The organism is Agrococcus sediminis (genome assembly GCF_007923295.1).
Lineage (GTDB): Bacteria > Actinomycetota > Actinomycetes > Actinomycetales > Microbacteriaceae > Agrococcus > Agrococcus sediminis.
Window position 1 is genome coordinate 57,672 of the sequence record NZ_VOIR01000011.1, and the last position, 110,727, is coordinate 168,398.

General features: G+C 73.2%; 108 protein-coding genes (1 of these 108 cut by a window edge). 45 read left to right on the forward strand and 63 right to left on the reverse strand.

Features of this window, described 5'->3' with window-relative positions; all coding sequences use genetic code 11:
- Positions 1–53 precede the first annotated feature (53 nt).
- The 4 genes from FQ330_RS00725 to FQ330_RS00740 form a co-directional block, all read right to left on the reverse strand.
- Positions 54–1,073 carry a TRAP transporter substrate-binding protein gene (locus FQ330_RS00725; protein WP_192575791.1) on the reverse strand — a complete coding sequence of 340 codons (1,020 nt, stop codon included), beginning with the start codon at positions 1,071–1,073 and terminating at the stop codon, positions 54–56.
- Positions 1,074–1,108: 35 nt separating this feature from the next.
- Positions 1,109–2,431, reverse strand: a complete 1,323-nt coding sequence (locus FQ330_RS00730) for a TRAP transporter large permease (RefSeq protein ID WP_146354402.1) — start codon at positions 2,429–2,431, stop codon at positions 1,109–1,111.
- Positions 2,432–2,434: 3 nt separating this feature from the next.
- A complete protein-coding gene (locus tag FQ330_RS00735; RefSeq protein WP_146354404.1) occupies positions 2,435–2,989 on the reverse strand; it encodes a TRAP transporter small permease in 555 nt (184 codons plus the stop codon).
- 93 nt (positions 2,990–3,082) lie between these two features.
- Complete coding sequence (locus FQ330_RS00740; protein WP_146354406.1) at positions 3,083–4,444, reverse strand: NAD(P)H-dependent oxidoreductase; 1,362 nt, start codon at positions 4,442–4,444, stop codon at positions 3,083–3,085.
- 161 nt (positions 4,445–4,605) lie between these two features.
- Between FQ330_RS00740 and FQ330_RS00745 the strand changes: the two genes are divergently transcribed.
- The 3 genes from FQ330_RS00745 to FQ330_RS00755 all read left to right on the forward strand — a co-directional run bounded on the left by FQ330_RS00745 (position 4,606) and on the right by FQ330_RS00755 (position 6,958).
- Positions 4,606–5,142 carry a hypothetical protein gene (locus FQ330_RS00745; RefSeq protein ID WP_146354408.1) on the forward strand — a complete coding sequence of 179 codons (537 nt, stop codon included), beginning with the start codon at positions 4,606–4,608 and terminating at the stop codon, positions 5,140–5,142.
- A gap of 335 nt (positions 5,143–5,477) precedes the next feature.
- Positions 5,478–5,948 carry a hypothetical protein gene (locus FQ330_RS00750; RefSeq protein WP_146354410.1) on the forward strand — a complete coding sequence of 157 codons (471 nt, stop codon included), beginning with the start codon at positions 5,478–5,480 and terminating at the stop codon, positions 5,946–5,948.
- 26 nt (positions 5,949–5,974) lie between these two features.
- Positions 5,975–6,958 carry a Gfo/Idh/MocA family protein gene (locus FQ330_RS00755; RefSeq protein WP_146354412.1) on the forward strand — a complete coding sequence of 328 codons (984 nt, stop codon included), beginning with the start codon at positions 5,975–5,977 and terminating at the stop codon, positions 6,956–6,958.
- A 170-nt stretch (positions 6,959–7,128) separates the two neighbouring features.
- On the opposite strand, the gene FQ330_RS00760 is transcribed toward FQ330_RS00755, so the two are convergent.
- Positions 7,129–7,413 (reverse strand): DUF2277 domain-containing protein, encoded by a 285-nt coding sequence (locus FQ330_RS00760; protein WP_146354414.1) that lies wholly within the window; start codon positions 7,411–7,413, stop codon positions 7,129–7,131.
- Between the two features lie 132 nt (positions 7,414–7,545).
- Between FQ330_RS00760 and FQ330_RS00765 the strand changes: the two genes are divergently transcribed.
- Positions 7,546–9,234, forward strand: coding sequence for an HNH endonuclease signature motif containing protein (locus tag FQ330_RS00765; protein ID WP_225792669.1), 1,689 nt, complete (start codon positions 7,546–7,548; stop codon positions 9,232–9,234).
- Between the two features lie 114 nt (positions 9,235–9,348).
- On the opposite strand, the gene FQ330_RS00770 is transcribed toward FQ330_RS00765, so the two are convergent.
- From FQ330_RS00770 to FQ330_RS00785, 4 genes are all read right to left on the reverse strand, one after another.
- A complete protein-coding gene (locus FQ330_RS00770; protein ID WP_146354418.1) occupies positions 9,349–10,194 on the reverse strand; it encodes a transglutaminase family protein in 846 nt (281 codons plus the stop codon).
- Complete coding sequence (locus tag FQ330_RS00775; protein WP_128189099.1) at positions 10,191–11,120, reverse strand: alpha-E domain-containing protein; 930 nt, start codon at positions 11,118–11,120, stop codon at positions 10,191–10,193. The genes FQ330_RS00770 and FQ330_RS00775 overlap by 4 nt, the downstream gene beginning before the upstream one ends.
- Positions 11,120–12,826, reverse strand: a complete 1,707-nt coding sequence (locus FQ330_RS00780; RefSeq protein WP_146354420.1) for a circularly permuted type 2 ATP-grasp protein — start codon at positions 12,824–12,826, stop codon at positions 11,120–11,122. Before FQ330_RS00780 ends, FQ330_RS00775 begins: the two co-directional genes overlap by 1 nt.
- Before the next feature lie 64 nt (positions 12,827–12,890).
- On the reverse strand, positions 12,891–13,613 hold the full coding sequence (locus FQ330_RS00785; RefSeq protein WP_225792619.1) for a FadR/GntR family transcriptional regulator: 723 nt from the start codon (positions 13,611–13,613) through the stop codon (positions 12,891–12,893).
- Between the two features lie 135 nt (positions 13,614–13,748).
- On the opposite strand from FQ330_RS00785, the gene FQ330_RS00790 reads away from it, so the two are divergent.
- The 4 genes from FQ330_RS00790 to FQ330_RS00805 all read left to right on the forward strand — a co-directional run bounded on the left by FQ330_RS00790 (position 13,749) and on the right by FQ330_RS00805 (position 19,202).
- The gene (locus FQ330_RS00790; RefSeq protein ID WP_146354424.1) at positions 13,749–14,558 is read left to right on the forward strand and encodes a sugar phosphate isomerase/epimerase family protein; all 810 of its coding nucleotides are present in this window, start codon (positions 13,749–13,751) and stop codon (positions 14,556–14,558) included.
- A 63-nt stretch (positions 14,559–14,621) separates the two neighbouring features.
- Complete coding sequence (locus FQ330_RS00795; RefSeq protein WP_225792620.1) at positions 14,622–15,527, forward strand: phosphogluconate dehydrogenase C-terminal domain-containing protein; 906 nt, start codon at positions 14,622–14,624, stop codon at positions 15,525–15,527.
- Positions 15,524–17,002: a GntT/GntP/DsdX family permease gene (locus FQ330_RS00800; RefSeq protein ID WP_146354426.1), complete on the forward strand. Its 1,479-nt coding sequence runs from the start codon at positions 15,524–15,526 to the stop codon at positions 17,000–17,002. Before FQ330_RS00795 ends, FQ330_RS00800 begins: the two co-directional genes overlap by 4 nt.
- Positions 17,003–17,192: 190 nt before the next feature.
- The gene (locus tag FQ330_RS00805; protein WP_146354428.1) at positions 17,193–19,202 is read left to right on the forward strand and encodes an alpha/beta fold hydrolase; all 2,010 of its coding nucleotides are present in this window, start codon (positions 17,193–17,195) and stop codon (positions 19,200–19,202) included.
- A gap of 27 nt (positions 19,203–19,229) precedes the next feature.
- On the opposite strand, the gene FQ330_RS00810 is transcribed toward FQ330_RS00805, so the two are convergent.
- The 7 genes from FQ330_RS00810 to FQ330_RS00840 form a co-directional block, all read right to left on the reverse strand.
- The gene (locus FQ330_RS00810) at positions 19,230–20,099 is read right to left on the reverse strand and encodes a sugar phosphate isomerase/epimerase family protein (RefSeq protein WP_146354430.1); all 870 of its coding nucleotides are present in this window, start codon (positions 20,097–20,099) and stop codon (positions 19,230–19,232) included.
- Between the two features lie 37 nt (positions 20,100–20,136).
- Positions 20,137–20,898 carry a class II aldolase/adducin family protein gene (locus tag FQ330_RS00815; protein WP_146354432.1) on the reverse strand — a complete coding sequence of 254 codons (762 nt, stop codon included), beginning with the start codon at positions 20,896–20,898 and terminating at the stop codon, positions 20,137–20,139.
- Positions 20,895–22,028: an ABC transporter permease gene (locus FQ330_RS00820; RefSeq protein WP_146354434.1), complete on the reverse strand. Its 1,134-nt coding sequence runs from the start codon at positions 22,026–22,028 to the stop codon at positions 20,895–20,897. The genes FQ330_RS00815 and FQ330_RS00820 overlap by 4 nt, the downstream gene beginning before the upstream one ends.
- Positions 22,025–23,038 carry an ABC transporter permease gene (locus tag FQ330_RS00825; RefSeq protein WP_146354436.1) on the reverse strand — a complete coding sequence of 338 codons (1,014 nt, stop codon included), beginning with the start codon at positions 23,036–23,038 and terminating at the stop codon, positions 22,025–22,027. Before FQ330_RS00825 ends, FQ330_RS00820 begins: the two co-directional genes overlap by 4 nt.
- Positions 23,035–24,606: a sugar ABC transporter ATP-binding protein gene (locus FQ330_RS00830; RefSeq protein ID WP_146354438.1), complete on the reverse strand. Its 1,572-nt coding sequence runs from the start codon at positions 24,604–24,606 to the stop codon at positions 23,035–23,037. Before FQ330_RS00830 ends, FQ330_RS00825 begins: the two co-directional genes overlap by 4 nt.
- A gap of 133 nt (positions 24,607–24,739) precedes the next feature.
- A complete protein-coding gene (locus tag FQ330_RS00835; RefSeq protein ID WP_146354440.1) occupies positions 24,740–25,786 on the reverse strand; it encodes an autoinducer 2 ABC transporter substrate-binding protein in 1,047 nt (348 codons plus the stop codon).
- Complete coding sequence (locus tag FQ330_RS00840) at positions 25,783–26,664, reverse strand: DeoR/GlpR family DNA-binding transcription regulator (protein WP_192575793.1); 882 nt, start codon at positions 26,662–26,664, stop codon at positions 25,783–25,785. Before FQ330_RS00840 ends, FQ330_RS00835 begins: the two co-directional genes overlap by 4 nt.
- Before the next feature lie 136 nt (positions 26,665–26,800).
- On the opposite strand from FQ330_RS00840, the gene FQ330_RS00845 reads away from it, so the two are divergent.
- The 5 genes from FQ330_RS00845 to FQ330_RS00865 are packed head-to-tail and all read left to right on the forward strand — an operon-like array spanning position 26,801 to position 32,550.
- Positions 26,801–27,175: an L-rhamnose mutarotase gene (locus FQ330_RS00845; RefSeq protein ID WP_146354444.1), complete on the forward strand. Its 375-nt coding sequence runs from the start codon at positions 26,801–26,803 to the stop codon at positions 27,173–27,175.
- A 1-nt stretch (position 27,176) separates the two neighbouring features.
- Positions 27,177–28,337, forward strand: coding sequence for an L-rhamnose isomerase (rhaI, locus tag FQ330_RS00850; RefSeq protein ID WP_146354446.1), 1,161 nt, complete (start codon positions 27,177–27,179; stop codon positions 28,335–28,337).
- The gene (locus FQ330_RS00855) at positions 28,334–30,397 is read left to right on the forward strand and encodes a bifunctional aldolase/short-chain dehydrogenase (RefSeq protein ID WP_192575794.1); all 2,064 of its coding nucleotides are present in this window, start codon (positions 28,334–28,336) and stop codon (positions 30,395–30,397) included. Before rhaI ends, FQ330_RS00855 begins: the two co-directional genes overlap by 4 nt.
- Complete coding sequence (locus FQ330_RS00860) at positions 30,394–31,830, forward strand: rhamnulokinase (protein ID WP_146354450.1); 1,437 nt, start codon at positions 30,394–30,396, stop codon at positions 31,828–31,830. Before FQ330_RS00855 ends, FQ330_RS00860 begins: the two co-directional genes overlap by 4 nt.
- Positions 31,831–31,839: 9 nt before the next feature.
- Complete coding sequence (locus tag FQ330_RS00865; protein ID WP_146354452.1) at positions 31,840–32,550, forward strand: FadR/GntR family transcriptional regulator; 711 nt, start codon at positions 31,840–31,842, stop codon at positions 32,548–32,550.
- A gap of 42 nt (positions 32,551–32,592) precedes the next feature.
- Here the strand turns inward: FQ330_RS00865 and FQ330_RS00870 are convergent, their stop codons facing one another.
- Genes FQ330_RS00870 through FQ330_RS00885 form a run of 4 tightly spaced genes read right to left on the reverse strand, consistent with a single transcriptional unit; the run spans position 32,593 to position 36,122 of the window.
- Positions 32,593–33,015 (reverse strand): RbsD/FucU family protein, encoded by a 423-nt coding sequence (locus FQ330_RS00870; protein WP_146354454.1) that lies wholly within the window; start codon positions 33,013–33,015, stop codon positions 32,593–32,595.
- Positions 33,009–33,842, reverse strand: coding sequence for an amidohydrolase family protein (locus tag FQ330_RS00875; protein WP_225792621.1), 834 nt, complete (start codon positions 33,840–33,842; stop codon positions 33,009–33,011). Before FQ330_RS00875 ends, FQ330_RS00870 begins: the two co-directional genes overlap by 7 nt.
- Positions 33,839–34,810 (reverse strand): aldo/keto reductase, encoded by a 972-nt coding sequence (locus FQ330_RS00880; protein WP_146354457.1) that lies wholly within the window; start codon positions 34,808–34,810, stop codon positions 33,839–33,841. Before FQ330_RS00880 ends, FQ330_RS00875 begins: the two co-directional genes overlap by 4 nt.
- Before the next feature lie 4 nt (positions 34,811–34,814).
- A complete protein-coding gene (locus tag FQ330_RS00885) occupies positions 34,815–36,122 on the reverse strand; it encodes an L-fuconate dehydratase (protein ID WP_146354459.1) in 1,308 nt (435 codons plus the stop codon).
- Positions 36,123–36,270: 148 nt separating this feature from the next.
- Here FQ330_RS00885 and FQ330_RS00890 point away from each other — a divergent pair, with 148 nt between their 5' ends.
- A complete protein-coding gene (locus FQ330_RS00890) occupies positions 36,271–37,122 on the forward strand; it encodes a fumarylacetoacetate hydrolase family protein (protein ID WP_146354461.1) in 852 nt (283 codons plus the stop codon).
- The gene (locus FQ330_RS00895; RefSeq protein WP_146354463.1) at positions 37,119–37,859 is read left to right on the forward strand and encodes an SDR family NAD(P)-dependent oxidoreductase; all 741 of its coding nucleotides are present in this window, start codon (positions 37,119–37,121) and stop codon (positions 37,857–37,859) included. Before FQ330_RS00890 ends, FQ330_RS00895 begins: the two co-directional genes overlap by 4 nt.
- Before the next feature lie 6 nt (positions 37,860–37,865).
- Here FQ330_RS00895 and FQ330_RS00900 read toward each other — a convergent pair whose 3' ends face one another.
- On the reverse strand, positions 37,866–38,519 hold the full coding sequence (locus FQ330_RS00900) for a transaldolase family protein (RefSeq protein ID WP_146354465.1): 654 nt from the start codon (positions 38,517–38,519) through the stop codon (positions 37,866–37,868).
- 115 nt (positions 38,520–38,634) lie between these two features.
- Between FQ330_RS00900 and FQ330_RS00905 the strand changes: the two genes are divergently transcribed.
- The 9 genes from FQ330_RS00905 (at position 38,635) to FQ330_RS00945 (ending at position 46,515) form a co-directional block, all read left to right on the forward strand.
- The gene (locus FQ330_RS00905) at positions 38,635–39,618 is read left to right on the forward strand and encodes a ribokinase (RefSeq protein WP_225792622.1); all 984 of its coding nucleotides are present in this window, start codon (positions 38,635–38,637) and stop codon (positions 39,616–39,618) included.
- Positions 39,618–40,022: a D-ribose pyranase gene (gene rbsD, locus FQ330_RS00910; RefSeq protein ID WP_146354469.1), complete on the forward strand. Its 405-nt coding sequence runs from the start codon at positions 39,618–39,620 to the stop codon at positions 40,020–40,022. The genes FQ330_RS00905 and rbsD overlap by 1 nt, the downstream gene beginning before the upstream one ends.
- 2 nt (positions 40,023–40,024) lie before the next feature.
- Complete coding sequence (locus tag FQ330_RS00915; RefSeq protein WP_146354471.1) at positions 40,025–40,840, forward strand: GntR family transcriptional regulator; 816 nt, start codon at positions 40,025–40,027, stop codon at positions 40,838–40,840.
- A gap of 105 nt (positions 40,841–40,945) precedes the next feature.
- Entirely contained in the window at positions 40,946–41,521 is a 576-nt protein-coding gene (locus tag FQ330_RS00920) for a glucose-6-phosphate isomerase family protein (protein ID WP_146354473.1), read from the forward strand.
- A 3-nt stretch (positions 41,522–41,524) separates the two neighbouring features.
- Positions 41,525–43,015, forward strand: a complete 1,491-nt coding sequence (xylB, locus tag FQ330_RS00925; RefSeq protein ID WP_146354475.1) for a xylulokinase — start codon at positions 41,525–41,527, stop codon at positions 43,013–43,015.
- Positions 43,015–44,010: an NAD(P)-dependent oxidoreductase gene (locus FQ330_RS00930; protein ID WP_146354477.1), complete on the forward strand. Its 996-nt coding sequence runs from the start codon at positions 43,015–43,017 to the stop codon at positions 44,008–44,010. The genes xylB and FQ330_RS00930 overlap by 1 nt, the downstream gene beginning before the upstream one ends.
- On the forward strand, positions 44,007–44,663 hold the full coding sequence (locus tag FQ330_RS00935) for a bifunctional 4-hydroxy-2-oxoglutarate aldolase/2-dehydro-3-deoxy-phosphogluconate aldolase (RefSeq protein ID WP_146354479.1): 657 nt from the start codon (positions 44,007–44,009) through the stop codon (positions 44,661–44,663). Before FQ330_RS00930 ends, FQ330_RS00935 begins: the two co-directional genes overlap by 4 nt.
- Entirely contained in the window at positions 44,660–45,571 is a 912-nt protein-coding gene (locus FQ330_RS00940; RefSeq protein ID WP_146354481.1) for a shikimate dehydrogenase, read from the forward strand. The genes FQ330_RS00935 and FQ330_RS00940 overlap by 4 nt, the downstream gene beginning before the upstream one ends.
- Positions 45,568–46,515 carry a phosphotriesterase family protein gene (locus FQ330_RS00945; protein ID WP_146354483.1) on the forward strand — a complete coding sequence of 316 codons (948 nt, stop codon included), beginning with the start codon at positions 45,568–45,570 and terminating at the stop codon, positions 46,513–46,515. The genes FQ330_RS00940 and FQ330_RS00945 overlap by 4 nt, the downstream gene beginning before the upstream one ends.
- 91 nt (positions 46,516–46,606) lie before the next feature.
- On the opposite strand, the gene FQ330_RS00950 is transcribed toward FQ330_RS00945, so the two are convergent.
- The 6 genes from FQ330_RS00950 to FQ330_RS00975 all read right to left on the reverse strand — a co-directional run bounded on the left by FQ330_RS00950 (position 46,607) and on the right by FQ330_RS00975 (position 55,517).
- On the reverse strand, positions 46,607–47,605 hold the full coding sequence (locus FQ330_RS00950; protein ID WP_128189084.1) for an ABC transporter substrate-binding protein: 999 nt from the start codon (positions 47,603–47,605) through the stop codon (positions 46,607–46,609).
- Positions 47,606–47,728: 123 nt separating this feature from the next.
- Positions 47,729–48,748: an ABC transporter permease gene (locus tag FQ330_RS00955; RefSeq protein WP_146354485.1), complete on the reverse strand. Its 1,020-nt coding sequence runs from the start codon at positions 48,746–48,748 to the stop codon at positions 47,729–47,731.
- Entirely contained in the window at positions 48,745–50,262 is a 1,518-nt protein-coding gene (locus tag FQ330_RS00960) for a sugar ABC transporter ATP-binding protein (RefSeq protein WP_146354487.1), read from the reverse strand. The genes FQ330_RS00955 and FQ330_RS00960 overlap by 4 nt, the downstream gene beginning before the upstream one ends.
- Before the next feature lie 257 nt (positions 50,263–50,519).
- Positions 50,520–52,157 (reverse strand): fucose isomerase, encoded by a 1,638-nt coding sequence (locus FQ330_RS00965; protein ID WP_146354489.1) that lies wholly within the window; start codon positions 52,155–52,157, stop codon positions 50,520–50,522.
- Positions 52,158–52,167: 10 nt separating this feature from the next.
- Positions 52,168–53,655, reverse strand: coding sequence for an FGGY-family carbohydrate kinase (locus FQ330_RS00970; RefSeq protein WP_146354491.1), 1,488 nt, complete (start codon positions 53,653–53,655; stop codon positions 52,168–52,170).
- A gap of 185 nt (positions 53,656–53,840) precedes the next feature.
- Positions 53,841–55,517: a stealth family protein gene (locus FQ330_RS00975; RefSeq protein ID WP_404799824.1), complete on the reverse strand. Its 1,677-nt coding sequence runs from the start codon at positions 55,515–55,517 to the stop codon at positions 53,841–53,843.
- A 183-nt stretch (positions 55,518–55,700) separates the two neighbouring features.
- Here FQ330_RS00975 and FQ330_RS00980 point away from each other — a divergent pair, with 183 nt between their 5' ends.
- The gene (locus FQ330_RS00980) at positions 55,701–56,612 is read left to right on the forward strand and encodes a phosphodiesterase (protein ID WP_225792623.1); all 912 of its coding nucleotides are present in this window, start codon (positions 55,701–55,703) and stop codon (positions 56,610–56,612) included.
- 28 nt (positions 56,613–56,640) lie between these two features.
- Here FQ330_RS00980 and FQ330_RS00985 read toward each other — a convergent pair whose 3' ends face one another.
- Both FQ330_RS00985 and FQ330_RS00990 read right to left on the reverse strand, forming a co-directional pair.
- On the reverse strand, positions 56,641–57,480 hold the full coding sequence (locus FQ330_RS00985) for an LmeA family phospholipid-binding protein (protein WP_146354495.1): 840 nt from the start codon (positions 57,478–57,480) through the stop codon (positions 56,641–56,643).
- 26 nt (positions 57,481–57,506) lie between these two features.
- On the reverse strand, positions 57,507–57,953 hold the full coding sequence (locus tag FQ330_RS00990; RefSeq protein WP_146354497.1) for an SRPBCC family protein: 447 nt from the start codon (positions 57,951–57,953) through the stop codon (positions 57,507–57,509).
- Between the two features lie 52 nt (positions 57,954–58,005).
- Between FQ330_RS00990 and FQ330_RS00995 the strand changes: the two genes are divergently transcribed.
- The gene (locus tag FQ330_RS00995) at positions 58,006–58,509 is read left to right on the forward strand and encodes a VOC family protein (RefSeq protein WP_146354499.1); all 504 of its coding nucleotides are present in this window, start codon (positions 58,006–58,008) and stop codon (positions 58,507–58,509) included.
- Between the two features lie 168 nt (positions 58,510–58,677).
- On the opposite strand, the gene rocD is transcribed toward FQ330_RS00995, so the two are convergent.
- Together rocD and ddaH are read right to left on the reverse strand one after the other, a co-directional pair.
- A complete protein-coding gene (gene rocD, locus FQ330_RS01000) occupies positions 58,678–59,925 on the reverse strand; it encodes an ornithine--oxo-acid transaminase (protein ID WP_225792624.1) in 1,248 nt (415 codons plus the stop codon).
- An 11-nt stretch (positions 59,926–59,936) separates the two neighbouring features.
- Positions 59,937–60,794, reverse strand: a complete 858-nt coding sequence (gene ddaH, locus FQ330_RS01005) for a dimethylargininase (RefSeq protein ID WP_225792625.1) — start codon at positions 60,792–60,794, stop codon at positions 59,937–59,939.
- Positions 60,795–60,886: 92 nt separating this feature from the next.
- On the opposite strand from ddaH, the gene FQ330_RS01010 reads away from it, so the two are divergent.
- Positions 60,887–61,324 carry an Lrp/AsnC family transcriptional regulator gene (locus FQ330_RS01010; protein ID WP_128189093.1) on the forward strand — a complete coding sequence of 146 codons (438 nt, stop codon included), beginning with the start codon at positions 60,887–60,889 and terminating at the stop codon, positions 61,322–61,324.
- Between the two features lie 42 nt (positions 61,325–61,366).
- Positions 61,367–61,783, forward strand: coding sequence for an NUDIX hydrolase (locus FQ330_RS01015; protein WP_128189094.1), 417 nt, complete (start codon positions 61,367–61,369; stop codon positions 61,781–61,783).
- Positions 61,784–62,019: 236 nt separating this feature from the next.
- On the opposite strand, the gene FQ330_RS01020 is transcribed toward FQ330_RS01015, so the two are convergent.
- The 3 genes from FQ330_RS01020 to FQ330_RS01030 are packed head-to-tail and all read right to left on the reverse strand — an operon-like array spanning position 62,020 to position 64,463.
- Entirely contained in the window at positions 62,020–62,712 is a 693-nt protein-coding gene (locus FQ330_RS01020) for a hypothetical protein (protein ID WP_146354503.1), read from the reverse strand.
- Between the two features lie 55 nt (positions 62,713–62,767).
- Positions 62,768–64,087: an FAD-dependent monooxygenase gene (locus FQ330_RS01025; RefSeq protein ID WP_192575795.1), complete on the reverse strand. Its 1,320-nt coding sequence runs from the start codon at positions 64,085–64,087 to the stop codon at positions 62,768–62,770.
- A gap of 25 nt (positions 64,088–64,112) precedes the next feature.
- A complete protein-coding gene (locus FQ330_RS01030; protein WP_205649614.1) occupies positions 64,113–64,463 on the reverse strand; it encodes a nucleoside triphosphate pyrophosphohydrolase family protein in 351 nt (116 codons plus the stop codon).
- A 36-nt stretch (positions 64,464–64,499) separates the two neighbouring features.
- On the opposite strand from FQ330_RS01030, the gene FQ330_RS01035 reads away from it, so the two are divergent.
- Positions 64,500–64,997 carry a beta-class carbonic anhydrase gene (locus tag FQ330_RS01035; protein ID WP_128189097.1) on the forward strand — a complete coding sequence of 166 codons (498 nt, stop codon included), beginning with the start codon at positions 64,500–64,502 and terminating at the stop codon, positions 64,995–64,997.
- A gap of 71 nt (positions 64,998–65,068) precedes the next feature.
- A complete protein-coding gene (locus FQ330_RS01040) occupies positions 65,069–66,238 on the forward strand; it encodes a MalY/PatB family protein (protein WP_146354507.1) in 1,170 nt (389 codons plus the stop codon).
- Between the two features lie 82 nt (positions 66,239–66,320).
- Here the strand turns inward: FQ330_RS01040 and FQ330_RS01045 are convergent, their stop codons facing one another.
- On the reverse strand, positions 66,321–67,268 hold the full coding sequence (locus FQ330_RS01045; RefSeq protein ID WP_225792626.1) for a nucleoside hydrolase: 948 nt from the start codon (positions 67,266–67,268) through the stop codon (positions 66,321–66,323).
- Positions 67,269–67,332: 64 nt separating this feature from the next.
- Between FQ330_RS01045 and FQ330_RS01050 the strand changes: the two genes are divergently transcribed.
- Positions 67,333–68,037, forward strand: a complete 705-nt coding sequence (locus FQ330_RS01050; protein WP_146354511.1) for a GNAT family N-acetyltransferase — start codon at positions 67,333–67,335, stop codon at positions 68,035–68,037.
- On the opposite strand, the gene FQ330_RS01055 is transcribed toward FQ330_RS01050, so the two are convergent.
- Together FQ330_RS01055 and FQ330_RS01060 are read right to left on the reverse strand one after the other, a co-directional pair.
- Positions 68,030–68,386 (reverse strand): VOC family protein, encoded by a 357-nt coding sequence (locus tag FQ330_RS01055; protein WP_146354513.1) that lies wholly within the window; start codon positions 68,384–68,386, stop codon positions 68,030–68,032. The two genes, FQ330_RS01050 and FQ330_RS01055, sit on opposite strands and share 8 nt — an antisense overlap.
- Before the next feature lie 64 nt (positions 68,387–68,450).
- A complete protein-coding gene (locus FQ330_RS01060) occupies positions 68,451–69,341 on the reverse strand; it encodes a CPBP family glutamic-type intramembrane protease (protein WP_404799825.1) in 891 nt (296 codons plus the stop codon).
- Positions 69,342–69,457: 116 nt separating this feature from the next.
- Here FQ330_RS01060 and FQ330_RS01065 point away from each other — a divergent pair, with 116 nt between their 5' ends.
- A complete protein-coding gene (locus FQ330_RS01065) occupies positions 69,458–70,252 on the forward strand; it encodes an ABC transporter ATP-binding protein (protein WP_146354515.1) in 795 nt (264 codons plus the stop codon).
- On the forward strand, positions 70,249–71,556 hold the full coding sequence (locus tag FQ330_RS01070) for an FtsX-like permease family protein (protein ID WP_146354517.1): 1,308 nt from the start codon (positions 70,249–70,251) through the stop codon (positions 71,554–71,556). The genes FQ330_RS01065 and FQ330_RS01070 overlap by 4 nt, the downstream gene beginning before the upstream one ends.
- Positions 71,557–71,565: 9 nt before the next feature.
- Here the strand turns inward: FQ330_RS01070 and fgd are convergent, their stop codons facing one another.
- On the reverse strand, positions 71,566–72,570 hold the full coding sequence (gene fgd, locus FQ330_RS01075; RefSeq protein ID WP_146354519.1) for a glucose-6-phosphate dehydrogenase (coenzyme-F420): 1,005 nt from the start codon (positions 72,568–72,570) through the stop codon (positions 71,566–71,568).
- A gap of 29 nt (positions 72,571–72,599) precedes the next feature.
- Positions 72,600–76,991 (reverse strand): proline dehydrogenase family protein, encoded by a 4,392-nt coding sequence (locus FQ330_RS01080; protein WP_225792627.1) that lies wholly within the window; start codon positions 76,989–76,991, stop codon positions 72,600–72,602.
- 153 nt (positions 76,992–77,144) lie between these two features.
- On the opposite strand from FQ330_RS01080, the gene FQ330_RS01085 reads away from it, so the two are divergent.
- On the forward strand, positions 77,145–78,728 hold the full coding sequence (locus FQ330_RS01085) for a phytoene desaturase family protein (protein ID WP_225792628.1): 1,584 nt from the start codon (positions 77,145–77,147) through the stop codon (positions 78,726–78,728).
- Between the two features lie 12 nt (positions 78,729–78,740).
- Here the strand turns inward: FQ330_RS01085 and FQ330_RS01090 are convergent, their stop codons facing one another.
- Complete coding sequence (locus FQ330_RS01090; RefSeq protein ID WP_225792671.1) at positions 78,741–79,310, reverse strand: thioesterase family protein; 570 nt, start codon at positions 79,308–79,310, stop codon at positions 78,741–78,743.
- A 108-nt stretch (positions 79,311–79,418) separates the two neighbouring features.
- Between FQ330_RS01090 and trhO the strand changes: the two genes are divergently transcribed.
- From trhO to FQ330_RS01105, 3 genes are all read left to right on the forward strand, one after another.
- The gene (gene trhO / locus FQ330_RS01095; RefSeq protein ID WP_146354525.1) at positions 79,419–80,282 is read left to right on the forward strand and encodes an oxygen-dependent tRNA uridine(34) hydroxylase TrhO; all 864 of its coding nucleotides are present in this window, start codon (positions 79,419–79,421) and stop codon (positions 80,280–80,282) included.
- A gap of 48 nt (positions 80,283–80,330) precedes the next feature.
- Positions 80,331–80,816, forward strand: a complete 486-nt coding sequence (locus FQ330_RS01100) for a GNAT family N-acetyltransferase (RefSeq protein WP_146354527.1) — start codon at positions 80,331–80,333, stop codon at positions 80,814–80,816.
- Positions 80,817–81,302: 486 nt separating this feature from the next.
- Entirely contained in the window at positions 81,303–82,118 is an 816-nt protein-coding gene (locus tag FQ330_RS01105; RefSeq protein ID WP_225792629.1) for a sulfite exporter TauE/SafE family protein, read from the forward strand.
- A gap of 12 nt (positions 82,119–82,130) precedes the next feature.
- Here FQ330_RS01105 and FQ330_RS01110 read toward each other — a convergent pair whose 3' ends face one another.
- The 6 genes from FQ330_RS01110 to yczE form a co-directional block, all read right to left on the reverse strand.
- Positions 82,131–82,523 (reverse strand): PPOX class F420-dependent oxidoreductase, encoded by a 393-nt coding sequence (locus tag FQ330_RS01110; RefSeq protein ID WP_146354531.1) that lies wholly within the window; start codon positions 82,521–82,523, stop codon positions 82,131–82,133.
- 49 nt (positions 82,524–82,572) lie between these two features.
- Positions 82,573–83,367 carry a histidine phosphatase family protein gene (locus FQ330_RS01115; protein WP_146354533.1) on the reverse strand — a complete coding sequence of 265 codons (795 nt, stop codon included), beginning with the start codon at positions 83,365–83,367 and terminating at the stop codon, positions 82,573–82,575.
- Complete coding sequence (locus FQ330_RS01120) at positions 83,364–85,352, reverse strand: cytochrome c oxidase assembly protein (protein WP_146354535.1); 1,989 nt, start codon at positions 85,350–85,352, stop codon at positions 83,364–83,366. Before FQ330_RS01120 ends, FQ330_RS01115 begins: the two co-directional genes overlap by 4 nt.
- Positions 85,353–85,361: 9 nt before the next feature.
- The gene (locus FQ330_RS01125) at positions 85,362–86,120 is read right to left on the reverse strand and encodes a hypothetical protein (RefSeq protein WP_225792630.1); all 759 of its coding nucleotides are present in this window, start codon (positions 86,118–86,120) and stop codon (positions 85,362–85,364) included.
- A 121-nt stretch (positions 86,121–86,241) separates the two neighbouring features.
- Positions 86,242–86,526: an HU family DNA-binding protein gene (locus FQ330_RS01130; RefSeq protein ID WP_128190407.1), complete on the reverse strand. Its 285-nt coding sequence runs from the start codon at positions 86,524–86,526 to the stop codon at positions 86,242–86,244.
- A gap of 194 nt (positions 86,527–86,720) precedes the next feature.
- On the reverse strand, positions 86,721–87,404 hold the full coding sequence (gene yczE, locus FQ330_RS01135; RefSeq protein WP_225792631.1) for a membrane protein YczE: 684 nt from the start codon (positions 87,402–87,404) through the stop codon (positions 86,721–86,723).
- Positions 87,405–87,499: 95 nt separating this feature from the next.
- Here yczE and yczR point away from each other — a divergent pair, with 95 nt between their 5' ends.
- From yczR to FQ330_RS01150, 3 genes are read left to right on the forward strand one after another with little or no spacing between them, the layout of a single operon-like run.
- A complete protein-coding gene (gene yczR / locus FQ330_RS01140; protein WP_146354537.1) occupies positions 87,500–88,906 on the forward strand; it encodes a MocR-like transcription factor YczR in 1,407 nt (468 codons plus the stop codon).
- Positions 88,907–88,952: 46 nt separating this feature from the next.
- The gene (locus tag FQ330_RS01145) at positions 88,953–89,954 is read left to right on the forward strand and encodes a TIGR03885 family FMN-dependent LLM class oxidoreductase (RefSeq protein WP_146354539.1); all 1,002 of its coding nucleotides are present in this window, start codon (positions 88,953–88,955) and stop codon (positions 89,952–89,954) included.
- A complete protein-coding gene (locus tag FQ330_RS01150) occupies positions 89,951–91,639 on the forward strand; it encodes an alpha-amylase family protein (protein WP_146354541.1) in 1,689 nt (562 codons plus the stop codon). The genes FQ330_RS01145 and FQ330_RS01150 overlap by 4 nt, the downstream gene beginning before the upstream one ends.
- Positions 91,640–91,709: 70 nt before the next feature.
- Here FQ330_RS01150 and rpsN read toward each other — a convergent pair whose 3' ends face one another.
- From rpsN to FQ330_RS01195, 9 genes are all read right to left on the reverse strand, one after another.
- Complete coding sequence (rpsN, locus tag FQ330_RS01155) at positions 91,710–92,015, reverse strand: 30S ribosomal protein S14 (protein WP_128190403.1); 306 nt, start codon at positions 92,013–92,015, stop codon at positions 91,710–91,712.
- Positions 92,016–92,186, reverse strand: a complete 171-nt coding sequence (gene rpmG / locus FQ330_RS01160; protein WP_123696729.1) for a 50S ribosomal protein L33 — start codon at positions 92,184–92,186, stop codon at positions 92,016–92,018.
- Positions 92,186–92,422 (reverse strand): 50S ribosomal protein L28, encoded by a 237-nt coding sequence (gene rpmB, locus FQ330_RS01165; protein WP_128190402.1) that lies wholly within the window; start codon positions 92,420–92,422, stop codon positions 92,186–92,188. The genes rpmG and rpmB overlap by 1 nt, the downstream gene beginning before the upstream one ends.
- A 192-nt stretch (positions 92,423–92,614) precedes the next feature.
- Positions 92,615–93,658: a hypothetical protein gene (locus FQ330_RS01170; protein WP_146354543.1), complete on the reverse strand. Its 1,044-nt coding sequence runs from the start codon at positions 93,656–93,658 to the stop codon at positions 92,615–92,617.
- Between the two features lie 97 nt (positions 93,659–93,755).
- Positions 93,756–94,172, reverse strand: a complete 417-nt coding sequence (locus FQ330_RS01175) for a Fur family transcriptional regulator (RefSeq protein WP_128190548.1) — start codon at positions 94,170–94,172, stop codon at positions 93,756–93,758.
- Positions 94,169–95,044, reverse strand: a complete 876-nt coding sequence (locus FQ330_RS01180) for a metal ABC transporter permease (RefSeq protein ID WP_225792632.1) — start codon at positions 95,042–95,044, stop codon at positions 94,169–94,171. The genes FQ330_RS01175 and FQ330_RS01180 overlap by 4 nt, the downstream gene beginning before the upstream one ends.
- Positions 95,041–95,919, reverse strand: coding sequence for a metal ABC transporter permease (locus tag FQ330_RS01185; protein ID WP_146354545.1), 879 nt, complete (start codon positions 95,917–95,919; stop codon positions 95,041–95,043). The genes FQ330_RS01180 and FQ330_RS01185 overlap by 4 nt, the downstream gene beginning before the upstream one ends.
- Complete coding sequence (locus FQ330_RS01190; protein ID WP_146354547.1) at positions 95,916–96,737, reverse strand: metal ABC transporter ATP-binding protein; 822 nt, start codon at positions 96,735–96,737, stop codon at positions 95,916–95,918. The genes FQ330_RS01185 and FQ330_RS01190 overlap by 4 nt, the downstream gene beginning before the upstream one ends.
- Entirely contained in the window at positions 96,734–97,876 is a 1,143-nt protein-coding gene (locus tag FQ330_RS01195) for a metal ABC transporter substrate-binding protein (RefSeq protein ID WP_146354549.1), read from the reverse strand. Before FQ330_RS01195 ends, FQ330_RS01190 begins: the two co-directional genes overlap by 4 nt.
- Positions 97,877–98,002: 126 nt before the next feature.
- Here FQ330_RS01195 and nadE point away from each other — a divergent pair, with 126 nt between their 5' ends.
- Entirely contained in the window at positions 98,003–98,866 is an 864-nt protein-coding gene (nadE, locus tag FQ330_RS01200; protein WP_146354551.1) for an ammonia-dependent NAD(+) synthetase, read from the forward strand.
- 16 nt (positions 98,867–98,882) lie between these two features.
- On the opposite strand, the gene FQ330_RS01205 is transcribed toward nadE, so the two are convergent.
- From FQ330_RS01205 to FQ330_RS01220, 4 genes are read right to left on the reverse strand one after another with little or no spacing between them, the layout of a single operon-like run.
- Positions 98,883–100,214, reverse strand: a complete 1,332-nt coding sequence (locus tag FQ330_RS01205) for a dihydrolipoamide acetyltransferase family protein (protein ID WP_146354553.1) — start codon at positions 100,212–100,214, stop codon at positions 98,883–98,885.
- A 12-nt stretch (positions 100,215–100,226) separates the two neighbouring features.
- The gene (locus FQ330_RS01210; protein WP_146355300.1) at positions 100,227–101,189 is read right to left on the reverse strand and encodes an alpha-ketoacid dehydrogenase subunit beta; all 963 of its coding nucleotides are present in this window, start codon (positions 101,187–101,189) and stop codon (positions 100,227–100,229) included.
- Positions 101,190–101,224: 35 nt separating this feature from the next.
- Positions 101,225–102,346 (reverse strand): thiamine pyrophosphate-dependent enzyme, encoded by a 1,122-nt coding sequence (locus tag FQ330_RS01215; protein WP_146354555.1) that lies wholly within the window; start codon positions 102,344–102,346, stop codon positions 101,225–101,227.
- Positions 102,343–103,401 carry a histidinol-phosphate transaminase gene (locus tag FQ330_RS01220; RefSeq protein WP_146354557.1) on the reverse strand — a complete coding sequence of 353 codons (1,059 nt, stop codon included), beginning with the start codon at positions 103,399–103,401 and terminating at the stop codon, positions 102,343–102,345. The genes FQ330_RS01215 and FQ330_RS01220 overlap by 4 nt, the downstream gene beginning before the upstream one ends.
- Before the next feature lie 59 nt (positions 103,402–103,460).
- Between FQ330_RS01220 and FQ330_RS01225 the strand changes: the two genes are divergently transcribed.
- The gene (locus tag FQ330_RS01225) at positions 103,461–103,865 is read left to right on the forward strand and encodes a phage holin family protein (RefSeq protein ID WP_146354559.1); all 405 of its coding nucleotides are present in this window, start codon (positions 103,461–103,463) and stop codon (positions 103,863–103,865) included.
- A 26-nt stretch (positions 103,866–103,891) separates the two neighbouring features.
- Here the strand turns inward: FQ330_RS01225 and FQ330_RS01230 are convergent, their stop codons facing one another.
- Together FQ330_RS01230 and FQ330_RS01235 are read right to left on the reverse strand one after the other, a co-directional pair.
- Positions 103,892–105,520 carry a hypothetical protein gene (locus tag FQ330_RS01230; RefSeq protein ID WP_146354561.1) on the reverse strand — a complete coding sequence of 543 codons (1,629 nt, stop codon included), beginning with the start codon at positions 105,518–105,520 and terminating at the stop codon, positions 103,892–103,894.
- On the reverse strand, positions 105,517–105,774 hold the full coding sequence (locus tag FQ330_RS01235) for a hypothetical protein (protein ID WP_146354563.1): 258 nt from the start codon (positions 105,772–105,774) through the stop codon (positions 105,517–105,519). Before FQ330_RS01235 ends, FQ330_RS01230 begins: the two co-directional genes overlap by 4 nt.
- A gap of 125 nt (positions 105,775–105,899) precedes the next feature.
- Between FQ330_RS01235 and FQ330_RS01240 the strand changes: the two genes are divergently transcribed.
- The 3 genes from FQ330_RS01240 to FQ330_RS01250 all read left to right on the forward strand — a co-directional run bounded on the left by FQ330_RS01240 (position 105,900) and on the right by FQ330_RS01250 (position 108,891).
- The gene (locus FQ330_RS01240; protein WP_225792633.1) at positions 105,900–106,412 is read left to right on the forward strand and encodes a low molecular weight protein-tyrosine-phosphatase; all 513 of its coding nucleotides are present in this window, start codon (positions 105,900–105,902) and stop codon (positions 106,410–106,412) included.
- Between the two features lie 9 nt (positions 106,413–106,421).
- Positions 106,422–107,801, forward strand: a complete 1,380-nt coding sequence (gene purB, locus FQ330_RS01245) for an adenylosuccinate lyase (protein ID WP_146354567.1) — start codon at positions 106,422–106,424, stop codon at positions 107,799–107,801.
- A gap of 73 nt (positions 107,802–107,874) precedes the next feature.
- The gene (locus FQ330_RS01250; RefSeq protein ID WP_146354569.1) at positions 107,875–108,891 is read left to right on the forward strand and encodes a zinc-binding dehydrogenase; all 1,017 of its coding nucleotides are present in this window, start codon (positions 107,875–107,877) and stop codon (positions 108,889–108,891) included.
- 88 nt (positions 108,892–108,979) lie between these two features.
- On the opposite strand, the gene FQ330_RS01255 is transcribed toward FQ330_RS01250, so the two are convergent.
- Entirely contained in the window at positions 108,980–110,485 is a 1,506-nt protein-coding gene (locus FQ330_RS01255) for a catalase (protein ID WP_146354571.1), read from the reverse strand.
- A 128-nt stretch (positions 110,486–110,613) separates the two neighbouring features.
- Positions 110,614–110,727 carry the end of a Fur family transcriptional regulator gene (locus FQ330_RS01260; protein WP_146354573.1) on the reverse strand. It continues 318 nt past the right edge of the window, so 114 of the gene's 432 nt are visible here — the last part of the coding sequence; its start codon lies off the right edge, out of view; it ends in the stop codon at positions 110,614–110,616.

Consider the following 110,727-nt stretch of genomic DNA (forward strand, 5'->3'; position numbering starts at 1 on the left):
GTGGATGCGTGGGGTGGGGTGGCGGGGCCCCGCGGACGGGGCCCCGCCGGGGATCACATCTCGCGGATCTGCGAGACCCAGGTCTGCACCTGGTCGGGCAGGCCCTCGACGACGGGCTGCGTCGCCTCGACCCATGCCTCGCGGTCGGTCACCTCGTGGAACTCGGCGCCGGCCTCCTCGAGCTGCTCGCGGTAGTCGGCCATGTTCGTGACGGTGTTGTCGGTGTACTCCTCGCCGACCTCGTCGGCGACCTCGATGATCGCCTCGCGGATGTCCTCCGGGTAGCCCTGGAGCGCCTCGTCCCACATGATGAAGTGGTAGTTGGCGAACATGTGGTGCGTCTCGGCGATGTGCGGAGCGACCTCGTGGATCGAGTTGAAGAGGATCGCGTCGAGCGGGTTCTCCTGGCCGTCGAGCACGCCCGACTCGAGCGCCGAGTAGACCTCGTTGAACGCGAGCGCCTCCGCGCGGGCGCCGAGGGCGTTCCACGTGTCGAGCATCGTCTGCGCGGAGGGCGTGCGGATCGTGAGGCCCTGCACGTCGGCGAGCTCGGTCACGGGCTCCTTGGTGGTGAGCTCGCGCGGGCCGCGGTACATGTTGCCGAGCAGCGCGTAGCCGGATGCGTCGGTGACGGCCGTCTGGATCTCGTCGCCCAGGTCGCCGCCCCAGACCTCGAAGAACTGCTCCTCGTCCTCGTAGAGGAAGGGGGCGGTCTCGACGGAGGCGAGGTCGGTGTACGCCTCGACCGAGAGCATCGACTCGATGACGATGTCGACGCTGTCGATCTGCAGGCCGTCGATCATCTCCTCCCACGTGCCGAGGGTGGAGTCGGAGTGGACCTCGACGGTGACGCGACCGTCGGTCGCCTCCTCGATCCGCTCGGCGAACTGCTCGGCAGCCCACTGGCGCGGGTCGGTAGTGGAGCCGGCGTGGCCGAGGACGAGCGTGTACGTCTCGGCCGAGTCGCCGGTGCCGGCGTCGCCGGACTCGGTCGGGGCGGAGCCGCCCGTCGAGCAGCCTGCGAGTGCGAGGGCGACGATGCCGACGCCCGCGAGGAGCTTGGTGGTGCGCATGGTGCTTCCTTCCTTGGTGGTTCTGGTGGGTGCGATCACTCGCCGAGCAGCACGGACGGCAGCCAGAGCGAGATCTGCGGGATGTAGGTGATGAGGAGCATGTAGATCAGGCCGACGACGAGGAACGGCCATGAGGCCTTGACCGCGCTGACGAGCTTGACCTTGGAGATCTCGGCGGAGAGCATCAGCGCGATGCCCACGGGCGGCGTGATGAGGCCGATGCCGAGGTTGACGACGATGATCACGCCCAGGTGCACCGGGTCGACGCCGAGCGACGTCAGCACCGGGAGCAGTATCGGCGTGATGATGATGAGCGCCGCATTCGCCTCGATGAACATGCCGGCGATGAGCAGCATGAAGTTCACGAGCAGGAGGAGGATGACGAGGTTGTCGGTGATGCCGAAGATCGCCTCGGCCGCCGCCTGCGGCACGCCGCCCGAGGTGAGCGCCCACGAGTAGAGCTGCGCCGCGGCGAGCACGAGCATGATGAGGCCGACCATGAGGCCCGACTCGGCGAAGGCCGAGACGAGCTTCTTCCAGGTCAGCTCGCGGTAGATGGCGAGACCCACGAGAAGCGCGTACACCACGGCGACCGCGGCCGCCTCGGTCGGCGTGAACCAGCCGAAGCGGATGCCGCCGAGGATGAGGAGCGGGAGGATCAGCGCCGGCAGCGCTCCGACGAGCGACGGCCAGAAGTGCGGACGCTCGTCCTTCGGCGTCTTGCCGATCAGCTCGAGGTTGGTCGTGTTGGCGACGAGCTCGTCGGTGAAGCCGCGCTTGCGCACCGTCAGGTGCACCGCGACCATCACCATCGCGATGTAGAGGATCGCGGGGATGATGCCGGCGAAGAAGAGCGCGCCGATCGAGGTGCCCGAGACCACGCCGTAGACGATCATCGTGATCGACGGCGGCATGATGGGCGCCACGATGGGCGCGGCGGCGGTGACGGCGGCCGCGTAGGCGGCGCGGTAGTTGCGCGCCTTCATCGCGGGGATGAGGATGCGGCCGAGGCTCGAGATGTCGGCGACCGCCGAGCCCGAGATGCCGCCGAAGAACAGCGCCGACAGCACGTTGGTCTGCGCGAGTCCGCCGCGCATCCCGCCCACGATCGAGTCGGCGAGGTTCAGCAGGCGCTTCGTCATGCCCCCGGCGTTCATGATGCCGCCGGCGAGGATGAACAGCGGGATGGCCAGCAGCGCGAACGGCGTGATGCCGGCGACGATGCGCTGGGCGCCGATCGTCAGCGGCGTGTCGGTGACGAGCCAGAGGGTGATGATCGAGGCCAGCGCGAGCGCGAAGCCGATGGGGACGCGCAGGAGCATCGCTCCCACGAAGTTGCCGAGCAGCAGAGGACCCATGGGTTACACCTCACCCTTCACGAGCACGTCCTCATCGGACTGGAACAGCACCTTCGACGGCAGGGGGTCGTGGTCGGGATCGGGGTTGCGCACGAGCCTCCACCACGCCTCGATCGCGAAGAGCGCCGAGATCGCGGCGCCCACGGGCACGGCGAGCGAGATGTAGCCGAACGGCAGGTCGATGCCGGGCATGTTGCGGCGGAGCGCGCTGGGGAGCGCGTCGACGCCGTAGAAGACGAGCACGCCGAGCGTGAACAGCACGAGCGCGCTCGCGACGGTCGTGACCGTGACGCGCAGCCAGCGGTGCTGGGGCGCGTACTCCCAGATGTCGAGCACCATGTGCCGGCCCTGGCGGACGCCGAGCGAGATGGCGAGCATCGACAGCCACACGAACGACAGCGCGGCCACCTCGGTGGTCCACGAGGCGGAGTCGCGGGTGACGTAGCGGGAGATGACCTGCCAGGTGACGGCGATGGTGATCAGCGCCAAGAAGGCCACGCAGAGCCATTGGACGATCGTGTCGAGCGTCCCCATGATCTTCTCGATCAGTCGGGGCATGAGTTTCGCTCCTTTGCGAAGTGGGCGGCGACAGTGCTGCTGAGGAAGAGTGAACCGTCTCCGCGTTCTACTGTCAACAGTAGAACGCGACGGTTATCGAATCGTGACCGCGTGCTCGCTGCGGAACTCGTCCTCGAGCTCGCGACGGAACCGCACGGCCGCGAGCGACGCATCCGCGTCGACGTCGTCCCACGTGACCGAGCGGTCCTTGGGCACGTCGCGGATGAGCTTCGCGCCGTGCGCGAGGCCGAGCGGCAGCGCGCGGTGCTCGAGCGAGAAGCTCGCGGGGCGCAGCTTGCCGAAGACGGTGAAGCCGCCCTCGCCGTCGAGCGTCTCGCCGGCCCTGAGGTCGCGCTTCGCGGTCGTGACGACGTCGCCGCGGAAGCCCGTGGGGGCGCCGGTGGCCTCCCCGCGCAGCACGGCGCTCGCGATCGAGACCCCGAGCTCGAGGCCGATCATGTGGTACGGCCGGTAGAGCGAGCCGTAGCGACCCGTCTCGTCGGTCTTGACGCCGTACTCTGCGAAGCACTGCACCGCGTAGTCGGTCTTCGCCTCGAAGGTCACGTAGACACCCCAGCGCAGGTCGCGCTCGACCTCGGTGCCGTCGCGGTGCAGGCTCGACGCGATCTCGACGGTCCCGCGCTGGTCGAGCTGGCCGCCGATCTCGCGCGGCCGGAAGATGTGCGGCAGGTCGTCGACACCCGCGGGCGGGAAGTGCAGGCCCTCGAGCTGCGGCGTGAGGCCCGTGCCGTTGGCGACGGCCGCCATCTCGATCGCCGACTTCGTGCCGTCGAGGAACGAGTTGAACATCTTGGGGTTGAAGTCGCCCGACGAGAGCTGCTCGTCGGTGAAGCCGTAGTGGTCCCACACGGTGTCGGGCGTGGAGTAGTGGTACTCGGGCAGGTACTTCGTGCCCTTGCCGGCCGCGACCACGTCGAAGCCGACCGTGCGGCACCAGTCGACGAGCTCGCTGATGAGGGCGGGCTGGTCGCCGTAGGCCATCGAGTAGACGACGCCGGCGGCCGCGGCGCGGCGCTGCAGCAGCGGGCCGACCATGCAGTCGGCCTCGACGTTGACCATGATCACGTGCTTGCCGTTGTCGATCGCGGCGACCGCGTGGTCGGTGCCGACGATCGGGTTGCCGGTGATCTCGAGGATGACCTCGACGGACGGGTGCTTGATGAGCGCCATCGAGTCGTCGATGACGGCGGTGAGGCCGGTGCGCGCGGCCTCGTCGAGGCTCGTGGCGGCGTAGCGGTCGGCGCTCCAGCCGGTGCGGGCGAGCGCGTCCTTCGCCTTCGGCACGTTGATGTCGGCGACGCCGACCACGTGGAACTCCGGCGTGACCGAGGCCTGCGTGAGGAACATCGAGGCGAACTTGCCGGCACCGATGACGCCGACCCGGATGGGCCCCGCGCTCTCGGCTCGGCGCTGCAGCAACGAGTACAGGTTCATGGACTGCTCCTTTGCAGTGGATCGCTCGGACGATGCGCGTGTCCGACTGTTGACAGTAGAACGTGAGGGGCGGATGCGTCAAGCACGGCTGGGTGGGTGCGGCGCGTCGTCGCTGTGGAGAGCGCGGGCCCTCGGTGCGGCCGTTCGCGTAACCTGCCCGCATGCTCGCCAGGCTCGGATCAGGTCTCGCGCTCGCAGCGGTCGCAGCGCTCGCCCTCGTCGGCTGCTCGCCGCCGGAACCGGTCGCGACGACGCCGGCGGCCGAGAGCCAATCGCCAACGCCGACATCGACCGAAGAAGAGCTGCTTCAGGCGGCGGGCGAGGTCTACGTCGCCTACTCGAACGCCCATGTTCGAGCGGTGACCGAGAGAACCGTCTCTGCCTCAGCGTTCGAAGGTCTCGCGACGAGCGCGCAAGCCGAGCAGGCCGCGCTCGAAGTCGACCTAGATATACAGGACGGCGTTAGTTACGACGGCCAGTACGCACTGGCGTCGATCGCACTTGAGTCACACGTGGCGACCACGCTAGAAGCGATTGTCTGTCTAAACATTGACGATCTCTCGGTCCGCAACGCGGCAGGTGAGCAACTGGAACAGGGCGACCCGCGGCCGCTGCTAGTGACTTTCGATGTGCAGGAGACACCCCTCGTGGCTGCAGTCGGGCCGATACCCAACGGTTCGGAGCAGTCGTGCCCTTGATCGCGCTACTGATGGTCGCGCTCGCGACCGCGAGTGCCGGCTCTGGCTCCGCGCAACTATGCACCGTCGCTCGCGCCAATGCAGGGTTGTGCGACCCATCGGAGATCGGGCAGGCCGTTGTCGAGGGCAACCTGATCATTGGCCGTCCGGTGGAACCGGGTGCAGGCGGCGCACAGCCACCGGTGCCGAACCCTGAAGCCGAGCGCGCGTGGCGGGCCTACCTGCAGATGCTCCACGACCGCTGCATCGACATGGGTGAAGATCCGGCGGTGTGCCCGCCGCCTCCTCCGCCGCCTGGCGAGCCGCTGCCCGAAGCCGCGGCCGATCCGATCACCATGAGCGACCTCGCGGCGTTCCGGCCGCTGGTCGGCGAGCTCGTCGTCGAGCCCGACGGGTGGGGCGTCGTGGGCACGCCAACGAACTTCTACGCGACGGCCGAGGCGCACACGATGGACGGCGAGCTCTTCGACGTGCCCATCCGGGTGCGGTGGACGCCCTCGTCGTACGTCTTCGACTACGGCGACGGCACCGTCGAGGAGACCGAGGCGTCGGGCGCCGCCTGGCGCGGACCCGAGGAGTCGTGGACTGAGACGGCCACGAGCCATGCGTACGCGACGACGGACGACGTGCGCGCATCCGTCACCGTCGTCTTCACCGCCGAGGTCGACGCCGGCGGCGGCTGGTTCGCGGTGCCGGGCACGCTGCCGGTCGAGGCGCCGGCCGTCGACGTGAAGGTCTTCGAGGTCGACACCGTGCTGACGAACGGCGACTGCATGGCGAACCCGTCAGCGGCGGGGTGCGGCTGAGCGCGGCGCGCCCGTAGAGTCGCGACATGACGACCACCTCCCCCGGCTGGGGCATCCTCGGGCCCGGCCGCATCGCCGACGCCTTCGCACGCGACCTCGCGACCGGCGGCCACCGCCTCGTCGCCGTCGGCAGCCGCAACGGCGAGCGCGCCGCAGCCTTCGCGGCCGAGCACGGCATCCCCAACGTGCACGCCTCCTACGAGGCGCTCGTCGCCGACCCCGACGTCGACGTCATCTACATCGCGACCCCGCACTCGCACCACCGCGAGCACGCGCTGCTCGCGATCGAGGGCGGCAAGCACCTGCTCATCGAGAAGGCGATCACCACCACGGGCGACGACGCCCAGGCGATCGTCGACGCGGCGCGCGCGAAGGGCGTCTTCGTGATGGAGGCGATGTGGACGCGCTTCCTGCCGACGATGGTCGCCGTGCGCGAGCGCATCGCGGCAGGCGACCTGGGCGACGTCGTCGCGGTGAACGCCGACCATTCGCAGATGCTCGACCTCTCCCCCGGCAGCCGCCTCATCGAGCCGTCGCTCGGCGGCGGCGCGCTGCTCGACCTCGGCGTCTACTGCGTCTCGCTCGCGCACGCCGTGCTCGGACCCGTCACGCGCATCCAGGCCTCCGGGGTCGTCGACGCCGCGGGCGTCGACCACCGAGGCGCCGCCATCCTCGAGCACGCCGGCGACGGCATCTCGACCGTGACGTTCTCGATGGAGACGCTCGGCTCCAACCGCGCCACGATCTCGGGCACCGACGGCGTCATCGAGCTCGATCCCGCGTTCTACACCTGGACCCGCTACGCGCGCCGCCACGCATCCGACCATGCCGCGATCGCCGAGGCGTTTGAGCCCGACATGCTGGGGCGCGGCATGCAGTTCCAGGCTGCCGAGGTCGAGCTCTGCATCGCCTCGGGCAAGCTCGAGAGCGAGCTCATGCCGCTCGACGAGTCGGTCGCGATCATGCGGGTGATGGACGAGATCCTGCGGCAGATGCGCGCTGGAGCTTAGAGCGGAGGCCCTTTCGGGCCTCCGCCGCGACGCCAGCGCCGACGCCCGTCCCGGGCGTCGGGAGCAGCCCCGACGTAGCGTGCGGGGTGGTCTCGAGACGCACTCGGCCTCCGGCCGAGCGCTCCTCGACCAGCGGGCGGACCGAAGGCTCCTCGACCAGCGGCGGGCTGTCAGCGCGCCGCCGCCGCCTCCCGCTCGGCGATGCGCGCCCGCACCTCGGGCCGGCGCAGCGGCGGCACTGTCTTCGGCGGCTGACGCCGCTCGGGCAGGTCGTCGAGCAGGTGCCGCGTGATGTGGGCGACCTCGGCGACCGCCCGCTCGAACGCGTCGCGGGTGCGTTCGGTCGGATGCGTGATGCCCGACACCTTGCGCACGTACTGGCGCGCGGCGGCCTCGACCTCGTCGTCGTTCGCGGCCGGCTCGAGGCCGCGCAGCTCGGTGATGTTCCTGCACATGCGGCCAGGGTAGGCGTGCCGCGGAGGCACTCGCCAGGGCCGTCGACGCTCTCGAGGCGCCCCGTGCACAGGCCGCCTCCGATGTCAGTGGCCCCCTCTACCTTGGTGGCGACGAAGGGGTCGAGGGTGACGATGATCGAGCAGGCGGAGGCAGCGGTGCAGGCCGCGCGCGCCATGCTCACCGGCGCCCTCGACTTCGCGCGCGCCTCCGACGCCGAGGTCGTCGAGCTCCTCGCGCGCACGGCCGAGCTCTCACGCCTCGTCGACGCGCAGCGCGTGCACCTGGCCGGCGAGATCGCCGAGCGGTCCCGGGGCTCCGTCGACGAGTCGCTGTGCCGGCGGCTCGGCCAGCGCAGCGCCAAGGAGGCCGTCGCGTCGGCGTTCGGCATCCGGGCGGGCGACGCGCAGGCGATGCTCGCACTCGCCGCGGCCACGAGACCCGCAGTGGGGCTCTCGGGCGCCGACATCGCCGCGCGCTATCCCCGTGTGGCGCAGGCGCTCGACGCCGCCGCCATCTCGCTGCCGCAGGCGCGAGCCATCGTGCAGCAGCTCGAGCCTGCGGCGCCCCGTGCCGACCTCGACCAGCTCGCCTGGGCCGAGCAGCAGCTCGTGACGGCGGCGACCGACCCCGACTGGCCGCTCGGTCCCGAGCTGCTCGTCACGCAGGCACGCGCCTACGTCGCGGTGCTCGATCCCGACGGCGTGCTCCCGAGCGCCGAGCGGCAGCGGGCGCTGCGCAGCCTGCGCCTGCGGCAGCAGCCCGACGGCATGTGGCAGCTGCAGATGCTCTGCCCGCCCGAGGCGGGGTCCGCCCTCAAGGCGCTGCTGGATGCGTACACGTCGCCACGAGTGCGGGTCGCGTTCCGAGACAGCGGGGCGACCGCGGATGACACTGCCGATGACGGCGCCCTCAGCGCTCCCGTCGATCTCCCGCCCGACGAGCCGGTCGACGACCGCACACCCGAGCAGAAGCGCCACGACGTGCTCGTCGCGCTCGTGCAGGCGCACGCCGCCTCGGGCGGCGCCCCAGTCGCGGGCGGGGAGTCGCCGACCCTCGTGCTCACCGGCACGATCGACGCGTACGCGGCGTACCTGCACGGCGTCGAGCACGCCGACCGCACTCTCACGATCGAGCACACCGGCGACCTCGTGCCGATCGAGACGGTCGACCGGCTGCTGTGCGATGCGCTCGTGCAGAAGGTGGTGCTCGACGAGCGAGGGCACCCGCTCGCGCTCGGCCGCGCCGACCGCCTGTTCAGCCGCGCGCAGAAGGCAGCGCTCGCCAAGCGCGACCAGGGCTGCATCACCCCGGGCTGCGGGATGCCCGTCGCCTGGACGGAGGCGCACCACGTCGTCTGGTGGGAGCAGGGCGGCGCGACCGACATCGACAACGGCGTGCTGCTGTGCAGCCACTGCCACCACGAGGTGCACGCCGGCCGTCTCGGAGTCATCGCCGCGAGCGACCGGCCGGGCGACTGGCGCGTCGTCGCCGAGCTGCGCGCCGCGAATCGCCACGCCCGGGCCCGGCGCACCACGACCGCTGCAGGATCCGCGCGAGTCGCGACGGCCGCTCACGCCGCGGCGAGCGCCGCGGCCGTCAGGATCGCGGCCGACGCGGCCATCAGCCCGAAGCTCGCCGCCGGATCGGAGCTCGCGCCCGCAGTGCCGCCGTCATCCCCGGTGCCGACGGTCCGCGCGCCACGGCGCTCCCGCGCATCGGTCGAGGCGCGGCTGCGCGGCATGGCCCGAGCGCGACCGGACGGTCCGCGACCGCCGGCGTTCGACCTCCGCCCGCCGGCGCACATCGTGATGCGCACCTGACGGGGAGTGCTCCCCCGGGCAGTGCTCCGCAGCGCTCCCGATCGGCGACGCGCCGGCCGATGCTCCGGCGAGCAGTGCTCCCCCGGTCCGCGATGCCCTTAGGCGACCCGCCGGTCAGCTCTCCTTCGTGATCTCGACGCTGACGAAGAGCTGCGACTTGCCGGCTCCGGCGTAGACGCCGCGCAGCGGGGGCACGTCGTTGTAATCGCGCCCGAGGCCGACCTTCACGTGCCGCTCGCCGATGTCGATGAGGTTCGTCGGGTCCCACGCGTTCCACTCGCCGGTGAACCACTCCACCCATGCGTGCGACTCGCCGCGGATCGTCTCGCCGATCTGCGCGTTCGGCCGCGGGTGCAGGTAGCCCGACACGTAGCGCGCCGGGATGCCGACCGCCCGCAGCGCGCCGATCGTGATGTGCGCGATGTCCTGGCAGACGCCCTTGCGGTTCGTCCACGCCTCCGAGGCGAGCGTGTGCACGTGCGTCACGCCCGACATGTACTCCATCTCCTCGCCGACCATGCGGGCGATGGCCGACGCGGCGGCGCCCGGCGACGGCGACGCATCCTTGATCTCCTGCGACGCCCGCACGAGGTCGTCGGTCGGGCGCGTGCGCACCGTCTGCCCGAGCTGCTCGACGTGCTGCGTGGCGCGCGAGGCGACCTTCTCGAGCTGCTCCCACGACAGGTCGTGCCCGCCGGTGAGGCGCGGGCGCACCTCGACGAGGCTCGTCGCCGTCAGCTGCAGCTCGGTGTGCGGCGCGAGCACGTCGAACGAGACGACCTTCGTGCCCCAGTAGTCCTCGTACGTGTTGATCGAGGTGTTGGGGCGGATGTCGAGGTTCGAGTAGATGACGAACTGGCCGTCGCTCGTCGACGGCAGCATGCGCGACTCGTTGTACGAGGCGACGGCCGGCTGCTCGTAGCGGTAGCCGGTGGTGTGGCGGATGCGGATGCGGCTCACGATGCCTCCCTCGTCCAGGCGGGCATGTTGTGGGTCGGGAAGTAGCGCTCCCGCACCGCGTGCGAAACGGCGGTCGTCGTGGTCTGCACCTTGTCCATCACGGTCGGCAGGTTCTCGATGATCTCCTGGATGGGCGTGAACTCGAGCTCCGCGCGGATCTGCCCGAGCATCCGCTGCGCCTGGTCGACGTAGCCGATGCGGTCCTGCCGCGGCTCGATGTCCTGCAGGCACTCCTCGGCGCCGCGCACCGAGAAGAGGATCGAGCGCGGGAAGAGCCGGTCGAGCAGCAGGAACTCGGCCGCGTTCGTGCTCGAGGGCACGCCGCGGTAGGTGCGCAGGTACGCCTCGTATGCGCCCACCGAGCGGAGGATCGTCGTCCACGAGGGGCCGGATGCCTCGGTCAGCGCCCGGGTCGCCAGCAGTCGGGCGACCATGTCGGCCCGCTCGATGAAGCGGCCGAGCGTGAAGAAGCTCCACGCGTCGTCGCGGCTCGCGGTCGAGTCGGCCATGCCGCCCGCGAGCGCCGCGCGCTCGCGCACCCAGCCGAACATGACGTGCACCTGCTCGGGGTTCACGCGGCGCGGCATGTTCGCGTAGGTGGCGTTCAGCACCTCCCACAGCTCGGTCGAGATGATCTCGCGCGCACGGCGGGCGTTCTCTCGCGCCGCGTTCACCGAGTAGGCGATCGACGCGGGCTGCGTGCGGTCGGTCGCGAGCGTGTTGACGACGTCGACGCGGGTGAGCTTGCGGTCCGGCGGCGCGTCGTGGCCCATGACGCCGAGCAGCGCGCGGCAGGCGGTGTCCTCGTCGACCGCGACGTCCTCGAGGAGGAGCTGCAGGTAGACGTCGAGGATGCGCGCGGTGCCGTCGGCGCGCTCGATGTAGCGGCCGATCCAGAACAGGCTCTCGGCGATGCGGCTGAGCATCATGAGCGCTCACCTCCTGTCTGCTCGGTGCGGGATGGTCTCGAGACGCCGCCCGCGGCGGCTCCTCGACCGGCGGGGTCGAGCGCCTGCTGCTGCTGCTCCTCCTGGCCGGCGCGGCCGCGGGGGGCGTCCTGCGGGCTCTGGTCCTGCGGGTGCTCGTGGCCGCCGACGATGCTGATCGGGCGCGTGAGCGGCTCGCCGCTCGCGCCGAACTCGGCATCGTGGTCGATCTGCGGCAGCTGCTCGCGGGCGCCGGCGAGCACCCAGGTGTCCTTCGAGCCTCCGCCCTGGGAGGAGTTGACGACGAGCTGGCCCTCGGGGAGCGCGACGCGGGTGAGGCCTCCCGGCAGCACCCACACATCCTTCCCGTCGTTCACGGCGAAGGGGCGCAGGTCGACGTGGCGGGGGCGCATGCCGTCCTCGACGAGCGTCGGGATCGTCGACAGCTGCACGACCGGCTGCGCGATCCAGCCGCGCGGATCGTCGAGCAGCCGCTGCTTGAGCGCCTCGAGCTCGTCCTGCGTCGCATCGGGGCCGACGACGAGGCCCTTGCCGCCGGAGCCGTCGACGGGCTTCACGACCAGCTCGTGCAGGCGGTCGATGACCTCCTCGAGCGCGCCCGGATCCTCGAGCCGCCACGTGTCGACGTTCTTGAGGATGGGCTCCTCCGACAGGTAGTAGCGGATGAGCTCGGGCACGTACGTGTAGACGAGCTTGTCGTCGGCGATGCCGTTGCCGACGGCGTTCGCGATCGTGACGTTGCCGAGGCGCGCGGCGAGCATGAGGCCGGGGCTCCCGAGCATCGAGTCGGCGCGGAACTGCAGCGGGTCGAGGTAGTCGTCGTCGACGCGGCGGTAGATCACGTCGACGCGCGCGGGGCCCTCGGTGGTGCGCATGTAGACGCGGCCGCCGCTCGTGAACAGGTCGCGGCCCTCGACGAGCTCGACGCCCATGAGGCGCGCGAGCAGCGTGTGCTCGAAGTAGGCGGAGTTGTAGACGCCGGGCGTGAGCACCACGACGCGCGGGTCGTCGACGCCCGCGGGGGCCGCGGCGCGCAGCGCGTGCAGCAGCTTGTCGCAGTAGTCGCCGACCGGGCGCACCCGCATCGACGAGAACATCTCGGGCAGCGTCTGCGCGATGACGCGGCGGTTCGAGATGACATAGCTCACGCCCGAGGGCACTCGCACGTTGTCCTCGAGCACCCGCCACTCGCCGTCCTGGTCGCGGATCAGGTCGATGCCCGACACGTGGATGCGCACGCCGTTGGCGCCCGTGATGCCGGCCGCCTGGCGGTGGAAGTGGGTGGAGGTGCTGATGAGCTTCGCGGGGATGATGCCGTCCTCGACGGCGCGCTGCGGGCCGTACATGTCGGCGAGGAACGCCTCGAGCGCGCGCACCCGCTGCTGCACGCCCGACTCGACGTGGCGCCAGTCCTCGGCGGTGATGATGCGCGGGATGGCGTCGAGCGGGAACGGCCGCTCCTCGCCCGCGAAGTCGAAGGTCACGCCCTGCGCGAGGTAGGAGGTGGCGAGCGCGTCGGCGCGGGCCCGGAGGTCGTCCTTGGTGAGCTCGCTCAGCGCGTCGTACAGCGGCTTGTAGGGGCCGCGCGCCTCGCCCTTGCTCTCGAACATCTCATCCCACGCCGTGCCCTCGCGCTTCCGCGGATTCGCGAAGGGCTTGTCGTAGTCGTCGAAGAGGTCGCCCATGCCCGCGAGCCTACTGGCGCTGTGTTTCGGGCTCGCTCACCGCCGTCCCCCGGCCGGCGCGGGGTCAGCGGTCGCCGGCGACGCGCAGGATGCGCGCAGTCGCGGTGGCCATGTGCTCGGCCATCGCGGCCTGCGCGGCGGCGCTGTCGCCGGCGATGATCGCGTCGGCGATCGCCGCGTGCTCGCGGATCGCGGTCTCGACGTCGCGCGGATCCTCGACGGCGTGCTCGAACCAGACGCGCAGCAGCGAGCGCGCCGTCGAGAGCAGGTCGCTGAGGATGGCGTTGCCGGCCATCGCGGCGAGGTGGCGGTGGAACGCGATGTCCTGCTCGACGTAGCCCTCGAGGTCGGCATCGCGCTGCGCCTGCACGAGCGCGCGCAGCCGCTCGGCGTCCTTCGGCGTCACGACCTGCGCCGCCCGCTCGGCGGCGGCGCGCTCGAGCGCGGCGCGCACGAAGGCGACATCCTCCATCTGCTCCTGGTCGACGAGCATCGACCACGAGAGCGTCTGCGGCAGCAGCTCCGACGTCGCCGACCGCAGGTAGGTGCCCGAGCCCGCGCGGGTCTCGACGACGCCCAGCACCTCGAGCGCGGCGATCGCCTCGCGCACCGCCGAGCGGCCGACGCCGAGCGCCTCGGTGAGCTTGCGCTCCGAGGGCAGCCGGTCGCCGGCGCGCATGCTGTCGCCGAGCAGCAGCTTCAGCAGCTGCTGCGCGACCGAGCCGCTCACCGAGGTGGTGGCGGTCGTCGAGCGGCGCAGCGCGTCGAGGAGGGATGCGTCGGACACGGGATGAGCGTACCCCGCGTCGTTCGCAAAATTGGTCAACCGGTTGCGCGGTTGCGGCATCCGCGCTAGCGTGACGACGACCTCGCCGCAGCGGCTGCGCGGGGCGACGGCACAGCACACGACGAGGTTTGCGACATGGACATCGGGATCGGCTCCTACGCCCTGTTCTGGGAGTGGCACGACCACCCGCATCCGCTCTCCATCGCCGACATGCTCGAGCGGGCGGCCGAGCTCGGCTGCGACGTCTTCGAGATCTGCGACGACCCGCGCATCGAGCAGTGCACCGCCGACGAGCTCGACGCGCTCTGCGCGAGCGCCGATCGCCTGGGCGTGCGCCTGCAGCTCGGCACGCGCGGCATCGACCCCGACCACCTCGGCCGCTACCTCGGCATCGCCGCCGCCCTCGACGCGCACGTGCTGCGCTCGATGGTGCAGCGGCCCGACGCCGAGCAGGGCGCCGAGCACGTCGCCGAGCTGCTGCGACGCTCGCTCCCCCGGCTCGAGGAGTCGGGCATCGCGCTCGCGCTCGAGACGTACGAGCAGATCCCGACGAGCGTGCTCGTCGCCGCCGTCGAGGCGGTCGGGTCGCCGCTCGTCGGCATCACCCTCGACCCGGCCAACTGCATCGCCGCGCTCGAGCGGCCCGCCGACGTCATCGACGCGGCCGCGCCGCATGCGCTCGACCTGCACGTGAAGGACTTCGCCTTCGCCCGCCAGGAGGGCTGGGTGGGCTTCACGCTCTCCGGCGCCCGCATGGGCGACGGCCAGCTCGACCTCGACCACGAGCTGCGCGCGCTCGCCGACGCCGGCCGCTCCCCCGCCGCCATCGTCGAGCACTGGCTGCCGTGGCAGGGCGACTCCGCCGCGACCGTCGCGCTCGAGCGCGAGTGGACCGCCGCGACCCTCGCCGCGCTGCGCGCGGCCGCCGCCGACCCGCTGCCGTGACCCACGGCATCCGCCACCCCAGACCGATCACCGAACACCGAGAACCGAGATAGAAGGAGCATCGTGAGTCCCAGCGAGCTGAACCCACTCACCGGCAAGCAGGTCGACCTCGACCCGTCGCTGACCGTCGCCGTCATCGGCGCCGCAGGCAAGATGGGCATGCGCGTGTCGAACAACCTCGACCTGACCGGCGCGACCATCCACTACTGCGAGGCGTCCGACGCCGGCAAGGAGCGCATCGAGGCGCTCGGCCGCACGGTCTCGACCGTCGACGAGGCCGTCCCCGGCGCCGACGTCGTGATCCTGGCTGTGCCGGACGTCGTGCTCGGCAAGGTCTCGGAGCAGGTCGTGCCGATGATGCAGGCGGGCGCCGTGCTGCTCACGCTCGACCCGGCCGCGGCCTATGCGGGCCTCCTCGCGCAGCGCGACGACGTGCACCAGGCGTGCGCGCACCCGTGCCACCCGTCGGTGTTCCTCGAGCGCACCACGGTCGAGCAGTACGCCGACACCTTCGGCGGCATCGCGGCCGACCAGGACGTCGTCGCCTCGTTCGAGGGCGACGACGAGGCCGCCAGGCAGCGCACCGAGCAGGTCGTGCGGGCCATCTACGCGCCCGTCATCGACGTGCACTGGGTGACCACGAAGCAGCTCGCGCAGCTCGAGCCGACCCTCGTCGAGACGACCGCGTGCATGATCGGGCAGTTCCTGAAGGACTCGATGGATCACGCCATCCACGAGGTCGGCATCCCCGAGGACGCCGTCAAGGCGATCTTCTTCGGCCACATCGGCATCGCGCTCACCAACGCGCTGCGCGGGTCGAACCCCTTCTCCGAGGCCTGCCACCTGGCCATGGACTACGGCCGCGAGGCCATCATCAACGATGACTGGAAGCGCATCTGGGACGACGAGGACCTCGACCGGGTGCTCACCAAGATGCTGAAGATCGAGAAGATCGAGAGGACCCGATGAGCCCCATCTACCTGATCGCGGTGGCCGTCATCGCCATCGCGCTGCTGCTGTTCCTGGTCATGAAGCTGAAGTGGCCGGCGTACCTGGCGCTGCTGGCCGTGTCGGTGCTCACGGCGCTCGCCGCGGGGATCGCCATCCAGGAGGTCATCCCGACCGTCATCGCCGGCATGGGCACGACGCTCGGCAATGTGGCGCTGCTCGTGGGCCTCGGCGCCATGCTCGGCGGCATCATCGAGAAGACCGGCGGCGCCGAGATCATCGCGCGCAAGGCCGCGAAGGTGCTCGGCAAGGACCGCCTGGGACCTGCGCTCCTCATCGCCTCCGGCCTCGTCGCCATCCCGATCTTCTTCGACGTCGCCTTCATCATCCTGGTGCCGATCATCTTCAGCTTCGCCAAGGCATCCGCCCACAAGAGCCCGATCGCGCTCGGCGCGCCCGTGGCCGTCTTCATGGTGTTCATCCACAACGCCGTGCCGCCGCACCCGGGCATCGTCGGCTCGACGACCCTGCTGAACCCGGATGTCATGGGGCTCGTCACGATCCTCGGCATCCTGCTGGCGATCCCCATGGGCTTCGTCATCTGGTGGCTCTCCAAGCGCATCATGGCGCGCGGCTCGTGGGAGATGTCGCCCGAGATCGCCGAGAAGTACGCCGACGCGGGCGCCGCGAACCTCGGCTCGGGCGACCGCGAGGTCGACGGCGGCGCCGGCTCCGGCAGGGCCGCGATCACGACGGCCGACCCCGTCACCGGCACCTCGACCACGACCGCCGTGCGCGAGCGCACCATCACCACGCCGAGCGCCGGCGCCGTCGTCGCGCTCATCCTGCTGCCGATCGTCATGATCGCCATCGGCACGGTCGGCAAGCTGATCGTCGAGCCCGAGACGCCCGTCGCCAACGTGCTCGCCTTCATCGGCGCGCCGGCGCTCGCGCTGCTCGTCGCGTGCGTGCTCGCGATGTACCTGCTGGGTGTGCGCCACGGCTGGGGCAAGCAGGACATGAGCGACATCATGGACTCGGCGCTCGCGCCCGCCGCGATCGTCGTCTTCGTCACCGGCGCGGGCGGCGTGTTCGCCCGCGTGCTCACCGAGTCGGGCATCGGCGACGCGGTCTCCGGCATGCTCGTCGACGCCGGCGTGCCGATCATCTTCCTCGCCTTCATCCTCGCGCTCATCTTCAAGGTGGCACAGGGCTCCGGCACGGTCGCGACGCTCACCGCCGCGGGCCTCGTGCAGTCGACGGTCGCGGCCGGCGGCTACAGCGAGCTCCAGGTCGCGCTCATCATCCTCGCGATCGCGATGGGCTCGGTCTCGCTGTCGCACATCAACGACTCCGGCTTCTGGATCGCCACGAAGTTCATCGGCCTCTCGGTCGCGGGCGGCCTGAAGACGTGGACGTTCATGTGCACCGTGGTCGGTTTCCTCGGCATGGCGATCGTCTCGGTCGCCTGGCTGCTGGCGTCGGCGATCGCGTAACGCCCACCGCCGCATCCCCGGGCCCCGGCTCGCGAGCATCCGCTCGCGGGTCGGGGCCCTTCGGCGTGCGCGAGGCCGTTCGTCGACCGGCCAGATGCGTGGCCGACCGGATAGTCCGGTCGGGCGCGCGCAGAGCCGGTCGACCGACGGATGCACGGGGTTGGGAATTCCGAACCGGTAGCGTCGGGGCATGGCTGACGAGCGATTCGACGACTTCACCGACATCGAGGGCCTGCTGCGGCTGCCCCGCCACGCGGGGCTCGCGGCCTCGCCGAGCGGACGGCTCGTGGCGGTCATCCACCAGGCCGACGAGCACGGCTCGCGCATGGTGCCCTCGCTCTGGGAGCTCGACCCGGCCGGCGAGCGCGAGGCGCAGCGGCTCACGTGGTCGGCGAAGGGCGAGAGCGCCCCGCGCTTCGCGCCCGACGGCTCGCTCCTCTTCTCCTCCGCCCGGCCCGACCCGACCGGCACCGCCGACGAGGACGTCGCCGCGATCTGGCGCCTGCCGGAGCACGGCGAGGCGCACGTCGTCGCATCCGCCCCCGGTGGCCTGAGCCTCGTCGCGGTCGCCGACGACGGCACGATGCTCGCCACCACCGAGGTGCTCGCGGGCGGCACGCTCGCCGACGACGCCGAGCGGCGCAAGGCGCGCACGCAGGCGAAGCGCACCGCCATCTGGCACACGGGCATGCCCATCCGCTACTGGGACCACGAGGTCTCCGACGTGAGCCCGAGGCTCGTGCTCGTCTCCCCCGACGGCGACGTGCGCGAGCTCACGCCCGGCGCCGACACGCTCAACCTGCTCAACGCATCCGCCGACCTCTCGCCCGACGGCGAGCGCGTCGCCACCACCTGGACCACCCGCGTCGCCGGCGGCGAGACGCGCTCGGCGATCGCGGTCGTCGACGTGCGGGCGCGCCGCCGCCGCGTGCTGCTGCGCGCGACCGCGGCGCACCAGTGGGCGCGGCCGCGCTTCTCGCCGGACGGGGCGGCGCTCGCCGTCACCCGCCTCACGACCTCGAGCCCCACCGACACGACCTACGACTTCCTCGAGATCCACCCGCTCGGCGGCGGCGACCCGGTGCTCGTCGACGTCGGCGACGTCTCGGTCACCGAGTACGCGTGGGCGGATGCGTCGACCCTGCTGGTCGCGGGCGACCTGCACTCGCGCGGCGCGGTGCTGGCGGTGGATGCGTCGACGGGCCGGGTGCGGACGCTCGTCGACGACGCGCCGCACGCCTCGCTCGCGCCGGCCGCCGACGGCCGCTCCGTCTTCGCGCTGCGCACCGACATGGCGACCCCCGCGGCGCCCGTGCGGATCCCCGTGCGCGGGCGCGGCGAGACGACCGCGATCAAGGCGCCCAGCCGGATCGGCGCGCTGCCCGGCCGCCTCGAGTGGGTCGAGACCGACGTCGACGGGGTGACCGTCGGCGGCTGGCTCTGCACGCCCACGGCGGCGAGCACGAAGGCGCCGGCGCCGGTGATGCTGTGGATCCACGGCGGCCCGCACGGCTCCTACAACGCGTGGAGCTGGCGCTGGAACCCATGGCTCGCGGTCGCGCGCGGCTACGCCGTGCTGCTGCCCGACCCCGCGATGTCGACCGGGTACGGCCACGAGGGACTCAACCGCGGCTGGCCGCGCCTCGCCGACGTCGTGTGGCGCGAGTGCGAGCAGCTGCTCGACCACGTGCTCGAGCGGCGCACGCTCGACGGCTCCCGCACGGCGCTGCTCGGCGCGTCGTTCGGCGGCTACATGACCAACTGGATCGCCGGGCACTCCGACCGCTTCGACGCGATCGTCACGCACGCGGGGCTCTGGGCGCTCGACCAGCAGCACGCGACGACCGACGCGGCCGCGCAGAAGGTGCGCGTGCACGGCCACCCCGACCTGCTGCCCGAGTGGTACCGCGACTACTCCCCGCACCACAGCGCATCCGCCATCACCACCCCGATGCTGCTCACGCACGGCAACCGCGACTACCGCGTGCCGGTGAGCGAGGCCATGCGCATGTGGTGGGACCTCGTCTCGGCGTGGCCGGGCAGTCCCGCGACGATGCCGCACCGCTTCCTGCAGCTGACCGACGAGAACCACTGGGTGCTGCGCCCGTCGAACGCGGTGACGTGGAACCGTGCGGTGCTCGGCTTCTGCGACCAGCACGTGCTCGGCGGGGAGCCGCTGCCCGACGCGCTGCCCTGGTAGCGGCGTCGCCGGGCAGCGCGCCCGGCGTCAGTGCAGCGCGATCGTCTCCACCGCGCGCAGCTGGTCGCGGATGAAGCGGTTGGCGTGCGCTGCGAGGTCGGCGGAGTCGTCCCACAGGTTGCGCCAGATGCCGAGCGTGTTCGACAGCGACTCGGAGACCACCGCGCTCGAGAACGACTCGAAGACGACCGGTCCGTCGTAGCCGACCCGCGCGAGGCCGCGGAAGAACGAGCCGAAGTCGACCGAGCCGGTGCCGAGGTAGCCGCGGTGGCTCTCGCCGATGTGCACGTAGCGCAGCCGATCGCCGGCGTCGAGCACCGGCTCGAGCATCCCCGACTCCTCGATGTTCATGTGGTACGTGTCGAGGTGCAGGTGCACGTCGTCGTGGCCGACCTGCTCGAGGAACCGCAGCCCTCCGCGCGCGGTGTTCGCGATGTTCGTCTCGTAGCGGTTGACGATCTCGAGCGACAGCGTGACGCCCGCCGCCTGCGCCCGGTCGCCGAGCCGCGCGAGCGCGGCTGCCGACGCCGCTCGGCCCGCCTCGGTCGGCGGCACCATGTACTTCTGCATCGCCGAGTAGATGACGCCGCACAGGTGCTCGCCGCCGGCCTCGGCGACGACGTCGATCGCGCGCTCGAGCAGGCTCTCGCCCTTGCGGCTCACCGCGGCGTCCTCGCTGGAGAGGTCGTGCGCCGCGTCGAGGCCCAGGCTCGCGGTCATCGCGATGCCGTGGTCGTCGACCATGCGGCCGACGAGCGCGCCGTCGAAGGCGTACGGATCCATGAGCGGCAGCTCGAGCAGGTCGAAGCCCGCCTGCTGGGTGCCGGTGATGGCGGCCCGGAGGCCCGCCTCGTCGAATTCGCCGGTGAAGACGAGGCCGTGGACGCCGATCTGCATGGGGTGCTCCTGCGGTTGGGTTGGGTGGATGCGGTGGTCAGCTGTGCGGGGCGCCGTCCAGGATGGCGCGGCGGATGTGCTCATCATCGCGGCCGTCGATGCGCTGCACCTGGTCGTCGGGCAGGAAGACCGGCTCGCCGACCGCGAGCGCGGCTGTGAGGATGCGCGCGAACTTGTCGGCCATCTCGGTGATGCGCAGGCACTCGGCAGGACTCGCGCCGATCGCGAAGATCCCGTGGTTCCGCAGGTATGCGACCTTGGGCAGCGCGCCGCGGCGGTCCGAGAAGGCCCGCAGTTCGTCGCGCATCCTCCGTGCGAGGGCGAGACCCGGGTCGACGTACGGCACGAGCAGCGCTTCGGTGCCGAGCACGACCACCTGGTCGGGGAAGAGCGCGCCCGCGGCGAGGAGGCCCGCGCGGTCGGAGCACAGCAGCCCGTTCGCCGACACCGGATGGGTGTGGCATGCCGCGCCGGCGCCGGAGGTGAGCACGACGGCATGCAGCATCGCCTCGACGCTGGGCCGCTTCGCGGCCTGGTCGACGCGCGCGGCCAGCAGCGCCTCGCCGACGCGCGCGTCGGTGGCGTCCGCATCGTCGAGCAGGTCCAGGATCGGCCCGAAGCGGCACTCCACCAGGTCGTCGACGGTGGCGGCGGCGAGCGACGAACCCGTCGCCTTCACCAGCATGCGCTCGTCGTCGAGGATCGCCGACACGTTGCCCTCGCCCAGGATCGCGAGCTCGCGCGCCGGCGCGCCCACCGCGTGCGCGAGGTCGAGCAGCGCGTCGGCGATAGAGCTCATCGGGTCGACCCCGCTGCTGTGCCTGGCACCGAGAGCGGCTTCGACAGTCCGCGCTGCCGTCGGCGGATGGTGGCGTTCGACAGCAGCGATGCTCCGAGGAGCACGAGACCGAGCGCGAGGAGCTGGGCCTGGGCGCCCTCGTTGCCGGGGACGACGAGCAGGATCGACGCGTTGAGCCACACGATCAGCAGGGCCGCGAGCAGGATGCCGCTGAGCCTGCCGATGCCACCGGTGATGGCCACGCCTCCGAGCACGGCGATCGTGATCGCCGGCAGCGCCATGCCACTGCCGCTCGTACCGGCGTCCGGCCGGGCCGACGCGAACTGGGCGACCGTGTAGACGCCCACGAGACCCGCGATGGCGCCCGCTGTGACGTACGCCATCATGCGCGTGCGACGCGTGTCGATGCCCGCCCACTGCGCGGCGGTGTCGTTCGTGCCGATCGCGTAGAGCTTGCGCCCGTAGCTCGTCCGGTTGAGCACGAACCAGGCCACGATCGCGACGGGGAGCAGGAACGTGAAGACGCCGAGCGGCACGAGCGGCAGGGTGCCGCCGATCACTGGCAGCTCGACGGCCTTGGCTGCGTTGTAGAACTGCGAGATCTCCGGTCCCGAGATCGGCCGCTGCTCGCTGACCACGAGCGCGATGGAGCGATAGGCGTAGAAGGTGGCGAGCGTCGTGATGAGCGCCGGGTAGCCGAGGTACGCCGTGAGGAACCCGTTGATGGCTCCCAGGAGCGCACCGAAGAGCACCGCGAGGACCACTGCGATGGCGAGTGGCAGTCCGGCCTGCTGGTAGAGCATCGCGAAGACGATCCCCGTCAGCGAGACCATCGAGCCCACGGAGAGATCGATGCCGCCGCGCCCCGAGGTGATGACGAACAGCTCGGCGAGTGCGAGCAGCGCGAGCGGCACGTACGCGATGAGCGTCGACGCGAGGTAGTCGCTGTTGAACTGGCCGCTCGTGAGCCCGACGCCGTCGAGGATCCCCATGACGACGAGCAGGAGGACGATCAGGCCGAGCAGCAGCGTCGCGCGGTCCTTGAGGCCGCCGGAGGCGAACCAGTCGCGAGCGCGGGCCGCCTGGCCGCGGCGCTGCTCGGGCGGCGTGATGGTGGTGGTCGCGGTCATGCGCGCCTCCTCGTTCGCTCGCGGATGAGGTCGGTGCCGACGGCGATCAGGATGAAGATGCCGACGAAGAGGAAGCCGAGCTGTGTCGGCCAGCCGAGCTGGGTGACCCCCGAGACGACCGTCTGCACGAGGATGGCGCCGAGCAGGGTGCCGACGACGCTGCCGCGACCGCCGAGGATCGACGTGCCGCCGATGACCACGGCCGCGATGACCTGCAGCTCCTTGCCGGAGCCGACGGACTGGTCGAGCGTCGCGGTGCCCGTGGCGATGACCATGCAGGCCGCGAGCCCGGCGAGCGCCCCGGTGATGACGTAGACCCACACCAGGCGCGGCTGCACCTTGATCCCGGCGAGCCTCGCGGCGTTCTGGTTGCCGCCGATCGCGTAGAGGTTGCGGCCGGCCTTCGCGTAGCGCAGGAACCACCACGCGGCGGCGACTGCGAGCACCGCGATCGCGAAGGAGTGCGGCACCCCGAAGGTCGATCCCGCCCCGCCGCGGCCGAAGAACTCGAGCGTCGACGGGATGCCGTTGACGGTCGAGGAGTCGAACACCCGCAGGCCCAGCCACTGGAAGAGGTTGGCAGTGCCGAACGTGATGATGATGGGGTGCACGCGCCCGTAGGCGATGAGCAGCCCGTTGAGCGCTCCCAGCGCCGAGCCGATGACGACGGCGACCAGCACCGCCAGGATGGCCGGGATGTCGAAGGCGACGAGCATGCGCGCGGTCGTGACGGCCGAGACCATGATCATGGCCGCCACGGAGACGTCGATGCCGGCGGTGATGATGACGAAGGTCATGCCGACGCCGATGAGCGCGATCGGAGCGACCTGCACGAGGAGCGGACCGATCGAGCCGGGGGTCAGGAAGGCAGGGGTGAAGATGCCGAGCACCACCCACAGCACGACGAGCACGGCGAGCAGCACGATCTCCTGCCCCGTGACGATCGGCGGCAGGATGCGCCGGAGGCTCAGCTGCGCGGATCGCACAGGCGCGGCGGTGTCGGTGGTCATCGGGACTCCTCCTCGGTGTCGAGTCGAGGTGCCTCGACGTGCTCCTCGGCGCCGGCGGCGGCGGCGAGCAGCGATGCCTGGCTCGCCGTCGGCGGGAACTCGTGGGCGATGCGCCCGGACCGGAAGACGAGGACGCGGTCGGCGATGCGCTGCACCTCGGCGAGGTCGGTGGTGATCACGAGCACCGCCGCGCCGCGCTCGGCCAGGTCGGCGATGATGCGGTGGATCTCCTCCTTGGCTCCGACGTCGACGCCTTGCGTCGGCTCGGCGAGCACGAGCAGCCGAGGCTGCTCGACGATCTGGCGGGCGAGCACGACCTTCTGGGCGTTGCCGCCCGACATGGCGCCGATCGGCTGCCGTCCGGACGGCGTCTTGACGGCGAGGCGGCGGATGAGGTCGTCCGCGATGCGGCGCTCGGCCTTGGGCGAGACCCAGCCGAACCGGCCGAGCAGGCCGAGCGAGCCGATCGTGATGTTGAAGGCGATGGGCTGGAAGGAGAACGAGCCCTGCGAGGTCCGGTTGGCGGGGACCATGCGGATGCCGCGCCGCTTCGCCTCCGCCGGCGTCGCGGGATGCCGGTCGTCGCCGGCCGCGCGCATGCGGCCCGACGTCGCACGGCGCATCCCGTAGACGACCTCGCCCACCTCGGCGGCGCCCGAGCCGACCAGCCCGTACAGGCCGACGACCTCGCCCGCCCTGACGCTGAACGACACGTCGGAGAACGCGCCCTCGAGCGTGAGGTGCTCGAGCTCGAGCACCTGCTCGCCGTGCTCGCCCGCCTCGTGCACACCCTCCGCGATCGCGCCGCCCACCATGCGCTCCGCGATCTCGCGCACCGTGAGCTCGCCGATCGGCTGCGAGGAGACCGTCTCGCCGTCTCGCATGATGGTCACCTCGTCGGCGATGCGGAACAGCTCGTCGAGCCGGTGGCTGATGTAGATGATCGAGACGCCGTCGGCGGCCAGCCTTCGGACCACGCCGAAGAGCACCTCGATCTCGGCGTCGGTCAGGATGGCGCTCGGCTCATCGAGGATGAGGACGCTCGCCTGCTCCAGCAGCGCCTTGGCGATGGACACCTGCTGCTGCTTGGCGATCGACAGCGCTCCGAGCGGCTGCGACGCGAGCGAGCGGTCGAGGCCGACCGTGTCCAGCAGCTCCAGCATGCGCGGCGCCTGCGCCCGCCAATCGATCGTCGGTCCGCGGGTGATCTCGCGGCCCACGAAGAAGTTCTCGGCGACCGTCAGCTCGGGGAAGAGCTGCGGCTCCTGGTACACGGTCTGCACGCCCAGCGCGATGGCGTCAGTGGTCGAGGCGATCGAGACGGGCGTGCCGTCGATCGAGATCGTGCCGGTGTCGGGGTGCTCGGCTCCCGAGAGGATCTTGATGAGCGTCGACTTGCCTGCGCCGTTCTCGCCGACCAGGGCGTGGACGGTGCCGGGCTGGACGGTGAGATCCGCGTGCCGGATGGCTCGGACGCCGCCGTAGCGCTTCGAGAGGTCGCGCATCTCGAGCCGGGGTGCCGGCCCGGGCGCGGGTGCGGGGTCGGTCCGCTGGGCGGTGTCGGTCATGGTGCTCCTCGTCGGCGCCGTCGCCGGTCGGTCGCAGGTGGATGCGGTGGAGGTGCCGGGGCGCGGCGCGAGCCGCGCCCCGGCGGTCGGGGACCACGATGGCCGTGGTCCCCGCGCTCATCCGAGCGCGTGATCAGTAGTCGTAGTCGCCCGCGTTCTCGGCGGTGAACACGGTCGGCGGACCGAGCAGCAGGACGCCGGTGGACTCGTCGTACTCAGCCTCCGCCAGCGCCTCGTTGTCGACGCCGCTGAGGTCGCCCAGGTCGCCGTCGGTGGCGAGCTGCACCCCTGCCCAGCCGGTGAGGTAGCCGAGGGCCTCGACGTCCCACAGGATGGAGCCGCTCGACGAGCCCGACTCGAGATAGGGAAGCATCGACTGCGGCGTGCCGAGGCCGACGGTGAAGACCTCGCCAGTGCGTCCGGCGTCCTCGACGGCCTGCGCCACGCCCGGTGCGCTGGAGGTGCACTCGCCGACGAGTCCGGTGAGGTCCGGGTGGCTGTTCATGAGGTCGGTCGCCATCTGCGTGGCCGCGGCCTGGTCCTCGCCTGCGTAGACGATGTCGACGATCTCGGCGTCGGGGTACTCGGACGCGGTGTAGGCCTCCTGCACCTCGATCCAGGCGTTGAGGTTGGCCGCGGTCTCGCCGCACGACACGATCGCGTACTGGCCCGATCCGCCCATCGCCTCGAGCAGCGTGTCCGTCAGAGCCTCGCCGATGCCGTCGACCGAGGCCTGGTTGACGAAGACCTCGCGCACCGAGTCGGGCGCGTCGGTGTCGGTCGTGGCGACGTGGATGCCAGCGGCCTGCGCCTCCTCGAGCAGCGGCGCCATCGAGTTGGGGTCGTTCGGGGCGACGAACAGCACGTCGACGCCCTGCTGGATGAACGACCGCACGATGTCGGCCTGCGCCGCGGCGTCCGCGGTGGTGGGGCCCTGGTACAGCCACTCGAAGCCGAGCTCCTCCGCCGCCTGCTGGCCACCGGTGTTCATCGCCTCGAAGTAGGGGATGCCCTGCAGCTTGGGGACGAACGCGATGGTGAGGTCCTCGGTGCTGGCGCCGTCGGTGGCGCCCGGCTCCGCGGTCTGGCCGGGGTCGTTGCGCGACGTGCAACCGGCGAGGACGACGGCAGCGGCCGCCGAGAGCGCCAGCGCACCCGCGATCTTGCGTGAGATCTTCATCGATGCTCCTTCTGGGTGAGGCGACGGGAGGCGGTCCCCGCCCGTGCCGGGACCGACGCTGTGCCGGTCGTCTCTGGGCCGGGCAGGGGCACGCGCGTGACGGGCACGCCGACGGCCTTCCACTGCTCGACGAAGTCGTCGGATGCATTGGCATCCGTGATGAGGCTCGTCACCTGGTCGGCCCGCGCGAACGAGTGGAGCGCGAAGCCGCGGGTCTTGGTGGAGTCGAAGAGACCGTGCACGGCGTCGCTCGCGGCCACCAGAGCCTGCTTGGAGACCGTCTCGTCCGTGGCGAGCTCGAGCAGCCCGCGCTCCGGCGAGAGGCCGACGACGCCGACGAAGGCCTTGTCGATGCGTCCTCGGCCGACGAGAGCGTCGGTGATGGGCCCGACAAGACCAGCGCTCTCCCGACGCAGGGTTCCGCCGGGCATGACGACGCGTGCGTCGGAGCGCTCGAGGAGCACCATCGCCGTCGGCAGCGACTGGGTGATGACCACCAGACCATGCCGGTGGAGCAGCTCGAGCGCGAGGTGGTGGGCCGTGCTCGAGGTGTCGAGCGCGATGACGTCGCCGTCGACCACGAGCCTGGCGGCCTCCGCAGCGATGGCGCGCTTGGCCGCGGACTCGCGCCGCATGCGGTCCTGGAACGCGCCTTCGTCTCCGCGCTCGGGGAGCACGGCTCCGCCGCGCGTTCGGCGCAGCAGCTGCCGGCGCTCGAGCGCGTCGAGGTCCTTGCGGATCGTCACCTCCGAGACACCGAGGTCGCGGGCGAGGTCGGCGACGAGCACGGATCCCTCGGCTCCGAGCGCATCGAGGATGCGCGCCTCACGACTGACCACAGCGTCTCCCTTGTCGGTGATGGTGGTGACAGTACGCACGCGAAACCTGTTCCGCAAGTGAGCGATACCAAATCGCAACATTTCTGCTTGCGTTCGAAAGCATGACGCGGCATGCTGACTCGCACGAGCACCCATGCGGCGAACGCCGCGATGTCGACGAGGACAGGAGCGAGCGATGACGACGACGCGCGAAGCGCTCCTCGCCCCCGTGTGCTTCCGGCTCCGGGTGCGGCCCGACCTGGTCCCCGCCTACCGCGAGCGCCACGCCTCCGTATGGCCGGAGATGCTGCGAGCACTCGCCGCCACCGGCTGGCACGACTACCGGATCTTCGTCGCGGACGACGGCACGTGCATCGGCACCTTCCGCACCGCCGACCTCGACGCATCCCTCGCGGGCATGGGGGCGCTCGAGGTCAACGAACGATGGCAGTCGGAGATGCAGCCCTTCTTCGACGGGCTCGAGCAGCCGGCTGACCGATCCTTCGAGCTCATCCCGCTCGCCTTCGACCTCGACGCCCAGCTCGAGGCGCTCGACCAGCAGAGGAGCTGACATGGCAGTGACCCCCACCCCCGAGGCGCTCGACAGGTTGCGCATCGAGGTGCCCAGCTGGGCCTTCGGCAACTCCGGGACGCGCTTCCGCGTGTTCGGGACCCCTGGCACTCCGCGGGACCCGTTCGAGAAGCTCGCCGACGCCGCCGAGGTGCACCGCCACACGGGCCTCGCTCCGACCGTGGCGCTGCACTACCCATGGGACCGGGTCGACGACTGGGGAGCACTGCGCCGCCACGCCGAGGATCTCGGCGTGCAGCTCGGGACGGTGAACTCCAACACGTTCCAGGACGACGACTTCAAGTTCGGCTCGCTCGCCCACCCCGACCCCCGCGTCCGCCGCAAGGCCGTCGATCATCACCTCGAATGCATCGAGGTGATGCACGCGACCGGTTCCCGCGACCTCAAGGTGTGGCTCGCCGACGGAACCAACTACCCCGGTCAGGACTCGATCCGGGAGCGGCAGGACCGGCTCGCCGAGTCGCTGTCCGAGATCTACGCACACATCGACGCGGAGCACCGCATGGTGCTCGAGTACAAGTTCTTCGAGCCGGCGTTCTACCACACCGACATCCCCGACTGGGGCACGAGCTACGTGCACTGCGTCGCGCTCGGGGAGCGCGCGAAGGTGGTCCTCGACACAGGGCACCACGCGCCGGGGACGAACATCGAGTTCATCGTCGCGCAGCTGCTGCGCCTGGGGAAGCTCGGTGCCTTCGACTTCAACTCCCGCTTCTACGCCGACGACGATCTCATCGTCGGCGCAGCCGACCCCTTCCAGCTGTTCAGGATCGTGGTCGAGCTGATCGCCGGCGGAGGCTACGGCGATCCCGATGTGCAGCTCGTGCTCGACCAGTGCCACAACATCGAGGCGAAGGTTCCCGGCCAGATCCGCAGCGTGCTCAACGTGCAGGAGGCCGTCGCGAAGGCGCTGTCGCTCGACGACGAGGCGCTCGCCGTCGCCCGGCGCGACTGCGACGTGCTGCTCGCCAACGAGATCATGATGGACGCGTTCGCGACCGATGTGCGGCCGCTGCTGGCCGAGCACCGCGCGGCCAAGGGGCTCCCCGAGGATCCGATGCGGGCCTTCCTGGCCTCGGGCTACCTCGAGCGCGTCGCGGACGAGCGGGTCGGCGGCACGCAGGCAGGCTGGGGCGCATGAGCGCGACGACCGATCACGGAGCAAGCATGGACCAGGCAGTCAGCGATCTCATCTCGCGCAGCAACCGACTCGGGGCCGACCCCCGCAACACCAACTTCGCGGGCGGCAACACGTCCGCGAAGGGCAGCGACACCGACCCCGCCACTGGGCGCCCGGTCGAGCTGGTGTGGGTGAAGGGCTCGGGTGGCGACCTCGGAACGCTCACGCCCGCGGGTCTCGCGGCGCTGCGGCTCGACCGGGTGCGTGGCCTCGAGGCGGTCTATCCGGGGGTCGAGCGCGAGGATGAGATGGTCGCGGCCCTGGACTACTGCCTCCACGGCAAGGGCGGCGCGGCGCCGTCGATCGACACCGCGATGCATGCCCTGGTCGAGCTGCCCCATGTCGACCACCTGCACCCCGACGCCGGCATCGCGATCGCGACCGCCGCCGACGGCGAGGCGCTCACCCGACAGATCTTCGGCGATCGCGTCGTCTGGGTGCCGTGGCGGCGGCCCGGCTTCCAGCTCGGTCTCGACATCCGCGAGGTCCAGCGGGCCAACCCGCAGGCCGTCGGCTGCATCCTCGGAGGGCACGGCATCACGGCGTGGGGCGCGACGAGCGCGGAGTGCGAGGAGCGCTCGCTGTGGATCATCCGCACCGCCGAGGCGTACATCGCCGAGCACGCCAAGCCCGAGCCGCTGGGCGCGCCGCTGCCGGGCTTCGGCCCACTCGAGCCCGAGGCACGACGCGCTCGCGCCGCCGAGATCGCCGCGCAGCTCCGCGGGCTCGCCTCCACTGATCGCCCGATGGTCGGCCGCTTCAACGACGACGAGGTCGTCCTCGACTTCCTCTCCCGCAGCGAGCACGCTCGGCTGGCCGCGCTCGGCTCCTCGTGCCCCGACCACTTCCTGCGCACCAAGGTGAAGCCGATGGTGCTCGACCTCCCCGGTGACGCGCCGATCGACGAGGTGCGCGCGAGGCTGGCCGAGCTGCACGCCGAGTACCGGGCCGACTACACCGCGTACTACGAGCGGCACGCGAGCGCCGACTCGCCCGCCATGCGCGGCGCCGATCCGGCGATCGTGCTCGTGCCGGGCGTCGGGATGTTCTCCTACGGCAAGGACTCCCAGACCGCTCGCGTCGCCGGCGAGTTCGCGATCAACGCCATCAACGCGATGCGCGGCGCCGAGGCGCTCTCTGCGTACCAGCCAATCTCCGACGCCGAGAAGTTCCGCATCGAGTACTGGGCGCTCGAGGAGGCCAAGCTGCAGCGGATGCCGAAGGCGCGCTCGCATGCCGGCCGCGTCGCACTCGTCACTGGTGCCGCATCCGGCATCGGCAAGGCGATCGCCACCCGGCTCGCGGCGGACGGCGCCTGCGTCGTGATCGCCGACCTCGACCTGGCAAAGGCCCAGGCCGCCGCCGCCGAGCTCGGCTCCAGCGACGTCGCCATCGGCGTGCAGTGCGATGTGACGAAGGCCGACGACGTGCAGGCGGCCGTCGACGCGACATTGCTGGCCTTCGGCGGTGTCGACCTGGTCGTCAACAACGCCGGGCTCTCGCTCTCGCGTTCGCTGCTGGAGACCACCGAGGCCGACTGGGACCTGCAGCACGACGTCATGTCCAAGGGCTCGTTCCTCGTGGCCCGCGCCGCCGCCCGCGCGCTGATCGACCAGGGCATGGGCGGCGACATCGTCTACATCTCCTCCAAGAACGCCGTCTTCGCAGGCCCGAACAACATCGCCTACTCGGCGACGAAGGCCGATCAGGCGCACCAGGTGCGGCTGCTCGCGGCCGAGCTCGGGCAGCACGGCGTGCGGGTCAACGGCATCAACCCGGACGGCGTGGTGCGCGGATCGGGCATCTTCGCCGGCGGTTGGGGCGCCTCCCGCGCTGAGGTCTACGGAGTCAAGGAGGAGGAGCTCGGGAAGTACTACGCGGGCCGGACCCTGCTGGGCCTCGAGGTGCTCCCCGAGCACGTGGCCAACGCCGTATCGGTGCTGACGGGTCCCGACCTCAGCCACACCACCGGTCTGCACGTACCGGTCGACTCCGGCGTCGCGGCGGCGTTCCTGCGATGACGGCGACGGTCGCCGCGATCGACCTCGGTGCCACGAGCGGTCGCGTGGTGCGCGCCGAGGTCGGCCCGGGCACGCTGCGACTCGACGAGGTCGCCCGCTTCGAGAACCGACCGGTGCGCATCGGGGACGGACTCCACTGGAGCGTGCTCGCCCTGTACGACGAGGCGCTGCGCGGCGTGGCGACCGCCTCGCACGGTGCCCCGCTCGCCTCGGTGGCGGTCGACTCGTGGGCGGTCGACTACGGCCTCCTGCGACGCGGCAGCCTGCTGGGCATCCCGTACTCGTATCGCGACGATCGCACGGCCCGTGGCCTCGAGCTCGTCGACGCCGTCATCGCGCAGCCGGAGCTCTACGCGCGCTGCGGGCTGCAGCGGATGCCGTTCACCACCATCAATCAGCTCATGGTCGACCGCGAGCGCGGGCTGCTGGAGGTCGCCGACCGGCTGCTGATGCTGCCGGACCTGTTCGGATACTGGATGACCGGTCGGATGGTCACGGAGCGCACGAACGCCTCCACCACCGGGCTGCTCCGGCTCGACGACACCTGGGACCTCGACCTCATGGCACGGCTGGGCATCCCCGCCTCCCTGCTGCCGGAGGTGGTCGACCCCGGCACGCGCATCGGCCCCATCGACGCCATCACCCGTGCACACTTCGGCATCGAGGGCGCGCCCGACGTGCTCGCCATCGGCTCCCACGACACCGCATCCGCTGTCGTGGCCGTGCCGATGGAGCCCGGCGGCGCGTACATCTCGAGCGGCACGTGGTCGCTGGTCGGCATCGAGACACCCGCGCCCATCGCGACCGCAGAGGCGCTCGATGCGTCGTTCACCAACGAGGGCGGCGTGGACGGACGCACCCGGTTCCTCAAGAACGTCATGGGGCTGTGGATCCTCAGCGAGTCGGTGCGCACCTGGCAGGCAGCCGGCGATCGGATGGGGCTGCCGGAGCTGCTCGATGCGGCCGCCTCCGTGGACTGGTCGGTGCCGGTGTTCGACCCGACCGACGCGGCGTTCTACCCCCCGGGTGACATGCCCGAGCGCATCCGCACGTGGTTCGAGGAGCGCGGCCAGCGCCCGCCGCGCGGGCGGGCGGAGGTGGTGCGATCCATCCTGGAGTCGCTCGCCGAGGGCTACGCCGTGACGCTCCGCGACGCCGCCCGCATCAGCGGTCAGGGGATCGAGCGCGTGCACGTGGTCGGCGGCGGCTCCCGGAACACCCTGCTGTGCCAGCTGACCGCCGACCGCACCGGACTGCCGGTCGTCGCCGGACCCGCCGAGGCGACGGCGATCGGCAGTGTGCTCGTGCAGGCACGAGCCCTGGGCGCGGCGCCGGCGTCGCTCGAGGAGCTGCGAGCGCTCGTCAGGGCGACGCAGACGCTCACGACCTATCTCCCGCGCACCGGCGCCCCGCAGAGGTCGGATCTTTCGTAGGGTGGGCTCATGGCGGTGACGGACGACGCGATCAGCAAGATCAAGCAGATGATCCAGCAGGGCGAGCTGCGCCCCGGCGACCGGCTGCCCCCGGAGCAGGAGCTCGCCGAGCGGCTCGGCCTCTCGCGCTCGTCGATGCGCGAGGCGGTGAAGGCGCTCGAGGCGATGCGCATCCTCGACGTGCGGCGCGGCGACGGCACCTACGTGACGAGCCTGCAGCCGAGCCTGCTGCTCGAGGCGATGTCGTTCGTGCTCGACTTCCACGAGTCGCACGCGGTGCTCGAGGTCTTCGAGGTGCGGCGGATCGTCGAGCCCGCCTCCGCCGCCCTCGCCGCACGCCGGGCGACGCCCGAGCAGGTCGCCGCGATGCGCGAGCACCTCACCGCCGTGCACGGCGAGACCCCGAGCGACGAGCTCGTCGAGCACGACGTGGCCTTCCATCGGATGATCGCGGCCGCCACGGGCAACGACTACCTGGTCAGCCTGCTCGAGACGATCTCGAGCCAGACCGCCCGGGCGCGCGTGTGGCGCGCGCTCACGCAGGACAACGCGGTGCCGCGCACGCTGCAGGAGCACGAGCGCATCCTCGACGCGATCGCCGCCGGCGACGCCGACGTCGCCCGCGCGGCGATGATCGTGCACATCGCCGGCGTCGAGCACTGGCTGCACGACGCCGCCGAGCGCGAGAGCGAGGCGCTCGCGCAGGCCGACGAGGCGTAGCGGGCCGCGCCGTCGAGGCGCAGCCCGCCGCGCCTTCGAGCGTCAGTCGCCGCCGAAGCCGACGACGCCCTTCCGCAGCAGCGCGTTGCCGTACTTGCGCGCCTCGGCCGTGCGCACGACGCAGAACGCGCTCCGCGCCAGGTCGTAGAACGCGAAGCGCTCGACCTGCGCGAGCCGCCCCTCCGGGCAACGGGCGGCCGCGCGCAGCTCCGCGCCCACCTCGACGCCCTCGCCCGGCTCCGCCTCCATGAGCAGCACCGACGGCCCCTCGTACTCGTCGTACGGCACGACCGAGCGGATGGCCTCGAGCACCCGCGGGGCCGATGCCTGCACCGTCACGACCGGCTGGCCGGCGGCGTACGAGGGGTAGTGGGCGTCGGCGACGAGCACGCGGTCGCCGTGCCCCATGTGGTCGAGCAGGCGCAGCAGCTCGCCGTCGAGCAGCGGATCGATCCCGTTCAGCATGGTTCCTCCAGTCGGTACACGCGGCGGGCCGTCCCCGCCTCGATCGCGCGGCGCTCGTCCTCCGACAGCGCCGAGAGCACCCCGTCGATGGGCGCCATGAGCGGGCCGAGCCCGTCGGCGAGCAGCGGCATCGGCCAGTCGGAGCCCAGCAGCATCCGCCCCGGCCCGAACGCGTCGAGCGCCGTGCGCCAGGCGTCGGCGAACGCATCCGCCGGCAGGCCGCGGCCCGCGTGGTGCAGGCCCGAGACCTTCGCGACGGTCGTCGGCACGGCCGCGAACGCGCGCACCCCGGCTCGCCACGCGTCGCGCGCGCCGGCATCGACCGGCGGCTTGCCGAGGTGGTCGAGCACGACGACGAGCCCGTCGACCTCGGCGGCGGCGCGGGTCGCGGCGGCGAGCTGGTGCGGCCAAGCGTCGGGCACGTCGAGCGGCAGCTCGCGCTCGGCGAGCAGCGCGAGCGTGCGCCGCACCTCGGGCCGGTCGAGCAGGTGCGGGTCGGGCTGGTCGTGGATGAGCGCGCGCACGCCGACGAGCGGGCGGCCGCGCAGCTGGTCGAGCCGCTCCTGCGCGCGCTCAGGGTCCTCGAGCGGCACCCAGCCGACGGCGCCCGCGATCCAGTCGTGCGCCTCCGCGAGCGCGAGGAGGTGCTCGGTGTCGGCGTCGGTGTCGGCCGCCTGCACGAGCATCGCGGCGTCGAAGCCCGCGGCGCCGATCGCCGACCGACCCTCCGCGGCGTCGAAGCCGCGGTCGATGGGCGCGAGCGACGCGTCGAGCCACCCGTAGCCCTCGACCGACGGCCAGAGGTGCAGGTGAGCGTCGATCCTCACGCGCACTCCGCGGGGATGAGGCCCGCGTCGGTGAGCTCGGCCCACACCGCATCGGGAACGGGGGCCGCGGCGCGCGCGCCGGTCTCGGCCATCTGGGCGGGGCGGCTCGCGCTCACGGCGCGCGCGACCACCGTCGGCATGCGCAGCGGGAAGGCGATCGCCGCCGTCGGCAGGTCGACGCCGTGCGCCTCGCACACGTCGGCGATCGCGTGCGCGCGTGCGAGCAGCTCGCGGTCGGCGGCGCCGTAGTCGTAGCGGGCGTCGGATGCGGGCCGCGGCTTCGCGAGCAGGCCGGAGTTGAAGATCGACACGGCGATGGCCTCCACGCCGTGCGCCGCGCAGGCGGGCACGACCCGCTCGATCGCGGAGTGGTCGAGCAGCGTGATGCGGCTCGAGACCATCAGCACGTCGGCGAGCCCGCTCGTGGCGGCCGCCTCGAGCGCCGTGAGCGACTTCGAGCCGATGCCCACCGCATCCGCCATGCCCTCGCGCCGCAGCGCCGCGAGCGCGGCCAGCCCGGCGTCGAGCGCCACCCGCTCGCCCTCGGGCGCCACGTCGGGGTCGTGGAGGTAGAGCACGTCGACGCGGTCGAGGCCGAGCCGCTCGAGCGACTCGTCGAGGCTGCGGCGCACCCCCGCCTCGGAGGCGTCGTAGCGGCGCTCGTGCGTGCGCGGCACCGCGAAGTCGTGCGCCATGTCGTCGCCGTCGGCGCCGCCCGGCACGGGCTCGAGCAGCCGGCCGACCTTCGTCGAGACGATGAACTCGTCGCGCGGCTTCGAGCGCAGGAAGGCGCCGAGGCGCCGCTCCGACAGGCCGAGCCCGTAGTGCGGCGCCGTGTCGAAGTGGCGGATGCCCGCGTCCCACGCCGCCTGGAGGGTCGCCTCCGCGTCGGCGTCGCTGAGCGCGCGGTAGAGGTTGCCGACCGTGGCGGCGCCGAAGGCGAGCGGGTGGTCGGCCAGGATCGACATGCCCCTACCCTGCCGCAGTCGCGACTCGGTGCGCACCCGTCCACGTGTAGTCGCGCACCGACTCGGCGAGCATCTCGGTGCCGGCGCCCGGCGTGAGCGGCGCGCGGTAGGCGCCGCCCTCGATGACGGTGGGCGTCACGAAGTGCTCGTGCAGGTGGTCGACGAACTCGATCACCCGGCCCTCGCGCGTGCCGGCGACGGCGACGAAGTCGAGCATCGACAGGTGCTGCACGGCCTCGCACAGGCCCACGCCGCCCGCGTGCGGGCACACGGGCAACCCGAACTTGGCCGCGAGCAGCAGGATCGCGACGTTCTCGTTCACGCCGCCGACGCGCGTCGCGTCGATCTGCACGAAGCTGATGGCGTCGGCCTGCATGAGCTGCTTGAAGACGACGCGGTTCTGCACGTGCTCGCCGGTCGCGACCGGGATGGGCGCGATGCCGCGGGCGATGGCCGCGTGGCCGAGCACGTCGTCGGGGCTCGTCGGCTCCTCGACCCAGTGCGGCCGGAACTCGGCGAGCGCCTGCACCCAGTCGATCGCCGCCTGCACGTCCCAGCGCTGGTTCGCGTCGATCGCGATCGGGAAGTCGGGCCCGCACACCTCGCGCGCGATGCGGAAGCGGCGGATGTCGTCGTCGAGGTCGGCGCCGACCTTGAGCTTGATCTGGGTGAAGCCGTCGGCCATCGCCTCGCGGCACAGCCGCGCGAGCTTCTCGTCGGAGTAGCCGAGCCACCCGGGCGTGGTCGTGTACGCCGGGAAGCCGCTCTCGAGCAGCTGCGCCTCGCGCTCGGCCTTCCCGGGCTCGGCGGCGCGCAGGATCGCGAGCGCCTCGTCGCGCGTGAGCGCGTCGCTCAGGTAGCGGAAGTCGACGAGCGAGACGAGCTCCTCGGGGCTCATGCGGGCGAGCAGCTGCCACAGCGGCATGCCGGCGCGCTTGGCCTTGAGATCCCACAGCGCGTTGACGACGGCGCCGATCGCCATGTGCATGACGCCCTTCTCGGGCCCGAGCCAGCGCAGCTGCGAGTCGCCGATCAGCTCGGCCGAGGCGGCGCCCATGTCGTCGAGCAGCGGCTCGACCTCGCGGCCCACGATGTGCTCGGCGACGGCGCCGATCGCGGCGAGCTGCACGTCGTTGCCGCGGCCGATGGTGAAGACGAAGCCGTGCCCCTCGTGGCCGTCGCCGGCGTCGGTGCGCACGACGAGGTAGGCGGCCGAGTAGTCGGGATCGGGGTTCATCGCGTCGGAGCCGTCGAGGCTCTGCGAGGTGGGGAAACGGACGTCCGAGACGTCGACGCTGACGATGGTGCTCATGGCGGGGCTCCTCTGACTGGCCATTGCAGACTATAGATCGGATGTTTGGACGGCAAGTGCTGTCGCCGAGCGGCTCGATCGCCTAGGATCGCTCCGAGACTTCGGATGTTCGGCATCCGACCGCGCGATGACGACGGAAGGAGCGCACATGCGTCTGGCACGACTGGGAGCAGCCGGCGAGGAGGTGCCCGTCGCCCTCGTCGACGAGCGGGCCTACGACCTGCGGTCGATCGCCGCCGACATCGACGGCACCTTCCTCGAGCACGGCCTCGATCGCGCCCGCGCCGCGCTCGAGGCCGGCGAGCTGCCGGAGCTGCCCCGCGACGGCCTGCGCGTCGGCGCCCCGGTCGCGCGCCCCGGTGCCGTCGTGTGCGTCGGCATGAACTACGCGGCCCACGCCGCCGAGTCGGGCAGCGAGCCGCCGACGCAGCCCGTCATCTTCCTGAAGCACCCCAACACCGTCGGCGGCCCCGACGACGATGTGCCCCTCGCCGCGCACGCGCAGAAGATGGACTGGGAGGTCGAGCTCGCGCTCGTCATCGGCCGCCCCGCGTGGAACCTCGGCTCGCGGGAGGAGGCGGCCGCGTGCATCGCCGGCGCCACCGTCGCCGACGACCTCTCCGAGCGCACGTGGCAGCTCGAGGTCTCGGGCGGCCAGTGGTCGAAGGGCAAGTGCGCGCCCGGCTCGACGCCGCTCGGTCCCGAGCTCGTCACCGCCGACGAGCTCGACCTGGGCGACCTGCGCCTCACGAGCCGCGTCAACGGCGAGCCGCGCCAGGACTCCTCGACCGCCGACCTCATCTTCGACGCCGCGACCGTCGTGCAGGACCTCAGCCGCTACATGCGCCTCGACCCGGGCGACGTCGTGCTCACCGGCACACCCGAGGGCGTGGCGCTCTCGGGCCGCTTCCCCTACCTCGTCGACGGCGACGTCGTCGAGGTGGCGATCGAGGGCATCGGCACGCAGCGCCACCGCATGGTCGCCGAGGCCTCGGCATGAGCGAGTTCGAGGGCCTCGTCGCGATCGTGACCGGCGGCGGCAGCGGCATCGGCGCCGCGATCGCCGACGAGCTCGCCGATCGTGGCGCGCGCGTCGCCGTGCTCGACCTGCGCCCCGGCGACGCGCACCTCGGCGTCGAGTGCGACATCGCCGACGACGCCTCCGTGCGCGCGGCGGTCGCGCGGGTCGCCGACGAGCTCGGCGGCATCGACGTGCTGATCAACAACGCCGGCATCGGCGCGACCGGCGCGATCGACGACAACGACGAGGCCGAGTGGCACCGCGTGTGGGATGTCAACGTCGTCGGCATCATGCGCGTCACCCGTGCGGCGCTGCCGCACCTGCGTGCCTCGACGGCGGCGGCGATCGTCAACACCTCGTCGATCGGCGCCACCGCGGGGCTCCCGCAGCGCGCCCTCTACTCCGCGTCGAAGGGCGCCGTGCTCTCGCTCACCCGCGCGATGGCCGCCGACCACCTGCGCGAGGGCATCCGCGTCAACGCGGTCAGCCCCGGCACCGCCGACACGCCCTGGGTGGGACGTCTGCTCGCCGCGGCGCCCGACCCGGCGCACGAGCGCGCCCAGCTCGAGGCGCGCCAGCCGCACGGCCGGCTCGTCGCCCCCGCCGAGATCGCGCACGCCGTCGCGTACCTCGCGAGCCCCCGGGCCGGCTCGACGACCGGCGTCAGCCTCGCCGTCGACGGCGGCATGCAGGAGCTGCGCCTGCGCAAGGACTGAGCGGCGTCAGGACGCGAGCGACGGCGACGCCTCGAAGACCGCGGCCGCGTCGTCGGTCGCCGGATGCGCGAGGGCGGCCCAGAGCACGTCGGGGGCGGCCGTGAAGGTGGGCACGCCCGCCTCCGCGAGCGCCACGATGTCGTCGGGGGTGCGCAGGCTCGCCGCGAGCACCTCGGTTGCCGAGTCGCCGCACGCGGCCTGCATGCGCGCGATGTCGCCGACCGCGTCGAAGCCGGCATCGCGCATCCGCCCCAGGTACGCCGCGATGTAGCGGATGCCGCACGAGGCGGCGGCGAGCGCCTGCGCGGGCGTGAAGACGGCCGTCAGCAGCACGGGCGCGCCCTCGCGCGCGAGGCGAGCGGCGACGCCGAAGCCGACGCGCGTCGCCGGCACCTTCACCACCGCGAGCTCTCCGAGCGCGAGGATCTCGCGGGCGCGCCGCTCGAGGGCCGCCTCGTCGTCGCCCCAGGCCTGGAAGAAGATCTCGCGCGCGCCCTCGCCGGCCCACCGGGCGTAGAGCTCGGGGATGTCGGCGACGGTGCGGCCGGCGCGCTCGAGGATCGTCGGGTTGGTCGTCACGCCGTGCACGAGCGAGCCGGAGAGCAGGGGCGACACGGCGTCGACGTCGGCCGAGTCGACGTACAGGCGGGGCGCGGGCATGGGTGCTCCTCACGAGCGCTGGGGATGGTGCCCGGCAGGACGTCACGGGTCGCCGCTAATGTAATGACAGGCGCGCGCGGACGTCAATGAGGATCGCGCGAGGATGCGAGGAGCAGTGACCGACGTGCAGGATCTCGACGCAGAGCGGGCAGGCGTGCTGGTGGTCGGCTCGATCACCGCCGATGTGACGACCTTCTCGAGCCGGCTGCCGCGGCCGGGCGAGACGTTCCTCGGGGACGCGTTCACGCTCGTGCTCGGCGGCAAGGGCGCCAACCAGGCGGTCGCCGCAGGGCGCGCGGGCGCCGACGCGCAGATGGTCGGATGCGTCGGGGACGACCTGTTCCGCGACCTCGTGCGCGAGGGGCTGCGCGACGCGGGCGTCGACATCCGCCACGTGCGCGTCGTGCCCGACCAGACCGGCATCGCGCACATCCGCGTCGACGCGAGCGGCGAGAACGACATCGTCATGGTGCCGCTCGCGAACGCGCACCTCGATGAGGCGCAGATCGACCGCGCCTTCGCCGAGCTCGGCCCGAGCACCCGCGTGATGCTCACGCAGCTCGAGATCCCCTTCCAGCTCACGATGCACGCGATCCGCCGCGCGCACGAGGCCGGCCTCACCGTCGTGCTCGACCCCGCCCCCGCGCACGAGCTGCCCGACGAGATCTGGCCGCTCGTCGACCTCGTCACGCCCAACGAGACCGAGGCGACGCTGCTCACCGGCACCGACGTCGACTCCCGCGAGTCCGCCGTCGCCGCCGGGCGCTGGTTCGTCGACCGCGGGGTGGGCGCGGCCCTCATCACGATGGCGGGCGCCGGCAGCGTGCTCGTCGACGCCGACGGCGTCAGCGACCACGCGCCCATCCGCGTCGAGGTCGTCGACACGACCGCCGCGGGCGACGCCTTCGCGGGCTTCCTGGCGGCCGCGCTCGCCGCCGGGCTCTCGCGCGACGAGGCCATCCGCCGCGCCGGGGCCGCCGGCGCGCTCGCCGTCACCAAGCGCGGCGCCTCCCCCAGCCTGCCCACCGCCGCCGAGGTCGACGCGCTGCTCGCGTCGCAGCTCGAGCCGGCGACCGAGTCCGCGAGAGAGGACGCCTGATGCGCAAGAGCGCCACGACCATCCACCCCCAGCTGAGCCGCATCATCTCGGAGCTCGGCCACTACGACGAGCTCTTCGTCACCGACGCGGGCCTGCCCATCCCGCAGGACGCCGAGCGCGTCGACCTCGCCTACCGCAAGGGCGAGCCGCCGTTCCTCGACGTGCTCGACACGATCCTCGCCGAGATCGTCGTCGAGGGCGCCGTGATGCCCGCCGAGGTCGCCGAGGCGAGCCCGCACGTGCTCGCGGCGGTGCGCGAGCGGCTCGAGCCGTTCGGCATCGACGTGCAGCTCATCCCCCACGTCGACTACAAGCGCCGCTCGCACGGCGCGCGCGCCTTCGTGCGCTCGGGCGAGTACACGCCCTACGCCAACGTCGCGCTCATCGCGGGCGTCGACTACTGACGATGGCCGTCGACGCCGCCCCGAGACGTCGCCGCAGCACCGCCTCGCTGCCGTCGATCTCGATCGACCGCCGCTCGGCGCTGCCGATGTACGACCAGCTGCGCCGGCAGATCCTCGAGACGATCTCCGACGAGGGGCTCGAGCCCGGCGACCTGCTGCCGGGCGAGCTGCGCATGTGCGAGCTCTACGGCGTCTCGCGCACGGTCGTGCGCCAGGCGCTCGGCCAGCTCGAGCACGACGGCATCATCACGCGCGTGAAGGGCAAGGGCACCTTCGTCGCGCCGCAGAAGACCACCGAGACGCTCGCGAGCGGCCTCGCGGGCCTGTTCGAGGAGGTCGCCGCGCGCGGCGGCCACGTGCACAGCGAGGTGCTGCGGCTCGAGCGCGAGCCCGCCGACGAACGCGTCGCCGAGCAGCTGCGCTGCGCCCCCGGCACCGTCGTGGTCGCGCTCGAGCGGCTGCGCTTCGTCGACGGCGAGCCCTGGTCGCTCTCGACCACCTGGATGCCCGAGCACATCGGCGCGCACGTCTTCGGCGCCGAGCTCGCCGAGGGCTCCCTCTACGCGCTGCTCGCCGACCGCGGCATCCGCGCCGCGAGCGGCGTGCGCTCGGTCGAGGCGTCGGTGACGGATGCGCGCGAGGGCCAGCTGCTCGGCATCGGCCCCGGCAAGCCCGTGCTGCTGCTGCGCAGCGCCATGGTCGACGCGGCGGATCGGCCGATCGAGTACTTCCAGGCGCTGCACCGCGGCGACCGCACGCGCTTCGAGTTCCACCTCACGGCCGACGACGCGCGCGGACCGGTGTTCCTGACGCGCTGAGGAACGGCGACGCCGGGCCGACCCGGGGACGCCTGGCGCAAACCTGTAATGACAGGTAGAGTCGTGGCGCGCCCGACGGAGCGCGCCATCGACCGAGGAGACGCCGTGCCCGACTTCGCCACGCCCCCCATCAGCCCCTTCGCCATCCGCTTCGACGCCGAGGCGGCGACCCTCTCGCCCGAGGGCCCCACGCTCGAGCGGCGCATGAGCGACCTCGAGGGCCTCTTCGCCGACCACGACGCGTGGCAGGCTGCCGTCGCCGACGGCGACCCGGTCGTCTACCGCGTGCAGTCGTCGCCCGTGCCGGAGGCCGACCGCGAGCTGCCGCAGTCGATCACGACCATCGAGCGCGGCACGACCGCGGGCGAGTGCTGGATGACGAAGGGCCACCAGCACCCGAACCACCAGGGCGAGATCTACCTCGCCCTGCACGGCACGGGGGGCCTGCTCATGTTCGACGGCGACCGCGTCGAGTGGCTCGACATGACGCCCGGCACCATCGGCTACATCCCGCCGGGCTGGGCCCACCGCTCGGTCAACGTCGGCGACGAGCCCTACTCGTTCCTCGCCGTCTACCCGGGCGGCGCCGGCCACGACTACGGCTGGGTGCTCGAGCACGGCATGGGCAACCGCATCCACCGCACCGGCGACGGCTTCGCGCTGCGCCCCTACAGCGCCTGACCCATGCTGATCGCGCACGACCTCGGCACGACCGGCGACAAGGCCTCCCTGCACGACGACGACGGCCGGCTGCGCGCATCCGTCACGGTCGCCTACCCGGTGCGCTTCGCGGACGGCGGCATCGCCGAGCAGGACCCGCGCGACTGGGAGCGGGCGGTCGTCGAGGCGACCCGCTCGCTGCTCGAACGCACGGGCACCGACCCCGCGACCGTCACCGGCCTCGTCGTCAGCGGCCAGATGATGGGCGCGGTGCTGCTCGACGAGCACTACGAGCCCGTGCGCCCGGCGATCATCTGGGCCGACACGCGCGCGCAGCCGCAGACCGAGCAGCTCGTCGACCGGCTCGGCGAGCGCGAGGCGTACGCGCTGCTCGGCCACCGGCTGAACCCGACGTACTCGATCGCCAAGGTCATGTGGGTGCGCGACCACGAGCCCGACGTGTACGACCGCGTGCGGTGGTTCTGCGTCGCGAAGGACTTCGTCGTGCACCGCCTCACCGGGCGCCTCGCGACCGAGCCGAGCGACGCATCCGCCACCAACGCCTTCGACCAAAAGGCGGGCACCTGGTCGCGCGCCGTCATCGACGCGGCCGGGCTCGACATCTCGATCTTCCCCGACATCGTCGCCTCGACCGAGGTCGTCGGCACGCTCACCGACGACGCCGCTGCCGCGACGGGGCTCCCGAAGGGCACCCGCGTCGTGATGGGCGGCGGCGACGGCCCGATCGCCGCCGTCGGCGCCGGCGTCGTCGCGCCCGAGGACGGCGCGTACGTGTGCCTCGGCACCTCGTCGTGGATCTCGTTCTCGGCCGAGCAGCCGGTGCTCGACCCGAGCATGCGCACCTTCACCTTCGACCACGTCGTGCCCGGCCAGTACGTGCCGACCGCCACCATGCAGGCGGCGGGCGCGTCGGTGACCTGGATCAACGAGGTGCTCTCGCCCGAGCCCGACGGGCGCACGCTCTCGGAGCTCGTCGCGCAGGCCGACACCGACGACGCGGCCACCGGCGGCCTCTACTTCCTCCCCTACCTCCTCGGCGAGCGCGCCCCGCGCTGGAACCCCGACGCGCGCGGCGCCTTCGTCGGCATCGGCAGGCACCACGGCAGGGCGCACCTCGCGCGCGCCGTCCTCGAGGGCGTCGCCTTCAACCTCGCCGTCTGCATCGACGCGTTCCGCGAGTCGGGCTCGACGATCGACCGCATCGACGCGGTCGGCGGCGGCGCCGCGAGCGACGCCTGGCTGCAGATCATGGCGGATGTGTGGGGCGTGCCCGTGCGCCGCCGCTCGGTGGTCGAGGAGGCCAACAGCCTCGGCGCAGCGGTGGTCGGTGCGGTGGGCCTGGGGCTCGTCGACTCCTTCGCGGCGGCCCGCGACCTGTCGGAGGTCACCGCCGAGTTCGTGCCCGACGCCGGGCGCCACGACCAGTACCGACAGCGGCTCGGGCGCTTCGACGAGGCCTACGCCGCGCTCGAGCCGTGGTTCGGCGCGCACTGATGGCGACGATCCTCGCGACGAGCCGCTCCTTCGGCGACGGCAGCCGCGACCTCGTCGGCGAGCTCGAGCGCGCCGGCCACACCGTGCTGCGCGGGCCGAGCGACCACGGGCTCGACGCGCTGCGCGAGGCGCTCGCGGTCGCCGACGCCTGGATCGCCGGCACAGGCCCCGTGACGGCCGAGCACCTCGACGCCGCGCCGCGGCTGCGAGTCGTCGCCCGCTACGGCGTCGGCACGGAGGCGGTCGATGTCGCCGCGGCCACCGCGCGCGGCATCCTCGTCACGAACACCCCGGGCGCGAACTCCGACGCGGTCGCCGACCACGCGGTCGCCCTCATGCTCGCCGCGCTGCGCTCGATCGCGCACGGCGACCGGCAGGTGCGGCGCGGCGACTGGCGGGCGGTGCGCGGGCGCGAGCTCGGCGCCCTCACCGTCGGCATCGTCGGGTTCGGCCGCATCGGCCGGGGCGTCGCGCGCCGGCTCGGCGGCTTCGGCTCGCGCATCGTCGCGACCGATCCCATGCTCACCGACGAGCAGGTGCGGGACGGCGGCGCCGAGCCGCTCGACCTCGCGGCCATGGCCCGGGAGTGCGGCCTCATCACCCTGCACGCGCCCGGCGGCCAGACGCTCGTCGACGCCGGCTGGCTCGCCGGGGTCGCGCGGCCGCTCGTGCTCGTGAACACCGCCCGCGCCGACCTCGTCGACGAGGCCGCGCTCGCCGAGGCGCTCCGCGACGGGCGCGTCGCCGCCTTCGCGGCCGACACGCTCGCCGGCGACACGGCGGGCACCGCCTCCCCGCTGCTCGCCGACGACCTCGCCGACCGCGTCACCCTCACGCCGCACCTCGGGGCGCAGACCGTCGAGGCGGTCGACGGCATGGGCTCCATCGCCGTCGCCAACGCGCTCGCCGCGCTCGAGGGCATCGCCCCGCCGAACCCCGTGAACGACCCCGACCCCGCCGCGCTCGCCGCGCGGCGCCGAGAGGAGCAGGCATGAGCGTCCATGCCCCCACCGACCGCCTCGATGCCGTGCGCAGCGCCGGCGTGCTCGCCGTGCTGCGCGCGCCCGACGCCGAGCGCGCGGTGCAGGCCGCCGCCGCCCTCGTCCGCGGCGGCGTCACCGGCATCGAGGTCACGTACTCGACGCCCGACGCCGCGGCCGTGATCGCCGAGCTGCGGCGCCGCCACGGCGACGCGGCGCTCGTCGGCGCCGGCACCGTCACGACCCCGGCGCAGGCCGAGGAGTCGGCCGCTGCCGGGGCGCAGTTCCTCGTCGCCCCCGGCACGCTGCCCGACCTCGCGCGGGCGATGCTCGGCACGGGGCTGACGACCATGACGGGCGCCATGACGCCCACCGAGGTCATGGGCGCGATGGCGCTCGGCGTCGACGTCGTGAAGGTCTTCCCCGCCTCGCTCGGCGGCCCAGGGTTCCTCAAGGCGCTCCGCGAGCCGTTCGCCGACGCGGTGCTCATGCCCACGGGCGGCGTCACCGCCGAGAACCTCGCCGAGTTCCTCGCCGCCGGCGCGATCGCGGTGGGGGCGGGCGGCGACCTCCTGGTCCGCGACGCCCTCGCGGCGCAGAACTGGGACGCGATCGAGGCGCGCGCCCGCGACTACGCGTCGGCGCTCGAGGCGGCGAGGCGCGCATGAGCGGCCGCATGGGCTTCGTCGGCGTCTCGACCCGGTCGTCGTCGATCATGGCGATCTTCCCCGTCTGGGCCGACATCCTCGGGCTCCCCACGCGCGAGCTCGAGGGGCACGACCTGCCGCTCGACGCGACCCGCGAGCAGTACCGCGCGCTCGTCGAGGCCATCCGCGACGACCCCGCGCACCGGGGGGCGCTCGTGACGACGCACAAGATGGCGCTCTACGCGGCTGCCCACGACCTCTTCGACGAGCTCGACGACTTCGCGCGCGCGTGCGGCGAGGTCTCGAGCATCGCCAAGCGCGACGGGCGACTGCTCGGGCACGCGAAGGATCCGATCACCGCCGGCCTCGCGCTCGACGAGTTCCTGGCCCCGGATGCGTTCGGCGGCGTCCGCGACGCCGTCGTGCTCGGGGCGGGCGGTGCGGGCCTGGCCCTCACCTGGCGCCTCGCCGAGCGCGACGACCGGCCGCGGCGCATCCTCGTCACCGACACGAGCCGCGAGCGGCTCGACCACCTGGCCGCCGTGCACGCCTCGCGCGGCACCGATCCGGCGCTCCTGACCCTGCTCGAGGCGACGCCCGACGCGACCCGCGCGGCGCTCGCCGAGGCGCCGGAGGGCAGCCTCGTCGTGAACGCCTCCGGGCTCGGGAAGGACCGGCCGGGCTCGCCCGTGCCCGACGGGGCGGTCTTCCCTCGGCGGGCGGTCGTCTGGGAGTTCAACTACCGCGGCAGCCTCGAGTTCCTGCACCAGGCGCGCGCGCAGCAGGCCGAGCGCGAGCTGACGGTCGTCGACGGCTGGCGCTACTTCATCCACGGCTGGACCCAGGTGATCGGCGAGGTCTTCGCGATCGAGATGACGCCGGCGCTCGTCGAGCGCCTCGCGGTCGCCGCCGAGCCGTTCCGCGCATGACCGTCGTCCGCACCGTGCTCGGCGACGTCGAGCCGGCGGCCCTCGGCGCGGTCGACGCGCACGAGCACCTCTTCCAGGTCTCGCCGCTCCTGCCGGGCGACGAGCTCGACGACCCGGAGCGCTCCCGCCAGGAGGCGGCGAGCCTGCGCGGCAGCGGCGTCGCGGCGATGATCGACGCGACGCCCATCGGGCTCGGGCGCCGGCCGGCCGAGGTCGCGGCCATCAGCGCGGCGACCGGCCTCGGCGTCGTCGCGAGCACCGGCATCCACCGCGAGGCCCACTACGGCGCCGAGCACCCGCTGCGCGGCTGGGACGCCGAGCGCCGTGCCGCGGCGTTCGTGCGCGATCTCGTGGAGGGGATGCCGGAGCACGACGGGCCGGACGCGGGCCCCGCGCTCCACGAGGGCGAGCCCGTGCGCGCCGGCCTCATCAAGACCGGCATCGGCTACTGGTCGATCGTGCCCTTCGAGCGCGCCACCCTCGTGGCGGCCGCGATCGCGCACGCCGAGACGGGCGCGGCGATCATGGTGCACCTCGAGCACGGCAGCGCGGGCCACGAGGTGCTCGACCTGCTCGAGCGCCTCGGCGTCGCACCGGCGCGCGTCATGCTCGCGCACGCCGACCGGCTCATCGACCCCGGCCACCACGCCGAGCTGCTCGCGCGCGGCTGCGCGCTCGGCTACGACGGCATGGCGCGGTGGCGCGACCGCAGCGACCACGAGCTGCTCGAGCTCACCGCCGCGGTCGTCGAGCGCGGCTTCGACCGCATCCTGCTCGGCGGCGACGTCGCCCGCGCGTCGCGCTACGTCGCCTACGGCGGCATGCCCGGCCTCGCCTACCTCGGCGCGCGCTACCTGCCGAGGCTGCGCGAGCGCATCGGCGACGAGGTCGTCGAGCGGATGCTCGTGGCCCACCCGCGCGCGCTGCTCGCGATCCGCGGCTGAGCCGCTGCCCGTGCGGTCCGCGCACGCGGAAGCCCCCGGCCTGGCGGCCGGGGGCTCCTGCGTCTGCCGGTCGTGGACGACCGTCAGTCGATCACTCGTAGAGGACCGCTGCGATCTCCGGGTCCTCGAGGTTCTCGGCGTCGTACCAGTACGAGCCGGTGTCGGTGAAGTCGTCGAGCTCCTCGCCGTTGATGGCGGCGACGGCGTTCTCGACCACCGTGCGGCCGATGCCGATCGGGTCCTGCGTGATCGCGCCGGCCATGACGCCGTTGCGGATCGCGTCGACCTGGGCGGCGCCCGAGTCGAAGCCGACGATGGTGAGCTCGCCGGCCGGCAGGCCCAGCTCGGTCACGGCGTTCACGATGCCGATCGCCGAGCCCTCGTTCGTGCCGTAGAGGCCGACGAGGTCGGGGTGCGCGGCGATCATCGCCTTCGCGATGTCGGCCGAGCGGAGGTGGTCGCCATCGCCGTACTGGATGTCGACGATCTCGATGTCGGGGTAGTTCGCCTCGATCTCCTCGACGAAGCCGTCGCGGCGCTCGACACCGGTCGAGTTGATCTGGCTGTGGCCGACGATGCCGACCTGGCCCTCGCCGCCGATCAGCTCGGCCATGTTCTGCGCCGCGAGCGCGCCCGCGGCCATCGAGTCGGTCGCGGCCAGGTTCTGGCCGTACTCGCTCTCGCAGCCGGCGTCGAACTCCACGATGGGGATGCCGGCGCTCTCGGCCGCCTCGTAGAGCGGGATGCACGCCTGCGGGTCGAGCGCGGCGTAGCCGATCGCGTCGGGGCCGCGGTCGATCGCCGCCTGCAGCATCTGCAGCTGCGCGTCGATCTCGGTCTCGGCGGCGGGGCCCTCGAAGGTGACCTCGACGCCGAGCTCCTCGGCGGCCTCCTCGGCGCCGGTGCGCACGGCCTGCCAGAACTGGTGCTGGAAGCCCTTCGACACCAGTGCGATCTGCAGCGTCTCGCCGTCGCCGCCCGCCTCGGGCTCGCCCGACGTCGCCGGGGCGCCTCCGCCCGAGCAGCCGGCGAGCGCGAGCGCGAACGTGGCCGCGCCGGCGACGAGCGCCGTCCTCTTGCTGAACCTCATGGAAACTCCGTTGTCTCTGCGCCGATCGCTCGGCGTCCTGTCACTGCTGGCTGTGCCTGGGTGGTGCCGGAGTGCTCCGGCGACGCGAGGCGGCTGGCACGGCCGCCGCGCGGGGCTTTGGGGTCAGAGCCCTCTGCGGTTGCGGAGGGAGTCGGCGAAGACGGCGATCGCGATGACCACGCCGACGACGACGTTCTGCCATTCGGTCTGGATGGACATGATGCGCAGGCCGTTGATCAGCACGCTCATGATGAGCGCGCCGATGAGCGTGCCGACGATCGAGCCGCGGCCGCCGAGCAGCGACGTGCCGCCGATGATCACGGCCGCGATGGCCTGCAGCTCGTAGCCGACGCCGAGCTGCGGCTGGGCCGAGTCGAGGCGGGCGGCGAGCACGACGCCGGCGATGCCGGTGAACACGCCCGCGACGGTGTAGATCGTGACGAGCCAGCGGTTCGTGTTGACGCCCGAGAGCCGCGTCGCCTCCTCGTTCGAGCCGATCGCCACGGTGTAGCGGCCGAAGACGGTCTTGCTGAGCAGGAAGTAGGCGACCGCCGCGAGGATGAACATGATGAGCACCGCGTTCGGCAGGCTCGGGATGAGCGTGCCGAGGGCGATGTCCTTGAAGCCGGGCACGCCCGAGAAGTAGATCGGGCGCACGCCCGAGATCACGAGCGCGAGGCCCTGCGCGACCATCATCATCGCGAGGGTCGCGATGAAGGGCGGCAGCTTCAGGTAGGCGACGTTGATGCCGTTGATGAGGCCCATGAGCGCACCGGTCGCGATGCCGGCGAGCACGCCGAAGATGAGCGGCAGGCCGAGGTTCACGGCCACGATGCCGGTCATCACCGCCGCGAGGGTCATGCCCGTGCCGATCGAGAGGTCGATGCCGCCGGTCGTGATGACGAACGTCGTGCCGAGCGCGAGGATGCCGATCACCGCGGTCGCGAGCAGGATGCCCGAGATGTTCGACCAGGTGAAGAAGTTGTTGCTCGCGATCGAGAAGAACAGCAGCAGCACGACGAGCGTGCCGAAGGCCAGGCCCTGCTGGAGGCCCTTGCGCCACAGCGCGGCCCGGGCGCCGCGCTCCTTGGCGACGGCCTCGTCGGAGGGCGCGTCGGCGGGGCTCTGGGTCGTCTGGCTCATGCTGCTCCCTGCTCATCGGCGACCAGGTGGGTCGCGAACTCCATGATCTTGGCCTGGCTGGCGTCCTCGTTGGCCAGGGTGCCGGTGACCCGGCCGTTCGCCATCACGACGATGCGGTGCGCGAGGCGCAGCACCTCCGGCAGCTCGCTCGAGATGACGATGATCGACTTGCCCTCCGCGGCGAGCTTCTGGAGGAGGCGGTAGATCTCCTCCTTCGCGCCGACGTCGATGCCGCGGGTCGGCTCGTCGAAGATGAGGATGTCGCAGTCGCGCGCCAGCCACTTGGCGATGACGACCTTCTGCTGGTTGCCGCCCGAGAGCAGCTTCACGACCTGCTCGGTGGAGGGCGTCCTCGTGCGGAGGTCCTTCACGTAGCGCTCGGCGGTCGTACGCGCCTTGCCCTGCTGCACGACGCCGAGCGGGCCCGTGAACGTGCCCATCGACGCGAGCGCGGTGTTGAAGGTCACGCTCTGCTCGAGCATGAGGCCGAGCCGCTTGCGGTCCTCCGAGAGGTACCCGATGCCGTGCCGCACCGCATCCGCGGGCTGCTTGATCGACACCTGCTTGCCGTTGACCTCGATCGTGCCGGCGCTGCGCGGGTCGGCGCCGATGATGGCACGGGCGGTCTCGGTGCGGCCGGCGCCCATGAGCCCGGCGAAGCCGAGGATCTCGCCGCGGTGCAGCTCGAAGCTCACGTCGCGCAGCAGCTGCCGCGTCGACAGGCCCGTCACGCGCAGCACGACCTCGTCGCGCAGGTGCTCGCTCGCCTTCGGCCGCGCCCCCTCGTCGAGGTGGCGGCCGACCATCATCTCGATGATCGTCGGGACGTCGATCTCGTCGCGCTCGAGCGTGCCGATGTACTCGCCGTCGCGCAGCACGGTGACGCGGTCGGCGAGGCGCTTCAGCTCCTCCATGCGGTGGGAGATGTAGACGATGCCCGTGCCCTTGGCCTTCAGGCTCTCGATGAGGCCGATGAGCGTCTCGACCTCGGTGTCGGTCAGCGCGCTCGTCGGCTCGTCCATGATCAGCACCCGGGCGTCGAACGAGAGCGCCTTGGCGATCTCGACCATCTGCTGCTTCGCGACCGTCAGGTCGCCGACGCGCTGCTTGGCGTCGAGCTTGATGCCGAGGTCGTCGAGCAGCTGCTGGGCCTTCCGGTTGAGGCCGCGCTCGTCGAGGAACGGCCCCTTGCGCGGCTCGCGGCCGATGTAGATGTTCTGCGCGACCGAGAGGTCGGGCATCAGGTTCATCTCCTGGTGGATGATGCTGATGCCGAGCGCCTGCGCGGCCGCGGGGCCGGGGATCTCGACCTCCTGGCCGTCGACGCGGATCGAGCCCGTGTCGCGCTGGTAGATGCCCGAGAGGATCTTCATGAGCGTCGACTTGCCGGCGCCGTTCTCGCCGACCAGCACGAGCACCTCGCCGGAGTGCAGGCTGAACTGCACCTCGTGGAGCGCCCGGACGCCCGGGAAGCTCTTGCTGATGCCCTCGACCTCGAGGAGCGCTGCTGTCACGTCGTACCTGCTTCGTTGGAGGACTCTGCTGACTTCCGACTGCCGGAAAGATCCGACCTATGATGCCCACACTGGCGCATCCACCGCAAGTTGTATCTGAATGTATCTAACGCTGCGCCGTCGCGCTACTTCCGCTCCATCACGAGCGGATAACGGTTCGATCACGGCGTCCCGCCGCGCGGCATCGCCGTCGGCGCGGAACGGCCGGTCGGAAGACATCCGACCGGCCGCCTCCGGCGACGTGGCGCTGTGCCGGCTCAGAGCGCGACGTCGCCGCAGAGGTGCACCTCGAGCCCCATGCCCGCGAACATGGCGGCCTTCGCCGCGAGGGCGCGGTCGGCCGCCTCGGCGTCGGGCGCGTACGCCACCTGGATGTGGTTCGACTTGTGCCGGGCCATCAGCTGGTCGCGGCTCACGCCGTGCAGCACGGCGTGCATGATCGGCCACTGGTGGTCGGTCGAGTCGAGCCGGCGCTGGGTCTCCTCCTCGGGGAGCTCGACCACGTGCGCGCGGCCGATGTCGGCGTGCAGCGCGCCGTCCATGACGAACACCCGCGACCAGACGATCTCGCCCGGCTTCGAGACGCCCGAGAGCGTGCCTCCGCCCTTCGGGAAGAACATCGGCACCTGGCGCATCGAGTACGAGCGGTCGTAGCCGCCGTTGTGGCTCGCGGGCACCGACCCCGAGATCTCGAAGACCCAGACGAACTCGCCGTCGTACTCCTCGCCCCAGCGGATGTCGTGCAGCGTCGTGGCCGGGTCGAAGCCCATCGCGGTCCAGACCCGGTTGGTGACGAGCGCATCCACCGCCACGCCCTCGTCGACCTCGTTGAAGTGCGGCAGCGGCGCCCCGGCCCAGAGCTCGCGCTCGCCGTCGCGCGAGCGCACCGGCGGGCGCTCGACGTTGTTGAGGAGGCCCTCCGCGAGGTCGGAGGCGGCGCACTGGTCCTTGAGGCCCTGCTGGTACTGGATGCCGATCGCGTCGACGCCGTAGTCGTCGCCGATGCGGAGCGCCGCGATGTACATGCGCATCTGGCTGAGCACCTGCTCGCGCGTGAGCTCGGTCGCGTCGTCCTGGCCCCAGTGGAAGGTCAGCCCAGCCTGCTCGAGCCAGGTCAGCGCGGCCTCGGCCTCGGCGTCGGGCACGAGCGCCATCTCGGCGAGCAGCGCGCTCTGCGAGAGGCGCTCCTTGTAGATGCCGGTGGGGTTCAGCATCTCGTCGTCGATGATGGCGTTGTACATGCCCATGCAGCCCTCGTCGAAGATGCCGATGACCGCGTGGTCGTCGCGCAGCTGCTCGGCCAGCGCGGTGCCGAGGCGCGCCTCGTCGCTGTCGGGGACGGCGCCGAGGTCGCGCACGTGCGACGTGTCGTGCTCGATGCTGCCGGTCTCGAGCCACTCGCCGAGCTTCGTGCGCGCCCACTCATCGGTGAAGTCGCGGCTCCACAGGATCGAGTGCTCGATCTCGGCCTTCGTGAGGCTCGCCGTCAGGTTGAGCAGGCCCACGAGCCCGGGGTACTGACCCTCCCAGTTGGCGACGATGAGGATGGGCCCGCGGTGGGCGCGGAGCCCTGCGAGCACGTGGTGGCTGTACTGCCAGACGGCGTCGACGACCACGACCGGCGCGTCCTTCGGCACCGACCGGAAGACCTCGATGCCCCGCGCCTGCGAGTCGATGAAGCCGTGCCCCGTCTCGGGGTCGACGCCGTGGGCGCGCTCGGTCTCCCAGCCGTGCGCGGCGAACGCCTCCCGCACCTGCTCCTCGAACGCCTGCTGCGCGGGCCAGCACGTGGTGTTGGCGGCGAGCCGCAGGTCGCCGGAGGCGACGGTGTAGACGGTGGTGGGCGCGGCCTCCGGCCAGGTGCGGCGCTCGGGGATGGCGTAGGCGGTGGTCATGTCGGTCCTCTCAGTGGGCGTCGGTGCGACGCGAGTCGATGAGTGCGTGGGCGATGTCGCGGGTGGCGGGGTAGAGGTCGCGGTACAGGCCGTACAGGCGGCCGTATGCCGCGTGCCGGCCCGGGTCGGGCTCGACGATGTGCGACGGCGGGTTCCATTCGTCGATCTCGGGCGTACCGACGAGGCCTGCGGCGAGGAACGCGGCACCGAAGCTGGCCCCCACGGTCACGCTCGGCAGCACCTGGGGCAGGCCCGTGACGTCCGAGACGATCTGGGTCCAGAGGCCGCCGGTCGTGCCGCCGCCGATCGCGACGACCCGCTCGATGCGCGTGCCGGCCTCGCGCATGACCTCGATGTTGTGGCGCACGCCGAAGGCGGTGGCCTCGAGCGCGGCGCGGTACAGGTCGCCGGCGATCGTCTCGAGGCTGAGGCCGACGACGACGCCCCGGGCGTCCGGATCCTGCACGGGCGTGCGCTCGCCGGCGAAGTACGGCAGCATCAGCAGGCCGCGCGCACCGAGCCCGCTCTCGGCCGCCTCGCGCGTGAGCGTCGCGTAGTCGCTCCCGGCGACGAGGTCGCGGATCCAGGTCGTGATCGCGCCGGAGGTGGCCATGCCGCCGGCGAGCGAGTAGGAGCCGGCGCCGACGCCCCGCGTCGTCCACATGCCCGGGGCGCTCGGCCGCGCATCCGTCGTCGCGATGAGGAACATCGTCGTCCCGTACATGAGCATGAGGTCGCCGCTGCGGGTGGCGCCCGCGCTGACCGCCTCGGTCCAGGCGTCGATCGTGCCGAGCGCGACGGGGATGCCCTCGGGGAGGCCCGTCTCGCACGCCGCCTCGGCCGTGACGACCCCGGCGGCCTCGGCCGGCAGCGCGAGCCGCGGCTGGGCGATGCCGGGGGCGACGGCCTCCCACGCGCGGTCGTCCCAGGTCGCGGCGTCGAGGTCGTAGAGCGGCCAGCACTGGCTCGCCGAGTGGTGGTCGAGCAGCAGCTCGCCCGTGAGGCGGAGCGCGAGGAACGACGCGGGCATGGCGAGCGACTCGGCCCGCGCGTAGGCCTCGGGCTCGTGCTCGCGGATCCAGGCGATCTTCGGCCCCGCGGCCTGCGAGGTCAGGGCGCTGCCGCCGAGGGCGATGATCGCCTCGGCGCCGAGCTCGGCGGTGATGCGCTCGATCTGCTCGCCGGCCCGCGAGTCGACGCCGTAGAGGATGGCCGGGCGCACGGGCGCGCCGGCGCCGTCGAGCAGCGCGACGCACGGGCCCATGCCGCTCACGCCCACCGCGACCGGCTCGGCGTCGGGCACCGCGGCGAGCAGCTCGCGCACGATCGAGACGAGCTCGCTCCACCACCGCTCGGCATCCATCTCGACGTGGCCGGGTGCAGGCCGGTCGACGGTGTGCTCGCGGACGGCGGTCGCGAGCACGGCGCCCGATCCGTCGACGAGCACGCCCTTCGTGCTGGACGTGCCGACGTCGACCCCGAGGGTGGCGCTGATCATGTGCGAGCTCCTTCGATCCGCGCTCTAGCGTGCCAGAGATCGGATGTTCGCGCATCCATGCCGCCGGCGCGCGCGGCTCTCGCCCGTCGAGTCGGAGGGCGGCGCTCCATGTAGACGAGCGAAGGTCGGATGGTTCGCCGTCGCGTGGCGACTCGTCTTGTCGCGGCGCCGATCGCGCCGCTCGGCTAGAGCGAGAGGGTGCGGGGCTCCGCGGCCTCGACGGGACGATCGCGCTCCCACGGCGCCGGGATCGGGAAGTAGTGCTCGAGGAACTCGCGCACCGCGCGGGTGCGCTCCTCCACCGAGATCTCGGGGAACGAGCCGTCGTTGAGGCAGAACATGTCCTGGTCGCGCTTGCGCAGCAGCCGCTCCATGGCCGGCAGCGCCTTCCGCAGCGTCGTCTCGATGTACTGCACCTTCGCGGCGGTCTGCTGCACCGCCCGGCCCGTCACGAGCGCGTAGTAGTGGTACAGCGAGTTCGTCACCGAGATGTCGGTCGCCGAGCGGAAGCGCGCGGCCGTCGTGCGCCGGAAGTCCTCGGGGAACTCCGCCTCGAGCTCGGCCATGACGCTGCGGCGCAGCGGCGCCGCGCAGTGCTCGAGATGCCGCGTCGTCACCGCGCCGAAGCGCTCCCGCAGGAGCCGGCGGTTCGAGCGCGCCGCGTTGTCGTGGCCCGAGCGCTCCGGGTGGGTCTCCCCCAGCCCGATGCGGGTGGTCGCCTCGACGAACTTCGTGATGCCGCCGGGCGAGAAGAACAGGTCGGGCTTGAGCGCGCGCCCGAAGAACATGTCGTCGTTGGAGTACAGGAAGTGCTCGCTCAGGCCCTCGATGCGGTGCAGCTGCGCCTCGACCGCGTGCGAGTTGTGGGTCGGCAGCACCGACGGGTCGGCGAACATCGCCTCGGCCGGCACGAGCGTCACCCGCGGGTGCTCGGCGAGCCACGCCGGCGCCGGCGAGTCGGTGGCGATGAAGATGCGGCGGATCCACGGCGCGTACATGTGCACCGAGCGCAGCGCGTACTTCAGCTCGTCGATCTGCCGGAAGCGCGCCTCGGAGTCGTCGCCCTCCCCCACGACGTACGCCTGCATCCGCTTCGCCCGCTCGCGCTGGAAGTCGTCGCTCGATCCGTCGACCCAGGAGAAGACGATGTCGATGTCGAAGGTGACGTCGCTCGCGAGCGGCTCCCACATGTCCTGGATCGTCTGCCACTCGCGGCCGTAGCGCACCACGGTGGCGTCGATCGCCTCGTGGCGCGGCATCGTCGCGCGCATGACGGCGTTGGGCAGCGGCGCCACGATCGTGTCGTCGCCGAAGCGCCACAGCTCGAGCTGCACGGCGGTCTCGCGCCCGTACCGCAGGCGCCCGGCGGGCTCGACGCGCGGCCGGTACACGCGCATCGCGGATGCCTTGCGGTGCCCGGCGAGGCGGCCGTCGGCGAGCAGCACGGGACCGTGGTGCGCAGCCTTCGCTGGCGCGATCGCCTCGGCGTAGAAGGGCTCGTCGGCGAAGGCGCCCGCGAGCACCGCCGCGAGCTGCTTGCGTCGCGCGCGGTCGACGGCGACGATCGGCCGGCCGTCGTCGTCGCGCACGAGCAGGAACGGGATGTCGGCCGCGTCGAGCGCCGCGCCGAGCGCGAGGAGGTCCTCGACCATCGACTCGTGCGGCGTGCTGTGGCCGTTCGCGAGCGCGTACCGGCCCTTGCGCACCACCACGTCGTCGCGGTCGAACCGGCCGAAGCGCCCGCCCGAGGGCACGAGCACGAGCTCGGGCGCGTCGGAGACGCGGATGCCGGGCTCTGCGTGGGGGTCGGAGCGCGAGAACGCGCTCGCGGCACCGGGGCCGTGCTCTCGCTCGCTGCTCACGTCTGGAAGGGCTCCTGCCTCTGGGGGACGCCTCCATGGTACTGCCGGGGCCCCTGGCCCCATCGGGCGCCGTTCGACCTGCATACACGCCGCGTTCACGCCACGTTCTCGGGCACGTGCTGGGCTAGCGTTCCAGCAGTGCCCGACGCTGCGCACGAACCGAGAGATCGGATGGGACGACCCGTGACACACCGCACGGCCGAGCACCCCCGGCCGGACCACTTCCTCCTCCACATCTCCGACACGCACCTGCTCGCCGGCGGCGGCAGCCTCTACGGCCGGGTGCCGAGCGAGCAGCACCTGCGGCGGCTCTTCGCCGAGTTCGAGGCATCCGGCGCCCGTCCCGACGCGATCGTCTTCACCGGCGACCTCGCCGATCACGGCGAGCCGGACGCCTACCGGCGGCTCCGCGCGATCGTCGACCCCGTCGCGGCCGACCTCGGCGCGCGCGTCGTGTGGGTGATGGGCAACCACGACGACCGGCGCGCGTTCCGCGCCGAGCTGCTCGACGAGCCCGCCTCCGACGCGCCCGTCGACTCGGTCGTCGAGCTCGACGGCCTCCGCATCATCACCCTCGACTCCACCGTGCCGGGCTTCCACCACGGCGCCGTCTCCCCCGCGCAGCGCGCGTGGCTCGCCGAGGTGCTCGCGACGCGCGCGCCGCACGGCACGATCCTCGCGATGCACCACCCGCCGGTGCCGAGCGTGCTCGACCTCGCCGTGTCGGTCGAGCTGCGCGATCAGGCCAACCTCGCCGAGGTGCTCGCCGGCTCCGATGTGCGCGCGATCCTCGCGGGGCACCTGCACTACTCCTCGACGGCGACCTTCGCCGGCATCCCCGTCTCGGTCGCATCCGCCACCTGCTACACGCAGGACCTCAACGTGCCGGTCGGCGGCACCCGCGGCCGCGACGGGGCGCGCGCCTTCAACCTCGTGCACGTCTACCCGACGACGGTGCTGCACTCGGTCGTGCCGCTCGGCGAGTTCCCCGCGCTCGACTGGATCGACTCCGTCGAGACCGAGCGGCGGCTCGCCGATGCGGGGTTCCGCATCGCGCCCGCGACGCGATCGGCCGGCCAGCTCGTCGACGCCTGAGGCGGCGACCGCCGGCCGGGCGCCGTGCTCAGGCCAGCCGCGCCTCGATCGTCACCGCGTCGGTGACGGTCACCTGCACGTCGTCGACGCGGATGCCCTCCGGCAGCTCCGAGGCGAGGTCGATGCGCCGCCCCTCGAACCGCTCGATGCGGCCGCGGGCGGCGCTCAGCATCGCCGCGACGAGCGGGTTGCCGCTGTCGACGTGGATGTCGGTCAGCGTCACGCCCATGCGGTCGTCGATCGAGGCGCTCGCCGAGCCGCGCACCGAGGCGCCGAGCAGCCCCTTCCGCACCTTGCCGTCGAGCGTCAGCCGCAGGTCGCGCGGCCCCGTCGCCTCGACGTCGATGTCGAGCCGCGACACCGAGATGCCCCGCTCGGCGAGCGCCGACTCGGCGAGCCCCAGCACGGCGCGGCCCAGCTGCTCCTTCGGCACCGAGACGCGCGCGTGCCCGTGCAGCGGCCGGGCGGCGCTCGGCCGCCCGAGCTCGACCGCGAGCTCGCGGTTGTCGGTCTCGATCCAGGCGAAGGGCACGTCGGCGAGGCTCGCCTCGAGCGTCACCTCGGCGCCCGAGACGCGCATCGGGTCGGCGTGCACGCGCAGGTCGCGCAGCACGGCCGGCTCGCGCGCGACGGTCGCCCCCTGCGGCTCGAGCCGCACGCGGTCGCGGTCGTGCTCGCCCGCGAGCACGAAGCCCGTGAGGTCGAGGTGCAGCCGCACGACGTCGGCGCCGTCGAGCTCGGCCTCGATGCCGGAGGTGCACGCGATGCCCGCCGGCTCCGCCGCGATCACGAGGGTGCGGATGCGCTTGGCGAGCTGGGCGCCGTCGGTCGGTCGGGGCGCGCGCCCGAGGAGGATGCTGTCAGCCACCCCGCGAGCCTACGCCGGATCGCCCGTCAGTCCAGTTCGAGCGCGGCGCGCATGCCCTGCTCGGCGCGCCGCATGACGGTCGCGTGCTGCGCGGCGAGCACCCGGTGCAGCACCGGGCTCGCGAGGCGCAGCAGGGGCTTCCGCGCATCGACCTCCTGGGCGAAGGCCACCCTGGTGCCCACACCCTCGGGGCGCACGCGCCAGGCGCTCCAGCCGTCGAGGTCGCCGCGGATGCTCGCCCGCAGCTCGTCGTCGGCGCGCGCCTCCTCGGCGATGGAGATGCGGATGCGGTACCCGGCCGGCGCGCGCACCTCGAGGTCGGCGGCGCGGGCCCGGGCCGCCGGCGCGGCGTCGAGCACGCGCACCCCGGGCCACCAGCGCCCGTAGCCCGGGACGTCCTCGAGCAGCGCGAGCACCGCATCCGCCCCCGTGTCGAGGTGCCAGGCGTGGTCGAAGCGGTAGCGGGTGCGCATCGGCCCATCCTGCCCCTGGCGCCTGTGCGCGGCCCGGCGTACCGTCGCGGCCATGAGCAGCCTCGTCGTGCACTTCGAGATCCACGCCAGCGAGCCGCAGCGGCTCATCGACTTCTACTCGCAGCTGCTCGACTGGCGCTTCGAGCGGTTCGGCGAGGTGCCGTACTGGACGATCGCGACCGGCGAGGGCTCGCGCTCGCTCACGGAGCCCGGCAGCGGCATCAACGGCGGGCTCACGCAGCGGGAGGGGCCGGCGCCCGCGCCCGGGTCGCCGGTCAACGGCGCCAACCTCGTCGTCGCCGTCGACGACGCCGACACGACCTACGCGCGGGGCCTCGAGCTCGGCGGCACCGGCGCGCTGCCGCCGACCGACATGCCGCAGGTCGGGAGGCTCGCGTACCTCGCAGACCCCGACGGCAACGTCTTCGGCCTCATCTCGACGACGCTCTCCGACGGCACCTCGGTGATGGGCGACGAGGCGCAGCCCGACCTCGAGCGGCCGGTGCACGGCGAGAGCGTGGCGCTCGACCCGATGCAGTCGACGCCGGAGCCGTAGCGCGCTCGGTCGCCGGGGCTACGCCCCGACGGCCTCTTGGTCTCGCGACGCCGGCCGGGAGGGCCGGCTCCTCGACCCGCTCGGTCGTCGGCGCTACGCCCCGACGGCCTCTTGGTCTCGCGACGCCGGCCGGGAGGGCCGGCTCCTCGACCCGCTCGGTCGTCGGCGCTACGCCCCGACGGCCTCGCGAAACGCGTCGACGAGCATGTCGAGGTCGCGCTCCTCGATGACGATCGGCGGCGCGAGGCGCACCGTCTGGCCGTGGGTGTCCTTCGCGAGGATGCCGCGCTCGAGCAGCCGCAGGCACACCTGGCGGGCGGTGCCGACGGCCGGATCGATGTCGATCCCGGCCCAGAGCCCCACGCCGCGCACCGCGGTGACCCCGTGGCCGACGAGCTCGCCGAGGCCCGCGTGCAGGCGGGCGCCGAGCTCGCGGGCCCGCGCCTGCATCTCGCCCTCGCCGAGCATCCGCACGACCTCGAGGCCGACGGCCGCCGCGAGCGGGTTGCCGCCGAAGGTCGAGCCGTGCGAGCCCGGGGTGAGGACGCCCAGCACGTCCTCGTCGGCGACCACGGCCGACACCGGCACCACGCCGCCGCCGAGCGCCTTGCCGAGCAGGTAGACGTCCGGCACGACGCCCTCGTTGTCGCACTGGAACGTCGCGCCCGTGCGGCCGAGCCCCGACTGGATCTCGTCGGCGATCATGAGCACGCGCTCGCGCGCGGTGATCTCGCGCACGCGCTGCAGGTAGCCGGCCGGCGGCACGTTGATGCCCGCCTCGCCCTGGATGGGCTCGAGCAGCACCGCGGCCGTGTTCGGCGTGATCGCGGCCTCGAGCGCCTCCGCGTCGCCGAACGGCACCCGCACGAAGCCGGGCGTGAACGGCGCGTAGCCGGTCGTCGCCTCCGGGTCGTCGGAGAACGACACGATCGTCGTGGTGCGGCCGTGGAAGTTGCCCTCCATCACGATGATCTCGGCCTGACCCGCGGGCACGCCCTTCACCTGGTACGCCCAGCGGCGGGCCACCTTGATGCCCGACTCGACCGCCTCGGCGCCCGTGTTCATCGGCAGCACCATGTCCTTGCCGGCGAGCGCGGCGAGCGCCTCGACGAACGGCCCGAGCGCCGCGGAGTGGAACGCGCGGCTCGTGAGCGTGACGCGGTCGAGCTGCGCGTGCGCGGCGTCGAGCAGGCGGCGGTTGCCGTGGCCGAAGTTCACCGCCGAGTAGGCGGCGAGGCAGTCGAGGTAGCGGCGGCCGTCGACGTCGGTCACCCACGCGCCCTCCGCCGTCTCCACGACGACCGGGAGCGGGTGGTAGTTGTGCGCGGCGTGCGCCTCGACCTGCTCGATCGCCCGCTCGGTCGCGGCCGACAGGGCCGTGCCCGTCGCCGCATCCGTCGTCGTCTCCGTCGTCATCGTCGCCTCCGTCATCGTCGCAGCTCCAGGGTGCAGCACTTGATCCCGCCGCCGCCGCGCAGCAGCTCGCTCAGGTCGAGGCCGATCGTCTCGTAGCCGCGCTCGGCGAGCTGGCGCGCGAAGCCCTCGGCGCGCTCGGCGATCACCATGGTGCGGCCGTCGCCGAACGAGTTGAGGCCCAGCACGGATGCGTCGGCCTCGTCGACGAGGATGGCGTCGGGGTAGCGGCGCTCGAGCTCGGCCCTGCTGGCGTCGTCGAAGGCGCTCGGCAGGTAGGCGATGCTCGTCTCGTCGAGGATGGCCATCGCCGTGTCGAGGTGGTAGAACGCCGGGTCGACGAGGCGCAGGCTCACGACCTCGCGGTCGAAGATGCCGCGCACCTCGTCGTGCGACTCGAGGCTCGTGCGGAAGCCGTGGCCGGCGAGGATCGTGCCGTTGGAGAGCAGGAAGTCGCCCTCGCCCTCGTTGATGTGCTTCGGCTCGTGCACCTCGAAGCCCTGCTCGGCGAACCAGCGCATGTAGGCGGGGCCCTCGGGCACCCGCTGCTCGTAGGTGAACAGCGCGCCGTAGGCCTTCCCGTCGAGCGTGAGCCCGCCGTTGGCCGCGTAGACCATGTCGTTGAGGCCCTCGACGGGCTCGATCTGGTGCACCTCGAAGCCGAGGCGGTCGTAGGCGTCGACGAGCGTCTGCCACTGCGCGACGGCGAGGTCGGTGCTCGTGGGCTGGTCGGGATCCATCCAGGGGTTGATGCGGTAGGTGACGTCGAAGTGCGCCGGACGGCACATCAGCACGGTCTTCTGGACGGCCGTGCGGGACGCGTCGGAGGGGGTCGCGGTCTCGGGGCGCGCGTGGGTCATCTCATGCTGCATGTCATCCAGGGTCGCAAACAATCGACGCATCAGTGGGGGTCAGCACGCATGTTTCTTGCGATCTGGCCGATCGTGACCGTAGAATCCTGCATATGGATCGGATCGACCACGGCATCATCGATCAGCTGCGCCTCAACGCCCGGGCCGGCTACGCCGACATCGGCGCCGAGGTCGGCCTCTCCGCCTCCGCCGTCAAGCGCCGCATCGACAAGCTCGTCGCCGACGGCGTGATCCGCGGCTTCACCGTGCAGGTCGACCCGGCCGTCGAGGGCCTCGCCACCGAAGCCTACGTGGAGCTCTTCTGCCGCGGCACCGTCTCGCCCAGCGACCTCAAGCGCATCCTCTCGGGCGTGCCCGAGATCGTCGAGGCCGGCACCGTCACGGGCGAGGCCGACGCGATCGTGATCATGCGCGCGCGCGACGTCATCGCCCTCGAGGAGGCGCTCGAGAAGGTGCGCGCCGCCGCGACCGTCGACCACACCCGCTCGGCGATCGTGCTCTCGAAGCTCATCACCCGCAACGCGGGCTGAGGGCTCCGCCCGGCCGGGCTCGGCGCGGCCTAGCCTGGTCGCATGCGCGTCATCACCGTCTCGGCGATCTGCTTCGAGCGCGCCGACGGCGCCGTGCTCACGGTGCGGAAGCGCGGCACCAGCGCCTGGATGCTGCCCGGCGGCAAGCCCGAGCCCGGCGAGACCGCGGCCGAGTGCGCCGTGCGCGAGGTGCGGGAGGAGCTGGGCGTCGAGATCGCGCTCGAGCGCATCGAGCCGATGGGCGACTTCGAGACGCGCGCCGCCAATGAGGCCGGCTTCGCCCTGCGCGCGAGCGTCTTCCGCACGCGCGATGCGATCGAGCCGAGGGCGCAGGCCGAGATCGAGGCGGTGCGGTGGATCGTGCCCGCGATCGGCGTCGAGGACGAGGCGGAGGCGCCGCTCAACCGCGAGCACGTCTTCCCGCTGCTGCTCGCCGAGCTCGCCGCGGCCGAGCGCTAGGAGCGCGATCGGCGCCGGGGACGGAGAACGGGGCCCGACCGATGGTCGAGCCCCGTATCGGACGGCCGCCTCACAGCGCGCCGCGCATCTGCCCCTCCAGAAAAGACTGGGCTCCCTCTGCATCCCGTCGCCGCAGCGCCGAGACCCTGTCATGGCCCGAATTTCCCCTCGCGGGGCCCCAGCCGGGCCGTGCGTTCACCGTACGCGCGCTCCCTAGGAGCCGTCGATGGGGAGAACTACCCATCCCTGTATGCGACCGCGCCGCTCGAGCGCCGAGGCGTGTAGTCGCGCCAGGTGTCCCGGTAGTGCGCGTAGCCCGAGCGCATCGAGACGAGGGCCCACACGAGCCCGACGACGACGCCGGCCGCCACGGCCCATCCGACCTCCGCAACGACGTCGACGAGCGCGCCGGCCAGCAGCCCGTAGACGCACGCGTTCACCACCATGATGAGCACGGGCGAGCTGCCGAACAGGTGGCTGAAGACGCTGCGGCGCCGCAGGAACGAGTAGGTGCGCTCCATGCCGGCCTCGTCGTCGGTGACCGCCGCGAGGAAGACCTCGCGCACGTGCGGGTCGAGGTCGACGTAGGCGCCGCGCAGCCGGTTCATCGCGACGACGTACATCATCTCCTCCTCGGCGACGTTGACGACCCGCAGCTGCGTCATGAGCCCGATGACGCAGAGGAACGCCAGGATCGCGAGCATCGCGGGCGAGAACCAGCCCGAGAAGCGCGACACCTGGCCGAGCAGGCCCATCGTCACGAGCCCCGCCGAGACGAGCGTCAGGAAGATCGTGATGCGGGTGAGCACCTCGCTCTGCGCCGTGCCGCGCGCGGCGAGCAGACCCCAGTGCTCGGTGGCGAGGATCTGCGCGCGGCGCCCGAGGGCCGCGTCGGACTCCGGCGCTGCTGCAGTGCCTCCGTCGGCCATGGCTCATTGTCCAGCCGCGCGCCCGGCGGCACCAGGGGTCGCGTCAGGGGTCGCGTCAGCGCTTGGCGCGCGGGCTGCGCCAGTGCAGCATCCAGTCGCCGGCGATCTCGGCGAGCGTGGTCGGCAGCAGGTTGTAGGCGCCGTTGCGCGCGGCGACGAGCACCGAGCTGCGCGTCTCGGTCGTGACGCGCGCGAGGCGGTGCGAGAGCTGCTTGAAGCGGTCGGTGCGGCGGATGCGCTCGCTGTCGTAGGCGCGCAGGGCCTGCTCGAGCGGGTGGTCCTGCAGCAGGATGCCGAGCGTCGCGGCGTCCTCGAGGGTGAGGCTGCCGCCCTGGCCGAACGTCGGCAGCATCGCGTGCGCGGCGTCGCCGAGCAGCACCACGCCGGGCCGGTGGAACGACTTCAGGGGCGTGGGGAGCCAGTGCAGGTCGCGTCGCATCACCGAGGCCTGCGGCGTGGCGGCGATGTGGTCGCGCACCTCGGGCGCCCACGTGTCGAACCGCTCGCGCGCCGCCTCGAGCTCGTCGCGCGACGTGCGTCCCATCCGGGCGTGCGCCATGCCCCACCAGTAGACGCGGCCGCCGTCGATCGGCACCATGCCGAACTCGGCGCCGCTGCCGACGTACTGCCGCATCCCGCTCGGCGAGTCGGCCTCCGCCTGCACGACGCCGTACCAGCAGGTGGCGCCCGAGTAGTCGGTCGCCGCCTTCGGCCAGAGCGCCTTCCGCACGGCGGAGTCGATGCCGTCGGCGCCGATCACGAGGTCGGCCTCGATCGTCTCGAAGCGCGACTCGCGCGACTCGCGCACCTGCTGCTTGGTGGCGCGGCGCTCGGCGCGCCGGTCGATGGGGTCGTCGCCGGGCTCGAGGGCCCGCTGGAGCCGGCGGCCGAGGCGGATGCCGCGCGCGCGGTCCTGCCGCTGCTGCCGCTCGAGCCTCGCGTCGGTGGCATCGGGGTCGGCCGCGCCGTGCTCGATCGTGACCGACGGGCGGGCGCCGGACGACGCATCCGTCACCCCCACGACGCGCATGCCGGTCTCGACCTCGCGGCCACCGCCGACGATGTCGAGCAGGGTCGAGCGGTGCAGCGCGTGCAGCGCGCTCGAGTCGAAGGTCGAGCCCTGCTGCAGCGGCGAGCCCTGATCGGTGAAGACGCCCTCGGGCATCGAGCGCACGGCGCGGTCGCGCACCTCGTCGCCGACGCCGAGCTCGTCGAGCGCCTCGAGGCCGTTGCTCGCGATGGCGATGCCCGCACCTGTCGTGCGTGGCCGCTCGGCCGCCTCGAGCACCCGCACCTGCCAGCCGGCGGCCTCGAGGCCGCGGGCGGCGGCGAGCCCGCCGAGTCCTGCACCGACGATGATGGCGGTCTGCGTCATGCCCCCGAGGCTAACCCGTGCCGCCTCAGTCCTGCTGGGGCGCGTCGTGCTCGCCGGCCCGCTGCGACACGCGGCGGTCCCAGACGAGCCACTTCTCGTCGATCGCCTGCTCGATGTCGACGCCCGTGGCCTCCGCGAGCGCGAGCAGCATGCCCACCGCATCCGCGAGCTCGAGCGCGAAGCGGCGATCGATCTCCTCGGGGCTGTGGCCCTTGTCGCGCTGCCGCCCGGTCTTCGCGAGCCATGCCTGCACGACCTCGCCGACCTCCTCCTGCAGCTTGAGCACGAGCCAGTCCGCGTCGCGCTCGAAGCCGTAGACCTCGGCGTAGCGGAGCGAGATCGCATCGATCTGCTGGGCGAGGGCGCGCATCTCCATGCGGGCCATGCTCGCACGCGGCCCTAGATTGTGAGCATGGACTCCGCTTTCGACGACCTCCTCCAGCACAACCGGGACTTCGCCGCCACCTTCGCCCTGCAGGGCTTCGACGGCGTCGCGAAGTCGGGCGTCGCGATGGTCACCTGCATGGACTCGCGGATCGACCCGCTCGGCATGATCGGGCTCGAGCCCGGCGACGCGAAGATCCTGCGCAACCCTGGCGGGCGCGCCACCGAGCGCACGCTCGTCGCGCTCGTGCTGGGCGTCAACCTGCTGAACGTCGACCGCATCCTGCTCGTGCAGCACACGCGCTGCGCGATGGCCTCGAAGTCGGAGCGCGAGCTGCTCGTCGACATCTCGCAGGCCGCGGGCGTCGACGCCTCGTGGCTCGACCTCGGCGCGATCGAGCACCAGCGCCTGTCGATCATCCAGGACGTGCACCGCGTGCGGTCGCACCCGCTCATCGGCGAGCGCGCCCAGATCGGCGGCTTCCTCTACGACGTCGACACGGGGCTGCTCGAGCAGGTCGCCTGACGCGGCCCGCCCCTGGCCTGATCGCTCCGCCGGGCCTGGCACCGGACCGGCCGAGCGTTCAGGATGGGGTCATGGTGAACCCCTTCGAGCAGGTGCCCCTCGAGCGGCTGCGCGAGCGCACGAGCATCAAGTGGCGCTTCTTCGATCCCGACGTGCTGCCGCTGTGGGTGGCCGAGATGGATGTGCTGCCGGCTGAGCCCATCACTCGCGCCGTGCACGACGCGATGCTGCGCGGCGACACCGGCTACCCGTGGGGCACGGGCTACGCGGAGGCGTTCGGCCGCTTCGCCGCCGACCGCTGGGGCGCCTCGGTCGAGGTCTCGCGCACCGCGCTCGTGAGCGACGTCATGATGGGCGCGTTCGAGCTCATCCGCCTCCTGACGCCGCCCGGCGGCGCGGTGATCGTGACGAGCCCGGTGTACCCGCCGTTCCACGCCTACTCGGCGCACGCCGAGCGGCGGGTGGTCGAGGCGCCGCTCGGCGACGACCTGCGGCTCGACCTGAGCGGGATCGAGGATGCGTGCGCCCGGGTCGGCGACGCGGGCGCGGTGCTGCTGCTGTGCAACCCGCACAACCCGACCGGCACCGTGCACACCCGGGCAGAGCTCGAGGCGCTCGCGCAGGTCGCCGCGCGCTACGGGGTGCGCGTCATCTCCGACGAGGTGCACGCGCCGCTGCTGTTCGACGCGACGTTCACGCCCTACTGGGAGGTCGACCCGCACGGCTTCTCGCTCACGAGCGCGTCGAAGGCCTGGAACCTCGCCGGGCTGCGCACCGCCCTCATCGTCGGCGGCGCCGAGACCGGCGCGGACCTCGGCGAGATCGCGGAGGTCGTGAGCCACGGGCCGTCGCACCTCGCGTCCATCGCGCACGTCGCCGCGTTCGACGAGGGCCGCGGCTGGCTCGACGAGGTGCTCGCGGGGCTGCGCGGCAACCGGGCGCTGCTCGCGCGCCTGCTGGCCGAGCACGCGCCGTCGATCCGCTGGCAGCCGGGCGAGGCGACGTTCCTCGCGTGGCTCGACTGCCGGGGCACGCGCGTCGCCGAGCCGGGATCGGTCGCCGACCCGGGCTACGTGGGGCTCTCGACCGGGCCGGCCAAGGCGTTCCTGGAGCAGGCGCGCGTCGGGCTGAACGCCGGCGAGGCCTTCGGCGCCGGCGGCGAGAACCACGTGCGCCTCAACCTCGGCACCCGCCCGGACGTGCTCGAGGAGGCGGTGCGGCGGATGGGCCGGGTCGCGTAGCGCTCCCGGGACCCCTTCGACCCGACGGGACCCGGTGCACCGGGTCCCGTCGGGTCGATCGGGTCCCGCTGGCGAGCGGGCGCTACGGCGCCGCCGCGATCAGGTCGACCATGCGCTCCTCGAAGCCCGGCTCGACCTCCATCACGACGCGGTGGCGGGCGCCCTCGCGCTCGGGCCACTCGCCCCACGCGCCCTCGAGCGTCGTGGCGGTGCGGCCGCGCGAGGGCCCGTCGCCGCAGTCGACCGTCACGTCGACGATCGGCGAGAGCGTCGTGCGCACGAGCCCCGTCGCGACCGCGAGCGCGAGCGCGTCGTGGTTGCCCGACGCGCGCTGCCCCGTGTAGCCCTCGTAGTAGCGCAGGTAGAAGTCGAGGATCCGGTCGCAGAACTGCCCCGCCGCTCCCCCGGCGGCGAGCCGCTCGCGGTGCGCGTCGGTGATGAGCGACGTCATGGTCACGTCGAGCCCGACCATCGTGAGCTCCCACGGCGCGTCGAAGACCACCTGCGCCGCCTCCGGGTCGTGCCAGATGTTGGCCTCTGCCGTCTCCGACACGTTGCCGGGCGCGAGGGCGGCGCCGCCCATCACGGTCACCTGGCGGATGCGCTCCGGCAGCGTCGGGTCGGCGTCGAGCGCCGCCGCGAGGTTGGTGAGCGGCCCGACGGCGACGATCTCGAGGGCGCCGGCGTGCTCGTGGCTGAGCCGCAGCAGCAGCTCGACCGCGCTCTCGGCCGCGAGCTCCGGCACGTGCGCCGTGTCGGCGCATCCGCCCAGCCCGTCGGCGCCGTGCACCTCAGGGGAGAAGACGGCTCGCGCGCCGCTCCGCGGGCCGGCGGCGCCGACCGCGATCGGCACGTCGCCGTGCCCGACGAGCCGCAGCACCTCGGAGGTGTTGCGGGCGCCCTGCGCCACGTCGACGTTGCCCCACACGACCGTGCACCCGACGAGGTCGATCTCGTTCGAGAGCGCGGCCGTGAGCAGGGCGAGGGCGTCGTCGATGCCCGTATCGACGTCGAGGAGCACGCGGGTCACGGCTTCGAGCCTAGGCCTGGCGAGCCTCCCGTGCCCCGCGCACGCGAGGACGACACTGGTCGCCATGATGGGCATGCCGGATGTGCCGCAGCGCGACCGCGCACGGCTCCGGGCGGCGTGGGCCGAGGCGCTGGGCACCGCGCCGCGCGCCTTCGACGGCGACGGCGTCACGCCCATCGCGCGCGACGACCTCGACTCGGTGGTGGTCGTCGAGCTCGGCACCGCGATGGTCGTCGCCGGGCCGGCCGCGGCGCTCGCCGCCACGCGGACGCTCGGCCGCGCGGCGCTGCGCGACGCGGCCGCGATCGCCGAGGCGCTGCCCGGCTCGCGCGCGATCGGCTCGGCGCACCTGCTCTTCACGGGCACGCGCCCCGCGCATCCGCCCCACGAGGTCGTGCCGGCGACCGACCGCGACCTCGTGCTCGTGCGGGAGGCGGTCGCGCTCGAGGAGTGGGAGGAGGCGGGCGTGGAGCCGATGGAGCGGCACTGGGCCGTGCGCGACGGCGCGCAGCCGCTCGCGGTCGCCGGCTACCAGCGGTGGCGCTCGACGATCGCGCACATCGGCGTCGTGGCCGCCGCCTCGCATCGCGGGCGAGGCCTCGGCGGCTCGGTGGCGGCCGCAGCGGTGGCCGCAGCGATCGACGCGGGGCTCGTCGCGCAGTGGCGCTGCCGGGTCGGCAACCCCGCGTCGCTGCGGATCGCCGACGCGCTGGGCTTCACGCGCGTCGGGGTGCAGGCGGCGGTGGCGCTGCCGACCGGCGTCAGCTGAGGCAGAGGCAGAACGGATGCCCGGCGGGGTCGAGGAAGACGCGGAAGGTCTCGCCCGGCTGGTGCTCGTGCTTCGTCGCGCCGAGCGCGAGCGTCGCCGCCTCGGCCTCGTCGAGGTCGTCGACGACCACGTCGAGGTGCATCTGCTGCGGGTGCTCCTGCCCCGGCCAGTCGGGCGCCGCGTAGCCCTCGACCTGCTGGAAGCAGATGCACTGGCCCTCGGGCCCGCGGATCTCGACCCAGTCGTCGGCCTCCGAGACGGTGTAGTCGAGCAGGGCGCCGTAGAAGCGCCCGAGGGCGGCGGCGTCGGGGCAGTCGATGACGACGGAGGGGTAGCGTGCGATGGCCATGCGGGCGACGCTACGCCCGGCGGCCGACATCCGGAACCCCGGATGCGCGCGGCCCGAGCACGGGTCAGAACCCGTGCACGAGGGGGAAGATCGGCAGCGCCTCCTGGTGGTGCGCGTGCACGATCACGAGCCACACGACCGCGTCGAACAGCAGGTGCACGGTCACGACGTAGAAGAGGTTCTTCGTCCAGGAGAAGATCGCGCCCTGCACGAGCGCGAACGGGATCGTGAGCAGCGGCCCCCACGACTGGTAGCCGAGCTCCCACAGGAACGAGACGAAGATCGCCGCCTGCAGCAGGTTGGCGAGCCACGGCCGGAAGTGCCGCATCAGGAGCGTGTAGACGGTGCAGATGAAGAACAGCTCGTCCCACAGCCCCACGGCGTTGACGCCCACGAACAGCCGCGCCACCTCGTGCGCCTCGTCGACCGCGGGCCAGTTGCGGTAGACGCCCGAGGTGAGGAAGTAGAACGGCAGGATCAGGTAGGCGAGGAAGATGACCGCCACGAGGTACGTCCACATGCGGCGCGTCCAGCGCCCGCCGGCCCACGGGAAGCGGATCGCGTGGTCCTGGAAGCCCCAGCGGGTGATGACGTACGGGATGAGCACGGCGCCGCCGAGCGCGACCGTGAAGCGCGCGATGCCCTCGTTCGTGATGTCGGCGTGCAGCGAGATGAAGCTGATCCACGTCAGCGCGATGGCGATGAGCGCGAGGTCCTGCCCGAGCTTGCGCGAGCGGCCCGCGCGGTCGGTGAGGATGCCGCCGACCACGCCCGCGACGAGCGGCAGGTAGCCCCAGTCGGTGAGCACCCAGAACAGCAGCACCGCGCCGAGCGAGACGAGCGCCGCGGGCACGATGGCGATCGGATGCGTCGGGGCGCCCTCGGCGGCGATCGCCAGCGAGCGCGGCCACGGCGCGGGCCGCGGCGCGGGGGTGCTCTCTGCGGCGATCGTCACGCGACCAGCCTACGGAAGGGGGCCTGGTCATCCGCACGGATGATCCGCATCCGCCCCCGGATGCAAAGGCGGCCGGATCCCGCCCGCGGCGGCCCCGGCGCTGCTCGGATGGGGCCATGCACAGCGACCGACTCGACGCGCAGCGTCTCACCCACACCTACGGCACCGGCGACGCGGCAGCGCCCGCGCTCGCCGACGTCTCGATCACCATCGGCGCGCACGGCCCGGAGGCCGTCGCCATCATGGGCCCCTCGGGCTCCGGCAAGTCGACCCTCCTGCACGTGCTCGCCGGCATCGTCGCCCCCGACGACGGCCGCGTCGCGTGGCGCGGCCGCGACCTGGCGACCATGCGCGACGGCGAGCGCACCCGGCTGCGCCGCAGCGACTTCGGCTTCGTCTTCCAGTCGGGGCAGCTGCTGCCCGAGCTGCCCGCGATCGAGAACGTCGCGCTGCCGCTCATGCTCGGCGGGGGCTCCCGCACCGGCGCCGAGGCGGCGGCCGGCGCGCTGCTGCACCGGCTCGGCCTCGGCGACATGCTCACGCGCCGGCCGGGCGAGCTCTCGGGCGGGCAGGCGCAGCGGGTCGCGATCGCCCGCGCGCTCGTCGGCAGCCCCGGCATCGTCTTCGCCGACGAGCCGACGGGCGCGCTCGACCGCTCCACGGGCGACGCGGTGATGAGCCTCCTCATCGGCGCGACGCTCGGCCACGGCGCCTCGCTCGTCGTCGTCACGCACGACCCCGAGGTGGCCGCGATGTGCTCGCGCGTCGTGCGGCTGCAGGACGGCCGGATCGTCAGCGACGAGCCGGCGGCGAGCGCCGCCCCGCCCTCGTACGGCGCGGTGCGCGGCGAGCGCGTGGCGAACCCCGCCCGCGACGCGCTGCAGCAGACGTGGATCGAGGCGTCGCGATGAGCGCGCTGCGGCTCTGGCTGCGGCTCGCCCGCGCCATCGGTCCCCGCGCGACCGACGTGCTGAGCGCGACGGCCTTCGCCTTCGCGACCGCGGCGCTCCTCGCGGTGCTCGGCGGCGTCGAGGCGTTCCGGATGCGCCTCGAGACCGGCGTCGTGGATGCGTCGTCGGGCGCGTTCGTGCTCACCCTCGCCTTCGTGGCGGCCGCGCTGCTGCTGCCGGCGGTCTGGACGCTCGCGCAGGCGGCCGTGCGGCTCGCGGTCGCCCGGCGCGACGACCGCCTCGCCGCCCTGCGGCTCGCGGGCGCGACGCGCGGCCAGGTGACCGCGCTCGCCGTGCTCGACGCCCTCGCGCAAGCGGTCGTCGGCGTGCTCGTGGGGGCGATGCTCGCGCTCGCCGTGACGCCCGGGCTCGCGCGCATCGAGTTCCAGGGGCAGCCGTTCGGCCCCACCGAGCTGCTGCCGCCCGTGTGGGTGTGGGCTGCGGCCGGCGGCGCGGTCGTCGCGATCGCCGTGGGCGCCGCGCTCGCGTCGCTGCGCCGCGTGCACGTGACGCCGCTCGGCGTCGCGCAGCGGGTGCGGCCCCGGCGGCTGTCGCTCTGGCGCGCCGCCGGGTTCGCGCTCGCCGCCGCCGCCTACGTCGTCGTCGTGGTGCTCGACCTGGTGCCGAAGGAGACGGCCGTGTCGATCGCGCTCGTGTCGATCGTGGTGCTCGCGTACACGCTGCTCGGGCCGCTCGTCATCCAGGGCGTCGCGTGGCTCGTCGCGAAGGGCGCCCGCAGCCCCGCGACGCTGCTCGCCGCTCGCCGCGTGGTCGACGACCCGCGCGGAGCGTTCAACATCGTCGGCGCGATGGCGATCGCCGTGATGGCCGGCGGCTTCGCATCGCTCGCGCCGGCGATGGCCGGCGGCACCGACCAGCTGAGCGCCGACATGGCGACCGGCGCGGCGCTCACGATCGCGATCGCGGGCGTGCTCGGCGCGGTGCTCGCGGGCATCGCCCAGTCGGCGAAGGTGCTCGACCAGCGGCGCGAGCACCAGGCGATGCACCGGATGGGCGTCGACCTGCCCGTCATGCGCGCTGCCATCGTGCAGCAGGTGGCGCTGCCGCTCGTCATCGGCGTGGGCGGGGCTGCCGGCGCCGCGCTGCTGCTGATCCTGCCGACCTTCATGCTCTGGATGTCGAGCCCCGGGTCGGTGCTCACGTGGGCGCTGCTCACGCTCGGCGCGGCCGCGGTGACGCTCGCGGTGACGTCGGCGGCGCTGCCGCTCGTGCGCCGGGTCGCGACGGAGGCGGCGCCGGCCTGAGCTGCGCGGCTAGCGGGGCAGGAGCGGCAGCACATCCTCCGAGAGCTGCTCGAGGAAGCGCCGCTGGTCGTGCCCCGGCCCGTGCAGCACCAGGTGGGTGAAGCCCAGGTCGACGTAGTGGGCGATCGCGCCCGCGACCGCCGACGCATCCGACCCCACGATCCAGCGCCTCGCCACCTGCTCGATGGGCAGCTCGTCGGCGAGGCGCTGCATCTCGATCGGGTCGTGCACCGCGTGCTTCTGCTCCTGCGTGAGCGAGAGCGCGCCCCAGAAGCGGGTGTGCTCGAGCGCAGCGTCGGCGTCGCGGTCGTACGAGACCTTGATCTCGATCATCCGGTCGACCTCTGCCGAGGCGCGCCCGGCCTTCTCGAGCCCCTCCTCGAGGTTCGCGACGATCGTGTCGCGGTAGTACTCGTCGCCCTTGCCGGAGGTGCAGATGTGCCCGTCGGCGAACCGCGCGGCGTAGCGCGTCGTCGCGGGGCCGCCGCCGGCGACGTAGATGGGGATGCGCGCGCCCGCGTCGGCGGGATCCGGCCGGTCGTAGATCGTCGCCCCGTGGGTCGCGTAGTACTCGCCCTCGAAGTCGACCCGCTCCTCGGCCCACAGCTGCCGGATGAGGCGCACCGACTCGCGCAGCCGCGCGAAGCGCTCCTTCAGCTCGGGGAACTCGACGCCGATCGCCTGCTCGTTGAGCGCCTCGCCGGTGCCCACGCCGAGGATGAGGCGGCCCGGGTGCACCTGCCCGAGCGTCGCGAACTGCTGCGCGACGACCGCCGGGTGGTAGCGCAGCGTGGGCGTGAGCACCGAGGTGCCGAGCACGATCGACGAGGTGCGCTCGAGCGCCATGCCGAGCCAGGCGACCGCGTTCGGCGCGTGGCCGCCCTCGTGCCGCCAGGGCTGCAGGTGGTCGCTGATGAACGCGCTGTCGAGCCCGACCCGCTCGGCGAGCTGCACGAGGTCGAGCAGCTCGGCGGGCGAGAACTGCTCGGCGCTGGCCTTGTATCCGTACCGCATGGAGCCAGTCAAGCACCGGCTCCTGCGCGTCACACGCGCAGCGCCTGCAGCACCTTGTCGGGGTTGCCGAAGCGGTGCGCGGTGATCGACACCGCCTGCTCGCGCACGAACGGCAGCAGCTCGATGCGGCCCTCGGTCGTGACGGGGCCGTCGTAGACCGCGACGCGAGCATTGCCGGCGAGCGCGTCGCGCAGCCCCGGGTCGCTGCCGATGAGGCGGATGCGCCGCACCGGCTCGGTCACGCGCATGAGTCCGAGCGCATCCTCGCTCTGCACCGGCTCGAGCGCCTCGCCCGAGCGGATGCGCTCGTGGAAGGCGGCGTCCGACTCCTCGACGACCTCCTCGATGCGCACGTGCGGCAGCGCGTGGCGCGAGAGCCGCACGATGCCGCTCGGCACCTCCACGGCGCTCGAGATGCGCACGACGGCGCGCGTGCGGGCGGCGGCGGCGAGCAGGCGCACGAGGTCGACGACCTGGCCGTCCTCGGCGAGGCGCAGCAGCACCTCGGCCGGCCGGTAGCGGAGCACGTTGCGCTCGACGCCGAGCGCCGAGACGTCGCGGGAGAGGCCGAACTCCTCCTCCCACCAGGTCTGGTCGCTGTTGGCCCCGGCGCGCACGCGGTCGAACTCGACGAAGTCGAGCGCGGGCGTCGCCGCCTCGATGAGCTCGGCGACCCGCTTGTCGAGACCGTGCAGGCGCACCGACTTCTTGGGCTCCGACGGCACGGGCTCCCAGTCGACGAGCGTCGCGAGGTAGTTGGGTCCGCCGGCCTTGGCCCCGGGCCCGACCTGCGACAGCTTCCAGCCGCCGAACGGCTGCCGCCGCACGATCGCGCCCGTGATGCCGCGGTTGACGTAGAGGTTGCCGGCCTGCACCTCGGCGAGCCAGTGCGCGACCTCGTCGGGATCGAGCGAGTGGATGCCGGCGGTCAGCCCGAGCTCCGTGGCGTTCTGCACCTCGATCGCCTCGTCGAGCGTGTCGACCTCGATGAGCGACAGGTGCGGGCCGAAGAGCTCGGTGAGGTGCGTGCTCGCGCCCGGGAGCACCGCGTCGCGGATGCCGGGCGACCAGAGCCGGCCCGACGCATCCAGCTGCCGCGGCTCGAGCAGCCACTCCTCGTCGTGCTCGAGCGTGGTGAGCGCCTCGAGCAGCGCGCCCGACGCCGGCTCGATGAGCGGGCCGATGTGCGTGCGCGCGTCGAGCGGCGAGCCCACGCGCAGCGTCGACGCGGCGTCGACGAGCTGCCGGCGGAACCGCTCGCTGTCGCCCGCGGTGTCGACGAGGATGACGACGGATGCGGCCGAGCACTTCTGCCCGGCGTGCAGGAAGGCGCTGCGCACGATGTCGGCCGCCGCCTGCTCGAGGTCGGCCGAGGGCGTGACGATGATCGAGTTCTTGCCGCTCGTCTCGGCCACGAGCGGCAGGTCGCTGCGCCAGGAGGTGAAGAGCTCGGCCGTCTTCGAGGAGCCCGTGAGGATGAGCCTGCCGACGGCCGGGTGCGAGACGAGCCGCTGCGACACGTCGCCCTCGGGCACGTCGCACAGCACGAGCACCTCGCGCGGCACGCCCGCCTCCCACAGCGCCTCGCACAGCACCGCCGCCGAGCGCCGAGCCTGGGGCGCGGGCTTCAGGATGACGGCCGAGCCGGTCGCGAGCGCCGCGGTCACGCCGCCGCACGGGATCGCGACGGGGAAGTTCCACGGCGGCGTCACGACGGTGAGGTGCACGGGCTTCGGGCGCGCGTCGTCGAGCTGCTCGAGCAGCGGCGCCTGCTCGGCGTAGTAGCGGGCGAAGTCGACCGCCTCCGACACCTCGGGGTCGGCCTCGGCGAGCGTCTTGCCCGTCTCGGCCATCATCACCTCGATGAGGCGGCCCCGGTACACGCCGAGCGTCTCGGCCGCGTCGCGCAGCACCTCGGCCCGACGCTCCGCACCCAGCGCCGCCCATCCGTCGGAGGCCTGCGCCGCCTTGTCGATGCGGCGCTCGAGCGTCGGCCAGTCCTCGATGCGGTTGAGCTCGAGGGTGCGCAGCCCCAGCTGCGAGTCGGCGGCGCGCTGCACGATCTGCCGCGCCCACGCGCGGTTGGCCGCGAGCGACGGGTCGCTGTCGGGCTCGTTCTCGAAGCCGTCCGGATGCGCGACCGAGACGGCGAGGTCGCCCAGGCGGTCCTGGGTGCGGGTGGGCCGCGGCGCGCCCGCGGCGTCCTCGGCGCGCTGCAGCTCGAGCGACGCGAGGAAGCGGTCGCGCTCGCGCTGGAACACGGCCGGGTCGTCGAGCGAGAACATGCTCGACATGAAGTTCTCGCCGGAGGCGTTCTCCTCGAGCCGGCGGATCAGGTAGGCGACGGCGGCGTCGAACTGGTCGGGCCGCACGACGGGCGTGTAGAGGATGAGGCTCGGGAAGTCCTCGCGCACGGCGGCGCGGTGGTCGGCGGCCATGCCGAGCAGCATCTCGGCGTCCATGCGCTGGTGGGTGCCGTGGTGGCGGGCGAGCTCGGCCGCGTAGGCGAGGTCGAAGAGGTTGTGGCTCGCGACGCCGAGCCGCACCGCGAACGCGTTGTCGGGCAGCAGCGCCTCCTGCAGCACGCGCTTGTAGTTGGCGTCGCTCGCGGCCTTGGATCCGACGACCGCGAGCGGCCAGCCGTGCAGGGCGGCGTCGACCCGCTCCATGGCGAGGTTCGCGCCCTTCACGAGCCGCACCTTGATGCCCGCGCCGCCGTTCGCGCGGCGCTCCTTCGCGAACGCTGCGAGCCGGCGGTAGGCGGCGAGCGCATCGGGCAGGTACGCCTGGAGCACGATGCCGGCCTCGAGCCGGGCGAGCTCGGGCCGGGTGAGGAAGCGCTCGAAGACCGCGATCGTGAGGTCGAGGTCGCGGTACTCCTCCATGTCGAGGTTGATGAACTTCGGCGGGCTCGACTCCGCGGCGAGCCGGTAGAGCGGCAGCAGGCGGTCGACGACATGGTCGACGGTCTCGTCGAACGCCCACAGCTGCAGCTGCGGCGCGACGCCCGACACCTTGATCGACACGTAGTCGACGTCGTCGCGGCGCAGCAGCGCGGTCGTGCCCTCGAGCCGGCTCGCGGCCTCGTCCTCGCCGAGCACCGCCTCGCCGAGCAGGTTGATGTTGAGGCGCGTGCCGTCCTCGCGCAGCTTCGCGAGCGGGCGGGCGAGCCGGCCCGGTGTCGCGTCGATGACGAGGTGCGAGACCATCTCGCGCATCGCCCGCTTCACGAGCGGGATGATGAGCTTCGGCGTCACGATGCCGAAGCCGCCGCCGACCGTGATGCCGAGCTTGAGGTACCAGTCGAGGAAGCCGGGGATGTCGCGGCTGAGCGCCTCGAAGTTGCGGGCGCTCACCTTCGGGTCCTCGGGCCGCACGACCTTGTCGACGAAGCCGATGGCGAAGTCGAGGCCGGCCGGGTCCTGCAGGAGGCCGGCGAGCCGCTCGGCGGCCCGGTCGGGCTTCGCGGCGCCCGGCCGGTCGAGCCAGCGGCGCACGCGCTCGATCGCCGCGAGCGCGAGCGCGTCGTCGGTGGCCGGGTCGGTCAGCTCGACCGGTGCCGGCGCGGGGGCCGCCGCGACCGGGTTGGGCACGGCCTCGGGCGCTGGTGCCGGCGGCTCGGGTGCAGGCGTCGGCGCGGCTGCAGGCGCAGGTGCAGGCGTCGGCACCGGTGCGGGGGCGGATGCGACGGACTCGGGAGCGGGCCCGGGCTCGACGGCCGGGGCGGGCGCGGGTGCCGCGAGCTCGTGCTCGAGCTCGACCGCCGACATCGGCTCGGTGGGCGGCAGCTGCGGCTCGGCGGCCCGGGCGCGCGCAGAGACGGCGGCGGCGAGCCCGCCCAGGCGCGGCTGGTCCTGCGGCGGCAGCTGCGGCTCGGGGGTCACCGCGTGGTGCTCGCGCGCCACGGCGTCCTCGGCGTCGGTCGGTCGGGGGTGCACGGCACGCCGCGTGAGCGGGGCCGGCGGGGCCGTGTCGGCCGACTCGACCACGCGGGCATCCTCGGGCACCGGCGCCTGCGCGACGGCGGCCAGCTCCGACTGCAGCTCGGCGACGTCCATCTGCACGGTCGGCACGTCGGCGACCTCCTGCGACAGCGACCAGCCGCTCGCGGGCGGCTCCTCGGGCGAGCGCGCGAGCCCCGGCGCCTCGACCGGCACGTAGGGGTTGACCGCGGCCGCGAACGTCGCGTCGTCGACCTCGAACGCCGGCCCCGAGTCGGGCAGCGGCGGCGCCTGCAGCGGCGCGTCCTCGTCGGCGTCCTGCTCGTCGACGACCTGGATCGGCTCGGTCAGCCCGAGCCCGGCGCCGTCGGGCACGATCGGCTCGTCGTCGTCGGACGCGAGCTGCCGCTGCGCCTCCGCGCGCTCGATGCCCTCGGCGATGAGGGCGTCGAAGTCGTCGTCCCTGGGCTGGTCGGTCATGCCGCATATCGTATGCGCGCGCGGACGGCGGGCCGCGGCGCCGGGCGGCGCACCGGGCCTCGCCGCCGGGGAGCCACGTGTGGTTGGGTTGGCCTCGGCAGGGTCGAGTCCGGCGCCGACCGCGTGCGTCGGCGCCCCAGCGAAGGAGCAGCAGTGCCGAGCGTCGCCATCATCGGCGGGGGCCACAACGGGCTCACCGCCGCCGCCTACCTGGCCCGCGCGGGCGTCGACGTCACCGTGCTCGAGCGGCTGCCGCACGTGGGCGGCGCTGCCGTCTCGGCGCAGGCGTTCGACGGGCTCGACGCGAACCTGTCGCGCTACAGCTACCTCGTCAGCCTCATGCCCGAGCAGATCATCCGCGACCTCGGCCTCGACGTGCGGCTCGCCCGCCGCCGCTACTCCTCCTACACGCCCGTGCCCGGCGGCGACCGCGGCCTGCTCGTCGACGCGGGCGACGAGGCGGCCACGCGCGCGTCGTTCGCGGCGATCGGCGCCGCCGACGACGCCGACGGGTTCGCGGCGTTCTACGACCGCACCACGCGGCTCGCCGCGGCCCTGTTCCCGACGCTGACGCAGCCGCTGCCCACGCGGCAGGCCGCGCGGGAGGGCGCGGGAGCCGCATCCGCGTGGTCCGAGATCGTCGACGCCCCGATCGCCGACGCGATCGAGGCGGCCGTCGGCCACGACCTCGTGCGCGGCGTGATCGCGACCGACGCGCTCATCGGCACGTTCGCCGCGCTCGACGACCCGGGGCTCGAGCAGAACCGCTGCCTGCTGTACCACGTCATCGGCGGCGGCACCGGCGACTGGGACGTGCCGATCGGCGGCATGGGGCAGGTCTCGGGCGGCCTCGAGGCCTCGGCGCGCGCAGCCGGCGCGAAGATCCTCACCGGCGTCACCGTCACCCGCGTCACGCCCGACGGCGAGGTCACGTGGGAGGAGCGCGTCGGCGGGCTCCCGACCGGCACGCCCGGGCTCGCGATCGGCACGCAGCTGACCGCCGAGTTCGACCTCGTGCTCTCGGCGGTCGCGCCGCACGTGCTCTCGGCGCTGCTCGGCGAGGCGGGCGTCGCCACCCCGCGGCCCGAGGGCGCGCAGGTGAAGGTCAACATGCTGCTGTCGCGCCTGCCGCGGCTGCTCGACGACGTCGCGCCGGGGGCGGCCTTCGGCGGCACCTTCCACATCAACGAGACCTACACGCAGCTGCAGCGCGCCTACGCGGAGGCGGCGGGCGGCCGCATCCCGGATCCCCTGCCGTGCGAGATCTACTGCCACTCGCTCACCGACCCGACGATCCTGGGCCCCGACCTGCGCGCATCCGGCGCCCAGACGCTCACCGTCTTCGGCCTGCACGTGCCCGACCGGCTGCTCGCCCCCGAGGCCAACGACGGGATGCGCGTGGCGCTCGAGGAGGCGGTGGTCGCGTCGCTCGACTCGGTGCTCGCCGAGCCGATCCGGCCGCTGCTGCTCGAGGGCGGGGCGGGGCCCGCGATCGAGACGAGGACGACCCTCGACATCGAGGAGGCGCTCGCGATGCCGGGCGGCAACATCTTCCACGGGCCGCTGTCGTGGCCCTGGCTCGAGCACGAGCCCACCTCGGTGGCCGAGGCGTGGGGCGTCGCGACGGGGCACGCCCGGATCCTCATGGCCGGCTCGGGCGCGCGCCGCGGCGGCGCCGTCTCAGGGCTCGGCGGCCACAACGCCGCGCACGCGGCGCTCGAGCTGCTGCGCCCGTAGCCGCACGGCGGACTAGCGCGGGATGCGCCCGGCCCAGTCGGAGGCGTGGCTCGCGCGAGCGGGCGGCAGCGCGTTGAGCTTGGCCCAGTCTGCGACGCGCTGGTCGAGCTCGGGCAGGTCGACGACGATGCCGGCGGCCTCGAGCACCTCGATGACGCGCGCGGTCTTCGCCGTGCCGACGCCCTTCTCGATGAAGCGGCCCTGCACGACGCCGCGCGCGTGCAGCTCGCCGTCGACGACGAAGCGCTGCTGCAGGTAGATGGCGCGCTCGTCGGCGCCGAGCACCGCGGTCTCGATGTCGAAGCGCTGCCAGAGGTCGAGGCTGCGGCGGTAGACCATCGACGACTGCCCGACCACCGCGTAGATGCCCGCCTTCGAGAGCACCGCCGACATGCCGGTGCGGTTCGTCATGTCGACGCGCGCGAGATCCATGTAGGAGGGGTAGCGGCCGTTGTTCATGTGCCCGAGCAGGTCGATGTCGGTCGGCAGCACCACGAACGACGTCTTCGCGACGTCGCCGATGCCGAGCTCCGGCTTGCCACGGCTCTTCACGGTCATGGCGAGCAGCCACTGCAACCACATGTTCACGGGGATCCATCCTGCCCGACGCGGCCGGCGCATCCGCTCGCCCTTGGCGCTCCTCCACAGCGCCGCGCGCCGCCGGCCGCCGGCGGCTGGGAGAATCGTCGGATGCACCGAGTGCTGCTCTACTACCGCTTCACGCCCATCGCCGACCCCGAGGCGGTGCGGCTGTGGCAGCACGCGCTGTGCACGTCGCTCGGCCTCACCGGGCGCATCATCATCTCGGAGCACGGCATCAACGGCACCGTGGGCGGACCGGTGGATGCGTGCAAGCGGTACGCGCGGGCGACCCGGGAGTACTCGGGGTTCCGCGGGATGGACATCAAGTGGTCGGCCGGCACGGGCGAGGACTTCCCGCGGCTCACCGTGAAGGTGCGCGACGAGATCGTCACCTTCGGCGCCCCCGACGAGCTCGCGGTCGACGCGGGCGGCGTCGTGGGCGGCGGCCGGCACCTGAAGCCCGGCGAGCTGCACCAGCTCGTCGCCGAGCGCGACGACGTCGTGCTCTTCGACGGCCGCAACCGCTTCGAAGCCGAGATCGGGCGCTTCCGGGGCGCTGTCGTGCCCGACGCCGACACCACCCGCGACTTCGTGGCGCTGCTCGACTCGGGCGCCTACGACCACCTGAAGGACAAGCCGGTCGTCACCTACTGCACCGGCGGCGTGCGGTGCGAGGTGCTCTCGTCGCTCATGCGCTCGCGCGGCTTCGAGGAGGTGTACCAGCTCGAGGGCGGCATCGTGCGCTACGGCGGGACCTTCGGCAACCAGGGCCTCTGGGAGGGCTCGCTGTACGTCTTCGACGAGCGGCGCACGATGGACTTCGGCTCGGGCGCCGCCGTGCTCGGCACGTGCGGCCGCTGCGGCGCGCCGACCGGCGGGATGGGCAACTGCGCCGTCTGGTCGTGCCGCAAGCAGGTGCCGACGTGCGAGGCGTGCGAGCCCGCGTGCGCGGCGCACGTCGACGCCGCCTGATCCGACGGGTCCGCCTGATCCGCCTCATCCGCCGGATACGCTGGCCGCATGGGCGACGGCGCGATCAGCATCCGACAGGCGACGACCGCTGACGCCGAGGCCCTGCTGCCGCTCCTCGCCGCCCACCGCCACGCCGACGAGGAGGACGAGAAGGTCGACCGCTACCGCGAGCGCCTCGTCGCCCTCGTCGAGAACCCGGCGCACCACATCGTCGTCGCCGAGCAGGACGGCGAGCTGCTCGGCTACGCCGCCGCCCAGGACTACGGGCCCGCCCCGCACCGCGACTGGTCGATCGCCCGCATGCACGACCTGTGGGTGTCGCCGGATGCGCGCGGCCGGGGCACGGGCACGGCGCTGTTCGAGGCGGTGCGGGAGTGGGCCGAGCACCACACGAAGGTGCGGGTGCTCGAGTGGCAGTCGCTCGAGGTCGCGAAGGCGTTCTACGCGAAGCTCGGCCTCTCGGGCGAGCGCGTCGACGAGGCCGACCCGCGCGAGCTGTACGAGATCGAGGTGCACCTGCCCGCGAGGGAGTGACCCGAGCGGGCCCCTCCGCGGTCTGGGCCTAGCTGCTCGGCACGGGCTGCACGAGCCGGGCGAGCGCGTCGCGGCCGCCAGCGGCGTATGCGACCCAGCCGGCGCATCCGGGTTGCGCTCCGCCTGCGCCGTCCAGCGATCGAGCGCTGCGCGCACCAGCTCGGCCGTGCTGTCGGCCGCGGCTCCCGCCGGCAGCCCGCGGCGCACCTCGGCCAACGCCGAGACGGCGCCCTCGTGGTACTTCGCCGCGACGTGCGGCCGGCCGTCGCGCGAGATGGCGCACATCGACCGGTCCCCCGCCGCCTGCGCGAGCCGCTCGAGGGCCTCGCGCTCGAGGGCGCGGACCGCGTCGCGGTCGATGGTGGGCGTGTCCTGCACGGGATCCTCCTGCTGTCGGGACTGGTTCCCACAATACCCCCGGGGGTATGCTTCGGCCAAACCCCTGCCGTGCGCGACACCCGCGCGCCTCGACCCTGGCGGAACCCCGTGGCACTGCTCGCCGCACCGATCGGCCTCGTCGTCGGCCTGCTCCTCGGCGCGGTCGGCGGCGGCGGCTCGATCCTCGCCGTGCCGGCGCTCATCCTGCTGCTCGGCATGGCGCCGCAGGAGGCGACCGCCGGCTCGCTGATCATCGTCGGGCTCGCCGCAGTCATCGGGATGCTGCCCGCGATGCGGGCGGGACGGGTGCGTCTCGCGCAGGGTGTCGTCTTCGGCCTCCTCGGCACGGGCGGCGCCGTCCTCGGCGCGCTGCTGTCGACATCGGTGCCCGAGGAGGTGCTGCTGCTCGCCTTCGCCGTGCTCATGCTCGTGGTCGCCGCGTTCATGACGGCGCGGCGGCGCAGCGCGGCCCATGCCGAGGCGGCGGGTGCCGCGCCGGAGCCGGCACGGCCGCCCATGGTGTCGCTGCGCCCCTTCCGCTGCGACTGCCGCGCCGTCGGCGTGCTCCTCGCGGCCGCGGCCGGCGTGGGCCTCCTGACCGGCTTCTTCGGCGTCGGCGGCGGCTTCGCGATCGTGCCGGCGCTCGTGCTCGCGCTCGGCCTGCCGATGCCGGTGGCCGTCGGCACCTCGCTGCTGGTCATCGCCATCAACAGCGCCGTCGCGCTCGGCTCACGGCTGACGCTCGACCTCACGCTCGACTGGGGCGTCGTCGCCCTCGCGGCCGGGGCCGCGGTCGTGGGGTCGCTGCTCGGCTCGCGCATCACCGCGCGGGTGCGGCCCGAGCGGCTCAGCCTGGCGTTCACGGTGCTGCTCGTGGTCGTCGCGCTCGCGACCGCCGCCCCGGTGCTCGTCGCGGCCGCCTGATCCGGCGGGCGCTCAGACCCGGCCGGTGACCTTGTCGATCGCCATGCGCAGGATCACGCGCTCGGCGGCGTCGGGCGGCGCGAGCTCCGACGGGTTGCCGTAGCGGTTCTGCAGCTCGACGTAGAAGGCGCCCGTCGGGTCGTCCTCGACGCCCGCGAGGTGCCCGCGCAGCTCGACGTACTTGAGCGGCTGCGCCGGGTCGACGATCGACAGGCTCATCGTGGGGTTCGCCTGCAGGTTGCGGTACTTCTGGCGCGAGCGGGTGTGCGTGAAGCGCACCTCGTCGCCGGAGACCAGGAACCACATCGGGTTCGACTGCACGGAGCCGTCGGGCCGCACGGTCGCGAGGTGCGCGAAGAGCGGCGCGTCGGTCAGGTAGCGGTACTGCTCGGGGATCGAAGCCATGCCCTCCACCCTTGCACGGCTCCCCCGCCCCGCGGTGGGCGCTGCGTGCCTACGCGGCCGGACCCGGCCCATCCGCCGTCTCGCCGAGCCCGTCGAGGCGCCACACGGTGGTGCCGGCCGCGAGCGACACGGTCGTGATCGAGCAGTTCGGCAGGATGACGTCGGGCGTGAGCTCGGGCACGAGCTGCCGCAGCAGCGACGTGATGAAGCCGCCGTGCGAGACGACGAGCACGTGCACCTCGTCGGCCGCGGGCCGCTCGAGGGCGCCCGCCGCGCGCACGACGTGCTCGAGCGCGGCGTCGGCGCGCATCACGGTCGCCGCGGCCTCCTCGGCCTGGCCGGTCGGGTCGAGCTGCGCGATGGTGTCGAAGAGCCCGCGCCAGCCGACCTGCTCGGCGATCGCCCGCAGCGCGCTCAGCTCGCGGTCGACCTCGAAGCCGTGCTCGACGATCACCTCGCGCCAGACGTCGGCGGAGGGCCGCTCCTCGTGGGCGCCGAAGTGCCACTCGCGCAGCAGCTCGAGGTGCTCGAGCGGCGGCTTCGGGTCGAGGGCGGCGAGGATGCCGTCGGCCGTCGTGCGGGTGCGCTGCAGGTCGGAGGAGAAGGCGAGGTCGAAGCGCTCGGCCGCCAGGTGCTGCGCGACGGCCTCGATCTGCCGGCGGCCGCGCTCGGTGATCGGCGAGTCGGACCAGCCCTGCATGAGGTGGTTGATGTTGTGCTCGGTCTCGGCGTGGCGCACGAGGCGCAGGCGCACCGCGCGCCCCTCCGCGAGCGCGGCGAGCTCCTCGGGCAGGTACTGCTCGGGGGCGTCGTCGGCGCCGGTCGTCTGAGCCTGGTCGTTCATCGCTTCCCCATCTTCTCGAGCATCGCGTTGTAGGCGGTGAGCTCGGCGTCGCCGTCGCGAGCGGCCGCGCGGTCGGTGCGCACCTGCTCCTTCTTGTCGCTGCGCGACCACAGCACGACCGTGATGATCGCCAGGATCACGGTCGGGATCTCGCCGATCGACCACGCGATGCCGCCGCCGACCCGCTGGTCCTCGAGCGCGTCGACGCCGTTGCCCATCGCGCCGAACCAGTCGGCCAGCAGCAGCGCCTCGCCCTCCATGAGCGTGAGGCCGAAGAACGCGTGGAACACCATCGCGCCGAGCAGCAGCACGAGGCGCAGCGCGTACGGCGGCTTGGCCGGGCCGGGGTCGACGCCGATGATCGCCTGCACGAACAGATAGCCGGAGCCCACGAAGTGCACGACCATCCACACGTGGCCGAGGTGGTCGGTCATCGCCCACTGGAAGATGCCCGTGTAGTAGAAGACCCACAGGCTCGACACGAAGATGAGCGCTGCCACGAGCGGCGAGCCGACGACCTGCATGTACTTCGAGTGCACGATCGCGAGCAGCCACTCGCGGCCGCCCATCGTGCCGTCGCGGCGCTTCGCGACCGCGCGCATCGCGAGCGTGATGGGGGCGCCGGGCACGAGCAGCACGGGCACCGCCATGCCGAGCAGCATGTGCACGAGCATGTGGAGCGAGAACTGGAACTCCTGGTAGAGGTTCAGGGCGCCGTTCGTGCACCACCAGAAGAGCGCGATGCCCGCGAGCCACGACACCGTGCGGCCGATCGGCCAGCGGTCGCCGCGCCGCGCGAGGCGCACGACACCGGCGACGTAGAAGAACGCGAGCATCGCGAGCGCCACCGTCCACAGCGGGTCGAGCGCCCACTGGTCCACCAGCCGCGCGGGCTCGAACTCGGGCGGCAGGGGGCGCCCGGTGAGGATCTCGGCAGGGCTCGCCTCGGCGCCCGGCGGGGTCTCGGGCACGGGCGTCGGTGTGCGGGCGAGCCCGGCGGCGACGCCGGCCGTCACGCCCATCACGGTCAGCTCGAGCGCGAGGAGCGCCGCGACCGCCCGGCCGGGCACCCGCGCGCGCACCGTGCCCGCGGGGCGCAGGATGCGCATCCGCTGCCACGCGCCGAAGGCGCCGAGCACGAGCAGCAGCGCCGCCTTCGTGAGCGACAGCACGCCGTAGCCGCTCAGCCAGTCGCCCTCCATGCGCACCCACGCCGAGACGACGCCGGTGAAGGCGACGACGGCGAAGCTCGCGATCGCGAGGCTCGAGTAGCGCAGCAGCACGTCGCCGTAGGCGGCGTCGGGCACGAGGCCGGATGCGCCGGCCGGCCGGGGTGCGTCGCGGCCGGCTGCGAGGAGGCCGACGTGGATGAGCCCGCCGAGCCAGATCGAGACGAAGATCAGGTGCAGCAGCAGCGACGAGACGGCGAGCGTGTGGTTGGCGGTGCCGCCGGCGTGGCCGCCGGAGGCGATGAGCCAGAACGGCACCGCCCAGCCGACCACGGTGAACGCCGCCGCGGCGGCGCTGCGCGCGACGAGCAGCACGACGGTGAGCAGCGCGAGGGCGAGCAGCGTGCCGAGGATGAGGCGGCCGGTCTCGATCTCGACGAAGAACAGCTGCAGCAGGCCGCCGAACTCGTCGTCGGCGGTGACGGGGTTGGAGACGAGCTGCCGGAAGGTGCCGAAGGCGACGAACGCCTGCAGCACGGTCGCGACGCCGGTGGCGGCCGCGGCGAGGTCGAGCGTGCGGTTCCAGTCGCGGCTGCGCGGTGCGAGCGCGAAGCACGCCAGCACGAGCCCGCCGAAGGCTGCGGCGATGGCGACGTTGCGCACCATGGTCGCCGCGGGCAGCCCGTAGCGCACGAGCGGGCCCGGATCCTCGATGGGCAGCGGTGCCGCTCCCCCGCCGATCTCGAGCGCCGCCCAGGCCGCGACCAGCCCCGCGAGGATCGCGAGCGCTGGCGCGAGGAGACGGAGGCGCTGCACCGCTCCAGGCTAGTCGCCGCGGCTATGCGGGTCCCCGGCGCGACGGGACGGCTGCTCCGGGCGAGGCTCCTCCGGAGCGTCCTCGGCGACGCGCGCGGGGGCGGGGAGCTGGTCGCGCAGGAAGAACGCGCCCAAGGAGCCGGCCAGCGCCGCGAAGACGGCGACCGAGTAGACCGCGAGGACGAGCTGCATCACCTTCGCGAACGGGTCATCGGCGGTGATCCCGGATCCGGTGACGGTCGCCATCGCCGTCTCGTGGAGCGCCGTGGTGAAGTCGGTGTGCGACTCCATGGCGTAGAGGAGCTGGCTGGAGGCCAGGACGACCACCAGGGTGACCGAAGCCAGCCATCCGATCCGGCTGGAGAGCAGGCGGCCTGCGGAGCGGGAGCCGCGGACGCCGGCGGAGAGGATGCCGCCCACCCGGGCCACGCGCGCCACCCTGAGGGTCCGCACCGCCTGCAGCGCGCGGAAGAAGCGCAGGAACGGGATCGCCAGGAAGATGAGCTGCCACCAGTTGCGGCGCCAGAAGGCGGCACCGAAGCCGCCGATGTACGCGCGCAGCAGGAACTCGGCGGCGAACAGCGCCCACAGCACCCATCCGGTGATCGACAGCACCCGTGCCCAGCCCGGATCGGAGGTGAGCAGCTGACCGAGGACCACGAAGAGGAACACCACGCCGAGGAGGCCCATGGGGCGGTCGAGGCGGCTCGCGAGCGCCTCCGCGGCCTCCACCTGACGGGAGCGGGACCCGTCCCGTTCGTCGCTCACGCTGTGCCGACCTCCATGCCGGGCCCGTGCGCGGGACGGACCGTGCGCACCACGATAGCGATGCACGACGAGCGGGGCCCGGCCTCTCGGCCGGACCCCGCTCGCTGCTGTGTGCTGGTGCCTACTTGACGGCGGCCTTCAGCTTCGAGCCGGCGGTCAGCTTGACGCGGTGGCCCGCGGCGATCTTGATCTCCTCGCCCGTCTGCGGGTTGCGGCCCGTGCGGGCGGCGGTCTCCGTGCGCTCGGCGCTGAAGAAGCCGGGGATCGAGACCTTGTCGCCGGCCTTGACGGCCGACGAGACCTCGTCGAACAGCGCGTCGAGCACCGCGGTGACCTTGGCCTGCGAGAGGTCGGTCGTCGCTGCGATCTTCGAAGCGAGGGTGGTCTTGTTGATGGTCTCAGCCATGGTGTCCTCCTGGTGGTGGCATGTCCGTCCCGCCTGGGGCGGGCATTCCGCCGGGGCCCGTTGGGCTCCGACCACCCCCGAACGTAGCCCTGAGGCCCGGGTTCTCGCGGAAGAACACCCCGACACGCCGCGATTTCCGGGGTTTTTCGCAGTTCGCGAACGCGTTTCGCGCCTCGGGAGGGCCCAGGCAGCCCTCAGCGGGCGGTCGAGGCCGCGAGCCGCGCGGCGCGCAGCCGGCTCGCTCGACGGGTGCGCCGGCGCTCGAAGAGCGGCAGGAAGAGCCCGATGAGCGGCCCGATGCCGAACGCGAAGACCACCGTGCCGACGCCGACCGGCCCGCCCAGCAGCCAGCCGATGAGCAGCACCGTGCCCTCGATGAGGGTGCGCACGATCCACACGCGCCAGCCGGTGATCCGCACGAGCCCCGTCATGAGCCCGTCCCGCGGGCCGGGGCCGAGGTGGGCGGCGATGTAGAAGCCGGTCGCGAACGCGAGCAGCACCATGCCGCCGGCGAGCAGCAGGATCTGCTGCCAGAGGGCGTCCACCTCCGGCAGCAGCCAGAGGCCGACGTCGGCGGCGGGCCCCACGAGCAGGGTGTTCAGCAGCGTGCCGATGCCGACGCGCTGGCGCAGCGGGATCCACAGCAGCAGCACGATCCCCGAGACGACCACGGTCGCGGTGCCGTAGCTCATCGGCAGGTGGTTCGCGATCCCGAGCGAGAAGACGTCCCACGGGCCGACGCCGAGGTCGGCGCGGATGAGCATCGCGAGCGAGAGCCCGTAGAGCACGAGGCCGCCGAGCAGCTGGCCGATGCGGGCGGCCGTGTCGGCCGGGCCCAGCGAGTCGATCGGCAGGAAGAGGCGGCGGATGCGGTGCACCACCTCATCACACCGCATCCGTCATGCCCGTGGCGCGGTCCACTCGCGGGCAAGTGGCTCTGCTGGAGCAGTCCAGTTGGCGGCAGACTGGGCGCATGGCTTCCCGGCTCGGCACCCAGCTCGGCGAGTGGCGCGCGACGACCGCCGTCGCGCAGTCGCTCGCCGACCGCATCCGCATGCTGCTGCTCGACGGCCGCATCACGGCCGGCGAGCGGCTGCCGAGCGAGCGGGCGCTCGCCGCCGAGCTCGGCCGCTCCCGCGCGACGATCGCGCGCGCGTACGAGCTGCTCGAGGCCGGCGGCTACGTGCAGCGCACCCACGGCTCCGGCACGCGCGCCGCCCTGCCGGCCCAGCGCATCCACCGCCCCGAGGCGGCCGACGAGGGCGTCATCGACCTGACGATCGCCTCGGTCGGATCGACCCCCGGCCTCCACGCCGCCACCGTGCGCGCCCTCGACCGGCTCGCGGGGCTGCTCGGCACGCCCGGCTACTCGCTCGACGGGCTGCTGCCGCTGCGCGAGCGCATCGCCGCCCGCTACGCCGAGCGCGGGCTGCCGACCGACCCGGGGCAGATCGTCGTGACGAGCGGCGCGATGCACGCGATGACCGTGGTGCTCGCCGCCTTCGGCGAGCGCGGCCGGGCCGCCGTGGTCGAGCAGCCGTCGTTCCCGCACGCCCTCGACGCGCTGCGCCGCACCGGGCACCGCCTCGTGCCGACGCCCGTCTCGCCCGGCGAGGGCTGGGACGCGTCGCACCTCGTCGACACGCTCCGCGCCCAGCGGCCCGCGCTCGCCTACCTGATCGCCGACTTCCACAACCCCACGGGCGCCACCATGCCCGAGCTCGCGCGGGCGCGGCTCGCCGCCGTCGCCCGCACGACCGGCACGCTGCTCGTCGTCGACGAGACGTGCGCCGAGCTCGACATCGACCGCGGCTGGACGCCGAAGCCCTTCGCCGCGCACGGGCCCGCGCTGCTCATCGGCTCGATGTCGAAGATCGCCTGGGGCGGCATGCGCATCGGCTGGATCCGCGCGAGCCGCGAGCAGTTGCCGCAGCTGCTCGCCGCCCGCCCCTCCATCGACCTGGGATCCCCGCTGCTCGAGCAGTGCATCGCCGTCGAGCTGCTCGACGACCTGGATGCGCTGCTCGCGCGGGCGAGCGCGCGGCTGCGGGCGGGCAGGCAGGCCGTCGCCGACGGGCTCGCCGCCCACCTGCCCGGCGTGCCGATGCCCGAGGTGCCGGGCGGGCTCGCCGCGTGGATCGACCTCGGCGGGCCGTGGTCGACCTCCCTCTCGCTCGCCGCGCGCGACCGGGGGCTGCTGCTGCCGCCCGGGCCCCGCTTCTCGAGCTCGGGCGTGCTCGACCGCTTCGCGCGCATCCCCATCACGTGGGAGCCGGAGGTCACCGCTGAGGCGATGCGCCGGCTCGGCGACGCCTGGCGCGCGCTGCACGCGGGCGAGCTGCCGGACTCGACGCGACTGGCCGCATCCGCCGTCGTCTGAGCGTCCACCTTGACGCGGCGTGCGCTTCCGCGATTGCGTGGGGCGCATGGCCGACATCGGATTCCACGCCTCCCACGAGCAGCTGCCGCCGAGCGCCCTCCTGACCGCGGTGCAGCGCGCCGAGCAGGCGGGGTTCGACGCGGCGATGTGCTCCGACCACCTCGCGCCCTGGAGCAGGAACCAGGGCCACAGCGGCTACGCCTGGTCGTGGCTCGCCGCGGCGCTCGCCACGACGTCGCTGCGCTTCGGCGTCGTCACGGCGCCCGGGCAGCGCTACCACCCCGCGATCGCGGCGCAGAAGATCGCCACGCTCGGCGAGATGTTCCCGGGCCGCTTCTGGGCCGCGCTCGGCTCGGGCGAGGCGATGAACGAGCACGTCACGGGCGACGGATGGCCCGAGAAGCCCGTGCGGGAGCGCCGGCTCGTCGAGACGGTCGACGTCATGCGCCGGCTGCTCGCGGGCGAGGAGGTGACCCACGAGGGCGAGATCTCGGTGCACCGCGCGCGCGTCTGGTCGCTGCCGGTCGAGGCGCCGCCGCTGCTCGCCGCCGCCGTCACGCCCGAGTCGGCGGGCCGCCACGCGGCGTGGGCCGACGGGCTCATCACGGTCGCGAGCGACCCGGCGGGCCTGCGCGACATCGGCGCCGCCTACCGCGATGCGGGCGGCCAGGGGCCCGTGTGCGGGCAGCTGCACCTGTCGTGGGCGCCCGACGAGGCCGAGGCGCTCGCCATCGCCCGCGACCAGTGGCAGGGCAACCTCGTGCCTGCGCCCGAGGCGTGGGAGCTCGAGCAGCCCGAGGACTTCGAGCGGCGCACCGCCGGACTCGGCGAGGAGGAGCTGCGGAAGGCCGTCTGGATCTCGAGCGACCTCTCGCGCCACGTCGACCGCATCCACGAGCTCGTGGGCGCGGGGCTCGACCAGCTGTACCTGCACCACGTCGGGCAGGAGCTCGCGCCGTTCATCGACGCGTTCGGCGAGCGCGTGCTGCCCGCGGTGCGCGATGCCGGCGCGGGCGGCGACGCGGGCGCCGGGCAGGGCGCCGCATGAGCCCCCGCCCGATCGAGTCGGCCGACCGCTGGTGGCGCAACACGGTGCTCTACTGCCTCGACGTGCAGGTCTTCCAGGACTCCGACGGCGACGGCATCGGCGACCTGCAGGGACTCGTGTCGCGCATCCACTACCTCTCCGACCTCGGCGTGACGTGCTTGTGGCTCATGCCGTTCTTCCCCACCGCCGACCGCGACGACGGCTACGACATCACCGACTTCTTCGCCGTCGACCCGCGGCTCGGCACCCTCGGCGACCTCGTCGAGGTCATCCGCGTCGCGCGGGCGCAGGGCATGCGCGTCATCATCGACTTCGTCATGAACCACACCTCCGACCAGCACCCGTGGTTCCGCTCGTCGCGCGCCTCGCGCACCTCGCCCCACCGCGACTGGTACGTGTGGCGCGACAACCCGCCGGCGAAGCAGGATCCGCCCGTGTTCCCCGGCGAGGAGGACTCCACCTGGACCGAGGATCCCCGCACGGGCCAGTGGTACCTGCACCACTTCCGCGCCCATCAGCCCGACCTCAACATCGCGCATCCGCCGGTGCAGGAGCAGATCGAGCGCAACCTCGGCCTCTGGCTCGAGCTCGGCGTCTCGGGCTTCCGCGTCGACGCGGTGCCGTTCCTGTTCAGCAACGACCCCGCCCACGGCACCGACACCACGGGCACGGCGCCGGAGTACCAGGGCCCCGACCACCTGCGCGCGATCCAGCGCTTCGTCTCGCGCCGCAGCGGCGAGGCGATGCTGCTGGGCGAGGTCAACCTGCCGCACGAGGAGCAGCTGCGCTGGTTCGAGGCGGAGGGCGAGGCGTCGGGCCTGCACCTGCAGTTCGACTTCGTCTCGATGCAGCAGCTGTTCCTGTCGCTCGCGCGGAAGGACGCGCGGCCGCTGGCGAAGGCGCTGCGCGACCGGCCCGAGCTGCCCGAGGCGAGCCAGTGGGCGAACTTCGTGCGCAACCACGACGAGCTGACGCTCGACAAGCTCGCGCCCGACGAGCTCGAGGAGGTCTTCGAGGCGTTCGCGCCGGACGAGGGGATGCGGCTGTACGGCCGCGGGATCCGGCGGCGGCTGCCGACGATGCTCGGCGACGAGCGCGCCGTGCGGCTCGTCTACACGCTGATGTTCTCGCTCCCCGGCTGCCCGGTGCTGTTCTACGGCGAGGAGGTCGGCATGGGCGAGCAGCTCGAGATCGAGGGCCGCTACGCGGTGCGCACGCCGATGCAGTGGGAGCCCGACGCGAAGGGCGGCTTCTCGACGGCGCCGCCGCGCGCGCTGACGCGGCCGGTCGTCGAGGGCGAGTACGGCCCGGAGCGGCGCAACGTCGCCGACCAGCGCCGCGACCCGGGCTCGCTGTGGCGGCACATCCAGCAGCTGACGACGATGTACCGGGATGCGCCCGACCTCGCCTGGTCGTCGCTCGAGGTGATCGGCGTGCGGCAGCAGGCGGTGCTCGCGCACGTCTGCCGGGGCGACGACTGGACGATGCTGGCCCTGCACAACCTCGGCGACCGGCACGAGACGGTCAAGCTCGAGATCGCCGCCGAGGAGGGCGCGGTCACGCTGCACGACCGCTTCGACCTCTCGACCATGACGATCGAGGGCACCCTCGAGCTCGAGCTGGAGCCCTACGGCTGGCGCTGGCTGCAGGTGGCGCCCGCGGGCGCGACCATCCGCCGCGTATAGCCGCGGCGGCCGCGCCGCACGACGAAGGGCCCCGACCGCGAGGTCGGGGCCCTTCGAGTGGAGCGGGTGCTTACCAGCTCGACTTGGTCACGCCGGGCAGCTCGCCCCGGTGCGCCATGTCGCGGAACCGCACGCGGGAGATGCCGTACTCGCCGACGTGGCCGCGGGGGCGGCCGTCGATGGCGTCGCGCTTGCGCACGCGCACGGGCGAGGCGTTGCGGGGCAGCTTCTGCAGGCCGAGACGAGCGGCCTCGCGCTCCTCGTCGGTGCTGTTGGGGTCGACGAGCGCCTTCTTCAGCGCGGCGCGCTTCTCGGCGTAGCGGGCGACGATGATCTTCCGCTGCTCGTTCTTGGCGATCATGCTCTTCTTGGCCATTTATCGCTCCTCTCGGAACTCGACGTGCTGACGCACGATGGGGTCGTACTTCTTCAGCACAAGTCGGTCGGGGTTGTTGCGACGGTTCTTCTTCGTCACGTAGGTGTAGCCGGTGCCCGCGGTCGAGCGGAGCTTGATGATCGGACGGACGTCCTGCGACTTCTTCGCCATCAGAGCTTCACCCCCCGAGCCTGCATGTCACGGATGACGGCCTCGATGCCACGGGCGTCGATGACCTTCATGCCCTTGGCCGAGACGTTGAGCGTCACGTTGCGCTTGAGCGACGGGACGAAGTAGGTCTTGCGCTGCACGTTCGGGTCGAAGCGGCGCTTCGTGCGACGGTGCGAGTGCGAGATGTTGTGCCCGAAGCCGGGAACGGCTCCGGTCACCTGGCATACGGCTGCCATGGTTTCCTCCAGATGGGTACCGTGGGCCGAGGCCCACCCAAGATCACTTGCCTGCCCACGCCCATGCCGATCCCTTGCGGGAGTTGGAGGGGGCGTGTGCTGTGCGGCCGAGACCGCACCAACGAGCAATCCTACGCGATGCGGATGCGTCGTGGCAATCCCCGCTTCGGCGGCGGCTCGGCCGGCGGCGCGTCAGCGGGCGGGCGGGAAGACCGGCTGCCCGTCCTGCCCCATCGGGTACGGCGTGCCGTCGGGGTAGGTCGGCCACGGCAGCAGGCCGCCCGGCTGCGGCTGCGCGTGCGGCTGCTGGGCGGGCTGGGCGGGCGGCGCAGCCGCTTGCCCGGGCCAGACCGTCGCGCCCGGGTGCGCGGGCCACGCGGTCGGCGCGCCGGTTGCCGCCGCGCCCGCGCCCACGGAGGCGGCGCTCGGCGGGGCGACGCGCTGCTGCGCACCGGAGGGACGCGCGTGCTCGCCGCGCGCCTCGGCCTCCTGCCAGTCGATGTTGCGGCGGTTCCAGTAGAGGAGCACGGTGATCGAGGCCGCGAGCGCCGTCACGACGATCGCGGCGACGGTCGAGCGCCAGTACCACTCCTCGACCTCGACGCCGAGTGCGTCGATCGCGAAGTGCAGCGTGAGCAGCACGCCGACGAGCCCGAGCAGGCCCGCCGCGACGAGGCCGATCATGCGCGCCATCTGCGCCCGCCCCCGGTTGCCGAGCGAGATGAGCCCCCACGCGCCGGCGGCGGCCGCGCGCACGACCAGGATCGTCAGCAGCACGATGCCGAACAGCTCGCCGAAGAGGAACCCCTCGTCCCACGGGTCGCGATCCTCGCCGCCCGTGCCGCGCATCCAGATCACGATCATGAGCACGGCGAGCAGGTAGACGTTGGCGGCGACCCCGATCACGAGCGGGGTCGCCGAGCGCCGCGCGAGCAGCAGGTCGAGCGCGAGCAGGCCGGTGAACGCGAGGAAGACGACGACCGTCCACACGACGCGGGCCGCCTGGCTCTCGAAGTCGCCGACGAAGATGAGCACCACGGTGATGACCGTGACGATCGCGAGCAGGCAGATGCCGACGAAGAGCACGGGCTGGATGCCCAGGATGCGCCGGTGCGCGCGGGCGGGCCCGGGCGCGGGATCGGCGGACGGGCGGCGCCGCACGGTCGCGCCGTCGAGCGCGCCGTCGGGCTCGCTGCCGGGCCGCTGGGACGGGTAGGCGCTGGCGGGATGCGTCACGGAGTGCCTCCTCGGTCGGATGCTCTCAGTGTCACAGGAGCGGGCGCCGCTGCGCCATGGGGATCTCTGCCCCTGTGGATGCCGGTCGGGCGCGGGATCAGCGCGCGTCGTCGGCGGCGCGGCGCGCGGCGCACTCGGCGCAGAGGCCGAAGATGTCGACGACGTGCTCCGGCTCGACGAACCCGTGCGCCGCGGCGACCCTGCCCGCCCACTGCTCGACCGCCGCGGCCTCGAGCTCGACGGTGCGGCCGCACGAGCGGCAGATGAGGTGGTGGTGGTGCGTGGGCGTGCAGGCGCGGTAGAGCACCTCGCCGCCCGCCTGGAGCGCATCCGCCTCGCCGTCGGCCGCGAGCGCCGCGAGCGCGCGGTAGACGGTCGCGAGGCCCACGGTCGAGCCGTCCTGCCGCAGCGCCTGGTGCAGCGCCTGCGCCGAGACGAACTCGTCGCTCGCCGAGAGCGCCTCGCGCACGGCCTCGCGCTGCTTGGTGGATCGGCGGGGAGTGGTGTCGGTCATGGGGTCCTCGCCTCGATGCTCCCACGACCGGCGGCGCCCCGCGCGGCGACCCCGCGCTCGGCCAGCGCGCGGGCGAGCCACGCGGCGCCGTACGCGAGCGCCGCGACGAGCGCGATCGCGCCACCCGCGGCCACGTCGAGCCAGCGCGACGCGAGCAGCCCCAGCACGCCCGACCCGATGCCGATGAGCGGCGCGAGCACCAGCATCCAGCGGTAGTCGCGCACGAGCAGCCGCGCGGTGGCCGCGGGCGCGACGATGAGGGCGACGCCGAGGATGGCGCCGACGACCGGCATGATCGCCACCACGGTCGCCGCGATGAGCGCGAGCGAGACCGCCTCGGGCGCCCACGGGCGCATCCCCGCGCTGCGGTAGCCCTCCTCGTCGACGCTCGAGAAGACCAGGTGCCGGCCGGCGAGGGCCCACACCCCGAGCGCCACGGCGAGCAGCACCGCGGTGAGCGCGATGTCGGCGCCCGTCACCGCGAGCACCTGGCCGACGAGGAACGACTCGACGTCGATCGCGAGCGGCGCCACCGACTGCAGGAACGCGCCGAGCGCGAAGCCCGCGGTGAGCATGACCCCGGATGCGACGGCCGGGCCCTGGGAGCGGATCCGGCCGATGGCGACGGCGACGGCCACGAGCGCGACGGCGGCGACTGCCGCGCCGAGCGGGATCGAGACCCCGAGGATCGCGGCCGCCACCGCGCCGGGGAAGGTCGCGTGCGTGAGCGACATCGTGAAGAAGGCGCGCTCGCGCAGCACGACGAGCACGCCGACGACGCCGGCGAGCGCGCCCGCGAGCACCACCTCGACCATCGCGAGGCCGAAGAAGTCGAGCGCGGGCCAGTCGAGCACGGCGACGTCGGGGCTCATGCGGCCACCGCCGCCCGGCCCCGCACGCGGCCGCGCAGCGCGCCCGCCGCGAGCGCCACGAGGTAGCCGGCGATCATCGCGAGCGCGACGGTCGCGCCGGGGGCGGCGTCGACCCCCGCCTCGGCGAGCTGGACGACGGCCCACAGCCCGAGCCATCCCGTGACCGCGCCGAAGGCGACCGCGACGACCGCCGCCGCCCGCAGGGAGCGGGTGAGGGCGCGCGCCGCCGCGGCCGGGACGATCACGACCGCGAGCGCGAGGAGCGTGCCGACCGAGGCGGAGGCGGCGACGACGACGAGCGCCACCGCAACCGTGCCGAGCGTCTCTAGGCCCAGCACGGGCAGGCCGGCGCGGCGGGCGCCGGCGGGGTCGAACGCCGCGAACAGCTGCGGCCGGGCGGTCGCGACGACGAGCCCGACGCCGACGGCGACGAGCGCGACGCCCACCCAGAGGTCGGCCCACGTGATGGTGAGCAGTCGGCCGAAGAAGAAGTCGGAGACGCTGCCGGCGCCCTCGGAGAGCGACACGAGCACGATGCCGACGGAGAAGAAGGTCGTCAGCACGATCGCGACGGCGGTGTCGCGCGGCTGGCCCCGGCGGGAGAGCAGCGCGAGCACGACGGCTGCGACGAGCGCGGCGCCGAGCGCGCCCGGCAGCAGCCCGGCGGCGCCGCCGAGCGCCGCGCCGATCGCGAGGCCCGGGAAGACGGCGTGCGTGAGGCCGTCGGCCGAGAACTCGAGCCGTCGCAGGTGCACGAGCATGCCGACGGTGCCCGCCGCGACGGCGAGGGCGAGCAGCAGCAGCAGCGGCCGCAGCAGGAACGGCACGGCGAAGGGCGTGAACGGGTCGAGCACGAGCGCGAGCGGCGCCGTCATCGGTGCTGGGCGCGGTCGCGCTCCGCGTCGTCGTCCTGCAGCAGGCGGTGGTGCGCGCTGTGCTCGGACTCGTGGTGCGCGGTCGTGGTGAGCGTGTGGCCGTCGATCTCGATCACGTGCGAGGCGAAGGCGGCCTCGACGCGCTCGAGCGTGAGCACGCAGTCGGTGTCGTCGAAGGCGATCTGCTGCTGGTTGACGAGCAGGGTGCGGTCGCAGACCGCGCGCGCCAGGTCGAGGTCGTGCGTCGTGATGAGGAGGGCGACGCCCCGGGACTTCAGCGTGCGGATGGTCTCGAGCAGCGCATCCCTCGAGCCCTGGTCGAGCCCGTTGAACGGCTCGTCGAGCAGCAGCAGCCGCGGCTCGCTCGCGAGCGCCCGCGCGAGCAGGCCGCGCTGCCGCTGGCCGCCCGAGAGGTCGCCGAAGCGGGTGCGGCGCTGCGGGGTGAGCCCGACCGCCTCGATGGCGTCGGCGACGATCCGCCGGTCGCTCCGGCCCGGCCAGCGCAGCCCCAGGCGGGGCGTGCGGCCCATCGCGACGACCTGCTCGAGCGTCACGGGGAACGCGGGGTCGATCTCGCTCGACTGCGGGAGCACGCCGATCTCGCCGCGGCCCTCCGGCACGCGGAAGGTGCGGGCGTCGTGCTCGGCGAGGCCGAGGATGCCGGCGAGCAGCGTCGACTTGCCGGCGCCGTTCGGGCCGATGAGCGCGACCGCCTCGCCGGGCAGCACCGTGAAGCCGACGCCCGTGAGCACCGGGGCGCCGCCGTAGCCGAAGGCCGCGTCGGCGATCTCGACGACGGCCTCCGGCGCGGTGCTCATGAGAGCGATTCTGGCACCGGCAGCGGCTCGGCGCCCCACGCGGTCACCATCGCGGTCGTGTTGTGCACGAGCGAGCCGATGTAGGTGCCGGTGGGCGTGCCCTCGGCGCCGAGCGCGTCGGCCGCGAGCGCGTCCTCGCCCTGTCGCAGCTCGACGCCCGCCTCGCGGGCGATCGTCGCGGCGAGCTGCGGGTCGATCGCGTTCTCGCTGAAGACGACCGGCGCTCCCGTCTCGCGGATCTCGGCGACGAGCTCGTCGATGTGCGCGGCGCTCGCGTCGGCGCTGTCGTCGAGGCTCGGCAGCACCGTGCCGACGACCTGCACGTCGAAGGCGCGCTCCAGGTAGCCGAACGTGTCGTGCGTCGTGACGACGAGGCGCTCGTCGACGGGCACCTGCTCGATCGAGGCGCGCATCCACTCCTCGAGCTCGCCGAGCTGCGCGATGTAGGCGTCGGCGGATGCGTCGATGTCGGCCTCGGGGTCGGCCGCCGTGACCGCGTCGCGGATGGCCTGGGCCTGCAGGATCGCGTTCGCGGGGTCGGTCCACACGTGCGGGTCGAACTCGCCGTGCGCGGCGTGCTCCTCGGCCGTCTCGCCCTCGTGGCCGGGCTCGTCGACGGTCTCCTCGCCCTCATCGGCGTGCTCGGCGTGCTCCTCCGCCGTCTCGCCCTCGTGGCCGGGCTCGGTCGGCGCCTCCTCGGCGTGCTCCTCGCCCTCTGCCTCGTCGGCGTGCGCATCCTCGTCCTCGCCGGCGTGGGCGTCCGCCTCCTCGCCGGCCTCGAGCAGGTCGATCGGCTCCGACGTGTCGACGACGGTGCCCGCGAAGCCGGAGGCCTCGACGGTGTCGCCGAGCCACTCCTCGAGGCCCGCGCCATTGACGATCAGCAGGTCGGCGTCGGCGAGCGCGCCGAGTGCGGCGGGCCCGGGGTCGAAGGAGTGCGCGGAGGCGCCCGGCTGCAGGAGGCTCGTCACCTCGGCCGCGTCGCCCACGAGCTCGCTCGTGATGTCGGCGAGCTGGGTGGTGGTCGTCACGATCTCGAGCCGGTCCCCGGCCGAGCCCGCGCCGTTCGCCGCGCCGGCGCATCCGGTCACTGCCAGGGCCATCGCGCCGATCGCTCCGGCCGCCGTGAGGGTTCGCATCTGCAGTCCTTGTCCAGCACGACGCCCTGCCGCGCACCTCCACGGTACGTGCTGTTGAGAACGATTGTCAATTTCGCCCGGCCTTCCGCAACACGCCCGACACACGGCGCGCGTAGGCTTCCGGCCATGGAGCGCTCCACTGAAGCAGCCGGCGCCGCGCAGTCCGCGATCATCGCCGCCCTAGGATCCCGACCGACCATCGACCCGCCCGCCGAGCTCGAGCGCCGCGTGCGGTTCCTCGTCGACTACCTCGCGCACACGGGGGCGAAGGGCTTCGTGCTCGGCATCTCCGGCGGGCAGGACTCGACGCTCGCCGGCCGCCTCGCGCAGCTCGCCGTCGAGCGCGCGCGCGAGGGCGGCGCCGAGGCGACGTTCGTCGCGGTGCGGCTCCCCTACGGCGTGCAGCACGACGAGGACGACGCGCAGCTCGCGCTCGACTTCATCCGCGCCGACCGCGAGGTGACCGTCGACGTCAAGCCCGGCGTCGACGCGCTCGAGGCGTCGGTCGAGGCCGCCATCGGCGAGGTGACCGACTACCACAAGGGCAACGTGAAGGCCCGCGCGCGCATGATCGCGCAGTACGCCATCGGCGGCCAGCTCGGCCTCCTCGTGCTCGGCACCGACCACGCCGCCGAGGCGGTGACCGGCTTCTACACGAAGTTCGGCGACGGCGGCGCCGACCTGCTGCCGCTCGCGGGGCTCACGAAGAGCCAGGGGCGCGAGCTGCTCGAGCTGCTCGACGCGCCCGAGCGGCTGCGCACCAAGCCGCCGACCGCCGACCTGCTCGACGACAAGCCCGGGCAGCTCGACACCCACGAGCTCGGCCTCACCTACGAGCAGATCGACGCGTTCCTCGAGGGGCAGCCCGTGCCCGAGGACGTCGCCGAGCAGATCACGACCCGCTACGAGCGCACCGAGCACAAGCGCCGCGTGCCGGTCACGCCCGACGACGAGTGGTGGCGGTCGCCGGCTGGGCCGCTCTTCGACTGAGCGGCCACGCTGCTGCCTAGTCGAGCAGCAGCGCCGGCTCCTCGAGGATCGACGCGACGTCGGCCAGGAAGCGGCTGATGACGTCGCCGTCGACCGCGCGGTGGTCGAACGAGCCGCCGACCGTCGTCACCCAGCGGGGGCGCACCTCGCCGTCGACCACCCACGGCTTCTGCCGGATCGAGCCGAACGCGAGGATCCCCGCCTCGCCGGTGTTGAGGATGGGCGTGCCGGTGTCCATCCCGAACACGCCGATGTTCGTGATCGTGAACGTGCCGCGCTGCAGGTCGGCCGGCGGCGTGCGGCCCTCGCGCGCCGTCGCCGTGAGCGACTGGATCGCGGCGGCGAGCTCGCGGAGCGACAGGTCCTGCGCGTCCTTGATGTTCGGCACGAGCAGCCCGCGCGGCGTGGCCGCCGCGATGCCGAGGTTCACGTAGTGGTGCACGATCAGCTCGTCGTCAGTGAAGGTCGAGTTGATGTGCGGCGAGCGCGCGAGCGCCCACAGCACCGCCTTCGCGACGATGAGCAGCGGTGAGACCTTCACGCCCTCGAAGTCGCGCGACGCCTTCAGCCGCTGCACGAACTCCATCGTCCGCGTCGCGTCGACGTCGACGAAGACGGATGCGTGGGGCGCGGTGAACGCCGACGCGGCCATGCCCTGCGCGATCGCCTTCCGCACACCCTTCACCGGGATGCGCTCCTCGCGCTCCCCCGTCCAGGCCGGCGCCGCAGGTGCGGGAGCAGCACCGCCGCCGTCGGCCGCCTGCATGACGTCGTCGCGCGTCACCTCGCCGCGCGAGCCGGTGCCGGTGAGCGAGGCCAGGTCGACGCCGAGGTCCTTGGCGAGCTTGCGGGTCGGCGGCTTCGCGAGCGCGCGGCCGGCCGGGGCCGGGGCGGATGCGTCGGCGCCCGTCGGGCGCTCGGGCGCAGCCTGCGGCGCGGGAGCAGGCGCGCTCGACGCCGCAGGCGCCTCGCGCACCGTCCGCGGCTTCCGCCGCCGGGTCTGCGCGCCGCCGCGCACGCCGTAGCCGACGAGCACGGCGCCGCCCTCGTCGCCCGAGCCCTCCTCGACGACCGTCTGCTCGACGTCGCTCGACGACTCCACCGCATCCGCGTCCCCGCCGGAGACGCGGATGATGGGCGCGCCCACCTCGACGGTCTGCCCCTCCTCGACGAGCAGCGCCTCGACCGTGCCCTCGAAGGGGCTCGGCAGCTCGACGAGCGACTTCGCCGTCTCGACCTCGAGCAGCACGTCGTTGACGCGCACCGCGTCGCCGGGCTTCACGCGCCAGCTGACGATCTCGGCCTCGGTCAGCCCCTCGCCGGGGTCGGGCAGCCTGAACTCCTGCATCGCATCCTCCGGTCAGTGGGCCAGCGCGCGGTCGACGGCGTCGAGCACGCGATCGGCGTCGGGCAGGTAGACGGCTTCGAGCTGCGCGGGCGGGAACGGGGTGTCGAAGCCCGACACGCGCAGCACCGGCGCCTCGAGCGAGTAGAAGGCGCGCTCGGCGATGGTGGCGGCGACCTCGGAGCCGACCGAGACGTGCCCGGGCGCCTCCTGCGCGACGACGACGCGGCCGGTGCGCTCGGCCGACGCGATGATCGGCGCCCAGTCGATGGGCGACAGCGAGCGCAGGTCGACGACCTCGCACGACGTGCCCTCGGCCTCGGCGATCTCGGCCGCCTGCAGCAGCACGTGCACCATCGCGCCGTGGCCGATGAGGGTCACGTCGCTGCCCTGGCGCGCGACGACCGCGTCGTGCAGGCCGGCCGTCGGCTCCGGCAGCACCTCGCCCTTCGTCCAGTACTTCGCCTTCGGCTCGAGGAAGACGACCGGGTCGTCGCTCTCGATCGCCTGCCGCAGCATCCAGTGCGCGTCGTTCGCCGTCGACGGGCTCACGACCCGCAGGCCCGCGGTGTGCGCGAAGTACGCCTCCGGGCTCTCCTGGTGGTGCTCGACCGCGCCGATGTGGCCGCCGTAGGGGATGCGGATCACGACCGGCATCGAGACGGCGCCGCGGTGGCGGGCGCGCATCTTGGCGAGCTGCGACACGATCTGGTCGAAGCCGGGGTAGACGAAGCCGTCGAACTGGATCTCGATCACCGGCCGGTAGCCGCGCATCGCGAGGCCGATCGCGGTGCCGATGATGCCCGACTCGGCGAGCGGCGTGTCGAGCACGCGGTCGCCGCCGAACTCGGCGTGCAGCCCCTCGGTGATGCGGAAGACGCCGCCGAGCGGGCCGATGTCCTCGCCCATGAGCAGCACCTTCTCGTCGGCGCGCATCGCCTCGCGGAGCGCAGAGTTCAGCGCCTTCGCGATCGGCATCGTCGTCGCCTGCGCGGCCGCCGCGCCTTGCCCGCTCACGACCCGCTCCCGAAGCCGGCCTCGAAGTCGGCGAGCGCCTGCCGCTGCTCGTCCATAAGCGGATGCGGCTCGGCGTAGACGAAGTCGAAGATGTCGTCGCTCGCGGCGGTGCCGGCCGCGAGCGTCTGCCGCCGCATGTCGGCGGCGAGCTCTGCGGCCTCCTGCTCCTGCGCGGCGAGCGCGGCGTCGTCGACGCCCAGCGAGCGCAGGTGCACGGCCATGCGCGCGATCGGGTCGCGGCGGCGCCACGCCTCCTCCTCGTCGGAGGTGCGGTAGCGGGTGGGGTCGTCACTCGTGGTGTGCGCGCCCATGCGGTAGGTGTCGGCCTCGACGTAGCCGGGGCGTCCCTGCCTGGCCGCGTCGAGCATCCGCCGGGTCACCGCGAACGACGCGAGCGGGTCGTTGCCGTCGACCCAGGCCGCGTCGAGGCCGAAGCCGCGGGCGCGCTCGTGCAGCGGAAACCGGCTCTGCCGGCTCGAGGGCACCGAGATGGCCCACTTGTTGTTCTGCACGAAGAAGACGATGGGCGCCTCGTAGCTCGCGGCGAAGACGAGCCCCTCGCTCGCGTCGCCCTGGCTCGCGGCGCCGTCGCCGTAGAAGGCCATGACCGCCTCGTCGACCGCCTCATCGCCGGTGCCGCACGCGCCGTCGAGCCGGATGCCCATGGCGTAGCCGGTCGAGTGCAGGGCGTGGGTGGCGATGACGAGCGAGTAGATGCGCATGCCGCGCACCTCGAGCGGGCTCCAGCCGCCGTGGCTCGCGCCGCGGAAGATGTCGATGATCTGCCGCATCTCGACGCCGCGGTGCAGGGCGAGCAGGTGCTCGCGGTAGCTGGGGAAGAGCGTGTCCTGGTCGCGCGCGGCCCACGCCGCGCCGACCTGCGCGCCCTCCTGCCCGAGCGACGGCACCCACAGGCCGAGCTTCCCCTGCCGCTGCAGGTGGCCGGCCTCGATGTCGAACGCGCGGGTGCGCACCATCTCGCCGTGCATCGCGAGGCGGTCGTCGGTCGTCAGCTGCGCGGCGAGCTCGCGCCACTCGGCGTTCGCGTCGGTCTCGACGAGCGCGCCCTCCGCGTCGAGCAGGCGGATGGGCTCGGTCGCCGTGGCGGCACCGGTCACGGCAGCGCCCGGATCGCGGTCGCCGCCGCCAGCACGTGCTCGTCGGCCTCGGGCTCGCCGATCGAGATGCGCACGCCGTCGGCGAAGACCTTGGCGACGATGCGGTTGGCGAAGAGGATGTCGTGGATCGCCTCCTGCTGGTCGGCACGGGAGGGCACCCAGACGAAGTTGCCGTGCGGCTTCGGCACCGGCACGCCCGCGTCGACGAGGCGCTGCCAGAGCGCGTCGCGCTGCTCGGCGAGCCGCGCGACCCGCGCCATCGTCTCGTCGACGTGCGCCATGGCGGCGAGCGCGGCGGCGGAGGCGAGTGCCGTCTGCGACAGCGGCACGCCCGTCAGGTCGGCGCCGCGCAGCACCGCGGGGTCGCCGACGGCGTAGCCGACGCGGAGGCCCGCGAGGCCGTGCGCCTTCGAGAAGGTGCGCAGCACGACGACGTTGTCGTGCGCGCGCTGGAGGGCGATGCCGTCGAACGTCGGCTCGCGCACGAACTCGACGTAGGCCTCGTCGAGCATGACGAGCACGTCGGACGGCACGCGGGCGAGGAACGCGTCGAGCTCGGCCGCGCCGACCATCGTGCCGGTGGGGTTGTTGGGGCTGCAGACGATGACGGCGCGGGTGCGCTCGGTGATGGCGTCGGCCATCGCGTCGAGGTCGTGCGCGTGCTGCGCGTCGTTCGGGATCTCGACCGGCGTCGCACCGCCGGTGCGAACGAACAGCGGGTAGGCGTCGAAGGAGCGCCAGGCGTAGACGACCTCGTCGCCGGGGCCGGCGACCGCGTGGATGAGCTGCTGCAGGAGCGACGCGGAGCCGTCGCCGATGAGCACGCGCTCGACGTCGACGCCGAGCTGGGCGGCGAGCGCCGCCTTCAGGTCGGGCGCGCCGGGGCGCGGATAGCGGTTCACGCGCTCCGCCTCCCGCTGCACGGCCTCCACCACCGCCGGCAGCGGCGGGAAGGGGTTCTCGTTGCTGGAGAGCTTGTAGCCGCCCTCCGGCGCGGGCCGCCCCTGCTGGTACGGGGGCACCGACGCGATCTCGGGTCGAAGTCGCACAGTCACCGGCTCAGGCTATTGCGAGTCTCGGCTCGGTTGGGGGATATGGGTGCCATGATCTGGCCATGCGCTTCCTGCTCCGCGTGATCTTCACCGCCGTGGCGATCTGGCTCGTGACCCTCTTCGTGCCGGGCATCGAGATCGTGCCGTTCGGCGGCCAGTGGTGGCACCTCGCGGTGACGACGCTCGGCGTGGCGCTCGTGTTCGCGCTCGTGAACGCCACGATCGGCAACCTGATCCGCATCGTCGCGTTCCCGCTCTACATCCTCACGATCGGCATCGTGGCGCTCTTCGTGAACGCGTTCCTGCTGATGATCGTGCACTGGCTGTCGCAGCTCGTCGGCTACGGGATCGACGTCGAGAACTTCTGGTGGGGCATGCTCGCGGCGGTCTGCATCGCCTTCCTCACCTGGCTGATCACGATCGTGACGCGGCCGATCTTCGGCAAGGAGCGTCCTCGCGAGAGGTGAGCCCGGAGCGCTCAGCCTCGCGCAGCTCACTCGCGGTGCACGTGCACCCCGTATCCCGCGACCGGCGTGCCGCCCTCGGTGACCGTGCGCATCCGCTCGGTCCAGCGCGCGACCACGACGTCGTCGCGCGCGGCCCGGTGGAGCGTCTCGACGTACTCGTCCTGCGAGTGGCGGGCGGCGAAGCCCGTGCCGTGGCCGCCGGCGCTCTCGACGAGGATCTGCGGCGGGCCGCCGCCGTCGGCGAGGCCGTCGGCCGCGGGGGTCGGGTCGCCCGCGTGCGCGACCGCGAGCACCGCGACCTCGGGCGGGATCTCGGCGGTCGCCGACGGGGCGCCGATGAGCAGCGCCGACTCGACGTCGAAGCGGCCCGACGCGGCGACGTTGGCGACCGCGGCGCCGCCCTGCGAGTAGCCGAACAGGTCGACCGGGTCGCCGGGCCCGACTCCCGCGGCCACCATGGCCTCGGCCACCGCGGCGTCGGAGCCGACGAGCAGGTGCGGCGTCGAGGCGGCGTTCTCGACGTTCGCCGGCCCGTCGAGGCCCGTCGCCGGGTCGGTGCCGAAGGTCTCGGTGCCGCGCACGAACACCTGGAAGCGGCGCGAGCCGTCGGGCATGCGCAGCTCGTGCACGACCACCTGCTGCTCCTGGTCGCGGATGATCGCCATCGCCTGCCCCGGCGACGAGACCGGCCGCACGGGCGGCTGCACCGGGGTGACGGCGCCCGCCCGCACCGGCGACAGCCCGCCGCCCACCCGGAGGCCGAGCGCGGCGCCCGCGGCGAGCAGCGCGAGCTGCTCGTCCTGCCCGATCGCCGACTCGAGCCGCGCCGCGACCGGCAGCGGCACGCCGAGGAACCCCGCGAGCGCCTCGTCGGTCGACTCCATCGCGAGCCCGAGCGCGCCGACGAAGCCGGGCTGCGCGAGCAGCGCCTCGCTCGAGCGATCCCAGAACGACGCCGCCTGCGCCATGAGCTGCTCGACCGAGACGCCCGCGGCCTCCGCGTGGGCGAGCAGCGCCGCCGCGTGCTGCGGATGCGTCGCCGCGAGCCGGGCGGCGAGCGGCACGGCGACGAGGCCGATCGCGAGCGCCGCGCCCGCGCCCACCGCGAGCAGCGGCATCCACGCCGGCGCCGAGCCGACCGCCCCGGCCACGAGGCCCCGCGCGGCGACGCCGGCGCCCCACGCGACCCCGCCCGCGAGCTCCTCGACGAGCCCCAGCACGGCATCCGACGCCAGCTCGTAGGCGCGACCGGCGAGCATCGTGTCGTCGTGCAGGCGGTCGAGCTCGACGACGAGCGCCTGCGCGGCCGCCGCGCGGTCGTCGATGGCGGCGGCGCAGTCGCGCAGCGCCGCGACCCTGATGCCGGGTGCCGACGCGTGCCCGAGGGGCGGCGCGGCGTGCAGCGCGCGCACCGCGTCGCGCACGCGCCAGGCCGCGTCGCGCAGCTGCGCGCACGCGGCACCCGTGACGCTCGGGTCCCACGCGACCTCCACGCCGGCCTTCGGCGCCGCCGGGGCCGCGGCCGCGGCGCCCCAGCCCGGGCCGCCGAACGATCCGCCCCCGCCCTCGTGGCCGCCGAAGGCGCCGCCGCCCGCGACCGGCCCCCCGAACGCGCCCCCGCCGCCGTCGCGCGCCTCGCCCCGGCCGCCGCTCACATCGCCCCCTCGATCGCGAGCGCCAGCACGCGCAGCTCGTGCTCCTCCGCCGAGAGCCGGTCGCGCAGCGCGAGCCCGCGCGCGTCGAACGCGTCGCGCGCGGGTCCGAGCCACGCCTCCTGCCCGCGCAGCACCACGAGGGACGCCGCGTCGTCGAGCAGCCGGCCGGCGCGCTGCACCGCCGCGATCGCCGCCCGCGCCTCCCCGGCCGCCTTCGCGCGCATGGCCGCCGCAGCCGCATCCGTCATCGTCATGGGCCCACCTCCGAGCCGCACCGTCGCATCCGCCGGCCCGCGCCCGCTGCGCCAGCCGGCGCCCCTGTGGACAGCGCGGCCGGCGACCGCCCCCGCGGCGCCCCGGGTTTGCCACAATGGGGCCTGTGACCATCGACCGGGAGTTCGCCGATGCGACCCGCTTCCGGGTCTGCTTCGTGTGCACCGGCAACATCTGCCGCTCGCCGATGGCGGCGACGGTCTTCGAGCAGCTCGCCAAGCGCCGCGGCGTCGCCGAGCGGCTCCTGGTCGCGAGCGCCGGCATCAGCGAGTACCACGTGGGCGAGACCGCCGACCCGCGCACGCTCGCGGCGCTCAGCGACGCCGGCTACGACGCCGTCGCCCACCGCGCCAAGCAGTTCAAGGCCAAGTGGCTCGACTCGTTCGACCTCGTGATCGCCTTCGACCGCGGCCAGGAGCGCGCGCTGCGCTCGCTCGCCCGCACCGACGAGCAGCACTCCAAGATCCGGCTGCTGCTGTCGTTCGACCCCGACGCCACCGGGCCCGACGTGCCCGACCCCTACTACTCGGAGGACGCGTTCTTCGGCACCGTCCTGCGCCAGATCGAGACCGCCGTCGGCAGGCTGTTCCGCCAGATCCAGCCCGCCATGCGCCCCTGAAGGAGCCCCATGTCGCTGCCCGCCCAGCCCCTCTCCCCCCTCGACGGCCGCTACCAGCGGCAGGTCGGGGCGCTCGCCGAGCACCTGTCGGAGGCGGGCCTCAACCGGGCCCGCGTGCACGTCGAGGTCGAGTGGCTGCTCTGGGTGGCCGAGCACCGGCTCTTCGGCGCGAGCCCCGTCGACGCCGAGGACGCGGATGCGCTGCGGCGGTGGGCGGCCGCGTTCGGCCAGGACGAGGTCGACTGGCTCGCCGGCAAGGAGGCCGTCACGCGGCACGACGTGAAGGCGGTCGAGTACCTCGTGCGCGAGCGGCTCTCGGAGCAGGGCCTCGAGCGGCTCTCGGAGGCGGTGCACATCGCCTGCACGAGCGAGGACATCAACAACCTCTCCTACGCCCTCACGATCCGCACCGCCGTGCAGGATGTCTGGATGCCGGCGCTGCGCGCCGTCATCGACCGGCTGCGCGAGCTCGCCGTCGAGCAGCGCGACCGCGCCATGCTCTCGCTCACGCACGGCCAGCCCGCGACGCCGACGACGCTCGGCAAGGAGCTCGCGGTCGTCGCCTGGCGCCTCGAGCGGCAGGCGAGGCGGATCGAGCAGGTCGAGGTGCTCGGCAAGTTCGCCGGCGCCACGGGCACCTTCTCGGCCCACGTCGTGGCCGAGCCCGACGCCGACTGGCCGGCCACCGCATCCGCCTTCGTCGAGCACCTCGGGCTCACCTGGAACCCCCTCACGACGCAGATCGAGTCGCACGACTGGCAGGCCGAGCTCTTCGGCGCCATCTCGCACGCCGGGCGCATCCTGCACAACCTCGCCACCGACGTGTGGACCTACATCATGCTCGGCGCGTTCACGCAGATCCCGGTCGCGGGCGCCACCGGCTCGTCGACGATGCCGCACAAGATCAACCCGATCCGCTTCGAGAACGCCGAGGCCAACCTCGAGATCGCGTCGGCCATGCTCGAGTCGCTCTCGGCGACGCTCGTCACGAGCCGCCTGCAGCGCGACCTCACCGACTCGTCGACGCAGCGCAACATCGGCGTCGCGCTCGGGCACTCGCTGCTCGCGCTCGACAACCTGCGCCGCGGCCTCGGCGAGATCGCCGTCTCGGACGCCGCGCTCGACGCCGCGCTCGAGGGCAACTGGGAGGTGCTCGCCGAGGCGATCCAGACGGTCATCCGCGCCGAGGTGCTCGCGGGCCGCTCGTCGATCGACGACCCCTATGCGCAGCTGAAGGAGCTCACCCGCGGGCAGCGCGTCGGCCAGGCCGAGCTCATCGCGTTCGTCGACGGGCTCGACATCTCGGATGCCGCCAAGGAGCGGCTGCGGGGCCTGACGCCCCACGCCTACACGGGCGTCGCGAGCGCGCTCGTCGACCGCCTGCCGTAGGCGCGCCTCGCCCTCGCCCTCGCCCTCGCCCGCGCTCGCCGCGCGCGCGGGCACCGCGTGCCAGGCTGGAGGCATGCGAGCGACCATCCTGCATGCCCCTGGAGACATCCGCGTCGAGGAGTGGGCCGACCCCGCGCTCGAGCGGCCGACCGACGCCATCGTGCGCGTCGTCGCCGGCTGCGTGTGCGGCTCCGACCTGTGGCCCTACCGCGGCGCGAACGAGGTGCCCGAGCCCCGCACGATCGGCCACGAGGCGATCGGCGTCGTCGAGGCGATCGGTCCCGACGTCGCGCGCGTGCGCGTCGGCGACTTCGTCATCGTGCCCTTCGACCACTGCTGCGGCCGCTGCGTGCACTGCCTCGCCGGCCAGACGCAGGGCTGCGTCGAGCTCGCGATGACCGGCAGCGGCCAGGCCGAGCTGACGCGCGTGACGAACGCCGACGCCACGTGCTTCGTGCTCGACGAGGCGCCCGCGCCCGAGCAGCAGGCGACGGTGCTCGCCCTCAGCGACGTGCTGCCGACCGGCTACCACGCGGCCGTCTCGGCCGGCGTCGTGCCCGGCTCGACCGCCGTCGTCGTCGGCGACGGCGCGGTGGGCCTGTGCGGCGTGCTCTCGGCGAAGCGCCTCGGCGCCGAGCGCATCATCGCCCTCTCGCGCAACCCCGAGCGGCAGCGCATCGCCACAGACTTCGGCGCGACCGACCTCGTGGCCGAGCGCGGCGACGACGCGGTCGAGGCGGTGCGCGAGCTCACCGACGGGGTGGGGGCGGATGCGGTGCTCGAGTGCGTGGGCACCGAGCAGTCGATGCTCACGGCGTTCGGCGCCGCCCGCCCCGGCGCCACGGTCGGCTTCGTCGGCGTGCCGCACGGCGTGCAGATCCCCTGGCCGACGGCGTTCCGCGGCAACATCGGGCTCCGCGGCGGCATGGCGCCGGTCGTGCGCTACCTGCCCGAGCTCGTGCCGGCCGTGCTCGCCGGCGACCTCGACGCATCCGCCGTCTTCGACCTCGAGCTGCCGCTCGACGACGCCGCCGAGGCCTACCGGGCGATGGACGAGCGGCGCGCGGTGAAGGTGCTGCTGCGCCCCTGACGCCCGCCACCGGCGCCGCGTGCCCGACGCGACGCGGCCCGCCCCGGCGAGGTGCCGGAGCGGGCCGTGAGCGCGAGGGCGCCGTGGATCAGAAGACGGCGGGCGTGCGCACCGGCTCCGACGCGAGCGACGTGCGGGGCTCGTCGATCGGGGTCAGCCCCGCCTCGACGCGCGCGCCGAGGCCCGCGTCGACGCTCTTCCAGTACTGGATGGCCCGGGCGCGGATCTCGGGCACGCGCGTCTTGCCGACGTGGCCGACGATGTTCGCCACGAGCCGCTCGCGCTCCGGGTCGGTGAGCACCTCGCGCACGAGCGTGCCGGCCTGGCCGAAGTCGTCGTCCTCGGGGTGCAGGGTGGCGGCGGCGCGGATGAGCTCCCCGTCGCTCTGCCACCCGCGGTCGTCACCGGCCGCAGCCGCATCCGCCGCCGGTCCGCCGAAGGAGTTCGGCGCGTACACGGGCGCCGACGCGGGCCGAAAGCCGTGGCGCATCGAGCCCTCCTTGTCGTAGGAGTGCACCTCGGTCGCCCGTGCGGCGTTCACCGGCAGCTCGGCGTGGTTGACGCCGATGCGGTAGCGGTGCGCGTCTGCGTAGCTGAAGATGCGCGCCTGCAGCATCTTGTCGGGGCTCGCCGCGATGCCGGGCACGAAGTGGGCGGGGCTGAACGCCGCCTGCTCGATCTCGGCGAAGTAGTTCTCGGGGTTGCGGTCGAGCGTCATGCGGCCCACCTCGATGAGCGGGTAGTCGCCGTGCGGCCACACCTTCGTCAGGTCGAAGGGGTTGAAGCGGTAGGTCGCGGCGTCGGCGTACGGCATGACCTGCACCGAGAGCGTCCAGGACGGGAAGTCGCCCTCCTCGATCGCCGAGTAGAGGTCGCGGATGTGGTGGTCGGCGTCGCTGCCGGCGAGCTCGTCGGCCTCCGCCTGCGGCAGGAACGCGTTGCCCTGGTCGGTCTTGAAGTGGTACTTCACCCAGAAGCGCTCGCCGTCGGCGCTGATCCACTGGTAGGTGTGCGAGCCGAAGCCGTCCATGTGGCGCCAGCTCTTCGGCAGGCCGCGGTCGCCCATGAGCCACGTCACCTGGTGCGCCGACTCGGGGCTCAGGGTCCAGAAGTCCCACTGCATGTCGTTGTCGCGCAGGTGCGAGCCCGGCAGGCGCTTCTGCGAGTGGATGAAGTCGGGGAACTTGATGCCGTCCTTGATGAAGAAGACGGGGGTGTTGTTGCCGACGAGGTCGTAGTTGCCCTCGGTCGTGTAGAACTTCAGCGCGAACCCGCGCGGGTCGCGCCACGTGTCGGGGCTGCCCTGCTCGCCGGCGACGGTCGAGAAGCGGGCGAGCATCTCGGTCTCGACGCCCGGCTGGAAGAGCGCGGCGCGCGTGTAGGCGCTCACGTCGTTGGTGGTGACGAACCGGCCGTAGGCGCCGCCGCCCTTGGCGTGCACCACGCGCTCCGGCACACGCTCCCGGTTGAAGTGGGCGAGCTTCTCGACCAGGTAGTGGTCGGTGAGCGCGATCGCGCCGTCGGCGCCGACGCTCTGCGAGTGCGCGTCGCTCGCGATCGGGGTGCCGACGCTGTTCGTGGTGGGTGTCGTCATGCTTCCTCTTCCGTTGCGTGTCGTTGGTCTGGTCCGGGTGCGCGCGGTCGCGCGGGCGCGCTCGCGCCGTCGGCGGTGCGGATGGGCGACGGTGCCCGCGTCGTCGGGTGCGGCCCCGACGGGGCCGGTCAGGCGGCGTCCGCCTCCCGGCCGCTGCAGTCGGCGCAGACGCCGACGAACGTCACCTCCGCCGCCTGCACGGTGAAGCCGGGCGGGGCGTCGGCGTGCAGGCAGGGGGCCTC

Excerpts from the sequence above, each read along its gene's own strand:
- FQ330_RS00725 (WP_192575791.1), bottom strand. The coding sequence starts at position 1,073 with ATGCGCACCACCAAGCTCCTCGCGGGCGTCGGCATCGTCGCCCTCGCA.
- FQ330_RS00730 (WP_146354402.1), bottom strand. The coding sequence starts at position 2,431 with ATGGGTCCTCTGCTGCTCGGCAACTTCGTGGGAGCGATGCTCCTGCGC.
- FQ330_RS00735 (WP_146354404.1), bottom strand. The coding sequence starts at position 2,989 with ATGCCCCGACTGATCGAGAAGATCATGGGGACGCTCGACACGATCGTC.
- FQ330_RS00740 (WP_146354406.1), bottom strand. The coding sequence starts at position 4,444 with ATGAACCTGTACTCGTTGCTGCAGCGCCGAGCCGAGAGCGCGGGGCCC.
- FQ330_RS00745 (WP_146354408.1), top strand. The coding sequence starts at position 4,606 with ATGCTCGCCAGGCTCGGATCAGGTCTCGCGCTCGCAGCGGTCGCAGCG.
- FQ330_RS00750 (WP_146354410.1), top strand. The coding sequence starts at position 5,478 with ATGAGCGACCTCGCGGCGTTCCGGCCGCTGGTCGGCGAGCTCGTCGTC.
- FQ330_RS00755 (WP_146354412.1), top strand. The coding sequence starts at position 5,975 with ATGACGACCACCTCCCCCGGCTGGGGCATCCTCGGGCCCGGCCGCATC.
- FQ330_RS00760 (WP_146354414.1), bottom strand. The coding sequence starts at position 7,413 with ATGTGCAGGAACATCACCGAGCTGCGCGGCCTCGAGCCGGCCGCGAAC.
- FQ330_RS00765 (WP_225792669.1), top strand. The coding sequence starts at position 7,546 with ATGATCGAGCAGGCGGAGGCAGCGGTGCAGGCCGCGCGCGCCATGCTC.
- FQ330_RS00775 (WP_128189099.1), bottom strand. The coding sequence starts at position 11,120 with ATGCTCAGCCGCATCGCCGAGAGCCTGTTCTGGATCGGCCGCTACATC.
- FQ330_RS00780 (WP_146354420.1), bottom strand. The coding sequence starts at position 12,826 with ATGGGCGACCTCTTCGACGACTACGACAAGCCCTTCGCGAATCCGCGG.
- FQ330_RS00790 (WP_146354424.1), top strand. The coding sequence starts at position 13,749 with ATGGACATCGGGATCGGCTCCTACGCCCTGTTCTGGGAGTGGCACGAC.
- FQ330_RS00800 (WP_146354426.1), top strand. The coding sequence starts at position 15,524 with ATGAGCCCCATCTACCTGATCGCGGTGGCCGTCATCGCCATCGCGCTG.
- FQ330_RS00805 (WP_146354428.1), top strand. The coding sequence starts at position 17,193 with ATGGCTGACGAGCGATTCGACGACTTCACCGACATCGAGGGCCTGCTG.
- FQ330_RS00810 (WP_146354430.1), bottom strand. The coding sequence starts at position 20,099 with ATGCAGATCGGCGTCCACGGCCTCGTCTTCACCGGCGAATTCGACGAG.
- FQ330_RS00815 (WP_146354432.1), bottom strand. The coding sequence starts at position 20,898 with ATGAGCTCTATCGCCGACGCGCTGCTCGACCTCGCGCACGCGGTGGGC.
- FQ330_RS00820 (WP_146354434.1), bottom strand. The coding sequence starts at position 22,028 with ATGACCGCGACCACCACCATCACGCCGCCCGAGCAGCGCCGCGGCCAG.
- FQ330_RS00825 (WP_146354436.1), bottom strand. The coding sequence starts at position 23,038 with ATGACCACCGACACCGCCGCGCCTGTGCGATCCGCGCAGCTGAGCCTC.
- FQ330_RS00830 (WP_146354438.1), bottom strand. The coding sequence starts at position 24,606 with ATGACCGACACCGCCCAGCGGACCGACCCCGCACCCGCGCCCGGGCCG.
- FQ330_RS00835 (WP_146354440.1), bottom strand. The coding sequence starts at position 25,786 with ATGAAGATCTCACGCAAGATCGCGGGTGCGCTGGCGCTCTCGGCGGCC.
- FQ330_RS00845 (WP_146354444.1), top strand. The coding sequence starts at position 26,801 with ATGACGACGACGCGCGAAGCGCTCCTCGCCCCCGTGTGCTTCCGGCTC.
- rhaI (WP_146354446.1), top strand. The coding sequence starts at position 27,177 with ATGGCAGTGACCCCCACCCCCGAGGCGCTCGACAGGTTGCGCATCGAG.
- FQ330_RS00855 (WP_192575794.1), top strand. The coding sequence starts at position 28,334 with ATGAGCGCGACGACCGATCACGGAGCAAGCATGGACCAGGCAGTCAGC.
- FQ330_RS00860 (WP_146354450.1), top strand. The coding sequence starts at position 30,394 with ATGACGGCGACGGTCGCCGCGATCGACCTCGGTGCCACGAGCGGTCGC.
- FQ330_RS00865 (WP_146354452.1), top strand. The coding sequence starts at position 31,840 with ATGGCGGTGACGGACGACGCGATCAGCAAGATCAAGCAGATGATCCAG.
- FQ330_RS00870 (WP_146354454.1), bottom strand. The coding sequence starts at position 33,015 with ATGCTGAACGGGATCGATCCGCTGCTCGACGGCGAGCTGCTGCGCCTG.
- FQ330_RS00880 (WP_146354457.1), bottom strand. The coding sequence starts at position 34,810 with ATGTCGATCCTGGCCGACCACCCGCTCGCCTTCGGCGCCGCCACGGTC.
- FQ330_RS00885 (WP_146354459.1), bottom strand. The coding sequence starts at position 36,122 with ATGAGCACCATCGTCAGCGTCGACGTCTCGGACGTCCGTTTCCCCACC.
- FQ330_RS00890 (WP_146354461.1), top strand. The coding sequence starts at position 36,271 with ATGCGTCTGGCACGACTGGGAGCAGCCGGCGAGGAGGTGCCCGTCGCC.
- FQ330_RS00895 (WP_146354463.1), top strand. The coding sequence starts at position 37,119 with ATGAGCGAGTTCGAGGGCCTCGTCGCGATCGTGACCGGCGGCGGCAGC.
- FQ330_RS00900 (WP_146354465.1), bottom strand. The coding sequence starts at position 38,519 with ATGCCCGCGCCCCGCCTGTACGTCGACTCGGCCGACGTCGACGCCGTG.
- rbsD (WP_146354469.1), top strand. The coding sequence starts at position 39,618 with ATGCGCAAGAGCGCCACGACCATCCACCCCCAGCTGAGCCGCATCATC.
- FQ330_RS00915 (WP_146354471.1), top strand. The coding sequence starts at position 40,025 with ATGGCCGTCGACGCCGCCCCGAGACGTCGCCGCAGCACCGCCTCGCTG.
- xylB (WP_146354475.1), top strand. The coding sequence starts at position 41,525 with ATGCTGATCGCGCACGACCTCGGCACGACCGGCGACAAGGCCTCCCTG.
- FQ330_RS00930 (WP_146354477.1), top strand. The coding sequence starts at position 43,015 with ATGGCGACGATCCTCGCGACGAGCCGCTCCTTCGGCGACGGCAGCCGC.
- FQ330_RS00935 (WP_146354479.1), top strand. The coding sequence starts at position 44,007 with ATGAGCGTCCATGCCCCCACCGACCGCCTCGATGCCGTGCGCAGCGCC.
- FQ330_RS00940 (WP_146354481.1), top strand. The coding sequence starts at position 44,660 with ATGAGCGGCCGCATGGGCTTCGTCGGCGTCTCGACCCGGTCGTCGTCG.
- FQ330_RS00945 (WP_146354483.1), top strand. The coding sequence starts at position 45,568 with ATGACCGTCGTCCGCACCGTGCTCGGCGACGTCGAGCCGGCGGCCCTC.
- FQ330_RS00950 (WP_128189084.1), bottom strand. The coding sequence starts at position 47,605 with ATGAGGTTCAGCAAGAGGACGGCGCTCGTCGCCGGCGCGGCCACGTTC.
- FQ330_RS00955 (WP_146354485.1), bottom strand. The coding sequence starts at position 48,748 with ATGAGCCAGACGACCCAGAGCCCCGCCGACGCGCCCTCCGACGAGGCC.
- FQ330_RS00965 (WP_146354489.1), bottom strand. The coding sequence starts at position 52,157 with ATGACCACCGCCTACGCCATCCCCGAGCGCCGCACCTGGCCGGAGGCC.
- FQ330_RS00970 (WP_146354491.1), bottom strand. The coding sequence starts at position 53,655 with ATGATCAGCGCCACCCTCGGGGTCGACGTCGGCACGTCCAGCACGAAG.
- FQ330_RS00990 (WP_146354497.1), bottom strand. The coding sequence starts at position 57,953 with ATGCGCACCCGCTACCGCTTCGACCACGCCTGGCACCTCGACACGGGG.
- FQ330_RS00995 (WP_146354499.1), top strand. The coding sequence starts at position 58,006 with ATGAGCAGCCTCGTCGTGCACTTCGAGATCCACGCCAGCGAGCCGCAG.
- rocD (WP_225792624.1), bottom strand. The coding sequence starts at position 59,925 with ATGACGACGGAGACGACGACGGATGCGGCGACGGGCACGGCCCTGTCG.
- ddaH (WP_225792625.1), bottom strand. The coding sequence starts at position 60,794 with ATGCAGCATGAGATGACCCACGCGCGCCCCGAGACCGCGACCCCCTCC.
- FQ330_RS01010 (WP_128189093.1), top strand. The coding sequence starts at position 60,887 with ATGGATCGGATCGACCACGGCATCATCGATCAGCTGCGCCTCAACGCC.
- FQ330_RS01015 (WP_128189094.1), top strand. The coding sequence starts at position 61,367 with ATGCGCGTCATCACCGTCTCGGCGATCTGCTTCGAGCGCGCCGACGGC.
- FQ330_RS01020 (WP_146354503.1), bottom strand. The coding sequence starts at position 62,712 with ATGGCCGACGGAGGCACTGCAGCAGCGCCGGAGTCCGACGCGGCCCTC.
- FQ330_RS01025 (WP_192575795.1), bottom strand. The coding sequence starts at position 64,087 with ATGACGCAGACCGCCATCATCGTCGGTGCAGGACTCGGCGGGCTCGCC.
- FQ330_RS01030 (WP_205649614.1), bottom strand. The coding sequence starts at position 64,463 with ATGGAGATGCGCGCCCTCGCCCAGCAGATCGATGCGATCTCGCTCCGC.
- FQ330_RS01035 (WP_128189097.1), top strand. The coding sequence starts at position 64,500 with ATGGACTCCGCTTTCGACGACCTCCTCCAGCACAACCGGGACTTCGCC.
- FQ330_RS01040 (WP_146354507.1), top strand. The coding sequence starts at position 65,069 with ATGGTGAACCCCTTCGAGCAGGTGCCCCTCGAGCGGCTGCGCGAGCGC.
- FQ330_RS01050 (WP_146354511.1), top strand. The coding sequence starts at position 67,333 with ATGATGGGCATGCCGGATGTGCCGCAGCGCGACCGCGCACGGCTCCGG.
- FQ330_RS01055 (WP_146354513.1), bottom strand. The coding sequence starts at position 68,386 with ATGGCCATCGCACGCTACCCCTCCGTCGTCATCGACTGCCCCGACGCC.
- FQ330_RS01065 (WP_146354515.1), top strand. The coding sequence starts at position 69,458 with ATGCACAGCGACCGACTCGACGCGCAGCGTCTCACCCACACCTACGGC.
- FQ330_RS01070 (WP_146354517.1), top strand. The coding sequence starts at position 70,249 with ATGAGCGCGCTGCGGCTCTGGCTGCGGCTCGCCCGCGCCATCGGTCCC.
- fgd (WP_146354519.1), bottom strand. The coding sequence starts at position 72,570 with ATGCGGTACGGATACAAGGCCAGCGCCGAGCAGTTCTCGCCCGCCGAG.
- FQ330_RS01080 (WP_225792627.1), bottom strand. The coding sequence starts at position 76,991 with ATGACCGACCAGCCCAGGGACGACGACTTCGACGCCCTCATCGCCGAG.
- FQ330_RS01090 (WP_225792671.1), bottom strand. The coding sequence starts at position 79,310 with ATGTGGTTGCAGTGGCTGCTCGCCATGACCGTGAAGAGCCGTGGCAAG.
- trhO (WP_146354525.1), top strand. The coding sequence starts at position 79,419 with ATGCACCGAGTGCTGCTCTACTACCGCTTCACGCCCATCGCCGACCCC.
- FQ330_RS01100 (WP_146354527.1), top strand. The coding sequence starts at position 80,331 with ATGGGCGACGGCGCGATCAGCATCCGACAGGCGACGACCGCTGACGCC.
- FQ330_RS01110 (WP_146354531.1), bottom strand. The coding sequence starts at position 82,523 with ATGGCTTCGATCCCCGAGCAGTACCGCTACCTGACCGACGCGCCGCTC.
- FQ330_RS01115 (WP_146354533.1), bottom strand. The coding sequence starts at position 83,367 with ATGAACGACCAGGCTCAGACGACCGGCGCCGACGACGCCCCCGAGCAG.
- FQ330_RS01130 (WP_128190407.1), bottom strand. The coding sequence starts at position 86,526 with ATGGCTGAGACCATCAACAAGACCACCCTCGCTTCGAAGATCGCAGCG.
- yczR (WP_146354537.1), top strand. The coding sequence starts at position 87,500 with ATGGCTTCCCGGCTCGGCACCCAGCTCGGCGAGTGGCGCGCGACGACC.
- FQ330_RS01145 (WP_146354539.1), top strand. The coding sequence starts at position 88,953 with ATGGCCGACATCGGATTCCACGCCTCCCACGAGCAGCTGCCGCCGAGC.
- FQ330_RS01150 (WP_146354541.1), top strand. The coding sequence starts at position 89,951 with ATGAGCCCCCGCCCGATCGAGTCGGCCGACCGCTGGTGGCGCAACACG.
- rpsN (WP_128190403.1), bottom strand. The coding sequence starts at position 92,015 with ATGGCCAAGAAGAGCATGATCGCCAAGAACGAGCAGCGGAAGATCATC.
- rpmG (WP_123696729.1), bottom strand. The coding sequence starts at position 92,186 with ATGGCGAAGAAGTCGCAGGACGTCCGTCCGATCATCAAGCTCCGCTCG.
- rpmB (WP_128190402.1), bottom strand. The coding sequence starts at position 92,422 with ATGGCAGCCGTATGCCAGGTGACCGGAGCCGTTCCCGGCTTCGGGCAC.
- FQ330_RS01175 (WP_128190548.1), bottom strand. The coding sequence starts at position 94,172 with ATGACCGACACCACTCCCCGCCGATCCACCAAGCAGCGCGAGGCCGTG.
- FQ330_RS01180 (WP_225792632.1), bottom strand. The coding sequence starts at position 95,044 with ATGAGCCCCGACGTCGCCGTGCTCGACTGGCCCGCGCTCGACTTCTTC.
- FQ330_RS01185 (WP_146354545.1), bottom strand. The coding sequence starts at position 95,919 with ATGACGGCGCCGCTCGCGCTCGTGCTCGACCCGTTCACGCCCTTCGCC.
- FQ330_RS01190 (WP_146354547.1), bottom strand. The coding sequence starts at position 96,737 with ATGAGCACCGCGCCGGAGGCCGTCGTCGAGATCGCCGACGCGGCCTTC.
- FQ330_RS01195 (WP_146354549.1), bottom strand. The coding sequence starts at position 97,876 with ATGCGAACCCTCACGGCGGCCGGAGCGATCGGCGCGATGGCCCTGGCA.
- nadE (WP_146354551.1), top strand. The coding sequence starts at position 98,003 with ATGGAGCGCTCCACTGAAGCAGCCGGCGCCGCGCAGTCCGCGATCATC.
- FQ330_RS01205 (WP_146354553.1), bottom strand. The coding sequence starts at position 100,214 with ATGCAGGAGTTCAGGCTGCCCGACCCCGGCGAGGGGCTGACCGAGGCC.
- FQ330_RS01210 (WP_146355300.1), bottom strand. The coding sequence starts at position 101,189 with ATGCCGATCGCGAAGGCGCTGAACTCTGCGCTCCGCGAGGCGATGCGC.
- FQ330_RS01225 (WP_146354559.1), top strand. The coding sequence starts at position 103,461 with ATGCGCTTCCTGCTCCGCGTGATCTTCACCGCCGTGGCGATCTGGCTC.
- FQ330_RS01235 (WP_146354563.1), bottom strand. The coding sequence starts at position 105,774 with ATGACGATGACGGATGCGGCTGCGGCGGCCATGCGCGCGAAGGCGGCC.
- purB (WP_146354567.1), top strand. The coding sequence starts at position 106,422 with ATGTCGCTGCCCGCCCAGCCCCTCTCCCCCCTCGACGGCCGCTACCAG.
- FQ330_RS01250 (WP_146354569.1), top strand. The coding sequence starts at position 107,875 with ATGCGAGCGACCATCCTGCATGCCCCTGGAGACATCCGCGTCGAGGAG.
- FQ330_RS01255 (WP_146354571.1), bottom strand. The coding sequence starts at position 110,485 with ATGACGACACCCACCACGAACAGCGTCGGCACCCCGATCGCGAGCGAC.